General features: G+C 46.3%; 109 protein-coding genes, 2 tRNA genes, 5 pseudogenes and 1 riboswitch (1 of these 117 running past the window's edge). Of the genes and pseudogenes, 93 read left to right on the top strand and 23 right to left on the bottom strand.

Annotated elements, in window-relative coordinates; genetic code table 11:
• Positions 1-139: 139 nt before the first annotated feature.
• A pseudogene (locus Selli1_RS01965) lies at positions 140-1,126 on the top strand (MFS transporter); the annotation flags it as partial.
• Positions 1,060-1,341 (top strand): annotated as a pseudogene (locus Selli1_RS01970) (ATP-binding protein); the annotation flags it as partial. The pseudogenes Selli1_RS01965 and Selli1_RS01970, both read left to right, overlap by 67 nt.
• A 184-nt stretch (positions 1,342-1,525) precedes the next feature.
• Here Selli1_RS01970 and Selli1_RS01975 read toward each other — a convergent pair.
• The 6 genes from Selli1_RS01975 to Selli1_RS02000 form a co-directional block, all read right to left on the bottom strand.
• Positions 1,526-1,765: a helix-turn-helix domain-containing protein gene (locus tag Selli1_RS01975; RefSeq protein WP_005946862.1), complete on the bottom strand. Its 240-nt coding sequence runs from the start codon at positions 1,763-1,765 to the stop codon at positions 1,526-1,528.
• A 4-nt stretch (positions 1,766-1,769) separates the two neighbouring features.
• Positions 1,770-2,189: an RNA polymerase sigma factor gene (locus Selli1_RS01980; protein WP_174717635.1), complete on the bottom strand. Its 420-nt coding sequence runs from the start codon at positions 2,187-2,189 to the stop codon at positions 1,770-1,772.
• Positions 2,190-2,380: 191 nt separating this feature from the next.
• Complete coding sequence (locus Selli1_RS01985) at positions 2,381-3,766, bottom strand: MATE family efflux transporter (RefSeq protein ID WP_070421216.1); 1,386 nt, start codon at positions 3,764-3,766, stop codon at positions 2,381-2,383.
• Positions 3,767-3,841: 75 nt separating this feature from the next.
• Entirely contained in the window at positions 3,842-4,402 is a 561-nt protein-coding gene (locus Selli1_RS01990; protein WP_008728836.1) for a TetR/AcrR family transcriptional regulator, read from the bottom strand.
• A 23-nt stretch (positions 4,403-4,425) separates the two neighbouring features.
• A complete protein-coding gene (locus tag Selli1_RS01995; RefSeq protein WP_265325972.1) occupies positions 4,426-5,112 on the bottom strand; it encodes a class I SAM-dependent methyltransferase in 687 nt (228 codons plus the stop codon).
• A 275-nt stretch (positions 5,113-5,387) separates the two neighbouring features.
• Entirely contained in the window at positions 5,388-6,023 is a 636-nt protein-coding gene (locus Selli1_RS02000) for a type II toxin-antitoxin system RelB family anti-toxin (protein WP_070421218.1), read from the bottom strand.
• Between the two features lie 496 nt (positions 6,024-6,519).
• Between Selli1_RS02000 and Selli1_RS02005 the strand changes: the two genes are divergently transcribed.
• The 48 genes and pseudogenes from Selli1_RS02005 to Selli1_RS02235 all read left to right on the top strand — a co-directional run bounded on the left by Selli1_RS02005 (position 6,520) and on the right by Selli1_RS02235 (position 52,939).
• On the top strand, positions 6,520-7,581 hold the full coding sequence (locus Selli1_RS02005; protein ID WP_256756141.1) for a replication initiation factor domain-containing protein: 1,062 nt from the start codon (positions 6,520-6,522) through the stop codon (positions 7,579-7,581).
• Positions 7,581-7,784 carry an excisionase gene (locus Selli1_RS02010; RefSeq protein WP_002610247.1) on the top strand — a complete coding sequence of 68 codons (204 nt, stop codon included), beginning with the start codon at positions 7,581-7,583 and terminating at the stop codon, positions 7,782-7,784. Before Selli1_RS02005 ends, Selli1_RS02010 begins: the two co-directional genes overlap by 1 nt.
• 78 nt (positions 7,785-7,862) lie before the next feature.
• Positions 7,863-9,056 carry a site-specific integrase gene (locus tag Selli1_RS02015; RefSeq protein ID WP_070421219.1) on the top strand — a complete coding sequence of 398 codons (1,194 nt, stop codon included), beginning with the start codon at positions 7,863-7,865 and terminating at the stop codon, positions 9,054-9,056.
• A gap of 198 nt (positions 9,057-9,254) precedes the next feature.
• Complete coding sequence (locus tag Selli1_RS02020) at positions 9,255-9,494, top strand: helix-turn-helix transcriptional regulator (RefSeq protein ID WP_281872203.1); 240 nt, start codon at positions 9,255-9,257, stop codon at positions 9,492-9,494.
• A 309-nt stretch (positions 9,495-9,803) separates the two neighbouring features.
• A pseudogene (locus tag Selli1_RS18755) lies at positions 9,804-9,926 on the top strand (transposase); the annotation flags it as partial.
• On the top strand, positions 9,921-10,460 hold the full coding sequence (locus tag Selli1_RS02025; RefSeq protein WP_281872255.1) for a nitroreductase: 540 nt from the start codon (positions 9,921-9,923) through the stop codon (positions 10,458-10,460). The pseudogene Selli1_RS18755 and the gene Selli1_RS02025, both read left to right, overlap by 6 nt.
• Before the next feature lie 61 nt (positions 10,461-10,521).
• On the top strand, positions 10,522-10,860 hold the full coding sequence (locus tag Selli1_RS02030; protein ID WP_281846031.1) for an arginase family protein: 339 nt from the start codon (positions 10,522-10,524) through the stop codon (positions 10,858-10,860).
• 74 nt (positions 10,861-10,934) lie between these two features.
• Positions 10,935-12,068 carry a glycerate kinase family protein gene (locus Selli1_RS02035; protein WP_087255606.1) on the top strand — a complete coding sequence of 378 codons (1,134 nt, stop codon included), beginning with the start codon at positions 10,935-10,937 and terminating at the stop codon, positions 12,066-12,068.
• 108 nt (positions 12,069-12,176) lie between these two features.
• Entirely contained in the window at positions 12,177-12,515 is a 339-nt protein-coding gene (locus Selli1_RS18445; RefSeq protein ID WP_455567205.1) for a winged helix-turn-helix domain-containing protein, read from the top strand.
• 265 nt (positions 12,516-12,780) lie between these two features.
• Positions 12,781-12,945: a hypothetical protein gene (locus Selli1_RS02045; RefSeq protein ID WP_191433914.1), complete on the top strand. Its 165-nt coding sequence runs from the start codon at positions 12,781-12,783 to the stop codon at positions 12,943-12,945.
• A 245-nt stretch (positions 12,946-13,190) separates the two neighbouring features.
• Entirely contained in the window at positions 13,191-14,243 is a 1,053-nt protein-coding gene (locus Selli1_RS02050) for an inorganic phosphate transporter (protein ID WP_087169138.1), read from the top strand.
• A gap of 21 nt (positions 14,244-14,264) precedes the next feature.
• Positions 14,265-14,888, top strand: a complete 624-nt coding sequence (locus tag Selli1_RS02055) for a DUF47 domain-containing protein (RefSeq protein WP_087169139.1) — start codon at positions 14,265-14,267, stop codon at positions 14,886-14,888.
• A 73-nt stretch (positions 14,889-14,961) separates the two neighbouring features.
• Positions 14,962-15,033, top strand: a tRNA-Glu gene (locus Selli1_RS02060).
• A gap of 54 nt (positions 15,034-15,087) precedes the next feature.
• Positions 15,088-15,159, top strand: a tRNA-Cys gene (locus Selli1_RS02065).
• Positions 15,160-15,320: 161 nt separating this feature from the next.
• A complete protein-coding gene (locus Selli1_RS02070; RefSeq protein WP_140398867.1) occupies positions 15,321-15,497 on the top strand; it encodes a YfhO family protein in 177 nt (58 codons plus the stop codon).
• A gap of 134 nt (positions 15,498-15,631) precedes the next feature.
• Positions 15,632-16,066, top strand: coding sequence for a sensor histidine kinase (locus tag Selli1_RS02075; protein ID WP_281872205.1), 435 nt, complete (start codon positions 15,632-15,634; stop codon positions 16,064-16,066).
• Positions 16,059-16,694, top strand: coding sequence for a hypothetical protein (locus Selli1_RS02080; protein WP_242960238.1), 636 nt, complete (start codon positions 16,059-16,061; stop codon positions 16,692-16,694). The genes Selli1_RS02075 and Selli1_RS02080 overlap by 8 nt, the downstream gene beginning before the upstream one ends.
• A gap of 283 nt (positions 16,695-16,977) precedes the next feature.
• Entirely contained in the window at positions 16,978-19,275 is a 2,298-nt protein-coding gene (locus Selli1_RS02085; RefSeq protein WP_281872208.1) for a cation-translocating P-type ATPase, read from the top strand.
• A 28-nt stretch (positions 19,276-19,303) separates the two neighbouring features.
• Positions 19,304-19,920, top strand: a pseudogene (locus tag Selli1_RS02090) (winged helix-turn-helix domain-containing protein).
• Positions 19,921-19,941: 21 nt separating this feature from the next.
• On the top strand, positions 19,942-20,808 hold the full coding sequence (locus Selli1_RS02095; RefSeq protein ID WP_191433916.1) for an EamA family transporter: 867 nt from the start codon (positions 19,942-19,944) through the stop codon (positions 20,806-20,808).
• A 44-nt stretch (positions 20,809-20,852) separates the two neighbouring features.
• The gene (locus Selli1_RS02100; protein ID WP_087253110.1) at positions 20,853-21,686 is read left to right on the top strand and encodes an undecaprenyl-diphosphate phosphatase; all 834 of its coding nucleotides are present in this window, start codon (positions 20,853-20,855) and stop codon (positions 21,684-21,686) included.
• Positions 21,687-21,855: 169 nt separating this feature from the next.
• The gene (locus Selli1_RS02105) at positions 21,856-22,047 is read left to right on the top strand and encodes a hypothetical protein (protein ID WP_087253112.1); all 192 of its coding nucleotides are present in this window, start codon (positions 21,856-21,858) and stop codon (positions 22,045-22,047) included.
• Between the two features lie 518 nt (positions 22,048-22,565).
• A complete protein-coding gene (locus Selli1_RS02110) occupies positions 22,566-23,321 on the top strand; it encodes a PEP/pyruvate-binding domain-containing protein (RefSeq protein ID WP_281872211.1) in 756 nt (251 codons plus the stop codon).
• Positions 23,322-23,548: 227 nt separating this feature from the next.
• Positions 23,549-27,925 (top strand): acyl-CoA dehydratase activase, encoded by a 4,377-nt coding sequence (locus Selli1_RS02115; RefSeq protein WP_281872212.1) that lies wholly within the window; start codon positions 23,549-23,551, stop codon positions 27,923-27,925.
• Positions 27,926-28,062: 137 nt separating this feature from the next.
• Positions 28,063-28,743 carry a response regulator transcription factor gene (locus Selli1_RS02120; protein ID WP_330616794.1) on the top strand — a complete coding sequence of 227 codons (681 nt, stop codon included), beginning with the start codon at positions 28,063-28,065 and terminating at the stop codon, positions 28,741-28,743.
• Entirely contained in the window at positions 28,727-30,181 is a 1,455-nt protein-coding gene (locus Selli1_RS02125; protein ID WP_281872214.1) for a sensor histidine kinase, read from the top strand. Before Selli1_RS02120 ends, Selli1_RS02125 begins: the two co-directional genes overlap by 17 nt.
• A 120-nt stretch (positions 30,182-30,301) precedes the next feature.
• Positions 30,302-30,736: a prepilin peptidase gene (locus tag Selli1_RS02130; RefSeq protein WP_281872216.1), complete on the top strand. Its 435-nt coding sequence runs from the start codon at positions 30,302-30,304 to the stop codon at positions 30,734-30,736.
• A gap of 92 nt (positions 30,737-30,828) precedes the next feature.
• Positions 30,829-31,248 carry a riboflavin kinase gene (locus Selli1_RS02135; RefSeq protein ID WP_158099247.1) on the top strand — a complete coding sequence of 140 codons (420 nt, stop codon included), beginning with the start codon at positions 30,829-30,831 and terminating at the stop codon, positions 31,246-31,248.
• Entirely contained in the window at positions 31,220-32,332 is a 1,113-nt protein-coding gene (locus Selli1_RS02140; protein WP_281872217.1) for a DUF3810 domain-containing protein, read from the top strand. The genes Selli1_RS02135 and Selli1_RS02140 overlap by 29 nt, the downstream gene beginning before the upstream one ends.
• Positions 32,333-32,386: 54 nt before the next feature.
• Positions 32,387-32,749, top strand: coding sequence for a CidA/LrgA family protein (locus Selli1_RS02145; RefSeq protein ID WP_281872218.1), 363 nt, complete (start codon positions 32,387-32,389; stop codon positions 32,747-32,749).
• A 1-nt stretch (position 32,750) separates the two neighbouring features.
• Positions 32,751-33,443 (top strand): LrgB family protein, encoded by a 693-nt coding sequence (locus Selli1_RS02150; RefSeq protein WP_281872219.1) that lies wholly within the window; start codon positions 32,751-32,753, stop codon positions 33,441-33,443.
• A gap of 107 nt (positions 33,444-33,550) precedes the next feature.
• Entirely contained in the window at positions 33,551-34,576 is a 1,026-nt protein-coding gene (locus tag Selli1_RS02155; protein WP_087253126.1) for a threonine aldolase family protein, read from the top strand.
• An 88-nt stretch (positions 34,577-34,664) separates the two neighbouring features.
• Complete coding sequence (locus Selli1_RS02160) at positions 34,665-35,939, top strand: 2-hydroxyacyl-CoA dehydratase subunit D (protein ID WP_204864282.1); 1,275 nt, start codon at positions 34,665-34,667, stop codon at positions 35,937-35,939.
• Positions 35,933-37,591: an acyl-CoA dehydratase activase gene (locus Selli1_RS02165; protein WP_204864283.1), complete on the top strand. Its 1,659-nt coding sequence runs from the start codon at positions 35,933-35,935 to the stop codon at positions 37,589-37,591. Before Selli1_RS02160 ends, Selli1_RS02165 begins: the two co-directional genes overlap by 7 nt.
• Before the next feature lie 18 nt (positions 37,592-37,609).
• Positions 37,610-40,246, top strand: a complete 2,637-nt coding sequence (locus Selli1_RS02170) for an FtsX-like permease family protein (protein ID WP_281872221.1) — start codon at positions 37,610-37,612, stop codon at positions 40,244-40,246.
• Positions 40,247-40,435: 189 nt separating this feature from the next.
• Positions 40,436-41,137, top strand: coding sequence for a LytR/AlgR family response regulator transcription factor (locus Selli1_RS02175; protein ID WP_087169155.1), 702 nt, complete (start codon positions 40,436-40,438; stop codon positions 41,135-41,137).
• A 10-nt stretch (positions 41,138-41,147) separates the two neighbouring features.
• A complete protein-coding gene (locus Selli1_RS02180) occupies positions 41,148-42,470 on the top strand; it encodes a sensor histidine kinase (protein ID WP_191427276.1) in 1,323 nt (440 codons plus the stop codon).
• Positions 42,467-42,886, top strand: coding sequence for a DUF3887 domain-containing protein (locus tag Selli1_RS02185; protein ID WP_281872223.1), 420 nt, complete (start codon positions 42,467-42,469; stop codon positions 42,884-42,886). The genes Selli1_RS02180 and Selli1_RS02185 overlap by 4 nt, the downstream gene beginning before the upstream one ends.
• A 17-nt stretch (positions 42,887-42,903) precedes the next feature.
• Entirely contained in the window at positions 42,904-43,860 is a 957-nt protein-coding gene (locus Selli1_RS02190) for a PH domain-containing protein (protein WP_087253145.1), read from the top strand.
• Between the two features lie 525 nt (positions 43,861-44,385).
• Positions 44,386-45,735, top strand: coding sequence for a citrate transporter (locus Selli1_RS02195; RefSeq protein ID WP_191436253.1), 1,350 nt, complete (start codon positions 44,386-44,388; stop codon positions 45,733-45,735).
• Between the two features lie 25 nt (positions 45,736-45,760).
• A complete protein-coding gene (locus Selli1_RS02200) occupies positions 45,761-47,890 on the top strand; it encodes a hydantoinase/oxoprolinase family protein (RefSeq protein ID WP_087169161.1) in 2,130 nt (709 codons plus the stop codon).
• Between the two features lie 21 nt (positions 47,891-47,911).
• Positions 47,912-48,616, top strand: a complete 705-nt coding sequence (locus Selli1_RS02205) for a hypothetical protein (protein WP_281872224.1) — start codon at positions 47,912-47,914, stop codon at positions 48,614-48,616.
• Positions 48,585-49,046, top strand: a complete 462-nt coding sequence (locus Selli1_RS02210; RefSeq protein WP_087169163.1) for a NanQ anomerase/TabA/YiaL family protein — start codon at positions 48,585-48,587, stop codon at positions 49,044-49,046. The genes Selli1_RS02205 and Selli1_RS02210 overlap by 32 nt, the downstream gene beginning before the upstream one ends.
• A 78-nt stretch (positions 49,047-49,124) precedes the next feature.
• A complete protein-coding gene (locus Selli1_RS02215) occupies positions 49,125-50,114 on the top strand; it encodes a LacI family DNA-binding transcriptional regulator (RefSeq protein WP_087169164.1) in 990 nt (329 codons plus the stop codon).
• A gap of 20 nt (positions 50,115-50,134) precedes the next feature.
• On the top strand, positions 50,135-51,082 hold the full coding sequence (locus Selli1_RS02220) for a sugar kinase (protein ID WP_087169165.1): 948 nt from the start codon (positions 50,135-50,137) through the stop codon (positions 51,080-51,082).
• Between the two features lie 4 nt (positions 51,083-51,086).
• The gene (locus Selli1_RS02225) at positions 51,087-51,713 is read left to right on the top strand and encodes an orotidine 5'-phosphate decarboxylase / HUMPS family protein (RefSeq protein ID WP_162610201.1); all 627 of its coding nucleotides are present in this window, start codon (positions 51,087-51,089) and stop codon (positions 51,711-51,713) included.
• Between the two features lie 28 nt (positions 51,714-51,741).
• Positions 51,742-52,281, top strand: coding sequence for a 6-phospho-3-hexuloisomerase (gene hxlB, locus Selli1_RS02230; protein WP_087169167.1), 540 nt, complete (start codon positions 51,742-51,744; stop codon positions 52,279-52,281).
• A 31-nt stretch (positions 52,282-52,312) separates the two neighbouring features.
• Positions 52,313-52,939, top strand: a complete 627-nt coding sequence (locus Selli1_RS02235; RefSeq protein ID WP_118636968.1) for a bifunctional 4-hydroxy-2-oxoglutarate aldolase/2-dehydro-3-deoxy-phosphogluconate aldolase — start codon at positions 52,313-52,315, stop codon at positions 52,937-52,939.
• Positions 52,940-52,992: 53 nt separating this feature from the next.
• On the opposite strand, the gene Selli1_RS02240 is transcribed toward Selli1_RS02235, so the two are convergent.
• Positions 52,993-53,541: a Uma2 family endonuclease gene (locus Selli1_RS02240; RefSeq protein WP_281845095.1), complete on the bottom strand. Its 549-nt coding sequence runs from the start codon at positions 53,539-53,541 to the stop codon at positions 52,993-52,995.
• 105 nt (positions 53,542-53,646) lie between these two features.
• A complete protein-coding gene (locus Selli1_RS02245) occupies positions 53,647-54,516 on the bottom strand; it encodes a LysR family transcriptional regulator (RefSeq protein ID WP_087253150.1) in 870 nt (289 codons plus the stop codon).
• A gap of 213 nt (positions 54,517-54,729) precedes the next feature.
• Here Selli1_RS02245 and ilvD point away from each other — a divergent pair, with 213 nt between their 5' ends.
• The 3 genes from ilvD to Selli1_RS02260 are packed head-to-tail and all read left to right on the top strand — an operon-like array spanning position 54,730 to position 58,499.
• Positions 54,730-56,400 carry a dihydroxy-acid dehydratase gene (ilvD, locus tag Selli1_RS02250; protein ID WP_087169171.1) on the top strand — a complete coding sequence of 557 codons (1,671 nt, stop codon included), beginning with the start codon at positions 54,730-54,732 and terminating at the stop codon, positions 56,398-56,400.
• Between the two features lie 27 nt (positions 56,401-56,427).
• The gene (locus Selli1_RS02255; protein ID WP_087169172.1) at positions 56,428-57,414 is read left to right on the top strand and encodes an ornithine cyclodeaminase family protein; all 987 of its coding nucleotides are present in this window, start codon (positions 56,428-56,430) and stop codon (positions 57,412-57,414) included.
• 11 nt (positions 57,415-57,425) lie between these two features.
• On the top strand, positions 57,426-58,499 hold the full coding sequence (locus Selli1_RS02260; RefSeq protein ID WP_281872225.1) for a M24 family metallopeptidase: 1,074 nt from the start codon (positions 57,426-57,428) through the stop codon (positions 58,497-58,499).
• 25 nt (positions 58,500-58,524) lie between these two features.
• Here Selli1_RS02260 and Selli1_RS02265 read toward each other — a convergent pair whose 3' ends face one another.
• The gene (locus tag Selli1_RS02265) at positions 58,525-59,043 is read right to left on the bottom strand and encodes a flavodoxin family protein (protein WP_087169174.1); all 519 of its coding nucleotides are present in this window, start codon (positions 59,041-59,043) and stop codon (positions 58,525-58,527) included.
• An 18-nt stretch (positions 59,044-59,061) separates the two neighbouring features.
• Positions 59,062-59,460: a TFIIB-type zinc ribbon-containing protein gene (locus Selli1_RS02270; protein ID WP_087169175.1), complete on the bottom strand. Its 399-nt coding sequence runs from the start codon at positions 59,458-59,460 to the stop codon at positions 59,062-59,064.
• Positions 59,461-59,684: 224 nt separating this feature from the next.
• On the opposite strand from Selli1_RS02270, the gene Selli1_RS02275 reads away from it, so the two are divergent.
• The 23 genes and pseudogenes from Selli1_RS02275 to Selli1_RS02385 all read left to right on the top strand — a co-directional run bounded on the left by Selli1_RS02275 (position 59,685) and on the right by Selli1_RS02385 (position 81,129).
• Positions 59,685-60,095 carry a sugar transporter gene (locus Selli1_RS02275; RefSeq protein WP_087169176.1) on the top strand — a complete coding sequence of 137 codons (411 nt, stop codon included), beginning with the start codon at positions 59,685-59,687 and terminating at the stop codon, positions 60,093-60,095.
• Positions 60,096-60,249: 154 nt separating this feature from the next.
• Complete coding sequence (gene srtB, locus Selli1_RS02280) at positions 60,250-61,146, top strand: class B sortase (protein ID WP_281845093.1); 897 nt, start codon at positions 60,250-60,252, stop codon at positions 61,144-61,146.
• A 19-nt stretch (positions 61,147-61,165) separates the two neighbouring features.
• A complete protein-coding gene (locus tag Selli1_RS02285) occupies positions 61,166-61,357 on the top strand; it encodes a DUF951 domain-containing protein (protein WP_087169178.1) in 192 nt (63 codons plus the stop codon).
• A 105-nt stretch (positions 61,358-61,462) separates the two neighbouring features.
• A complete protein-coding gene (gene rpsF / locus Selli1_RS02290; protein ID WP_087169179.1) occupies positions 61,463-61,750 on the top strand; it encodes a 30S ribosomal protein S6 in 288 nt (95 codons plus the stop codon).
• Between the two features lie 19 nt (positions 61,751-61,769).
• Complete coding sequence (locus tag Selli1_RS02295; protein ID WP_087169180.1) at positions 61,770-62,225, top strand: single-stranded DNA-binding protein; 456 nt, start codon at positions 61,770-61,772, stop codon at positions 62,223-62,225.
• A gap of 17 nt (positions 62,226-62,242) precedes the next feature.
• Positions 62,243-62,506, top strand: a complete 264-nt coding sequence (rpsR, locus tag Selli1_RS02300; protein ID WP_048620576.1) for a 30S ribosomal protein S18 — start codon at positions 62,243-62,245, stop codon at positions 62,504-62,506.
• Positions 62,507-63,033: 527 nt separating this feature from the next.
• Positions 63,034-63,705, top strand: coding sequence for a cell wall hydrolase (locus tag Selli1_RS02305; RefSeq protein ID WP_281872226.1), 672 nt, complete (start codon positions 63,034-63,036; stop codon positions 63,703-63,705).
• Between the two features lie 284 nt (positions 63,706-63,989).
• On the top strand, positions 63,990-66,029 hold the full coding sequence (gene argF / locus Selli1_RS18450) for an ornithine carbamoyltransferase (RefSeq protein ID WP_281872227.1): 2,040 nt from the start codon (positions 63,990-63,992) through the stop codon (positions 66,027-66,029).
• A gap of 187 nt (positions 66,030-66,216) precedes the next feature.
• Entirely contained in the window at positions 66,217-67,011 is a 795-nt protein-coding gene (locus Selli1_RS02315; RefSeq protein ID WP_281872228.1) for a biotin--[acetyl-CoA-carboxylase] ligase, read from the top strand.
• 27 nt (positions 67,012-67,038) lie between these two features.
• Positions 67,039-67,407, top strand: coding sequence for a DUF6145 family protein (locus Selli1_RS02320; RefSeq protein ID WP_281872229.1), 369 nt, complete (start codon positions 67,039-67,041; stop codon positions 67,405-67,407).
• Positions 67,404-68,366: a tRNA dihydrouridine synthase DusB gene (gene dusB, locus Selli1_RS02325; protein ID WP_281872230.1), complete on the top strand. Its 963-nt coding sequence runs from the start codon at positions 67,404-67,406 to the stop codon at positions 68,364-68,366. Before Selli1_RS02320 ends, dusB begins: the two co-directional genes overlap by 4 nt.
• Before the next feature lie 172 nt (positions 68,367-68,538).
• Complete coding sequence (gene greA, locus Selli1_RS02330; RefSeq protein ID WP_087169185.1) at positions 68,539-69,021, top strand: transcription elongation factor GreA; 483 nt, start codon at positions 68,539-68,541, stop codon at positions 69,019-69,021.
• A gap of 52 nt (positions 69,022-69,073) precedes the next feature.
• Positions 69,074-71,047 (top strand): lysine--tRNA ligase, encoded by a 1,974-nt coding sequence (gene lysS / locus Selli1_RS02335; protein ID WP_281872231.1) that lies wholly within the window; start codon positions 69,074-69,076, stop codon positions 71,045-71,047.
• A 204-nt stretch (positions 71,048-71,251) separates the two neighbouring features.
• Positions 71,252-71,593 carry a nucleotidyltransferase domain-containing protein gene (locus Selli1_RS02340; protein ID WP_087169187.1) on the top strand — a complete coding sequence of 114 codons (342 nt, stop codon included), beginning with the start codon at positions 71,252-71,254 and terminating at the stop codon, positions 71,591-71,593.
• Positions 71,580-71,990: pseudogene (locus Selli1_RS02345) on the top strand (HEPN domain-containing protein). Before Selli1_RS02340 ends, Selli1_RS02345 begins: the two are co-directional and overlap by 14 nt.
• Positions 71,991-72,101: 111 nt before the next feature.
• Complete coding sequence (locus Selli1_RS02350; protein WP_138373716.1) at positions 72,102-72,884, top strand: hypothetical protein; 783 nt, start codon at positions 72,102-72,104, stop codon at positions 72,882-72,884.
• Between the two features lie 162 nt (positions 72,885-73,046).
• Positions 73,047-73,955, top strand: coding sequence for a trans-4-hydroxy-L-proline dehydratase activase (locus Selli1_RS02355; RefSeq protein WP_118636159.1), 909 nt, complete (start codon positions 73,047-73,049; stop codon positions 73,953-73,955).
• 4 nt (positions 73,956-73,959) lie between these two features.
• The gene (gene hypD, locus Selli1_RS02360) at positions 73,960-76,338 is read left to right on the top strand and encodes a trans-4-hydroxy-L-proline dehydratase (RefSeq protein ID WP_087166970.1); all 2,379 of its coding nucleotides are present in this window, start codon (positions 73,960-73,962) and stop codon (positions 76,336-76,338) included.
• Between the two features lie 153 nt (positions 76,339-76,491).
• The gene (locus tag Selli1_RS02365) at positions 76,492-78,150 is read left to right on the top strand and encodes a DUF885 family protein (RefSeq protein ID WP_281872232.1); all 1,659 of its coding nucleotides are present in this window, start codon (positions 76,492-76,494) and stop codon (positions 78,148-78,150) included.
• A 91-nt stretch (positions 78,151-78,241) separates the two neighbouring features.
• Positions 78,242-78,694 (top strand): PTS sugar transporter subunit IIA, encoded by a 453-nt coding sequence (locus tag Selli1_RS02370; protein ID WP_087253269.1) that lies wholly within the window; start codon positions 78,242-78,244, stop codon positions 78,692-78,694.
• Between the two features lie 173 nt (positions 78,695-78,867).
• Entirely contained in the window at positions 78,868-79,554 is a 687-nt protein-coding gene (locus Selli1_RS02375) for an L-ribulose-5-phosphate 4-epimerase (RefSeq protein WP_087253270.1), read from the top strand.
• A 35-nt stretch (positions 79,555-79,589) separates the two neighbouring features.
• Positions 79,590-80,309, top strand: a complete 720-nt coding sequence (locus Selli1_RS02380; protein ID WP_087166988.1) for an HAD family hydrolase — start codon at positions 79,590-79,592, stop codon at positions 80,307-80,309.
• A gap of 16 nt (positions 80,310-80,325) precedes the next feature.
• Positions 80,326-81,129, top strand: a complete 804-nt coding sequence (locus tag Selli1_RS02385) for a DUF3592 domain-containing protein (RefSeq protein ID WP_087166989.1) — start codon at positions 80,326-80,328, stop codon at positions 81,127-81,129.
• A 99-nt stretch (positions 81,130-81,228) separates the two neighbouring features.
• Here Selli1_RS02385 and Selli1_RS02390 read toward each other — a convergent pair whose 3' ends face one another.
• A complete protein-coding gene (locus Selli1_RS02390; RefSeq protein WP_087166991.1) occupies positions 81,229-81,513 on the bottom strand; it encodes a type II toxin-antitoxin system RelB family anti-toxin in 285 nt (94 codons plus the stop codon).
• A gap of 1,161 nt (positions 81,514-82,674) precedes the next feature.
• Here Selli1_RS02390 and Selli1_RS18265 point away from each other — a divergent pair.
• From Selli1_RS18265 to Selli1_RS02405, 3 genes are all read left to right on the top strand, one after another.
• Entirely contained in the window at positions 82,675-83,163 is a 489-nt protein-coding gene (locus tag Selli1_RS18265; RefSeq protein WP_330616853.1) for an MATE family efflux transporter, read from the top strand.
• Positions 83,164-83,165: 2 nt separating this feature from the next.
• Positions 83,166-83,771, top strand: coding sequence for a cytidylate kinase-like family protein (locus Selli1_RS02400; protein WP_087166992.1), 606 nt, complete (start codon positions 83,166-83,168; stop codon positions 83,769-83,771).
• Between the two features lie 165 nt (positions 83,772-83,936).
• On the top strand, positions 83,937-84,143 hold the full coding sequence (locus Selli1_RS02405) for a DUF6199 family natural product biosynthesis protein (RefSeq protein ID WP_281872233.1): 207 nt from the start codon (positions 83,937-83,939) through the stop codon (positions 84,141-84,143).
• A 123-nt stretch (positions 84,144-84,266) separates the two neighbouring features.
• On the opposite strand, the gene Selli1_RS02410 is transcribed toward Selli1_RS02405, so the two are convergent.
• Together Selli1_RS02410 and Selli1_RS02415 are read right to left on the bottom strand one after the other, a co-directional pair.
• Positions 84,267-85,088: a MerR family transcriptional regulator gene (locus Selli1_RS02410; RefSeq protein WP_162610121.1), complete on the bottom strand. Its 822-nt coding sequence runs from the start codon at positions 85,086-85,088 to the stop codon at positions 84,267-84,269.
• 216 nt (positions 85,089-85,304) lie between these two features.
• On the bottom strand, positions 85,305-85,766 hold the full coding sequence (locus Selli1_RS02415) for a DUF2798 domain-containing protein (protein ID WP_138373710.1): 462 nt from the start codon (positions 85,764-85,766) through the stop codon (positions 85,305-85,307).
• A gap of 214 nt (positions 85,767-85,980) precedes the next feature.
• On the opposite strand from Selli1_RS02415, the gene Selli1_RS02420 reads away from it, so the two are divergent.
• The 5 genes from Selli1_RS02420 to Selli1_RS02440 all read left to right on the top strand — a co-directional run bounded on the left by Selli1_RS02420 (position 85,981) and on the right by Selli1_RS02440 (position 91,107).
• Positions 85,981-86,781, top strand: a complete 801-nt coding sequence (locus tag Selli1_RS02420; protein WP_281845069.1) for a MerR family transcriptional regulator — start codon at positions 85,981-85,983, stop codon at positions 86,779-86,781.
• Positions 86,778-87,587, top strand: coding sequence for an ABC transporter ATP-binding protein (locus Selli1_RS02425; protein WP_281872234.1), 810 nt, complete (start codon positions 86,778-86,780; stop codon positions 87,585-87,587). Before Selli1_RS02420 ends, Selli1_RS02425 begins: the two co-directional genes overlap by 4 nt.
• A 3-nt stretch (positions 87,588-87,590) precedes the next feature.
• Entirely contained in the window at positions 87,591-88,304 is a 714-nt protein-coding gene (locus Selli1_RS02430) for an ABC transporter permease (RefSeq protein WP_281872235.1), read from the top strand.
• Between the two features lie 351 nt (positions 88,305-88,655).
• On the top strand, positions 88,656-89,849 hold the full coding sequence (locus Selli1_RS02435; protein WP_281845065.1) for a DUF6070 family protein: 1,194 nt from the start codon (positions 88,656-88,658) through the stop codon (positions 89,847-89,849).
• Between the two features lie 22 nt (positions 89,850-89,871).
• Positions 89,872-91,107, top strand: a complete 1,236-nt coding sequence (locus Selli1_RS02440; RefSeq protein WP_281872236.1) for a DUF6070 family protein — start codon at positions 89,872-89,874, stop codon at positions 91,105-91,107.
• 30 nt (positions 91,108-91,137) lie between these two features.
• On the opposite strand, the gene Selli1_RS02445 is transcribed toward Selli1_RS02440, so the two are convergent.
• From Selli1_RS02445 to Selli1_RS02455, 3 genes are all read right to left on the bottom strand, one after another.
• On the bottom strand, positions 91,138-92,940 hold the full coding sequence (locus tag Selli1_RS02445) for a BlaR1 family beta-lactam sensor/signal transducer (protein ID WP_281845063.1): 1,803 nt from the start codon (positions 92,938-92,940) through the stop codon (positions 91,138-91,140).
• 2 nt (positions 92,941-92,942) lie between these two features.
• On the bottom strand, positions 92,943-93,329 hold the full coding sequence (locus Selli1_RS02450) for a BlaI/MecI/CopY family transcriptional regulator (protein WP_087167002.1): 387 nt from the start codon (positions 93,327-93,329) through the stop codon (positions 92,943-92,945).
• Positions 93,330-93,426: 97 nt separating this feature from the next.
• Entirely contained in the window at positions 93,427-94,326 is a 900-nt protein-coding gene (locus tag Selli1_RS02455) for a LysR family transcriptional regulator (protein WP_087167003.1), read from the bottom strand.
• Positions 94,327-94,771: 445 nt separating this feature from the next.
• Here Selli1_RS02455 and Selli1_RS02460 point away from each other — a divergent pair, with 445 nt between their 5' ends.
• The 5 genes from Selli1_RS02460 to Selli1_RS02480 all read left to right on the top strand — a co-directional run bounded on the left by Selli1_RS02460 (position 94,772) and on the right by Selli1_RS02480 (position 103,665).
• Complete coding sequence (locus tag Selli1_RS02460) at positions 94,772-95,650, top strand: DUF3737 family protein (protein ID WP_087167004.1); 879 nt, start codon at positions 94,772-94,774, stop codon at positions 95,648-95,650.
• A gap of 26 nt (positions 95,651-95,676) precedes the next feature.
• Positions 95,677-96,843 (top strand): MalY/PatB family protein, encoded by a 1,167-nt coding sequence (locus Selli1_RS02465; RefSeq protein ID WP_281872238.1) that lies wholly within the window; start codon positions 95,677-95,679, stop codon positions 96,841-96,843.
• A 134-nt stretch (positions 96,844-96,977) separates the two neighbouring features.
• Positions 96,978-101,048, top strand: a complete 4,071-nt coding sequence (locus Selli1_RS02470; protein WP_281872239.1) for a glycoside hydrolase family 31 family protein — start codon at positions 96,978-96,980, stop codon at positions 101,046-101,048.
• 281 nt (positions 101,049-101,329) lie between these two features.
• Positions 101,330-102,280 (top strand): RpnC/YadD family protein, encoded by a 951-nt coding sequence (locus Selli1_RS02475; protein WP_138373412.1) that lies wholly within the window; start codon positions 101,330-101,332, stop codon positions 102,278-102,280.
• A 170-nt stretch (positions 102,281-102,450) separates the two neighbouring features.
• Positions 102,451-103,665, top strand: coding sequence for an IS256 family transposase (locus Selli1_RS02480; protein ID WP_087175595.1), 1,215 nt, complete (start codon positions 102,451-102,453; stop codon positions 103,663-103,665).
• Positions 103,666-103,987: 322 nt separating this feature from the next.
• Here the strand turns inward: Selli1_RS02480 and Selli1_RS02485 are convergent, their stop codons facing one another.
• Positions 103,988-105,061: a M24 family metallopeptidase gene (locus tag Selli1_RS02485; protein ID WP_087167010.1), complete on the bottom strand. Its 1,074-nt coding sequence runs from the start codon at positions 105,059-105,061 to the stop codon at positions 103,988-103,990.
• Positions 105,062-105,267: 206 nt separating this feature from the next.
• Between Selli1_RS02485 and Selli1_RS02490 the strand changes: the two genes are divergently transcribed.
• Positions 105,268-105,906 carry a hypothetical protein gene (locus Selli1_RS02490; RefSeq protein ID WP_087167011.1) on the top strand — a complete coding sequence of 213 codons (639 nt, stop codon included), beginning with the start codon at positions 105,268-105,270 and terminating at the stop codon, positions 105,904-105,906.
• Between the two features lie 125 nt (positions 105,907-106,031).
• Here the strand turns inward: Selli1_RS02490 and Selli1_RS02495 are convergent, their stop codons facing one another.
• Positions 106,032-107,096: a phosphoribosylaminoimidazolesuccinocarboxamide synthase gene (locus tag Selli1_RS02495; protein WP_405595533.1), complete on the bottom strand. Its 1,065-nt coding sequence runs from the start codon at positions 107,094-107,096 to the stop codon at positions 106,032-106,034.
• Between the two features lie 72 nt (positions 107,097-107,168).
• Between Selli1_RS02495 and Selli1_RS02500 the strand changes: the two genes are divergently transcribed.
• Both Selli1_RS02500 and Selli1_RS02505 read left to right on the top strand, forming a co-directional pair.
• Positions 107,169-107,543 (top strand): HIRAN domain-containing protein, encoded by a 375-nt coding sequence (locus Selli1_RS02500; RefSeq protein ID WP_281872240.1) that lies wholly within the window; start codon positions 107,169-107,171, stop codon positions 107,541-107,543.
• Positions 107,544-107,561: 18 nt separating this feature from the next.
• On the top strand, positions 107,562-108,554 hold the full coding sequence (locus Selli1_RS02505; RefSeq protein ID WP_281872241.1) for a helix-turn-helix transcriptional regulator: 993 nt from the start codon (positions 107,562-107,564) through the stop codon (positions 108,552-108,554).
• A 66-nt stretch (positions 108,555-108,620) separates the two neighbouring features.
• Here Selli1_RS02505 and Selli1_RS02510 read toward each other — a convergent pair whose 3' ends face one another.
• The 5 genes from Selli1_RS02510 to Selli1_RS02530 form a co-directional block, all read right to left on the bottom strand.
• Complete coding sequence (locus tag Selli1_RS02510; RefSeq protein WP_281845380.1) at positions 108,621-109,310, bottom strand: radical SAM protein; 690 nt, start codon at positions 109,308-109,310, stop codon at positions 108,621-108,623.
• A complete protein-coding gene (locus tag Selli1_RS02515; RefSeq protein WP_281845381.1) occupies positions 109,297-109,890 on the bottom strand; it encodes an ECF transporter S component in 594 nt (197 codons plus the stop codon). Before Selli1_RS02515 ends, Selli1_RS02510 begins: the two co-directional genes overlap by 14 nt.
• Complete coding sequence (locus Selli1_RS02520; RefSeq protein ID WP_281845382.1) at positions 109,887-110,897, bottom strand: nucleoside hydrolase; 1,011 nt, start codon at positions 110,895-110,897, stop codon at positions 109,887-109,889. Before Selli1_RS02520 ends, Selli1_RS02515 begins: the two co-directional genes overlap by 4 nt.
• Before the next feature lie 31 nt (positions 110,898-110,928).
• A riboswitch (PreQ1 riboswitch) is annotated at positions 110,929-110,973 on the bottom strand.
• 139 nt (positions 110,974-111,112) lie between these two features.
• Complete coding sequence (locus Selli1_RS02525) at positions 111,113-112,375, bottom strand: Glu/Leu/Phe/Val family dehydrogenase (protein ID WP_281872243.1); 1,263 nt, start codon at positions 112,373-112,375, stop codon at positions 111,113-111,115.
• A gap of 29 nt (positions 112,376-112,404) precedes the next feature.
• A complete protein-coding gene (locus Selli1_RS02530; RefSeq protein ID WP_281872244.1) occupies positions 112,405-113,697 on the bottom strand; it encodes an aspartate aminotransferase type Ic in 1,293 nt (430 codons plus the stop codon).
• 272 nt (positions 113,698-113,969) lie between these two features.
• Between Selli1_RS02530 and Selli1_RS02535 the strand changes: the two genes are divergently transcribed.
• Positions 113,970-115,343, top strand: the 5' portion of a protein-coding gene (locus Selli1_RS02535; protein ID WP_191427432.1) for a PEP/pyruvate-binding domain-containing protein. 387 nt of this gene lie beyond the right edge of the window; only the first 1,374 of its 1,761 coding nucleotides appear in the window; the start codon lies at positions 113,970-113,972; its stop codon lies beyond the right edge, outside the window.

A 115,343-nucleotide genomic window follows, 5' to 3' on the forward strand; every position in this document is an offset into this window, starting at 1 on the left:
AGCCAGCTATTGGTAAATTTATTTGCCAACCCCGCCGCCCGAATAGCCGTATAGATAAGGTTCGGCATATGTTCCACAAGTTAGCTTAACAGCTTGCAAAAGTCATATAAAATGAGATTTGAAAGGAGAATGTAACTTCATGTTTGCTAAAAATTCAAAGGCATATTCTGTCTACCTGCTGTTCCGATTTGTCTGTTCCCTGGCGGTTTCTATGTCCACAGTGCTTTCCATCGTGTACCACCTGGAGGTGGTGCAGCTGGATGCTTTCCAGCTTGTCCTGGTAGGGACGGTTCTGGAGACCTCCTGCTTTCTGTTCGAGATGCCCACCGGTGTGGTGGCGGATTTGTATAGCCGTCGGCGCTCGGTGCTGATTGGAATGTTCCTCTACGGCCTGGGCTTTCTGATGGAGGGTGCGCTACCGTGGTTCGCGCCGGTTCTGCTGGCCCAGGTTGTCTGGGGTTGCGGTGATACCTTCATCACCGGCGCTCTGGAGGCGTGGATTGCCTCGGAGGAAGAGGACAAACCCATAGACAAGGTGTTCCTGCGGGGCAGTCAAATGGGGCAAATCGGCGGCGTTCTGGGCGTGGTGCTGGGCACACTGCTGGGAAACATAAACCTGCAAATGCCTCTCATCTTGGGGGGCAGTTTGTGCTTGTTGTTGGGGCTGGTGATGGTTCGCATCATGCCAGAAACCAACTTCTCCCCTGCTATTGAGGAACGGCAGGGCTTGCTTAAAGACTTTGTCTGCCTGTTCAAGCTCAACCTGGGCTTTGTGAAAGGCGCACCTGTGTTGCTGGCGCTCTTAGCAATCACACTATGCGGGGGACTTGCCAGTGAAGGCTTTGACCGGCTCTCCACCGCTCATTTTCTGGATGACACGGTAATACCCGTTATCGGGCCGCTGAACAGCGTCACTTGGTTCGGTGTTATCAGTCTTATCGGCAACGGCTTAGGTATTCTGGCTTCTCAGTTGCTCATCGCCCGCATGGAGAAAAAAGGGACTGTCAGCCGAACCAGTGTGGTCATGTCCACCAGTGCCGGGTATATCCTGTGCCTGGTTATTCGTTCAGCGCTAGTGCGTTTATCAGAATTTATGAAGATAGAATTGAGCTTGTTTCTATTGGCGGACTGATGCCGGGAATTGAACTGGAAGATATAATGGAGGGAATTTCTGTTTGCAGAAACCAGGATCTTGCAAATGTATTTTATCGGCTTCATTTAATAGAGGCTTACGGTACAGGAATGGAAAAAATTATGAAAGCATATGAAGGCATGAAGGAAAAGCCTGAGATTCAAACTACGAAAAATACTTTTAAGATCATACTTCCAAATGTTAATATAAATTTTATATCTGATTTTTGATTATCCGCATAAACACTATACTTTCAAACATTTTGAAGTATAGAAAACTATTCATTTTACCACGAATTTACCACGATTGAATGAGCCTTGATATGACACAAAAACAACATGGGAGATAGCACAAATATCTGTGTATCTCCCGTTTTTCATTCATGTAGTATGATTATTTTACTCTGATTTCAAATTTCAAGATTGCTTTCATCATTTCTGTATGGATTTGACCTTTTAATTCTTCATCAACCTGCATAATGATTTTACCACTTTCAGAGTGGTAAAACGGACGCAAGCATAATTTACAGATATAAGCGTCATAAAACTTCAAAATCTCTCTTATGGCAGTTTCATTTCCAGCAGACGCTTGACATATTACTTTTAATGTAGGGTAGCCATATTCTTTTTTCATTGGTTCAATTCCTTTCTTTCAATACTGTTTTTAGTTTCTTCAATCCGTTACTTCTTCTGCGATAAATAGCAGAACGTGATACATGATATAATTCGGCTATTTCTTGGTCGCTCATACTTTGAAAATAGCGTAATAGAATTACATCACGCTCTTTATTCGATAACTTATATAAAGCAACAGCAAGTTTCTCATTTGATATTTGAATTGTAAAATTCAAGACTTCAAACGAAATGTAATCACAAGAATAGTTATCCTTAGTTACACATTCAACATTTTTCGTATCTGATAATTCACAGAATAAAACTTCACGCTTAGAACGTCTTGCAAACTGTCTGTTTCTGTTTTTTACTGTGCATTTAATAACAGTCATCATCAAAGCATTAAACTGTATTCTAACGATATGCTCGAAAGAAGTTGGGTTCATAATCTCACCTCCTTTCCGCATACGCTGAAATATATAAACGGAGATACCGTCTATATCTTTGGAAAATACAGAAAGAAGAACAAGAAAAAAGTCCGTACAAAATATACCGTCTGTACGAACTTTTAATATTGTAAAATATTTAGTTGTTGATAAAATGCTGTTAGGTAGTGCATAATCGTATAAGATTATTCCTAAAACTTTCCACAGCAGTTACTTTCAATGCTTTTATATCTTGCTTTTTTAGTCCTATCATAAAGTTTTCCATATAACCGCTTAATAATTTGATTACTTGTTAAAATAGTTATAATGCAGGCGACTATGTGACTGATTAAAATCGCTATCCAAACACCATTTAAATTTTCTGCCAGCCAAGATAATAGATAGGCAAAAGGAATACGAATAATAATATAGTAGAATATCATTAGTATCATACTTTTTGTTGGTTTTCCTATACCATTTAAAGTACCTAAGTAGCAACTAGTAATAGTGTAAAGAACATAACCGATACTAACAATTAAAAAATAATGGCTGACAACATTTGTTACAGTTACGTTGGAAACAAACAATTTTGCCAACTGTTTAGAGAAGAAAATAACAACTGCTGATAATACACTTGAAACAACAATACCATATTTTAACGCCAATTTCAGATAATTCTTTGCTCTGTCGATACGTTGTGCTCCAATACATTGCCCTACGATTGAAGTCAACACCATATTAAGAGCCATAGCAGGATAAAATAATATCATTTCTAATTTTCCAGCAACTCCGTAGCCAGCAATAGCAGAAATACTATAAGTACTAACAATAGCAGTTAAAAATGTTGTACTAATAGCAGGAATACTTTGTTGAATGACAGACGGCACAGCATTTTTTACAAACGGCATAATCTCTTTTGTATCAAAATCAGATAGTGAAAGGTTAAATAATTTTTTGCGATAAATATAAATGCACATAAACGCCAAACAAATAATCTGTGATATTAAGGTTGCGATTGCCGCTCCGTGAAATCCAATTATGTTAATGAAAATAGGATCTAAAATAGCATTCAATAAAGTAGACACAAGCATTGCAACTGCTTGAAACATAGTATTGCCAAAACTTCTTAAAATGGCTGTAAAGTATAAATACAAATAAACTGCTACATATCCCAAAGCATATATAGATAAGTAATTTTTTGCCATATCAAAAATTTCAGTCGGTGTATTTAAAACTATCAAAATAGGCTCTAAAAAAATCTCCAACACAATTGTCATAAACACTGAAAGAATTATAGATACAAAAAAAGAAGTAACTATAATATTCTTTTTCTTTTGCTCATTTTTCGCACCAATTACCTGTGACAATAGAATGGCTAACCCGTTTGTCGCTCCCATACCAATTGAAGTTAAGATTAAAATAATAGGTGTCGAGTTTGTTAACGCTGCGTATGCCTGCTCACCTAACAAATTTCCAATCCAAAGACTGTCTACGAGATTATATGCCATATTTAAAAACATAGCTATTATCATAGGAACAGTCATTTCAAGTAAACATTTTTTTGTGTTTCCGTTTACAAAATCAATATTTTTGTTCATTTTAATTCCTCCTATTGAATGAAAATTATTCATTTAATTTATTTAAATATTCCCTGCCTTTTGGCAGGGGAAGATTTAAAGCCTAAACAAGTCCCTAAAAAATGCCTTTATCCGTGAACTCTTTTCTTTAATTGATATATCGGTATTTAAAATAATTCCTAGTTGTCCATATATACAAAAACTGGCATACATTTCAACATCATTGACTTGTATTTCATTTGTGTAATTTGCTCTTTCAATAATTTCAGATACAATAGGAAAAAGTTTTTCACATACATTCAATGTTAATAAATTATGGAAATTTTTATTTTGGTTATTATGAAAAACTGGATAATATGTATCATCTTCTTGTTCTGCAAAAAGTATCATCTTCCGCAAAATATCTTTTAAACTATCCTTTTTTATATTTATATTTTTTGTCATATTGGCGACTAAAATATTTGAATATTCATTGATAGCAGACTGAAAAAGTACATCTTTTGATGGGAAATATCTATAACATAATCCTTGTGCTATTCCAATTTCTTTTGCTATGTCTGATATTGAAGTTTTTTCAAACCCATTTACACTAAATAATTTAATGGCTGTTTCTAAAATTTCTTGTTTACGTTCCTCTGGTTCTTTTGAAATACGCATTGTTTTCTTTCCTTTCTTGCGGTTTAATTATTGTATGCTATAATTAAACAAGATCTTGTGCCAAAAGATTTCCATTCAATTTCGTGGAAGTCTTTTGATAATAATAACAACATTTCCTTTTTTGAATAAATCTTTACATCTCCACTATTGCTGTGTTTCATATAGTAATTCATTATCTGTCTTGCTCCGATTGGTTGCCAACAATCACCGATAATGAATACTCCATTTTGCTTTAAACACCTAGACACTTCTTTCTCTACAATATCTGGTTGTGGATAATGATGAAATGAGTCATTACATACAATGGCGTCAAAAGAACTATCTTCAAAAGGTAATCTCTCAGAATCGCCTAAGATAAGTGTTGCATCATTTCCTAGTTTATTTTCTGCAATTTCAAGCATATTGGGAGATATATCTATTCCAAATAGTTGTTCTGCTATATTTAATTCTTTTATTTCTTTAAGTAACGCACCCGTTCCACAACCTAAATCTAATATAGAATGTATATTCTTATTTTTTAAATTTTCTATAATCGGCTTATAGAGTTTTCGAGCATGTTCTCCCTGAATATTTGTATCATAATCGGCAGCTTGCTTATCAAAAGTCTTTTGTGATTTTTGTTTCGTAATATTCATGTAATCAACTCCTTTCACTAAAATTATATCTCGTGAATGAACGATTGTCAATGAATAAAATTCATTGAATTTCATTCATTTCAAAGACGTGTATCTCTGATTTAAAATACACGCCTTTTTGATTACCCTACAATCTTCCAGTTACTATTCCTTATATAGCCCAAACTTGTACCGTGACAATTTCATTGATATTATCCGATTTACCACAAATCAAATTTTATCTTTTCTTCCTCTTGATTACCCTCCACAGAAAAGAAAAAGCCCTGTCAAGAGCCTTGCCACCATTGGTGGTGCTTTGCACTCTTTACTGGGCTTTTTGTTTGCTGTATCTTCTACAAAGAGGAAAAAAGTTATTCGTCCTCATCATCAAAATGGTTATTTTTCAATACTTCCCGTAATAATTCCATATCTTCTTTTGCATTTGGGTTTATCATTTTTACGACTTGATAAGGTGTCCTATATTTATGTCCCTCTATGCTTTCCCCGAACATATCCATGCTGTATAAATCATCATAGCGGTCTAACAGTTTTTGAAATTTCAAATGCTGGATAAATTCTTTGATTGGATAAAGGTCGGACGCTACAATACTTTTCCCGTTGATGTAGTCGGTAATATATTCCCGTAACTTTTCCAACTCATATTCCAGCCATTCTTCCTCGCTGTCAAAGAAGTTGTCATAATGTCCATGTTTTAGTTCTGCATTTAATCGTTCTTCAATTCTTAAAAACTGGCAGACTTCCTTTTCGGCTTGATTAACATACTTCCATTCTCCCGATAATAATTCATTGGGCGTTACTCCCAGCACGTCCATTATCTTCTCTAACGTATCAAAGGTAGGATAATTCACGCCACGTTCAATCTTGGAAAGGCTCTGCATATTGATACCGATTTTATCCGCAAGTTCTTGTTGTTTCATTCCTCTGTGTTTTCTTATGGTTTGTATGTTCTCTCCTAAGAAACTAACTTTCTTTTCATAATGCTCCATAACTTAGTATAACCGCTCCTTTCGTTGCTTTTCTTGGTATTTATAAGCATATCATACTTAATATATATCTAAAAGTCAACAAAAACTTCTTGACAAGTAATTCTAATGGCGTTATTATCATATCAGTTAGAGTGATTAAGCACACTAGGGTCAATCACACGCTTAAGTAAGCATAGAAAAGATATATTTTCACTTTGATAGCATGAATAAGCATGGACTATCAGACCGAAAATAAGGTTTCTGACTGGGGCTGTTCCGTTTAGCCACGAGCCTTACAAGGCTCGTGAGCGTTAAGAACGGATCAGACACAGGAAGAAAGGGAACGCCTTTAGGCGTTCGTAAAGGGCGTATATGTAACACCGCCCTGCGCATACATGTCATAGTACCTAGAAACTGTGATAAATAAAGGAAAAAACACGATTTTTACCCCGCAAAAAAACGGGAAGTACGAAAGGAGTAATGCACTATAACTACACACAAAAATTTATCCGTTAAGATTGATTACATCAGCATTGTATTTGAAACCGCAACCGCAGAAGATGTCATCATGCACATTTTAGGTTTACCGACTGACATTTTCAATGTCTATCCGGCAAGCGTTAAATTCAAGACTTATCAAGCACGCTGGCAGATTGGAGATATTTATGTATCAGGGGACGCAAGAAAGACAGAGGACAACCCACAAGGGCTAGGCTGTTATCTTGTTATGACTGGCAGAGGGTGTGATGATATTTTCCGTATTCTCGACAGTAGGAATTATACCTTTGGGGATATGTTCAAACATTGTGAGCGAAGATACGGACTGGATAATTTCCATTTCACAAGGCTTGATATTGCCATTGATGATAAGAACGAAAAGCCATTCTTTACCATAGAGCAGATAAAGAAGAAATGCGAAAAAGAGGAATTTATCTCGAATAGTGAGGGCTACCACTTTGATGAAAGCAAGTTTGATGATTTCGACACCGCAAAGACTGTTTATATCGGTGCTGGTAAATCGGGATTGTCTTACCGCTTTTATGACAAGGATAAGGAAGTATGTTCAAAACATAATAAGACACTTAATGAAGTCGGCAGTTGGAAACGGACAGAAATGCAACTGCGTGATGATAAGGCTCATGTCTTTGCCATGACATTCAAAGACAGACCGCTGGAACTTGGGAAACTGGCTTTCGGGTTATTGGCAAACAACCTACGCTTTGTTGTGCCAAACAGAAACGAAAGTAATAAAAGCAGATGGAAAACGTGTCGGTTTTGGGAACGCTTTTTAGGGGCTGTGGAAGTCTTGAAACTGCAAGTACCAAAACAGCAAAATTCCCTTGAGGAAACACAGCAATGGCTCACAGAGGGTGGCGTGATTTCTGCTGTCAAAAGTTTTTATTTCTTGGAAGAACATGACGCATTAGGTGGACTGGAACGGGTGGGAACTATGCTTGATAAGGCAAGATACAGCACTTCCCTTTCCAGTAAACTGACCGCCCATTTACAGAGGATAAACCGCACCGACCTTATCCCCTATATCCAGTATGACACGAAACATGGGAAAGGGGGTATCTGATGAATAACAACGATATTCCCGTATGGGAAAAATACACCCTTACCATTGAAGAAGCGTCAAAATATTTCCGTATCGGAGAAAACAAGCTAAGACGCTTGGCAGAGGAAAACAAGGACGCTGGCTGGCTCATTATGAATGGCAACCGCATACAGATTAAACGCCGACAGTTTGAAAAGGTCATTGATAAATTGGACGCAATCTAATGCAAATGAGCCTTGTATGTGTTATGATGAACACAAGTCATATCAAGGCTCTTTCCAACAAGGAAAGGAGCAGACACCATGAAAGAAAAAAGACGGGATAGCAAAGGACGTATCCTGCATACTGGAGAGAGCCAACGAACAGACGGGAAATACTTATATAAATATGTGGACGCATTTGGAAACACAAAATATGTGTATGCCTGGAGATTGACACCCACAGACCCGACACCAAAGGGAAAACGGGAAAAACCCTCACTTCGAGAACTGGAACAGCAGATAAGACGGGATATTGAGGACGGTATCGACAGCACAGGCAAGAAAATGACGCTTTGCCAACTTTACGCCAAACAGAACGCACAGAGGGCAAACGTGAAGAAAAGCACACAGAAACAACGGGAACAACTCATGCGGTTATTAAAAGAGGACAAGTTAGGTGCTAGGAGCATTGACACAATCAAGCTCTCTGACGCTAAGGAATGGGCGTTACGCATGAAAGACAAAGGCTTTTCCTACAATACCATTAACAATTATAAACGCTCATTAAAAGCGTCATTCTATATCGCTATACAAGACGATTGTGTAAGGAAAAATCCCTTTGATTTCAAGTTGAGTGAAGTCCTAGAAAATGATACCAAAGAGAAAGTCGCATTGACAGAAGAACAGGAACAAGTCCTACTGTCATTCATCAAGACGGACAATGTGTATCACAAGTATTATGATGATGTGCTGATACTGTTAAAGACTGGACTTCGTATCTCGGAACTGTGCGGACTGACAATCATGGACGTTGATTTTATCCATGAGGTTGTAGTTATCGACCACCAGTTACTAAAGAGCAAGGAACAAGGCTATTATATTGAAACGCCTAAGACAAAAAGCGGAACAAGGCAAGTGCCATTAAGCAAAGAAACGATACAAGCATTTCAACGAGTGATGAAGAAACGCCCAAAGGCAGAACCATTTGTGATAGACGGACGGGGCAACTTCCTATTTGTCAATCAGAAAGGCAAGCCGAAAGTTGCCATTGATTACAACGCCTTATTTGTCCGTATGGTAAAGAAATACAACAAGCACCATAAGGATAACCCCTTGCCACATATCACACCACATACGCTACGCCATACGTTCTGCACAAGACTGGCAAGCAAGAACATGAACCCGAAAGATTTACAGTATATCATGGGACATTCAAATATCAGTATCACAATGAACTGGTACGCTCATGCGTCCATAGATACCGCAAAATCAGAGGTTCAGCGTCTAATCGCATAAGAAGTATTTACCACGATTTTAACCACGTTTGATAGCGAAAATATAAGAAGATAGACCTAGATATGTGAGGTTTACCACAAAAGCAAAATGCCCGTAGAGCCTATAAAATAAGGCTTTGCGGACATTTAAGAAGATATAAAAAGATAGTCAAAAAGACATATATAATTTAATGCAAAATATATGTTAGAAAATTCTTCTGTGTGGACGACAAAAACAGATACAAATTCTATCATGGAGACAGAAGCCTCATTAAGTGAAGCAGAAGAAAAAATTTTGGAATATGTCCGGGAGCATGGCGTTATTACTAAAAATGATGTGATCAGTTTACTTGAGGTGAGTGCGTCGACAGCTTCCAGAACTCTCAGAAAAATGGTGAAAAATAATCTGCTAAAGCAGAATGGGAAAGCGAGAAGTACGAACTATACTATTATAAAATAAAGAGAGAGTGATACAATGTAACGGTTCTCCACCATACGCAACAGGATCATTCGAGGCGATAAAAAGCGGATACGTTTTCCGGTATGCGACCGCCTCGCGTGGTAGAGCATGCGGCTGTTAACCACAGTGTCGTTGGTTCAAGTCCAACAGGGGGAGCTCACAAAGGGGTTATCGGGAAATAGATAGTCCAAATCAGGGGCAGATGTGACTCATACGAGTCACATCTGCCCCTGAAATTTATCCTCTAAAAAGAGAAAAAGATGGCTAACGACAACCATCTTCCTCTCCGTTCCATGTTATAATGGAACTATGCTAAAACAAGATTATTATAACGATTTTTTTGAAATTGGGCAACAAAAAATTAACTTCAGTTTCTTCGAATTGAGTTTACCCGACGACGATCCAGTCTATACCCTAAAAAACGTGATGGAATTTATAGCAGACAATAAAGAATTACTAACTTTGATGGAAACACGTAGAAGTATCCGTAAATTTGGACCTGATATGGTTCCGAAAGATGTGATCGATCAGATTATTAAAGCAGGTACATATGCGGCTACAGGGATGAATAAACAGTCGCCGATCATTATTGCGGTAACGAATAAAGAGATGCGTGATAAACTTTCCCGGCTAAACGCAGAAATCATGGGAACAAAAAGCGATCCATTCTATGGGGCACCAGTCGTATTGATCGTTCTTGCAGATAAAAACTGGGTGAATCGTGTTTATGATGGAAGCCTTGTGATGGGAAATCTTATGCTTGCAGCGCATGCATTAGGGATAGGAAGCTGTTGGATCCACAGGGCAAAAGAGGAATTTGAACGTCCGGAAGGACTGGAGATTCTTAAATCTTTGGGAATTGAAGGCGAATATGAAGGTATCGGCCACTGCGTACTTGGATATGTAAAGGGTAATTACCCGAAAACACCGCCGAGAAAAGAAAACTGGGTGTATTATATAGATTAAATCATATCAAATATTTAGAGTAGATCATCAGCTTTATAGAAAAGTGTAAGAGGTGACAAATATGAGTGCAAGATCAGAAAAAACATCTACATTGAGAATGGTGATTCCCCAGCGGCAGGGAGGTGTAAATCCAGACTATGTATTCGGTTCGGAACTTTTGGAGCGTATAGCCCCTCCTGATCCGGAAGCTGAAACAGTCAGAATACATGTTGATACAGCTTTTGACAATGATCTGAACAAAGTGGATGGAATTGATGGCGGAGATATTCTGCGGCGCCAAATGAGAGAAACAAGAGATATTTTACAGGAAAAGGCACCTGACAAAGTGATTGTTTTTGGCGGTGACTGCTCAGTGACTGGATGGAAATTTGACCCGAAGAAGCCTTGTCTGGTAAGATAATACTATAAATGAAAAGAAGGAAGCATGGATCCTGAATGCCGGGGAAGCATGCTTTCTTTGGCAGGAGGAATGATATGAAAGTTGTAGCAGCGATTGATTCGATGAAAGGGAGCATTGGTTCCATAGAGGCGGGAACGGCGGCAAAGGCCGGAATCAGAAAGGTATGCCGGGCGGATGTTGTCATAAAACCTGTAGCGGACGGAGGAGAGGGAACAACGGAAAGCATGATCGAAGGACTGGGTGGAGAATACCGTGAAGTCCGTGTGACAGGGCCGGACGGGAAGCATGTAACAGCAAAATACGGGATACTGCCGGATGGAGAGACGATTGTGATGGAGATGGCGGAGGCGGCCGGAATCACGCTTATTCATCCGGACAGTCTGGATCCGTGGAATGCCACAAGTTTTGGCGTAGGAGAGATGATTCGGGATGCAGTGGAAAAAGGAGGAAGAAAATTCATTATCGGAATCGGGGGCAGTGCGACGACAGACGGGGGAGCAGGGATGCTTCAGGCGCTTGGGTACCGATTTCTGAATGCGGAAGGAAGACAGATCGCCGGAGGGATCGGTGAACTTGACCGGATCGTCAGAATTGACACAAGCCTGGCAATGCCGGAACTCAAGGAATGTTCCTTCCGGATTGCGTGTGATGTGAAAAATCCGCTTTGCGGTGAAAACGGTGCGGTATATGTATATGGCCCGCAGAAGGGAGTCAGGGCGGAAGAAAGAGCGGTTCTGGACGAGAAGATGAAGCATTATGCAGGGATGACAAAAATGTATCTGGGAAAAGACCATAGTGAGGAAGAAGGAGCAGGAGCCGCGGGAGGACTCGGATTTGCTTTTATCAGCTATATGCCGGATGCGGTCCTAAAACCGGGTATTGATATCATTATGGAAGCAGTCGGTCTGGAAGAAGAGATCCGCGACGCGGATCTTGTGATTACCGGCGAGGGAAGACTGGATTCGCAGACCGCGATGGGAAAGGTACCAGTGGGTGTGGCGAAACTTGCGAAAAAATACGGGAAAAAAGTCATTGCTTTTGCAGGAAGCGTGACAGACGATGCAGGGGCCTGCAATGAGGCGGGGATTGACGCATTTTTCCCGATTGTCAGAGGAATTACTACTCTGGAAGAAGCAATGGAGCCGGAGCGGGCCCGGAAAAATATGGAACTGGCTGTCGAACAGGTATTCCGGCTGATCTGCGGTTAGAAAATATCCGGAAAAGAGAATATTTTGCCGTATTGCTGGATCTGATGCTGCCGGGAAAAAAGCGGGTTTGATATCTGCAGAGCGATCAGGGCTCAATCCGATGTTCCGATTCTTCTTGTCACTGCAAAAAAAGAGGATATAGATAAAATCAAAGGGCTCGGGCTCGGGGCGGATGACTATATTGTAAAGCCGTTCAGCCCTGTAGAGCTGACGGCCCGGATAAAAGCGCATATGCAAATCAGGCTTCTTTTGTTTCTGGCCGGAAATCCGGATATCGTCTTTACAAGAGAGCGGATTTTTGACCATGTCTGGGGAACAGAAGCTGTAGGAGACATGTCGACAGTCACGGTACATATCAATAAATTGAGAGAGAAAATAGAAGATGACCCGTCCGACCCGCAGTATACACAGACTGTATGGGGAGTCGGGTATCGGTTTAAAAAGTAAATCCTATTGAACAGCCGGGGATGCCTTTTGGGTATTCCCGGCTATTTTATACAGGTATTGGACAGAGCCGGTGAGAGGCACTATACTTATTTGAGGATTCTTCGGTCTTTGACCGATATCGAATATAAGAAATGAGAGAGAGGCTTGGAGCAGAAACTATTATTTACAAATAAGCAGCTGAGAAATATGATACTGCCCCTCGTGATGGAGCAGTTTTTGCTGATGCTGGTGGGGGCTTTCGGATACGTTTATTGTCAGCCAGTGCATGGGTGCGGGCGATATCGAACAGGCAGAACAGTACTTTAAACGGTTGATGAAGAGCTCGCTGGTGATTGCGCTTGCCATGTGTATGGACTGGCTGAGCAGAGCAGTCGTGTTCCAGGTACGGTTCAGGAGAGGAAAGTGGAAAACATTTCACGTGATTTCATGACCCTGAAATGGGAAGTTTGTTTGAAACGGGACAGAAAATGTGTGTTAAGTCGAAAGTGATAAAAACTTTCGATTTAACGCATTTTTTTTGTAGATCTTACCATATGAAAAATTCTTGTAAGAGAACGGGCGCAATGTTATATTTGAGTTAAGACTGTGTAAAGAAAAAATCAAATAGAAAGCTCATAAAAAGTATACAGTCGAAATTTATTAAAAGAAGAAAAGGATGGGTAAAGGAAGAGACTTATGGATGTTTCATTTTTCAGCTTTTTTCAGCAGGTCACGTCAAATCCGGTACTTTTGATCACCGTGCTTCTTACAATGGGGGTCATTTTCGTAAACGGATGGACGGATGCACCGAACGCGATTGCCACCTGTATTGCCACAAGGTGTATGCGGGTGAGGCCTGCAATTATGATGAGCGCTGTCTTTAATTTCCTTGGAGTACTTGTGATGACCGGGATCAACAGCTCGGTTGCGTCCACAATCAGCAATATGGTGGACTTTGGAGGAGAGACAGACAAGGCGCTGGTAGCTCTTTGCGCGGCATTGTTTTCCATTGTTGTATACAGTGTTGCGGCTTCTGTTTTTGGAATTCCTACCAGCGAAAGCCACAGCCTTATTGCCGGACTTACCGGCGCGGCGATTGCGATTCAGAACGGATTGTCCGGTGTAAACGGCGCGGAATGGGTTAAGGTGCTTTACGGACTTGTACTGAGTCTGGCGCTCGGATTTTTTTCGGGCTGGATCATCTGCAAGGTGATTGCGGCTCTCTGCGCATCTATGGACCGGCGCAGGACATCGTCATTTTTTAAAGGCGCACAGATTTTCGGCGCGGCATTTATGAGCTTTATGCACGGAGCGCAGGATGGACAGAAATTTATCGGTGTGCTGTTTCTTGGAATCGCTTTCTGCAACGGACAGTCCAGTGTGGAAGGCATGGGGATTCCGATATGGCTGATGCTGCTTTGCAGTGCCGTTATGGGAATCGGGACAAGCGTAGGCGGTGAGAAGATTATAAAATCTGTCGGAATGGATATGGTCAAGCTTGAGAAGTTCCAGGGATTTTCAGCGGACCTTGCAGGCGCGTTCTGTCTGCTGCTTTCCAGTGTGTTTGGAATTCCGGTTTCCACAACACATACAAAGACCAGCGCAATTATGGGCGTCGGCGCGGTAAAAAGACTTTCCGCAATCAATTTCGGCGTAGTAAAGGACATGATGCTGACCTGGGTATTTACGTTCCCGGGATGCGGACTGATCAGTTTTGTCATAGCAAAGCTGTTCATGGCACTCTTTTAGAAGAAGTAGGAGGAAGTAAAAATGGCAAAGAATCGGGATTCATTTTATTTTGAAACATTTACAGCCTGTGCGGAAATTTCCTGTCAGGCGGGACATATGCTTGTAGGAATTCTCAGAGACTTCAGACCGGAAAAGCTGGAGGAGTATCTGGACGAGATGCACAAGATAGAAAACAGTGCGGACATGAAAAAGCACGATATGCTGGACAGACTTGCAAAAGAGTTTATCCCTCCGATTGAAAGAGAGGACATCATTGCTCTGAGCCAGCGGATTGACGATATCACAGACAAGATTGAGGATGTGCTCCTGAGAATCTATATGAATAATATCACTGAGATTGAAGATGATGCCCTTCAGATGCTGGATATTATTATCCGCTGCTGTGAAAAGGTGACAGAGCTTACAAAAGAGTTTGCAGATTTCCGGCATTCCAAAAAGCTGAAAGAAGTCATTATCCAGATTAATGACCTGGAAGAAGAGGCGGACCGCTGCTTTATGAAGAGCATGCGGAAGCTCCATGCCGAGTGCCAGAATCCGCTGCATATCATAGCATGGAGAGAGATCTACATCTATCTTGAGCGGTGCGCGGATACTTGTGAACATGCCGCAGATGTGGTAGAAAGTGTAGTTATGAAAAATTCTTAAAAAAAGGCTTGCTTTTTTTGAGAGGGTATGATAATATAATCCTCGGCACTGCGATAGCGGTGCCAAGAAATAAGGCTCCGTGGTCAAGCGGTTAAGACATCGCCCTTTCACGGCGGTAACACGGGTTCGATTCCCGTCGGAGTCATTTTTGAAAAAGGCTTGCATTTTTCAGAAAATATGATAATATAATATAGTGTACGGCGCAGTAGCCAAGTGGTAAGGCATAGGTCTGCAACACCTCGATTCACCGGTTCAAATCCGGTCTGCGCCTCTCTAAAGAGCCCGTATTTACGGGCTTTTTTCTATTTTCTGAGTATCATTTCTTAATATTTAAAAATTGTTTAAAAAATCCATATGAAGTTATTAGATCTATCCGTTAGACTACACATCAGAAACAAGTGAGAGAAAAACTCTTATTACGGAGGAATTACAGTGAAAGCCAGAGATTGCCGGATTAAAAGTGTAACGGATAACAGACAGAAGCAGATACACAGTCTGCTGGCCGCTTTTTTCTTTCCTGTTCTGACCTGTTGTATCGGATTTGCAGCAGTGGGCATATTTCCGTTTGGATCCAGATCGGCGCTGATCATAGATGGTGTACACCAGTAGCTGGGCTTTTATGAAGAATTTCTGCATCAGATCGGACAGGGAGTATGGTGGACATTTTCCGGCCATGCGATGGGATATAGTTTTTACAGTTTGTTTTCCTATTATCTCAGCAGTCCGTTCAACTTTTTGATCCTTTGTGGGACCGGAAAGATCTGGAGCTGGAAGTAGATGTGGAGGAACGCGTACTGGTACAGGCAGATCCGAGCCTGATGGAGCTCGTCTGGAACAACCTGATATCCAAAGCAATCAAATTTACAGAGCCGGGAGGAAGCGTGATGATCCGGCAGAAAACAAGGGACAAAGTGGTGGAAGTAGAAATCCGCGACGCCGGATGTGGCATGAGCCGGGAAAGTGTGCGCCACATTTTCGATAAATTTTATCAGGGAGACACATCCCATTCCAAAGAAGGAAACGGGCTGGGGCTTGCACTTGTAAAACGCGTCCTTGTACTCATGGACGGGGAAATCTCCGTCAAAAGCGAAGAAGGAAAAGGAAGCACATTTAAGGTGATTCTTCCAAAAGCAGAACAAACCAGAGAACAGGCGGAGGTGGAACGAAACAATGAATGAAAACAAAGAAAACAACCGGTTCATCGGATACGAATATAAACAAGTAGTAGCAGAGCCGGGGCAAATCTCATTTTTAATAGACGGATACATGAATTTCGGATGGGAAATCGATGAAAATGTACAGGATATCCGTATGGAATACTACGGATCACATACAAAATCCCATCATCACAGAAAAAGCATCATCCGGATGAAACGGGACCGGAAGATTATCAATAAGATGGAACTCACCAGACTACAAAGAAATTTCGAAGCCTATGTAGAAGAAATCCGGCATCTGGAAAAAGAAAAAACCTCACTTCCATCCATCGTTGCAATCACAACCGGAATCATAGGAACCGCATTTATGGCAGGATCAACATTCGCTGTCACAGCAAACCCGCCGCACATCGTACTGTGCATCCTTCTCGCCATTCCAGGATTCCTGGGCTGGATTCTGCCGTACTTCCTTTACAAAAAAGGAGTACGCAGACAAACAGAAAAAATCTCACCACTCATAGAAGAAAAATACGACGAGATTTACGAAATCTGCGAAAAAGGCAGCAAACTCATTTCATCGGGGACGTGTTCCGATGCACAGGTACACGACGTAAATGAGCAAAAAACGCTCAAAACCCGCATAAAATAAGGGGAAACACGAATTTTCAGATTTTTTTCATCGGGGACAGGTTCCGACGCGTCGGAACACGTCCCCGATAATTGTTGTATGTATGGTTTTTGGCTGATATAATGTGGTTGAAATTGCATTTTTGTATGATTTCTGTTATGATAGAATTCCGTGTGAGTGTGCTTCTGACGGGAGTGGAGAGGACACGGGAAGAGTTTAGAAATTGTTTAAGAATTCATAAAAATTTGTTTAGTCGAAGATGCTAGTCTTTGAGAGAGAAAAGTAGTGCAGGAGGCGTAGTGTGATGAGTGAGAATCTGTCTGGGCTGTCGGCCCGGGAAGTGGAGGAACGGAAGGCCTGTGGTGAGGGTGGTACCGGAGCCGCAAAGATTACGAAAACGAAGCCGCAGATTGTGCGGGAGAATCTTTGTACGTTGTTCAACTTTCTGAACTTTTTAATTGCGGTGCTACTGTTTTTGGTGGGGGCATATTCGAATATGCTGTTCATCGCGATTATTATTCTGAATATTGTGATTGGGATTGCGCAGGAGTTCAAGGCGAAGAAGCTTGTGGACGAGCTGTCGATTCTGAACCGTCCGACTGTGCGTGTGCGCAGGGATAACCGGGAAATGACCGTGGAGATGGAAGAGATCGTAAAGGATGATCTGATGGTGCTTGCCAGCGGTAATCAGATCTGTAATGATGCGGTCGTTGTGGATGGGATGCTTGAGGTCAATGAGTCTCTTCTGACCGGTGAGAGTGATGCTGTTGTCAAGGAACAGGGAGCGGAGCTTTTTTCGGGAAGTTCTGTTATTTCCGGTAAGGCATATGCGAGAGTAACCCATGTCGGGAATGAAAACTATGCGACGAAACTTGCAAATGAAGTAAAGCAGGAAAAGCAGATTCATTCGGAGCTTCTTGGTTCCATGCGTAAAGTGACGAAATTTACGAGTTTTCTGATTATCCCGCTTGGAATTATCCTGTTCCTGGAAGCGTATTTCCTTAGAAATACTCCGGTTGATGAGGCGGTGATTTCTTCTTCGGCGGCACTTCTTGGTATGCTTCCGAAGGGACTTGTTCTTCTGATATCTGTTTCTCTGGCAGCCGGTGTCATTCGGCTTGCGAGAATGAAAATTCTTGTGCAGAATATTTATTCACTGGAGACGCTTGCACATGTGGATACCATTTGTCTGGACAAGACAGGGACGATCACAGATGGAAAGCTGAGAGTCCATTCGGTGATTCCGCTGACGGATCTGCCGGGCGGCGAGATGGATGCGCTTGTGCAGTCTTATATGGCCGCCAGTGATGACAACAATGCGACGTTTCAGGCGCTGAAAGAAAAGTTTGAGCCGAAAGCGGCGTACCGTCCGGTTCACAAGATCGCGTTTTCTTCGAAGAGAAAATGGGGATGCATCAGTTTTGAAGGTGCGGGAAGTATTTTTGTGGGCGCGCCGGAGCGGTTGATGGGAAATCTTCCGGAGAATCTGGAGTGTGAGCTGGAAAAAGGACGAAGAGTGATTATTATCGGATATTCCGGACAGACGTGGGAGAATGATAATGAGCTGCCGGCGGGAATCCGTCCGGTTTACAGTGTGATTCTGGAAGATACGATCCGGAAGAATGCCGAGGAAACGCTTGCGTTCTTTAAGAGAGAGGGCGTGGATGTCAAAGTTATTTCCGGAGACCATGTAAAGACAGTATCGATGATTGCAAAACGTGCCGGACTGGAGAGATGGGAAGATGCCATCGATCTGTCCACGCTTGGCGAAGATCTGGATTATGATATGCTCTGCCGGAGATATGCTGTTTTTGCCAGAGTGACGCCGAAGCAGAAGCAGGAGCTTGTGCTGGCGCTGAAGCGTCAGGGCCATCAGGTGGCGATGACAGGCGACGGAGTCAATGACCTGCTGGCACTGCGTGAGGCGGACTGCTCGATTGCAGTTGCGGACGGAAGTGACGCAAGCCGCCAGATTGCGCAGATAGTGCTTCTGGATTCCGACTTTACGAACCTTCCACATGTTGTTATGGAAGGCCGGAAGGTCATCAACAACGTAACGAGAACAGCGCAGGTATTCTTTATCAAGACGATCTATTCTGTACTGGTATCGTTTTTCTGTCTGATTACGAATAAGGCGTTCCCGTTTATTCCGATTCAGATCACGCTGATCGATGCCTGCATCGAGGCATATCCGTCCTTCGTATCGATTGTGGAGTCGGATATAAGGAGAATCCGCGGGAAATTCCTCCCGACGGCACTTTCCCATGCCGCACCGTTTGGTATTACGGTTGCATGTATGATTGCGGTATTTACGCTGCTTGCGCCGTTTGGCACTGAGGAAAGACAGACGGTGATGTATCTTCTGCTGATTCTGATTTCCATGCTGGCAGTGATCAAGAGCTGTATCCCGCTTACTCCGCTCAGACTGTTTGTCTGCGTGACCATGGTCGGCGGTACGCTCCTGGCTCTTGCACTGTTCCCGTCTCTGCTTGAGATTGTCGCAGTTACCATGCCGATGGCGGTCACGGTTCTGATCGGCGCAGCTGTCTGCTTTGCGGTGATTCTGATTCTGGAGCAGCTGCGGAAGGCAAAAATGAAATAGAGATATGTTTCCCATAGGAGGAACTGATATGACGAAGATTCTGATTGTGGAGGATGATGAAAAAATTGCCTGGCTGGAAAAAGATTATCTGGAGAGCAATGGATATGAAACCGTGTTGTTAGATGACGGGAGATCCGGGATCAGATCGATATTCCGATCCTGATGGTGACAGCCCGCACCGAGGCCGTGGATGTGATCCGCGGCCTCGGACTGGGCGCTGATGACTATATTACAAAACCTTTTGATCCGTCTCAGCTGGTGGCGCGGGTACGCTCCCATCTGAAGCAGTACGAACGGCTGACATCCGGGTGCGGCAGGGAGGAGCGGAACAAGGGAGATAAGATCACGATCCAGTACGTGGTGATCGAGCCAAAGACCTGGAAAGTATGGAAACATGGTGTGGAACTGAAAATCCCGAACCGGGAGTTTGAGCTGCTTCGGTTCCTTGCAGAAAATCCAAATATCGTGTTTTCAAAAGAAGAACTTTTTGAAAAGATATGGGGATTTGAGTATGTATCCGATGCGGCGACGGTATCGGTTCATGTGAACCGTCTGAGAGAGAAAATTGAGGATGATGCCAGAAATCCGAAGATCATCGAGACGGTGTGGGGTGCTGGTTACCGGTTAAATGACCGGGAATCCTGATAGAGAAAGAAGGAATGTCTGATGTGGCTTTTGTATGCTGTGGGTTCTGCTTTTTTTGCGGGGGTCACGTCCATTCTGGCAAAATGCGGAATCAGGAAAACCGATTCTACTGTAGCCACAGCGGTACGGACGATCGTGATCCTGATTTTTTCGTGGGTGATTGTAGGAATTGTAGGATCGGCAGATGAGATTTCATTGATTGATGCGAGAACGCTTGTCTTTCTGATTCTGTCCGGCGCGGCCACGGGAGCATCGTGGCTCTGTTATTTTAAGGCGCTGCAGACAGGGGATATCAACAAGGTTGTTCCGATCGACAAGTCCAGTACAGTGCTGACAATCCTGCTTGCCCTGATCTTTCTGCAGGAAGGAATCTCAATTCCGAAAGCGGCAGCGGTAATTGTGATTGCGGCCGGAATTTTTCTGATGATCGAGAAAAAGGATGTGGAGATTAAAGATTCCAGGGGCGGTGCAGGCTGGATTCTCTATGCGGCAGGATCCGCAGTATTTGCAAGTCTTACGGCGATCCTCGGAAAGGTCGGGATCTCCGGCGTGGAATCCAATCTCGGCACAGCAATCCGTACCTGTGTGGTGCTTGTGATGGCCTGGCTTATGGTGGGAATCCGGAAAAAGCAGCAGGAAGTCCGGCAGATTCCGAAAATAGAGCTGATCTTTATCTGTTGCTCCGGGATCGCTACAGGAGCTTCATGGCTCTGCTATTACCGGGCTCTTCAGGAAGGCCCGGCCAGTATTGTGGCTCCTGTTGACAAGCTGAGCGTGCTTGTGACTGTTGTATTTTCCTACTTTGTATTTGGAGAAAAGCTCAGCAGGAAAGCGGCGGCAGGACTGGTTCTGCTGACTGCAGGCACGATTGCCATGGCAGCACTTTGATACCTGAAAAAGAATCAATCAAAAAAGAAACAAGGAGAAAATAAATGGAAATTATAAAAGCAGTTTTGTTTGGAATTGTGGAGGGAATCACGGAATGGCTTCCTGTCAGCAGTACAGGACACATGATCCTTCTGGACGAGTTTGTCAAGCTGAAAGGAAGCGCGGACTTTGTCAATGTCTTTCTTGTTGTGATTCAGCTTGGCGCGATTTTTGCGGTCGTACTGCAGTTCTGGAACCAGCTGTTCCCGTTTCAGTTTAAAGACAAAAACAGACCGGTAATCGAAATGGAGAAAATGATCCTCTGGGGAAAGATCCTTCTGGCCTGCATTCCGGCAGCTGTGATCGGGATTCTGTTTGATGATGTATTTGAAGCAATGTTCTATCATGCAGTTCCGGTTGCGATTGCCCTGATTGTCTTTGGTATTGCGTTCATCGTGATTGAACGCTGGAATAAAGGGAAAAGACCGCGGATGAAGACAGTGGAGGATCTGACAATTTCGGCTGTGCTGATCATCGGAGTCTTCCAGTTGATTGCGGCAATCTTTCCTGGAACCTCCCGGTCCGGTGCCACGATTGTCGGCGCCCTGCTTATCGGTGTATCAAGAAAAGCGGCATCCGAATTTACTTTCTTCCTTGCGGTTCCGGTTATGCTTGGCGCAAGCCTTTTAAAAGTTCTTCAGTATGGATTTGCCTTTAGCGGATCCGAACTGCTGGTGCTTGCGGTCGGTATGATTACCGCCTTTCTTGTGTCTATCGTAGTTATTCGTTTCCTGATGGACTACATCAAAAAGCATGACTTCCAGGCCTTCGGATGGTACCGGATTGTTCTTGGAATTATCGTCCTGCTCTGCAGCATGGCAGGAGTGATTCAGGTATAATAAAAAAACAGATTTTTTGTGTTGCCCGGTTTGTACCGGGCAATATTTTATTAAACAGGAAACTTTGTTCTGTAGTTAATAACCGTTTATGAAAAATGCAGTCATTTTGTTCAATTGATACAGGACAAAAAAGTAAGTTGCAATTGCAATAGAGCATGGAAGTGGTGGAATGAAAAATAAGATTGCAGGTGCTTTGTTTGGTATGGCATTGGGGGATGCCATGGGAATGCCGGATGCAACGGATATCGCGGCAGATCACATCAAGGAAAGTTATATTGAGATATTGAAAAAACAAAATGATGTAGATTTCGACCATTATATCGAAGTTCTGATGAAAGGACGGGAAACCTTGGCATGTTGAAAATCCGCCGAGGTCCGATGGCTTTTCAATAATCACCTTTTTGTGTAAAGTAAAAATATATAAGAGGGCAATAAAAATCCACTGTATCGATTTCGCATTCGTACAGTGGATTATTTACCTATTCCATCCATGGGTCTTTCCTCCTTGTTTAATTGATATCTATTTAAAACTATCCTTTCTGAATAGTGTTTTCAATAATATTTCGATTACTTTGCCATTGGACTATACCTCGTTTCTTTAAAATTTAAATGTTGAACTTATGTTTTTGGTGGTCCGTCCTCCTTTTCTTTTGATGTCTTAATAATAACTCATAAATCGGGACGTGTCAATATGAAGTCAGAAAAAAATCCATATAAAATAAAAAAACCAGAATAGACAGAAAATAATTATGATAAACAAAGAAAGAGGTTAACTTCGTATTGTCCTGAGGATCAGATTTCCTGTCAGGAAGGACAGCATATCATTTTCGCTGTTTTTAGTTATAGGGACTTCTTGAGAACAGGGAGTTTACCGGTCTTATGCAGAGCGTACTGAAAACACTAGGTCAGGTCTACGGCAATCCGGTGGATATTGAGTATACAGTCAATCTGAATGAAGAAGGCGAGTTCGTAGTCAACCTTCTCCAGTGCCGGCCGCTCTATACGGGGGAGAAGGGAAGCATTACCGGGATTCCAGGACTGCCGGAGAAGGACTGCTTTTTCCGTCTCAGAGATTCCGCCATGGGGACTTCGGAGAGGGAGAAGATCGATGTGGTCATACAGATCGATGCGAAAGCCTACTATGAATATCCTTATGCGCTCAAGTCTCAGGCGGCGGAGGCAGTGGGCGCGGTCAATGCATGGTACAGAGGGAAAGGAAAGAAGATCCTACTTATGACGCCGGGAAGGGTGGGAACTTCTTCACCGGAACTGGGAGTGCCGGTGAGCTTTGCACAGATTTCCGGATTCCGGGGAATCTGTGAAGTCTCGGACAGCCGTGCGGGATATATGCCGGAGCTGAGTTACGGAAGCAATATGTTCCAGGATATGGTTGAGACGGGGATATTCTACTGTGCGCTGTGGGGCGATGACAGAACGGAGTATTATAATGAAGAACTGTTTGCCGGGCTGGAGGATCTTTTCCCGAAGATCTGTCCGGACCGGAAGGTGCTTTCAGGTATGTTCCGGGTGACGGAGCCGGAAGATTTGTGGTACTGGAATAATGAACAGACCGGGGAAACTTTGTGCGGTCTGCTGCGCCCTGAGACCAGACGGACTTTTCCTGATCGTAAATGAAACAGACGGTACGGATATGAAAACCGTATGTCCGGTACTGTAAGAGGAGTTTATGCGGATTTTAAATCAATAAACAGAAAAATTGACATTTTCCTCACTTTGTGTTAATAATTCAATCATGACAAATTGAATGGGATTCCCCTGCCGACAGATGGTCCGTCAGGGGAATCCTGTTTCAAGGTAGATGAAAAAATTTAAGATACATTAAGAAAAGGCAGATGAAGTATATGATTAGCAGAAATTTGAGACTTTCATCTGATCAGGAATTACTGGTTGGAATTGACGTTGGATCCACCACGACAAAGATCGTTGCGGTGGACCCGGAACAAGGGACAATCCTGTATTCAAATTACAGACGGCACCATGCAAAGCAGTTAAAAAGTGTCGTCCGCGCGGTAGAGGAATTCGCGCGGGAATGCCCGGATGTGCCGGTGCGGATCGCGCTGACCGGTTCGGGAGCCAAACCCGTTGCAAAGAAAATGGATGTCCCTTTTGTACAGGAGGTGGCGGCAAATGCCATCGCGCTTCAGGACAAGTATGAGTCCGTAGGGAGCGCTATTGAGCTTGGAGGACAGGATGCAAAGATGATCTTCTTCCGCAGGGAAGAGGGGACGGGAGCACTTCAGGTCGCAGACATGCGGATGAATGGAAGCTGTGCCGGAGGGACCGGCGCATTTATCGATGAGATCGCGTCCGTTCTCAAAGTTTCCGTGGAGGATTTCAATGCGCTGGCTGAACAGGGAACCTGTGTCTATGATATTTCAGGACGGTGCGGCGTGTATGCGAAGACCGATATCCAGCCTCTTTTGAACCAGGGAGTGGCCAAGTCCGATCTGGCCCTTTCTGCATTTCATGCGATTGCCAAGCAGACCATCGGCGGACTCGCCCAGGGACTTGAGATCGAAAAGCCGGTAGCATTTGAGGGAGGACCGCTTACCTTTAATCCGGTTCTCGTCCGTGTCTTTGCCGAGCGTCTGGATCTTTCTCCGGAGGATATTTTAAGGCCGGAACACCCGGAACTGATGGTGGCCTACGGTGCAGCCATCTCACTGAAGACGATGTTTGAAACGAAAAGCCGTACCGCTTCCGAGTACGCACAGCTTCTTCAGAATGCAAAAGAAGAAAAGGATGCCGACTCGAAGGAAGCCCGGCCATTTTTTGCGTCTAAAGAAGAGGAAGAGATATTTCGCCGCAGACATGCGACAAAACCGGTGGAATGGAAACAGCCGGAACCGGGAGAGACGGTGAGAGCCTATCTGGGAATCGATTCGGGCAGTACGACGACAAAGTTTGTTCTGATCGGAGAAGATGAGGAAATTCTCGGCTCTTTCTATGCACCGAATGAAGGAGAACCGCTTATGGTGGCAAAGCGTGCCCTGATTGAGATGCGGGAGCGCTACAAAAAGGCGGGTGCCAGACTGGAAATCATTGCGGCAGGGACAACCGGATACGGTGAGCAGCTCTTTGCAAAGGCATTCCAGGCAGAGTACCATACCGTAGAGACGGTAGCACACGCAAGGGCGGTGCAGAAATATGTCAGTGATGCGACATTTATTCTAGATATCGGCGGACAGGACATGAAAGCGATCTGGATGGACAACGGTGTTATTACCAACATTCTTGTCAATGAGGCATGTTCATCAGGCTGCGGTTCCTTCCTGGAAAACTTCGCATCTACCTTGCAGATACCGTCAAAGCAGATCGCCGAGGTGGCATTTTCGTCCAGGCATCCGGCGGTGCTTGGAAGCCGGTGTACGGTCTTTATGAACAGCAGCATTATTACAGAGCAGAGAAACGGAAGACAGCCGGAGGATATCATGGCCGGTCTGTGCCGTTCCATTATAGAAAATGTCTTTACGAAAGTCGTCCGCATTTCCAACCGGGACTCTCTGGGAGACCGGATTGTCGTGCAGGGCGGCACGTTTGAAAATGATGCGGTAGTCCGGGCGATGGAAGAATACCTCGGGCGGGAAGTATTCCGGGCGCCGTATCCGGGCATCATGGGAGCCATCGGAATTGCGCTGATCGCAAAGGAACGCCACCAGAAAGAACCGGAGAAAAGGACGTTTATCGATCTGGACTCTCTGGATGATTTTTCCTATAAGCAGGAGTCCAATTCTCCGTGCCCGTTCTGCCAGAACCATTGTAAGAGGACGATCGTCACCTTCTCCAACGGCAATGCGTGGATCACGAACAACCGGTGTGAGAGGGGAACGGTGCTTGGCATGCCGGAGGATTCCAATGTTCGGCAGCAGTTAAAGGAAAAGACGCAGAAGGCAAATGCCGTGCCGAACCTGTTCCGGAAGCGGGAAAAGCTTCTGTTCCGGGAGTATCCGCATCCGGAGCTTGCACCGAAAAGGAACATTACCATCGGAATTCCGCGTGTCCTTTCCTTCTGGGAGACGATGCCGTTCTGGGTAACATTTTTTGAATCTCTGGGATTTGATGTAAAGATTTCGGATCCGAGTACAAGGAAGATTTATGAAAAAGGTCTTTCAGCGGTAACTTCAGATACAGTCTGCTTTCCGGCAAAGCTTGTCCACGGGCACCTGAGAAATCTGGCGTCCAAAAAGGTGGACCGGATTTTCATGCCATCGATCACGACGGTTCCGACCGAGAACACGGAAAAGACAAGTGAGTCCATGTGCGCGGTTGTAAAGGGATATCCGATTGTCGTGCGCAACTCGGACAATCCGGCGCAGATGTGGGGAATCCCGTATGACGCCCCGCTGTTCCACTGGTATACGAAGGAAGACCGGGACAGGCAGCTGACTCAGTATATGAAAGCGACCTTCCAGATCCCGGAAGAGATGACAAGACAGGCCATGGAAGCGGCAGACCGGGCGGAAGATACCTTCCACACCGAACTGAAAAAAGCGGGAAGCGCCATCCTTGAGGAAGTGACCCGTACCGGAAGATTCGCGGTGGTACTGGCGGCAAGGCCGTATCAGAATGATTCTCTGGTCAACCACGATCTGCCGGATATGTTTACGCGGATGGGAATCCCGGTGCTGACGGCGGACTCCCTGCCGGAGGCCAATGAGGTGGATTTAAGCAAAAGCCGGCTGGATATCGTAAACAACTACCATGCACGGATGATTTCTTCTGCAATCCTTGCGGCTGGCAACGAACATCTGGAATATGTGCAGATCGTAAGCTTTGGCTGCGGTCATGATGCATACCTTTCAGACGAAATCATCCGTCTCATGAAGGAGATTTCCGGTAAGACACCGCTTGTTTTGAAGCTGGATGAAAGTGATATTCAAGGACCGCTCCGAATCCGTGTCCGTTCCTTCCTGGAGACGGTAGCCATGGGAAGGGAGAAAAAACGGGGACTTGAACTTCATGAACTGAAAGATCCGTATCCGGTGAAATATACGAAAGAAAGCAGACAGGAAAAAGTTGTGTTGATCCCGAATACATCCCATGCCTTTTCCAGACTGATGGCAGCGGCCTATGCAGGGCAGGGAATCCGCACGGTTCCGCTGGAGATCGGTCGGGAGGAAGCGATCCGGCTCGGGAAGCAGTATGTGCACAATGATATCTGCTTCCCGGCACAGATTGTCATTGGCGAAGCTCTTGCGGCACTGAAAAGCGGAAAGTACGATACCGACCATGTGGCAATCGCAATGGGAAAATATATCGGAGACTGCCGTCTTACCCATTACGGTGCGCTGCTTCGCAAGGCTCTGGATGATGCGGGATACGAGAATGTTCCGATTCTGACCAATGACGATATGGATTATCACAACCTGCATCCGGGCTTTCAGATGAATCTGCTTTCCGCCATGCGGATTGCCTTCGGTCTTCCGATGATCGATGTGCTGGAGGAACTTCTTCGGAAGATCCGGCCGTATGAGACGGAAGAAGGAAGTGCGGACCGGGCATTTGAAAAAGCAATGGATCAGGTGATAGGAGGACTGGAACGCTCCGGCATTTCCGGAATGAAGAAAGGCTTTAAAAAGGCCATCGAAATCATGAAACAGGTTTCATATGACCGGACAACCCCGCGGCCGCGGGTACTGATTGTCGGAGAGTACCTTCTGAATTTCCATCCGGGTGCCAATCATGAGATTGAAAGATATCTGGAAAACAACGGGTTTGAGATTGTTGAAGCGCGGATGACGGATGTAATCCGTAAGACTTATTTTTATAAAGACAGCCAGAACAGGGAATATCATCTGAAGAAGCCGGTCAAGGATAAGGTGTGGTTCCACACAGCAAATCAGATCTTCAATCTGGCCCACAACGTGACGGATTCGATCGCAAAAATGCATCCGCTTTATCGCCCGGCATGCAGAATGCAGGATCTGGTCAAGGACAGCGATCCGATCATTCATCATACGTTTGACGCGGGAGAAGGGGTGCTGATTCCGGGAGAAATACTGCACCACGCAAAGAATGGCTGTAAGTTCTTCGTTATTTTACAGCCGTTTGGATGTCTACCGAACCATGTGGTCGGAAGAGGAATTTCCAAGAGGCTCAAAGAGCGGTATCCGGATATCCAGATCCTGACGCTGGATTATGATCCGGATGTCAGTTTTGCAAATATAGAAAACCGGCTCCAGATGCTTGTAATGAATGCGAAAACACGGAAAGAATAGCAGGAAAACCGCCTCATCCGTTTTCCCATGTTTTTTTAGAAAATGCACACAAAATTCTTACAATTACACTTTATAATAGAAAAAATGAACCCGAAAAGGGGTACTGTCCATGGGGCAGGATGGAAGGAGGGGTAAGGATGAGGCGGATGCTGAGAAGGATGCTGATCGCGGATGATGACATGCATCTGAGAAAACTGGTATCGACTTACGCAGAACTGGAGGGATTCCAGTGCCAGGAGGCGGAAAATGCGCAGGAAGCAATCGACCTGCTGGATAAGACGGATTTTGATATATTGATTCTGGATATTATGATGCCGGGAAAGGACGGTTTTGAGGCTCTTGCGGAGATCCGGGAGCACTCACAGATCCCGGTGATCATGCTGACTGCAAGGAGCGAGGAGTATGACAAGCTTCTTGGATTTAATCTGGGCGCGGACGATTATGTCTCCAAGCCGTTCAGTCCGAAAGAACTGATGGCAAGAGTGAATGCGGTACTCAAAAGGACCGGAAGCGCGCCGAATATGATTTTACAGTTTGGTGATCTGAGGATTCAGATCGATGCGAGGCTGGTGGAAATCGGGGAGAAGACGATCAATCTGCCGCCAAAGGAATTTGATTTGCTGGTTAAGCTGGCACAAAATGAACACATTGTCCTGACAAGGGAACAGCTTTTGGAGACAGTATGGGGATACGAGTACCATGGAGATACAAGGACCGTAGATTCCCATGTCAAATCTCTGAGAGAGCATCTGGGAGACCGCCGGAAGCTGATTCAGACTGTGTGGGGAGTCGGATATAAATTTGAGTACAGAGAATAAAAAAAAGCACTGCCTTTTTTCCAGCATGATGGCGCGTCTCTGGCTCATCATGATGGCTCTTGTCATCTTTACGATCGCCCTGATGTGGGTTATCCAGATCCTTGTCCTGGAGAGAAACTACACAAAGATGGCGATTGAAGGGATACAGGAACGGCTGGAACCGGTGGAGGAACAGCTCAACAGTGAAGATCTGGCAGACAATGATCAGCTGATTCCATATTTGAGCAAGACGATTAACGGCAAGCTGATGATTGTCGATTCCGAAGGCCGGCTGGAAGCCATTTACAGTTACGGACACCAGCTGGACATCGATGAAGATGAGAAAAATATCAAGCCCTGGCAGAATATCAGAGACAGCGAAGAATACCAATCCATTCTGGACGGGGAGTCTTTCAGCAGGGAAGTGAGGGAAAGATCACAGCTGATATCTTATGAAATCGGGATTCCGGTCCTCTATAACGGAGAAAAGGAATATATTATTCTGACACAGAATTTTACGGAACTGAATCAGGTACTGGATATGAACCGCAGACAGCTGATCTTTTTCAGCGTTCTTCTGATGATTGCTTCGGCAATTCTGGCGCATATCCTTTCCAGAAAGTTTACGAAACCGATCCATATTATCAAAGGTACCGTAGATGACCTGGCAAAAGGGGATCTGACAGCGGTACCGAACCTGAAGCTGAATGATGAAGTCGGACAGCTGGCGGACTCCGTGGAAGAGCTTTCACGGGCACTTCGGAGAGTGGACGATCTACGGAAAGAAGTCATTGCCAATGTCTCTCATGAACTCCGTTCTCCTCTGGCCCTGATCGGAGGGTATGCGGAAATGGTCCGCGACATCCACTGGAAGGATGAGGAAAAACGTACGGAAGATCTGAACCTGATTATCCGGGAATCAAAGCGTATGAGCGAGATGGTAAATGATATTCTGGACTATTCTCAGCTTCAGACTGGCTATCTTCAGTTGAAAAAAGAATGGTACAACCTGTATGAAATCGTAGAATCTGAAATCATGTTTTGCGAGCCGAGTGCCAGAGAGTACGGAATTCAGCTTCGGTTTGTTTCGGATGAAACGGAGATTCCGGTATATGTAGATGCGCTGAAAATGAGCCAGGTGATCCGAAACCTTCTATATAATGCTTTGAATCATACTGAAAATAAAAAGGAAATTATCGTATCCCTGAAGACGGGAGAAGATGGCTGTCTTGTAGAAGTGAAAAATCCGGGAAATCCGATTCCGGAGGAGGAGCGGGAACTGATCTGGGAGAGGTATCAGAGAAGCCAGCATCAGGCAGGACGCAGGGAGGGAACCGGGCTTGGGCTTTCCATTGTCAGCACGATCCTGAAAGCGCACGGCATGACCTATGGGGTGGATTATCAGGATCAGATGACGGTCTTCTGGTTCCGGACGTTAAAGGATGAGGAATCAAAATAGCAAAAAGATTATTCAAAGACCATTCAACAGGGGAAAGGGCGCATCCCTTTCTCCTTTTCTGAAAACAATTCTGTTTTATCAATTTGACCTATCATAAAATGATCACGAAAAGAGGATGTTATGAATATCGTATGTGAACTACTGTTTCTGACAGTACTTTTTGGCGCGGCAGTGTCGGACTGGAACGAAAGAAGGATTGCGGACCGTTATCCGGCACTTCTCCTGATTCCGGGGCTGCTTGCCGTTTTTACGGATACGTGGCAGCAGATGTCTCTTCTGCAGGCGGTGTCAGGGGCAGTGTCCAGTGCATTTCCGTTGTTTCTTTCCACCCTGCTTGTAAAGGGAGCATTTGGAGGCGGAGATATCAAACTGATGGCGGCAGCCGGCTTCTGCCTCGGAACAAGTCGGGGGATCCTTGGGCTGTTTCTGGGGCTTCTGGCGGGAGGAATCTATGGACTTGCCATGACAGCCGTCAAAAAGCGCAAAAAGAAAGAGACCATTCCCCTTGGCCCCTTTCTTGCCCTCGGTCTTGCGGCCGCAAGTATGCTTCCATAAATTTGTGAAAAAAAGAAGTGAGACTTGATTGCTTTGGAGAAAAATGTCATAATAAGCGTTATGAAGTAAAATGGACAGGCGGAGGAACACCATTGTATACATTAACAGGAATCATTATTCACGGAAAAGGAAATGGAAGAAAGGTCGGTATGCCGACGGCGAATCTACAGTATCAGGAAGAGGACAAACTTCCGGAGCACGGAGTCTACGGAGTTATGGCGTGGATTGACGGGAAGCGGTACGCAGGTGTCACCAATGTAGGGACAAGACCTTCGGTGGACAATGATCCGAAGACTACGGTGGAGACATATATACCGGGGCTTGACATGGACCTGTACGGGAAAAAAGTGATGATTGAGTTTTATCTTTTCCTGCGGGGGATTCAGAAGTTTGATTCCCTTGAGGAAGTCAAAAATCAGGTGGATCAGGATGTCCGCCGGACAAGAGACTATTTTCACAAGATGTTTCCGGGAGGTTTTGCAAATGAGGAAGAGACGAAAGAGACGAGTTAAAAAGCGGGTGCTGATTCCGTTGATTCTTCTTGCCGTCTCAGTGGCCCTGATGGCTGCGTCGGTGTATGTAGACGGATTTGCCGACTGGCATACAGAGCATATCTATCCGGCTCTGACGGGAAGTATCGGGCGGATTTTCGGGCTGGTTCCGACCTCCGTGGCGGAGATCGGCCTGTATCTTTTTGTGCTGACTCTCATTTTAGGTTTTCTGTACATTCTGCTTTCGATTATCCATAAAAACTGGAATTTTTACCGGACGAAGAAGACGGCGGTCGTACTGCTGTGGACCGTATCGGTTCTCGCATTTCTATATGTGATCAACTGCGGGATCAATTACCGGAGCACCTCGTTTGCAGAGCGGAGCGGAATTCTTCCGCGGGACTATACCGTGGATGAACTGCGGCGCGTCTGCCTGACGCTGACTCAGGCGGTGCAGGATACGGAGCCTTCTGTTACAAGGGACGATGACGGGGAGCTTCTCTTTACGACCGATGCCGGAAAGAATGCGGTCCGGGCCATGCAGACGCTGGGGGAAGACTACCGGGAACTGAAGGGTTATTATCCGGAGCCGAAAAAGCTGATTTTTTCGGAATTCCTTTCCATACAGTCACTGACGGGAATTTATTCCCCGTTTACGGTGGAAGCCAATTATAATGGGGACATGACTGCGTATAATATTCCGTTTACCATGTGCCACGAGCTCTCTCACCTGAAAGGATTCATGCAGGAGCAGGAGGCGAACTTCATCGCCTGGCTTGCGTGCGGCCGGTCGGATGTGGTGGAATTCCGGTACAGTGCGGCTTTATCCGGATGGCTGTATGCGACCAACCAGCTCTGGAATTATGATCAGGCATCCTACGAGGAACTTTACGGGATGCTTCCGGAAAACGCAAGGAAAGACCTTCAGAGAAATGATGCGTTCTGGGCAGAGCATGAAGGCAGGATTGCGGAGGTGTCCAATCAGATTAACGATGCCTATTTAAAGTCGAACGGGCAGGAAAACGGTGTGGAAAGCTATGACAAGATGGTGGATATGCTTGTTGTCTATCTGCTGGATCATGCGTCCGGGCAGGGCGCATCCTAAAACGGCTGCGCATATGCCTTTTACATAATGACAGAAAAGAAACAGGAGAAAAATATGAAAGTATTACGGCAATTTTTAATTATACTGATGATTTCACTTTTGGGGGAGATCCTTAACCGGCTTCTCCCGTTTCCGGTTCCGGCCAGTGTTTATGGACTGGTGCTGATGTTGACGGCATTGATGACCGGATTAATCCGTGTGCCTCAGGTCAAAGAGGCATCGGTGATTTTAATCGAACTGATGCCGGTGATGTTTATTCCGGCGGCGGTAGGACTGATGACAGCCTGGGATAAGCTGCGCCCGGTGGTAGTGCCGGTGATAGTGATCACCTTTGTGACGACGCTTTTCGTCATGGGAGTGACCGGCATTGTGACGGAAAAGGTCATCGAGAAAACGGAGAAAGGAGCAGAAGAATAAGATGCAGAGCTTTATTGAACATTCCCTCTTTTTTGGACCGGTGATCAGCCTGGTTGTCTACGAAGGGGGGCTTCTGCTGAAACGGAAGTACAAACTTGCGGTGCTGAACCCGCTTCTGATCACAGCGATTGTACTGATCGCCTTTCTGGCGCTCACCAACGTAGAGTACGAGTCCTATAATGCAAGCGCCAAATATATCAGTTATTTTCTGACTCCGGCGACGGTTGCCCTTGCGGTGCCGCTTTACGAACAGCTCAAGCTTCTGAAGGAAACTCTGGCGGCTGTTCTGTGCGGGCTCCTGGCGGGCGTACTGACAAGCCTTGTCAGCATTTTTCTGTTATCCAAACTGTTCGGTTTAAACCACGAGCAGTATGTAACCCTGCTCCCGAAGTCCATCACCACAGCTATCGGGATGGGAGTCTCAGAGGAAATGGGTGGTATAACCGCCATCACCGTGGCGGTCATCTGCGTGACCGGAATGATCGGAGATATCACGTCAGAATGGCTTTATAAGATCTTAAAGATCCGCCATCCGATCGCAAAAGGACTGGCCCTTGGGACCGCCTCCCATGCGATGGGAACCGCCAAGGCCATGGAGATGGGCGAAGTCGAGGGAGCCATGGGAAGCCTTGCGATCGTCACGGCAGGACTTTTGACGGTTGTGGGCGCATCCTTTTTCGCACAGCTTATGTAAATGTCCGGAAAATGTGATATACTGATAACGTTGGCATGAAATGCGGAGCAATCCGCAGCGTTATAGAGAGTTATAAGGATTAAAAGAACGGACAGGAGGGTAAGACTATGATTATGTTTCAGAATGATTATGTGGAAGGAGCGCATCCGGCCGTCCTTCAGAAACTGATAGATACGAATATGGAGCAGAGTGTCGGGTACGGGGAAGATCCGTACTGCGAAGAGGCAAGAGCCCGTATCAGAAAAGTAGTTGGCCGGGAGGACGTGGACATCCACTTTCTTGTGGGCGGCACTCAGACCAATCTGACCGTGATCGACGCGGCACTTCGCCCGTATCAGGGGGCGCTTTGCGCGCAGACCGGACATATCAATGTTCATGAAACCGGTGCTGTTGAGGCGTGCGGCCATAAAGTTCTTGCTCTGCCGGGCAAGGACGGAAAGATTACGGCGGCGCAGGTCAAAGAGGCCCATGACAGCCACTGGGCGGATGGAGCGCATGAACATATGGTACAGCCAAAGCTGGTATACATCTCACATCCGACAGAGCTTGGCACGCTGTATACAAAACAGGAACTGACAGATCTGAGAAAGGTCTGCGACGAGTGCGGACTGTATCTTTTCCTGGACGGTGCAAGGCTTGCCTATGGACTTGCAGCGGAAGGGACCGATGTGACGCTTTCTGACATTGCGGCACTGACAGATGCCTTTTATATTGGAGGCACCAAAGTGGGAGCGCTGTTCGGGGAGTGTGTCGTTATCAGCCATTCGGCGCTGAAGGAGGACTTCCGCTACCTGATCAAGCAGAAAGGCGGAATGCTCGCAAAGGGACGGCTCCTCGGCCTACAGTTCCTTGCCATGTTTGAGAATGACCTCTACATGGAGATGGGACGCCATGCGGACCGGCTTGCCATGAAGCTGAAAAAGGAGCTTCAGGAGAAAGGATACCGCTTCTATATGGACAGTATCACGAATCAGCAGTTCGTGATTGTGGAAGATACGAAATTACAGGAACTGGAAAAAGAATTCCTGTTTAACCATGAGACACGCTATGACGCGGACCATACGGTGATCCGGATCTGTACGTCATGGGCAACAAAAGAAGAACATATTGAAAAACTGCTTGCGGCATTTTAAGACGCCCGGCCCTGATGAAAAAACAGGAGAATCCTCTTTTCATCGGGGCTTTCGTACCGCTTACAAAGAAATAAGGAGGGATGACAGCATGTCAGTTGCAGACAAATATATTGACTTTGTAAGACAGGAAGCAATCGAGCATCCTGAGAAAAGCTGGAACAAAATGATTTTCGGGTTTCAGGCAAACAAATGGAGAACCAGACTTCTGCCAAAGAGCGGGCTTTCCAAAGGATATCAGAAGCTGGAATCGATGATGATGTCACTGGTGGCGGACGCTCTTGCCAGAGAGGACAGCTATGTGTGGAGCAATATTTTCGCGCCGTGCGAGATCATGCAGAGCATGGGAATCCGGACACTCTCCATCGAGTGTCTTTCGTGCTATTTAAGCGGATATCATCTGGAAGATCAGTTCATCGACTACGCACAGAATGCCGGAATTGCGCCGACACTCTGTTCCTATCATAAGACTTTTGTCGGAGGCGTGGACAGCGGCGTGGTGCGCCAGCCCCACTATGCGGTGACGACCTCTCTTTCCTGTGACGGAAACCTCAATACGTTCCGTTATCTGGAGAAGAAAAAGGGAGTACCGTTTACCTTTCTGGATGTCCCGTACCGGGATGATGAGGCGTCAGTCTCCTATCTGGCGGATCAGCTTCGGGAACTTGCAGAGAAGCTTTCCGAAACTTTTGGAGTACGTTTCAGCGAGGAAAAACTGCGGGAGACCATCCGGATCGAAAATGAGACGAGAAAAGAGCTGTTCCGGTTTTTTGAACTTCAGAATACCTATTATTATCCGGGAGAGATTATCAGCCAGTTGTATCTGATGATGGGAACCCATCTGCTTATCGGAACGCAGGAATTTCTTGACTTGATCCGTTTTATGGTCGAGGATATTCAGACATACCCGAAATTTGAAGGAAAGAGGATTCTCTGGATTCATCTTCTGCCGTTTTATCAGGAAACACTGAAGAAATATTTTAACGGAAGCAAAGAGTATCAGATCACGGCAGGGGATATTGTCATTGATTACATGGAGAAGATGGATCCGGAAAAACCGTTTGAGTCACTTGCCAAAAAGATCATCCGGAATCTGTACAATGGCTCTTATTCACGGAAGGCCGATATGGTCGGAGAGCTGGCGGACCGGCTGAAACCGGACGCGGTTATCCATTTCTGCCACTGGGGATGCAAGCAGGCATCCGGCGGAAGTCTGATCTTGAAAGACCGGATGAAAGAAAAAGGCATCCCGATGCTGATTCTGGACGGTGACGGGATTGACAAGAGAAACAGCCACGACGGACAGATCAAGACGCGTCTGGAGGCATTTTTAGAATTGTTGGAGACAGAGGAAAAGGAATGTTAGGATATATATGTAAATATGCACCTGTGGAAGTCTTCGCGGCCATGGGAGAAACGGTTCAGAGGATTGAGCCGCAGGTGACCAGTTTTAATCAGGCGGATATGAAGATGCATCCGAACATCTGCAGCTTTGCGAAGGGCGTGCTGGAGGAAGTGTCAAAAGGAGAGTATGACGGAATCATCTTGACGACGTGCTGCGACAGCATCCGCAGGCTCTATGACGTACTGACCGAGGAGATGCCGGATAAATTCATTTACATGCTGGATACGCCGCGGATCATCAAAGATGCGGGGATCACACTTTACGCACAGCGGATCCGTGACATGATCCATGCTTATGAAGTATATTCCGGTAAGAAGTTTGAGGAGGAAAAGCTGGAAGAAATTATCCGGGCCCATCAAAGGGAGGAAATGATTTCCCTGAAAAAGGGCGGGCCGAATATCGGAATCATCGGTGCAAGAGCCGACGAGACGATCAAACAGATCTTAAAGGACAAAGGGGCCAATGTGGCATTTGACCTGACCTGTACCGGTCTTGCGAGAAAGCTGCTCTACGATGCGGAAGATGTGTTTGGCGGATATGTAAGAGGGCTTTTAAGCCAGTTTCCGTGTATGCGGATGGAGGCTGCCGCCGGAAGAGACGATCTGATTCAGAAATATGCAGAAAGTGTGGACGGGGTACTTTACCATACCGTCCAATTCTGCGATAATTATTCGTATGAGTACGCATGGCTCAAAGGGATTTTAAAGAAGCCGATGCTGCTTCTGGAGACAGATTACACGAAGCAGAGTTACGGACAGGTGCTGACCAGGATGGAAGCATTTCTGGAATCACTGAAAGGCAGCAGGAAAGAGACATCACAAAGGAGAGGTGAGGAAAGCATGTATGTAATGGGGATTGACAGCGGATCGACGTCGACCAATGCCGTGATCATGGATCAGGACAGAAAAATCCGGGCATTTTCCGTGATCCGGACCGGAGCAAAGTCCGGCGAGAGTGCGGACCGGATTTTAAAAGAGGTGCTTGACCGGGCCGGACTGAAACGAGAAGACATCGCAAGAATTGTATCTACCGGATATGGAAGAGTCAGCATTCCGTTTGCAGATGAAAATGTTACCGAGATCAGCTGCCACGGCAAGGGCGCTCATTATTTCAATCCGAAGATCCGGACGATTCTCGACATCGGAGGACAGGACAGTAAGGGAATCCGGTTAAATGAAAACGGCGAAGTCGTGGACTTTGTCATGAATGACAAGTGCGCGGCAGGAACTGGACGTTTCCTTGAGATGATAGCAAGATCTCTGGAGATCGATATCGATGAACTGGGACCGATCGCCATGAAATCGACGGAGGATATTGAAATCACAAGCATGTGTTCCGTTTTTGCGGAGTCGGAGGTGATCTCTCTGATCGCCAATAACAAAGAAAAGGCGGATATCGCAAATGGAATCTGCAGGGCGATCGCGAATAAATCCTACTCACTTTTAAAGAGAGCAGGAATGGAGCCGGAATTTATGATGACCGGCGGTGTCGCGAAAAATCCGGGAGTTGTACGTGCGGTAGAAGAAAAAATCGGGGGAAAACTTTATATCTGTCCGGAACCGGAGATCGTAGGAGCAGCAGGAGCTGCACTTTATGCACTGGAACAGATATAGGTAGAAAGAGAGGAAGAGATGAAGAAAGCGGCGAAAATCTGGAGAATCGTTTTATCTCTGATTGTAGTGATTTTATATTCAGTTGTATGGCAGCTGCCGGTAGGAGGGGAAAACTACAATCTGATCAGCGCATGGATTCAGGCGCTTCAGGCCGGTGACTATATGCACTTCTGGCTTGGATCATCGGCAGGTCCGACGCTGGCGTTTTGCCATATTCTGGGAACCATTGCCGCACTGCTTTATGTGGTGCGTCTGATTCTGATGCTTTTGAAAAAAGAGGTTCATGCGCTGGACCTGGCATCACGGGCAATGGTATTTCTGTGCCTGATCGCCTGCATTCAGGCGGCAAACGCTTATGAAGGCGTACACGGAACAGAACTGAATAGCGAACAGGCTGAGCTGATGCCGTTGCTTTTTGTATCCATTGCCAGCCTGTTTGAATATGTAGGTTTCCGTTTCCTGGATGAATGGTATGAGCAGATGGCAGCTTACCGGGAGGTCAAACGTCAGGAGAGAGCGGCAAAGCTCCGTAGAAAGCAGGCACTTTATTTTCCTGGGCGGTATCCGAAAGAACTTGGAATCCTTATATGGGAAAACTTTCGTTCCAGCATGAAAGACGGTGTGCTTCTCATTCTGGGAGGGATCTTTACTGCGATCTTCCTTATTGTTGCCTTCGGAGTATTCCTTTCATCCGGAAATATTCCGCAGGTACCGGGAATTCCGGAGTGGATTTTGAAACTGCAGGGGATCTTTACAAGTTCTACAGTGATGATTATTTTCCTCTGCATCCTGCTGATGTACAACCTGATTTCCAATTATACAAAGGTGAGAAACCGGGAATACCGGACTTTCCTGATTCTCGGTATCCGTACCCGGACGATCTACCTTCTGTTTGCGGTAGAATTTGGCATCAGTATGGTATTATCCGCCATTCTCGGCATACTTGCCGGAGGGGGTCTCTACTCTGTACTCAGAGAAGCGCTTCAGGGAAGAATCGTGCTTCCATCGTTCTTTTCCTCCTATGTCATCGGCTGGGGCGGGATCGCGTTTCTCCTGACACTGATTTTTTCTACTATGCTGAATCAGGAAAATATCCTGCGGATGGGCAATTCCACTGTGCTCTACGAGGAGAAAGAGGCGGAGACCGTGCCGTCTGCCGTATGGAGAAGGGTGATTATGGGGCTGGTGCTGCTTGATGTGGCAGCGACATGGTATACATCGGAAGCCTGGAGCGAGAATAAGGGAAGCTATCTGTTTGTTGTCCTTGGCGTGTTCCTCATTCTGACCGGAGTGATGGTAAGAAGCGTCAAAAAAGCCCGGCTGAATCCGAAAAAATATATCAAGGATGTGCTTTGGAACAAGGAATGGAGATACCGGTTTAAAAAGAACCGGTGGAGTATTTACGTCATGACGGTTGTACATATCTGTGTCCTTTCCTTTGCCGGAATTCCGTTGATCAGTGGAATGATTACGCCATCGGCGGAGGCGCAGCTGCCATATGATATTGTCAGCATGGCCTATGATCAGGATATGGACCGGGTGGAAGCGGTCATGGAAGAGTATGACGTGAAAACGCAGATTTATCCGATGGTGCGGGTTAACTCGGTAAGAGGAAACAGCAGTCTGGAAGACGAGCGGATGGTAAGCATGGAGCAGGGACAGTATATCGGGATTTCCGAAGATACCTACCGGGCTTTGAAAGAGGCACTTGGAAAAACACCGGAGAATCTGGATTTAAAAGATGGAGAGATTCACACGGTTTACCAGCAGAATGTATCCATGCCGGCCAGAAATCTGGATTACAGCGGTTCCAGAACGGGAAATTATCTCCGGTTCGGACAGCCGCTTCTCTACTACAGCGTAGACCGCAGGCATGAGATTTATACCGGTCATGAGGAAGTCGGCAGAGAGCGGGACATTCTGACGGGAGTTCTGGGAGAAGGAGAACAGGAACATCTTGTTGTCTTTTCCGATGAAGAATTTGAGCGGGGATACGAATCCGTACGGAAGAAAAATGAAGAAAACATGCCGGTTCTTCTGGAGCAGGGAGAGGCAGCATGGGAAGAATACATGGTTCAGAATGAGGACAACCTGACGGACGGGCCGACCAATCTGATTCTGTGGGAAGTACCGAAGGGTCAGTACGAGGATGTGGTTTCGGCGCTTTCTTTCCTGGAGGAAGAGCATCCGATCGACCGGTTATTTGATGAGCGGGTCGGAAATCTTTATCCGAAGGATGAGATGATTGGAAAGGTGAAAGAGAGTAATGTCCGGGATCTGACGACACAGGCTGTGGCAGCGGCGCTTGTCTTTGTATTCGGACTTTTCCAGATTTATTCCAAGACGCAGAGCGAGGCGGGAACGATGCAGGAGCAGGATCTGTTCCTGATCCGGCTTGGAATGAAGGGAAAAGAGCGTCGGAAACTGATGCACCGTCAGATTCACCGGCCATTCTGGATTTCCGCGGCCGCCGGAATTCTGATCGAGACAGTATTTGCGCTGCTGACATTTGAAGTGCGGTCCTACCAGACAGAGGATATGCTGCGGTATACGGCGGCGGCAGCGGTCTTTACCATCCTCTACTACCTGATATGGGAGATCTGGCTGACCGTGATGGAACGGAAAATATGGAAAGAAGCCGGGAACGGGAAATAAAAGGGAATCCGCGGATTCCGGCTGAAATATGGGCACAGGCTCAGGGGGAATCCCGGGCCTGTGCCTTTTTTGTCTCAAAAATACCGGTTGCTGTCTTTTATGCCGGATTTTCTTTCTTTCGTGCTGTGGTACTTGAAGATAAAAATTCAGAGAATTATAATGAACGCACAAGGGGAAAAGGAGGGGCTTATGATTCGGATTGCAGTCTGTGACGATCAGGAAATTGTGTGTGAAAATGTCAGGAAAATGATCCTGCATGAAGAGGAGGACCGATACGAAGTAGATCTCTTTCGAAGCGGAAAGGAATTACTGGAGGCAGGCCGTAAATATGATATTCTGTTTCTGGATATTGATATGCCGGGGATGGACGGAATCATGACGGCGAAGGAGATCAGAAAGACAGATAAGCAGGTTGAAATTATTTATATTACCAATTATGGCGGATATGCAGGATATGCTTTCGGAGTTCATGCCTTCGGCTACCTGCTCAAACCGGTTAAAGAAAAGGAAATTAAACGGCAGCTTAAGGAAGCGCTGGAATACATGCAGAAGGAAAATCAGAAGCCGGTTGTGGATCTTCTGACGAAGGAGGGAAGAATCCGGATTCCGGCGGAGGAAATCTATTACTTTGAATATACATTCCGGATGCTTGAGGTGCATACAAAGGAAGGCGTCTATTACCAGCAGGCAAAGATCAGTGAATGCCTGGAAAAAATGCGGCCGTATGGCTTTGCAATGCCGCACAAAAGCTTTGTAGTCAATCTGGATCAGGTCAGGGGAATTAAAGGATACGAGATTACCATGATGGATGGAAGCGTTCTTCCGCTTTCGCAGAAAAAGGGAAAGGCATTCCGGGAGGAACTGAATCTGTTTCTGGCCGGACGGCTGTGAGGAAATGGTTATGAATACAGGATTTACAGAAACAGAAAGAATCATTATTGTGCTGGCAGAGCTTCTCTACTGCCTGGCATACACCTATGCGGCATGGTATTTCATGAAGCGGAACCACAGGGCGGAAGAGATCCCGCACATCATCCGTATTCCGACGGTTTTGATTTTATTCTTAAGTTCGGTTTTAACACTCAGGCAGGAAAACGCGCTGCTTTATGCGGGGTGCGGTATGCTGATTCTCTTCGTCCTGTCATCGCTGTTTTACCTTCGGACCAAGGCGGGAATTGTGGAGACCATCCTGTTTGCCATGGCGGTATTTGGAAGTTATCTGGTATTTACGATGCTGCTTGATTTTTTCGGATACGGATTCGGCTCATCCATGACGCGGATGGTCGGAAACTGGTATTTTCTGCTCCGGGCGGCGGTTTATCTGCTGCTGGCAGCTGAATACATTCTGGTCTCCCGGTATTTTGTCAAAGTGTTCCGTGAAAAGGATCAGGTGTTTCTTTCCAACGGGCAGACAGCAGTATTTCTGCTTCTTCCGTTCCTGCTGCTGGCTTTGATTTTTGCTTTGTATCTGAACGGTGAGACACTGCTGATGATCTACGGATACGGGAGCCTGGCAGTGGCGGTGCTCGGGATTGTACTGCTTCATCTTCTGGTTATTTATCTTTTCGGATATATGATCGGCCAGCAAAAGAAAAATTTACAGTATCAGCTCTACGAACAGCAAAAGGAGATGATGATGCATCAGTACCGGGAACTGGAAGAGAAGTATCAGGCATCCAGAAAGGTAATTCACGATGTGAAAAATCATATTCAGATGATCGGGGAACTGTATCACCTGGGTGATCTGGAGGCGGCGGACCGGTATTGCAGTGATATCGGAGGAATGTTAAGGAGTCTGGAACGGGTCACCTATACGGAACACCGGATGCTGAATCTGATCCTCAATGAAAAGCTGAATCTTCAGGAAATGAAAGGGGCAAGGCTTCGTATTGAGATCGGGCAGGCGGATCTTTCGTTCATGAAAGATATCGATGTAACGACGATTTTTTCCAATCTGCTGGACAATGCGAGGGAAGCAGTTGCCGAGTGCGGCGAAGAGCGTTATCTTTCGCTCAAGATGGATGAAGCAAAAGATTTTCTTGTGATCTGCCTTCGAAATTCCTGCCCGGCAAAGCGGAAAAAGAGAAAGGGACACGAAGGGCTCGGACTTGTCAATGTCCGGTATGTTGTGGAATCATATGGAGGAACGATGCAGGTTTCGAGACTGAAAGACGGATACCAGACGAGTATCACCATACCAATAGAAAGAAGGGAAGAAAAATGAAAAAGGGAAAAAGAATAATTTGTATTATGGTGGCGGCAATCATGTTGATGCTTCCTGCGGCCGGATGTGCATCGAGGCTTTCGTCAAACTTCGATGAAAGGGAGGTGCAGGAAAAAGCGGAAGAAATCGCAGAGCTTTCCTGTACGGGAAAGCTCTGCGAAGCTTACGGAATGCTCAGCGAGATGATGAAAGCACAGATTACGGAGGATCAGATCCGGGCCGGAATCGAGGGAACCATCGAACCGCTGGGGGATTTCGAAAAGATCAGCGGAACCAATATCAGCGGACAGAAGGACAAGGACACGGGAACAGAATACGCGCTGGCCATTGTAATGGCTCAGTTTTCAGACGGCAGGGCACAGTTTACCATTTCCTTTGATACGGAAATGAACTGTATTGGATTTTACATCAAATAAGACGGGAGGGACCAGGTATGAAGATGTTTGAACACTACAGAAAGACTGAGATTTTTTCTATGCTTCTGATGTGGATTGTTACGATCGGCGTGGGAATCTATATTGCAGTGATGTATCAGAAGATTCCGGATGTGATCCCGACGCATTTTGGACTATGGGGACAGCCGGACAGCTGGGGAAGCAAAACAAGCCTTCTCTTTCTCTACGGAGTGAGCGTGGTGATGGCCGTGATCGAACAGTGGGCTCTCCATGCGGCGGTGAAAAATTCCGTAAAGACCGGGGCCGGCAGTATGATGAACAGAGATACCCTCGCGGTGACCGGACCCTTTCTCGCATTGATCTTTGGATGGTGCAGCGTGGGGACGATCTGGCTTGGAAGACTCGGAAAATACTTTTTCTTTGTTGTCCTCGGATTTGTTGCAGCTTTGTTTGTTTTCATATTTATCAGACAGAGACAGGAGCAGAGACGGGCGCAGGAGAGCGGCAGGATCAGAGTACAGAGAGAAGAGGAAGTATACAGAACCGAAAAACGGGACGATACTCTTGGAATTCCGGATATGAAGTTTCAGGGAAAAGTGGATCTGTGGGCATGGGCGCTTCTGATTTTTGTCAATGTACTGGTTCTCTGGTCAGTCATTCCGGCTGCAGGAGGAGAAAAAGAGGAAATCGCATCTGTGATCACAGCCCTGATTGTACTCGTTCTGGTGGATCTTCTGATGGTACCGATATATTTCAGAAATTATATTTACCTTGGAGAGCAGGAACTGCTGATCGTATTCGGTTTCATAAAAAAACGTATTCGGTACAGAAACATTGAACTGCTTGAGGAGACACACAATCCGCTTTCATCACTTGCTATGTCGCTGGACCGGATTTATATTCATACAAATTCCGGGGATGATGTTCTTGTTGCTGTAAAGGAGAAGCAGGCATTTATCGAGGAAGTGTACCGAAGAGCAGGAATCTGGGAGTAAGGGCTGGATAAAAAGGAGATGCTAAAAATGGAGATGGTGAAAATGGAAGTCAGAGATAAAATCGTATCTGGAAGTGATTTCGTTGGTTAGAGAAAAGGAATTAGAAGCAGGAAATCAAAGGTATACGACCCGACAGGGAGATGATTTGGAATAACATAATATATTTAGAAAATCACGGGGACAGACGATCAGTTTCCGTGATTTTTATGTCATAGTATTGCATAGACCTCTTCGAATACGCACATTGTTTTCCAGGTGCGGCATATTGTATCTGTCATAAAGATAATATTTCCGGCATTTTGAACAATAAATATGAAAGCGCTTTCATAAAAACAAAAATTTAGAGGCGAAATACTTTACAAATTTTTAATAATTAAATTAGATAAAATGACAAAATGACGAAGAAATGGAGAAAAATGTTGACTTTATTTAGTCAAACGCTATAATCGGAAATATGAAAGCGCTTTTAGAAAAAGGGAACGGATTTATGAAACAAGAAAACGAAAGGGTGACAGGAGGTCTACTATGGAGTATTTAATTGGAATTTTGTTATTGATTTCCTTCTTTGGGCTGGTCGTGTACGCGGTACGCGGAGGAAATCTGATGCTTGGTATTTTCGTAATGGGAGTGATCTGGACAGTACTTCCGATGATCGGAAATACATTTGTAACCAACCCGGATTTTATCGCGGCAAATAAGGATGCCATCAGTATCAGCTGGATTGATGCTTTGACAAGCACCTTCCAGAGCGGCCCGGAAGGATGGGGCGCGACACTTGTTAACGTAATCTTTGGTGCATGGTTTGGACGTGTTCTGATGAACACCGGGATCGCATCCACTCTGATCCGTACAACGACGGAGCTCGGAGGAGACAAGCCGGCGCTGACCTGTATCTTACTTTGCGTTGTAACAACAGCATGTTTCTCATCCATCTTCGGTGCAGGTGCAGTCGTGGCGATCGGCGTCATCGTACTTCCGATCTTTATGTCTCTTGGAATTCCGAGGGTGCTTGCGACCTGTGCATTCATGATGAGCGTTGGAGCCGGAATGTTTGTCAATCCGGTACTGTACGGACAGTATTCCGCGTTTTTCCTTGATGAAAACGGAAAGACACTTTATCCGTATGACCAGCATACATCCTGGGGAATCTACGCACTTGTCATTCAGGTTGTGTTTATCATTATCATGGTTTTAGTACTTTCCAGACAGAAAAAGGTACATACATGGGCGGCAACAGTTCCGGCAAAGAAAAACAGAAGAGGCGACAATGCTCCGGGAATCTCTCTGATCTCCCCGATCATTCCGGTAGTACTGTTGATTGTATTTGATGTTCCGATTATTCTTGGATTTATTCTTGGAAGTCTGTATGCGCTGGTAACATGTAAGAAAATCAAGAGCTGGGGTCAGACCTGCCGGATGATCAACAAGGATTTCTTCGACGGCGTGGTAGATACAGCACCGCTGGTAGGATTTCTGCTTGTGCTTCCGATTTTCAACAAGGCTGCAGAACTTTGCGTGCCATATTTCAATGCACTGCTCGGAGGAGTAATTCCGAACAACACGCTGGTAATCAGTATTGCATTTGCGGTTCTTGCCCCGCTTGGAATGTTCCGTGGTCCGTTTACACTGTTCGGATGCGGTGCGGCGACACTTGGTATCCTCAAAGGAATCGGATTCTCCACAGCATACCTTGCACCGCTGATTATCATCCCGAGTACCGTCATGAACGTGTCCTGCTGTATTACACAGTCCTGGATTGTATGGGGTGTTAATTACACGAAGGTTTCAACGAAGGATTTCCTGAAGCTCAGTGCAGTATCCGGATGGATCATCTGTATCATTCTTCAGGCGATGGTTTACTTTATGTTCGGTTAGGATCATGGATGGAGGAATCAAAAGAATGGAAAGAAGAAAAGTCAGAATGGGAATCGACGTCGGCGGTACACATACAAAAGCAGTGGCCATCGACAATGCGACACAGGAAATCATCGGAAAGTCCTCTGTCAAGACGACACACGATGACGAGAAAGGTGTGGCAGCCGGAGTTGTTCAGGCGTTTGAAAACTGCCTGAAAGAAAATAATATTGATCCGAAAGATGTTGTGTTTGTCGCTCACAGTACGACACAGGCGACCAACGCACTCATCGAAGGAGACGTGGCGAAAGTCGGAATCGTTGCTTCCGCAAGAGGCGGGCTGGAGGGATTCCTGGCAAAAGCGCAGACAAAGCTGAAAGACATTGATCTTGGATCCGGCAGAAGGATCGAGATCACAAGCCGTTTCATTAAAGAGGGGGATCTGAATCACGATTCCATCAAAAGAGCGGCGGAAGAAATGAAAAAGGAAGGTGCGGAAGTTATCGTTGCTTCGGAAGCTTTCGGCGTAGATGATATGAGCAGCGAGCAGGCAATCTATGATGTGACGAAAAACGAGATGGGAATGGAGACCAGTATGGCGTCTGACATTACCAAGCTGTACGGCCTGACAAGAAGGACGAGGACGGCCGCAATCAATGCAAGTATCCTTCCGAAGATGCTGAACACGGCAAACTCTACAGAGGAAAGTGTCCGCGCGGCAGGCGTGGAAGTGCCTCTGATGATCATGAGAGGCGACGGCGGTGTCATGGAGATCAACGAGATGAAGAAGCGTCCGGTGCTGACGATGCTCTCCGGACCGGCGGCATCCGTTATGGGATCCCTGATGTACCTGCGCGCATCCAATGGTGTTTACTTTGAGGTCGGAGGTACAACGACCAATATCGGTGTCATCAAAGACGGACGTCCGGCGATCGACTATTCCATCGTCGGGGGACATAGAACCTACATCACATCCCTCGACGTACGGGTGCTTGGTGTGGCAGGAGGAAGTATGATCCGTCTGTCCAAGAGCGGAGTCACAGATGTAGGACCGCGCTCGGCCCATATCGCGGGACTGGACTATGCGGTATTTACACCGGAAGAAGAAATCGTAGACCCGCAGCTGGAGCTGTTCTCCCCGAAGAAGGGTGATCCGGCAGACTATGTGGCAATCAAATTAAAGAGCGGCAAGCGCATCACCATCACCAACTCCTGCGCGGCCAATGTCCTGGGACTGGTAAAACCGGAGCATTTCTCCTATGGAAATGCCAACGCGGCAAGAAAGGCGATGCAGCCGATCGCGGACTATCTGGGTGTGACAGTGGAGGATGTGGCAACACAGATCCTGACCCGTGCGTATGAAAAGATTTCGCCGGTTATTCTGGAACTTGCAGAAAAATATAAACTGGAAAAAGATCAGATTTCTCTTGTTGGAGTTGGTGGCGGAGCCACTTCTCTGATCGGCTTCTGCGCAGACAAAATGAAGATCAACTACAGCGTACCGGAAAACGCGGAAGTCATTTCTTCCATCGGTGTTGCACTTGCCATGGTGCGTGACGTGGTAGAACGTGTTGTTCCGAATCCGACAGCGGAAGATATCCGCAGCATCAAACAGGAAGCGGTGGACAAAGCGGTAGAAAGCGGTGCATCTCCGGATACAGTGGAAGTACATATCGAGATCGACCAGCAGACATCCAAGCTGACGGCGATTGCTCTTGGATCTACAGAAGTCAAGACGGCGGACCTGATGAAGGAATGTACCTACGAAGAGGCAAGACAGCTTGCGGCGGAAAACATGCGAAAGAAGGAAAACGAAATCGAACTTGTCTGCCAGATTCCAAATTTCTGGGTATTCCAGGCAGCAGAAAAAGACAAACGGCCAGTGCGTATTCTGGACAAGAAAGGATTTATCAAAGTACAGAGAACCGATGGTGTGGCTGTTCAGACTAAGGCCGCAAGCTACAGAAGCGCAGTATCGAAGATGTGGGAAGAACTGGCGGTTTACAAGGCAGACTCCATTCTCCGTCCGGACTACTATATCTGCGCAGGCGCAAGAGTCATGGACTTTGGAGGAAGTACCGAACTGGAACAAATCCTGATGCTGATCGATGTGGAAATGCAGGCACTGGATCCGAATATGGATATTATCGTTGTAGGAGCAAAGAGTTCGTTATAAGTATTCAGAAAGAAGGACAACATGCAGCAGACAATACGGGAAATGACAAAACATCTGATGGAGCTTGGAGACAAGGATTGGGGGCGCTATGCATTCCGGCATGAGCCCCTTGAAAGAAAACTTTCAGAAGCACAAAAGGAGACCTACACGCGCCTTGCGATGGAATGCGGACGAGAAGAGGCTGATCTTATAAAGACCGGGTTTCCGGAGTGTACGGTGGAAGAGGTTGTAAGGGCAAAAGGAATCCAGATAAAAACTCCGGATATTCCAAACGGCGGCGGGCATGTGATTTTCGCCCAGTACGAGGAGTCCGGCCGGATTACGATTTTCATGGACTGCATCAAAAAGGCTGAAGAACTTATTGCCGGAGAACAGATGGAAGACCTGTTCAAAGGAGCAGATCTTTTCTCTGTGCTGCTGGCTCACGAACTGTTCCATGCTGTGGAGCAGGAGAAACGGAAAACAATATTTACCCAGACAGAAAAGATTGAACTCTGGAAAAGACCGTTTTCCAACAAATCCAGGCTTATCGCTTTGAGTGAAATGGCAGCCATGGCCTTTGCGGGCAGAATGGAACGCCTCTCTTTTTCCCCGTATGTGCTGGATGTGGTTTTGATGTACTGTTACAACCAGGAAGCGGCACGGGCTCTCTATGAGGAGATCATGGAAGCCGTTTCGGGAGAGGAGGAAAACGATGCTGACAACAAGCGTGAAAATTGGAAATAAATACAATTATACAGAAGAAAAGATAGAACGGGCGCTGGACTTTCTGAGGACTACGGATTTTTCCGGCATGGAGCCGGGAAAGGTGGTTATCGACGGAGATAAAATCTTTGCCGAGATTCAGGAATATACGACAAAAGACCCGAAAGACTGCCGGTTTGAGACCCACCGGAAATATTATGATATCCAGTATGTGGCGGAAGGAGAAGAGTTTTTCGGTTATATCCCGCTTTCAGAGCTGGAAGAGGATACCGGATACGATCCGGAGCGGGATCTGGAGTTTTATAAAGAGCCGGAAAATCCGGGGTGGATTCACCTCAGAAAAGGTGATTTTGCCATTGTCTCTCCGGAGGACGGGCACAAGCCAAGATGCATTGGAGATGCCCCGTGCAAAGTGAAAAAGATTGTGGTAAAAGTGCTTGTAGAAGCTTAAAATCATTGCTGTCGATTGACAATGAAAGAGAAGAAAACGTATACTAAAACTTAGAAAAATGTCAGGAGATAGCACAACATGAATATATATGATATTGCAAAAGAAGCCGGTGTTTCCATCTCGACAGTATCCAGAGTTCTTAACGATAAAGGATATGTCAGTGAGAAGACAAAGGCCAGAATCCAGGAAGTGTTAAAGAAAAACAAATACCAGCCAAGTGCTATAGCAAGAGGGCTTGTCAGCGGGACGATGAAAAATGTGGCGATCGTGACAGTTGATGTCCGGCACCCGCATTATGCCATGACGACATTTATCATGGAGCAGAAGCTGACGGGGCTTGGCTACATGGTTCTGGTCTGCAATACCGGTTCCAGAAAAGAAGAATGTATGAAATATATCCGGATGCTTTCGAGAAATCAGGTTGAAGGCGTGATTTTGGTAGGTTCAGAGTTTAATGATCTCTGTGATCCGAAGGAATTGGGAGAGCTTCTTCCGGAGACACCGATTGTGATGGCAAACGGAGAACTGAAACTTCCGAATGTCCAGTCGGTTCTCGTGGATGAGGGATACGGCGTACAGCTGGCGGTCCAGCATCTTTATGACAAAGGGCATCGAAATATTGCATTTGTAATGGATGTCAAAAAGGATGCGGGGATAAGAAAGCGTGACGGATTTTTGAGAAAAATGAAACAGCTTGGGTACGATGATGCCGCAGAACGGATCCTGTATACAAAATACGGAGCCGGAGGCGGCGAGGAGGCGGCAAAGAAGATTGTGGGCGGCAGCAGAAGATTTGACGCGGTGATTTTTACCGAGGACCTGACTGCGGTATATGCCATGAATGCGCTCCAGAATATGGGGTACCGGATTCCGGAGGATGTAGCTGTGGTCGGATGCAACAATTCCGAATATTCCAGGATCAGCAATCCGCCCCTTACAACGATCAACAATAAAGGAGAACTTTTGAGCGAACTCTCCGTGCAGCTTCTGGAAAACCTGATGACAGGAAAGTCGGAGAAAGCGTCCCTGATCATCCGGCCGGAACTTGCGGTCCGTCAGACGACCTAGGCATAGAAAGGAAGATGTCAATGTCAGAAGTGATATTATTTGGAGAGCCGATGGCGATGTTTGTCGCGAAGACACCGGGAAGACTCCATGAAGTAGAAGAGTTTACAAGACTTCTTGCGGGAGCGGAAGTCAATGTGGCGATCGGTCTGAAAAGGCTCGGCCACAGTGTTTCCTATGTGACCAAGCTTGGAACGGATCCGTTTGGAACCTACATCGAGGAGAAACTGAAAAAAGAAGGGATTGATACCCAGATTACAAAGGATGACCAGCATTTTACCGGCTACCAGCTGAAGAATAAGGTGTTCGAAGGAGATCCGGAGGTCTTCTATTATAGAAAGAACAGCGCGGCTTCCTGCTTAAGTGAGGAGGACGTGGAAAAGGTGGATTTTGAAGGTGCCAGGGTACTGCATCTGACAGGAATTCCTCCTGCTCTTTCCCAGAGCTGCAGAAATGCGACTTACCGGATGATTGAGAGGGCAAGAGAAAACGGAATGCTTGTGACATTTGACCCTAACCTGCGGCCGACATTGTGGGAAAGCAAAAGTGTGATGATCCGCACGATCAACGATCTCGCTGCAAGAGCGGATATCGTTCTTCCTGGAACAGGAGAAGGGAAAATCCTTATGGGAAGTGAAGCGCCGGAAGAGATCGCCGCATATTACCGCGGACTTGGCGCAAAAGCGGTCGTCGTAAAGACCGGGGCCGACGGGGCATATGTGGATGCAGAGGGACAGAAAGAAACATTCTGCGGATTCAAAGTAGAGCAGGTTGTCGATACGGTAGGAGCCGGAGATGGATTTGCTGTCGGTATCATCAGCGGTTATCTGGAAGGGCTTTCCATTGAAAAGATGATCGAGCGGGCCAATGCCATCGGAGCCATTCAGGTATCGGTGGAGAGTGATAATGAAGGCCTGCCGACGCAGGAAGAACTGCAGGCATATATCGAAAAACATCAGAATCAGAGGTGAGAAGATGAAACTTCAGGTGGCAATTGACAGGACAGATCTTGAGACGGCAGAGGCTATGATAGAAGAGATTAAAGAGTCTGCCGATATTATTGAAATCGGAACATCCCTGATCAAAGACTACGGTCTGGACAGAAGCGTTGCGTATTTTCGGAAGCGGTTTCCGGAACAGTGTTTTCTGGCAGACATCAAGACCTGCGATGAGGGCGCTTACGAGTTCAGGAAAACATATGAGGCCGGAGGAGATATTCCGACAGTCATGGGATTTTCTTCCGTGACAACGATCCGGGCATGTGCCGATGTGGCCAGGGAGTTTGGAAAGGAATATATGATTGACCTGCTGGAAGTGCCGGCAGAACGGATCCGGGTACTTGGCGAAGCATTTCCGGAGGCTGTTTTCTGTATTCACCTTCCGTCCGACAGACAGGGGGAAGGGCTCGCGGAACTGGTCAGAAGCAGCGTCAGAGAGCTCTCTGGAGTCCGAAAGATAGCGGCAGCCGGAGGCGTAACACTTGATACGGTACCTTTGTTAAAAGAGTGCGGAATTGAAATCGGGATCGTGGGAAGCGCGATTACGAAATCAGGAAACAAACGAGAGACGGCTGCGCGGTTTGCCGGGGCCGTCCGGATGTAAGATATGGATAGAGAACGGAGGCAGGACAATGGATGTATTACGGACAATCATGGACGAGATTGAACATGTAGTCGCAAATGTAAAGAAAGACGAGATTGATCAGGTGATCGGTCTGATCCAGAAGGACCGGAGGATCTTCGTGGCGGGAGAAGGACGTTCCGGATTCAGCGCGAAAGGATTTGCGATGAGGCTGATGCATCTTGGATACACCGTATATGTGGTGGGAGAGACCATCACACCGGCCATAAAGGAGGGGGATATTCTGATAGGAGTATCCGGATCCGGAAAGAGCATCAGCGTTGTGGACGCTGCCAGAAAAGCGAAAGAGAAAAATGCATCGGTAATTGCTGTGACAAGCAAAAGAGAGTCGCCGCTTGCGGGATTTGCGGATCAGATCCTTGTGATTCCGGGGACCGTAAAAGGAGATACCGGGGAGAAGCGTGGTTCCATTCAGCTTTTGAGTTCCCTTTTTGACCAGAGCCTTCACATTGTTCTGGATGCGGTCTGCCTGCTCTTAAGTTACAGAGACAACACGGCAAACGAAAGTGCAACCGGGGCACACTGGTAGGCGGAGGAAGCGTAGAAGGAGGAAACACGAAATGAAAACAATAGATGAAAGGTTTGAAGAAATCCGGATTGTTCCTGTAGTCAAGCTTGAGAAAGCGGAGGATGCCAAAGATCTTGCCGGAGCTCTTGTAAGAGGCGGCATCCCGTGTGCGGAGGTGACCTTTCGGACAGATGCGGCCGCGGAAGCGATCCGCCGGATGAGCGAGTCATATCCGGACATGCTGGTAGGCGCAGGCACCGTCCTGAAGACAGAACAGGTGGATGCAGCCATCGAGGCCGGGGCAAAGTTTATCGTAAGTCCGGGGCTCAATCCCAAGATTGTACGCTACTGTCAGGAAAAAGGAATTCCGGTTTATCCGGGTGTGGCAACGGCAAGCGAGATTGAACAGGCGCTGGAGCTTGGTTTGTCTGTCGTAAAATTTTTCCCGGCAGAAGTAAACGGAGGCGTCAAAGCAATCAAAGCACTGTCGGCACCTTATTTCCAGCTCCGGTTTATGCCGACAGGCGGTATCAGCCAGGAGAATATTGGAAGCTATCTCTCCTGCCCGCAGGTCATTGCGTGCGGAGGCAGCTGGATGGTAAAAGAAAGTCTGATTGCAGAGAAAAAGTATGATGAAATTGAAGCACTCTGCAAAGAAGCGGTGGAGCAGATCAGATAAAAGAATATGAGACAAGAGGAAAGCGGATCCTATAGCGGGTCCGCTTTTTGCTGCTATAAAAGATTTAATGAACTGAAATCAATCTGAAGATCACCGTAGATTCCTGCTTTTACAGAATCGGCGAAAGTGAATTCCGCGGTATCTTCGGATTGGAAATTATAAACGGTAACTCTGTTTTTATCAGGATCGACAATCCAGTATTCAAGAACTCCAGCTGTTCGATACTTGAAGAGTTTAGTGAAATAGTCTGTCCGTCTGCTTCCGGGAGAGACAATTTCAATGATCCAGTCCGGAGCGCCGGTACATCCTTTATCATTCAGCTTTTTGGAGTCGCATATTACACTGATATCCGGTTCGACGTAGTTTTTATCATCTGCGTTTAAAAATACGGCAAATGGAGCAATATCGACTTCGCAGGATCCGCCTTTCTGTTCGATATAATCAGCAATTTTGCGGTAAAGGAAACCAAGTATTAACTGGTGTCTCCTGCCCGGCGGTGCTATCATGTACATCTGACCGTCGATCAGTTCTGCACGCTGGCCGTCAGGCAGAGCGTAGATATCATCGATCGTGTATTCGTTATTCTTCGGTGTTAATGCCATGGTAACACATCCTTTCTTCTCCTATGAATTTAGTATACCATAAAATTAAGAGCAGGTATACAAAACAAAAGGCAGGATAACGCGGGGAAATCATTTCCGTTTTATCTACAGATTCTCCCTGCACCAGTGTTCTGCGAATGCCCGGAACTGTAAAACTGCTTTGGACGGCGTAATGCCGGACGGAAGAGCGATCCCGAGGGTACGGGTGTAGTGCTCGGTAAACGGGCGGATGCAGACTTCAAACGGGGCGTTGTGGAGAAGCAGTTTTGGCAGAATGGTAATGCCAAAGCCCTGTTCTACCATTTTCAATGTTGTAAAATCTTCATTCAGCTGATAGCGGATGTTTGGAGAAATCTGGTTCAGCTCGAAGATTTTGCCGGTTTCGTAGTCCAGACCGTCTGCGGACAGAATGAAGTCCTGGTTGTTGACGTCTGCCAGGGAGACGGACAGGTGACTTGCAAGAGGATGCGAAAGGGGTGTGACGAGCATCAGTTCATCACTTCCAAGTGGTACAAACGGCAGTCCCGGAACGGAGAATTCGGACACGAAAATGCAGTCCAGCTCATTGCCCATCAGTTTTTCCTTCAGTTCGCCAAATCCTCCGATGGTAAGCTGGAAAAGAATGTTCGGATATTCTTCAGAAAAATCTTTGATAATGCCCGGAAGCCAGTGATAGGAAATGCTCTGGATCGTGCCGATGCGGATCAGGCCGCTGTCCAGAGTGGAAAGAGAAGCGGCGGTCCGTGCAATCTGGTTTTCGGCCTCGCAAATGGTCCGAAGAGACTCTTTGATCCAGGCCATGTCGGATTTCAGTTCCATACCGTTTTTGGAACGGATGAAAAGTTCAAGCCCCAGCTCTTTTTCAAAATTTTTGATCGTCTGGCTGACCGCCGACTGGGTATAGTTCAGCAAAGCGGCGGTTTTGGAGATGCTGCGTGTTTCGCAGACGCTTAAAATGGTCTGATACTTGTTCATGATTCACCTTCCATTCGATTTCTTAATGGTTCATATTAGAAAAAATGAATTAAAATGATTTTCTATAATGCAAATGCAGATATAAGCAAAACCGAATAGTATATTTAAAAAATATTAATTCAGAAATTGCAGTTTCTATTTTATTATTATCATTAAAGGCAATTTATTTGTCAAGAGATTGAAGAGAAAGCAAAGCGCAGACAGGAGGAAATTATGGGAACAGAATACTGGAATGGCGCCGAGGCGGCGCACAGAAGAGTTATGATGAAAGCGGCAGGGTATTCCGACGAGGACATCCGTAAGAAACCGCATATCGGAGTTCCGAATTCATATATGTCAGGATCTCCGGGATCTGCCCACTTAAGACAGATCGCTGAAGCGGTAAAAGAAGGAATCTGGGCAGCAGGAGGAGTGCCGGTGGAATTCGGAATTCCGGCAACCTGCGGAAACATCGCAAACGGAGCAGAAGAACTGAAATACGAACAGGTTGGACGGGACATCGTGGCAATGTCCGTGGAATTTGTTACACGCGTACACAATTTCGATGGTCTTGTTATGGTCGCATCCTGTGATAATATCATTGCCGGATGTTACCTTGCGGCAATGCGTCTGGACATTCCGTCCATGATCGTGACGGGCGGTTCCATGCAGCCGGGACAGTACTGCGGGAAAACCGTGGTGGAAGCGGATCTGGATTCCGCAAGATTTTCAGGCGCTACAGAAGAAGAGCTGATGGACATGGAAGACAATGTCTGTCCGTCCTTTGGTGCATGTCCGTCCATGGGAACAGCAAATACCATGCAGATGCTTGGAGAGGTGCTGAATCTGGTGCTTCCGGGTACGTCTACGATCCCTGCATCCGACAACGCAAAGCTCCGCAGAGCAAGAGAAGCCGGAAAATACGCGGTAAAGATGGCAAAAGAAGGCAGAAAACCTTCAGATCTGATCACGAAAGAAGTGCTTCTCAATGCGATTATGTTTGATATGGCCGTGGCTGGATCCACCAATGCGGTTCTTCACATTCTTTCCTACGCATATGAACTGGGAATCAAACTGACTCTGGAAGATTTTGAAAAATACGCAGATGAAATTTACTGCATCAATGCAGTAGTACCGAGCGGCCCGTATACTGTTGTGGATTTCCACTACGCAGGCGGTGTTATGAATGTGATGAAGATGCTGGAGAGCAAATTGTTTACCGATGCTCCGAGTATGTACGGCTGCACATGGAAAGAGCTCCTTTCCAAGGTAACGCCAAAAGAAAATGAAGTTATTCATTCTCTGGAACGTCCGTTATTCCATGAGCCGGGACTGAAGATCTTAAGAGGAAACCTTTCACCGAACGGTGCGATTGTCCGTCCGACAGCCGTATACGAAGAAGTGAAATATCTGAAAGGGAAAGCAAAAGTATTCGAAGGCGACCGTCCGGCGTTTGAGGCAATCCAGGCAGGAGAAATCGTACCGGGTGACATCATTGTCATTCGTTATGAAGGATGTAAAGGGGCTCCTGGCATGAAGGAACTGATGCTGAGCATCGATGCCCTGATCGGACTGGGACTGCACAAGAGCGTGGGGCTGATCACGGACGCCAGATTCTCAGGATTTAACTATGGTGCAATTATCGGGCATGTATCACCGGAAGCATACGATGGAGGAACGATCGCACTTGTGGAAAATGGGGATGAAATCGTGATCGATATTCCAAATGGAGAGGTCAATCTGCTTGTTTCCGATGAAGAACTGGAAAGAAGAAAGGCAAACTGGGTATGTCCGCCGTTGAAAGAGGAAAAAGGATGTCTGAATATTTACGCAAAAATGTGCAGACCGGCAGAAGAGGGAGGCGCTATGCAGCCGTGGGGACTGGATGCGCGCTTTAAACGATAGGATACAAGGAGAACAGGAGGTTCAGAAATGTTATTATTATCAAGAGAAGATATCAAAAAAGTATTTACCATGAAAGACGCCGTGGAAGCGGACAAAAAAGCGTTTCAGCTTGTAGTGGAGGGAAAATGTGACTCTCCTATCAGGACAAACATTCAGGCGCCGAAATATGACGGAAGCTTCCTTTTTATGCCTGCTTATGTGGAAGAGATGGATACAGCTTCCTTAAAAGTAGTGAATATTTTCCCGCACAATATTGACCGTGGGCTTCCGTCATCACCGGCACAGGTCTTTCTGATCGATGGAACAACTGGAATTGTGGAGGCCGTGCTGGACGGAACTTATGTGACACAGCTTCGTACAGGAGCAGCTACAGGAGCCGCATTTGATCTTCTTGCAAAGAAAGACTGCCGTGTCGGCGCGCTGATCGGAACAGGCGGACAGGCAGCGACTCAGCTGGAGGCAATGGTGACAGTAAGAGATCTGGAAGAGGTCCGTGTGTATGACATGAATCCGGAACGGACAAAAGCCTTCGCGGAGCAAATGAATGAAGAATTAAAATCATATGGTGCCAGGATCGTTGCGGCAGCATCTTCTGATGAAGCGGTAGAAGGTGCAGATCTTCTTGTGACGGTAACTCCGTCCTCCAGACCGGTGTTTGATGCTTCCAAAGTAAAGGCGGGAGCAACGATCAGCTGCGTAGGAGCTTATCAACCGCATATGCAGGAGATGGATCCGGCCATTCTTCCGAGAGCGTCCAAAATCTATTTTGATTCTGAGGAAGCGGTACTTTCCGAATCCGGAGACATTCTGATTCCGCTGGATGAAGGAATCATCACAAAAGAGGATTTTACAGGCGATCTGGGACAGCTGATTAAAGGAGAAATTCCGGGACGTGAAAACGATGAAGAAATTATTGTGTTTGAGACAGTCGGTGTGGCAACACAGGACCTGATTGCGGCAAAAGCAATCTATGACAAAGCAAAAGAAGCAGGAATCGGAATGATCTGGGGATAAGGAGCTTCGTGATGGAGAAAATAGAAAAAGTACTTGAGATTTTAAAAGAACAGGGTCTGGACGGTATTTATATCACAAAAGAGGCCAATGTCAAATACATTAGTGGATATCCGGATGAGCTGGCATATGCACTGATCTGCCCGCAGGGGAATTATCTCATTACGGACAGCCGCTTTACAGAGCTGGCAGAGCAGTCCTGCCCGGACTTTGAGGTTGTCAACTGGCATAACTGTGGCAGGAGTATCCCAAAGGCCGTGGAAAGCATCTGCGTCAAGTCGGGAATCCGGAAACTGGGATTTGAGGAATGCTTTACAACCTATGATAAATATGAAGAAATCCACAGACTTCTTTCAGAGCATCGGATTGAACTGACCGGAACGAGAAACATTGTGGAAGAGCTGCGGTATGTAAAGAGCGAAGAAGAAGTGGCCAATACAAGAATTGCCTGCGAGATTGCGGATAAAGCTCTGGAAGAGCTGGTTCCGTATATCAAACCGGGCGTTACGGAAAGAGAGCTGTGCGCGCGTCTGGAATTCAGTATGAAGATGCACGGGGCACAGGATATTGGATTTGAGACGATTCTGATTTCCGGGGCCAAGACATCCCTGCTCCACGGAAAGCCGGGAGACAGGAAGGTCGAAGAAGGTGATTTTGTTCTTGTGGACTATGGTGCGAAATACAACGGATATATTTCCGATACGACCCGTACGTTTGCGGTAGGACATGTATCTGAACAGCAAAAAGAAATTTACGAACTGGTACGCGAAGCGCAGGAAACAGGAGTACGGAACATGGGACCGGGAATTGTTGCTTCCAAACCGGACACGGAGATTCGGAAAGTGGTGAAAAAGTATGAAGAGTATTATTATTCCGGAATGGGACATGGCGTAGGGCTGGACCTTCATGAAGAGCCGTTCCTTGGAATGTATGGTACGAAAATAATGCAGCCTGGCTGCGTGATTACCATGGAACCGGGAATCTATATTCCGGGATGGGGAGGTGTCCGTATCGAGGATACGGTACTGATTACGGAAAACGGTGCAGAGACACTGACGCACTTCCCGAAAGATCTGATGATTCTATAAATAAAAAAGAAAGCCTCGGCCATCTTTAAAGACGGCTGAGGCAGTTTTTTGCAAAATCCGCGGCGCGTGTAAGATCATCTTTTGTCGGATGAATCATCGCTTCATCAAAATTTGACAGCTGAAGCTTCAGATGGTGATCGTGAGCCTGATCTCCATTTAACATGGACTCGTATTTCTGGCGAATCTGCACAGGCATCTTGCCCTGACAGAAGAATCCGCCCAGATAGAGATTGTCATCTTCGAGCCAGATCCGGGCACTGTTTTCGATGTTTTTATAGTAGTTATCCACATTACCGGCCCCGCATGTGCCGAATAAAGCGACATTCTTTCCGGAGATGGAAGAAAGCAGATTTCCAACCTCAAGGCTGCAGGTGCCACGGTGGACACAAAAACCGACAAAATAAGTGGCTGCATCCGGCAGACCGTTCAGTTCATCGATACTTCTGAGATCTTTTGCCATTCCAGGAAGGGCGGCAAAAATGGATGTGGCAAGTTTTTTTGTGTTGCCGGTTTCACTTTGATACAGAACCATATAATCAAGCATGATAATGGCCCTCCTTTCTCAGCTTTTCTTAATAAAATGGGCATTACATTTCGGACACCGGATTTCGATCCTGCCTTTTCCGCGGGGAATCCGGATTTTCTGTCCGCAGGAAGGACACTTATATATGTGATAGTGTTTTCTCTGACTGAGACCGTAACGGATGGCGGAAAACTTTTTCCGGATCCCGGCCGTGTATTTCAGATAGAGCTGATTTTCAGCGTAACGTTTGGAATGGTTTCGTGAAAACATTCGAAAATAGGAATAAATTAAAACGGCAAGCGAAAACAGATATAGAATTCCGCCGTATCGGGTAAATCCGGATAACAGTAAAAAAATGATCCCTGTTATCACCAGGAATTTTGAAAACTGGTCAACGCCGTAGCGGCCGTACATAAAGCGTAAAAACTTATCTTTCATTTTTCTACACAACCTGTCTTAATGTTTTTATGAATTCTATTTTACCGCATTTTTCTCAGGAATCAATAAACTGTATATAAAAATTATATTAAATTCGTAAATGGAGAGGGGCGGGGGTATCGACATTTTTGATAAAATGATCTAAAATATAGAAAGAATGTATTGGAAAACAGTGATAAACAGGACTAAGATGAAAGAAACAGAATTATGAAGGAGGAATAGATATGTCTATCACAGCAGAAACAGCAAAACAGCATGCTCATGATCCTGCAGTACTTTGCTGCAGGGCAGAGGAAGGCATTACAATAGGACCGGAAAATCTGGAAGATCCGGCTATTTTTGATGAGCTGGTTGAAAGCGGCCTTCTGAATCTGGACGGATGCCTTCAGATTCATCAGATCCTTGGCGCAAAACTGATCAAGACATGTGATTCATTGACACCGGTGACAGCAGATGTGATCGATGCCGTTGTCGAGGGCGCGGATGAAGGAGAGGAGCCGGAAAAAGAGGAAGAAGAGCAGGCAGCTCCGGCACCGGAGGTTTCTGTAGAGGGAGCCAGGGTGACTGCAGGAGCAGGCAAGCTTGTGATTTCGATCAAAGAAGGAAAGGATATTTATCTGGAAATTCCATTCTAAGACAGGAAAACAGAACGGGCCGGGAGGATGTGCGGAAAAGGAGAGTCCATTTTCTGCAACATCCTCTTTTTCTATTGCGAAAAATACGTTATACTAGAAACTGTACGATATAGAAACCCTGATGATAAAATAAAACAGACAGAGGTAAGGTTACATGGACGAATACCGCATTAAAGATAGAAAAAAACGGCTTGAGGAAGAAAAAGCCCGGAAAAGGGCATCATCCGGGGCAGGGGAAGCCGGAACAAAAGAAAAGAGAGAAGAAAGACCTGCTATTAATCAGAAGACAGGCGGAAGAAAAAAGAAGAAAAAGGGAGGAATCTTTTCCACAATTATACTCGTTGCCGCAATTATCGTGTTCTGCTTTTCGGGATTCCAGCTGTTCCGGATTTTTTACGGATATCACAAAGGAGATCAGGAGTACGATAACCTGAAGGAGATCGGAATTTCCGCCGATGCGGGAACGGGAGAAGAGAGCACAAGATACACGGTGGATTTCGAGGAGCTCTGGAAAGTCAACGAGGACATCATTGCGTGGATCCGGTTTGATGAGCCGTCCATCATCAGCTATCCGGTTGTTCAGGGAAAAGATAATCAGGAATATCTGGATAAGACCATATCAGGCTATCCGAACACCTATGGCGCGATTTTCCTGAACGTTTCCAATAATAAGGATATGACGGACAAAAACAGTGTCATATACGGGCACAGAATGAACAGTAAATCCATGTTTGGAAAACTGGAGGAATATCAGGATGAGGAATTCTATAGATCCTATCCGTATTTTTACATTTATACACCGGATGGAAAAGAACTGAAATATCAGATCTTTGCAGTAGGAGAGGTTAATGATACATCAGACGCGTATCAGACAGTCTTTGAAAATGACGAGGCATTCCAGTCGTTTCTGGCATTTTCAAAGGAACATTCCTTTTATGATGCAGGGGTGGAAGTTCCGTCCGATGCAAAAGTAGTGACACTGTCGACATGTACAAAAGCAAATAATGAAGAACGTCTGATTGTACAGGGATACCAGGTGGAAGTAAACTGACCGGAAAAGAGGGAAGAATATGTCAGAGATCAAGTATGAGGTGGGCGATAAGATCCGGATGAAAAAGAAACATCCGTGTGGCAGTTTTGAGTGGGAGATTCTGCGGGTGGGTGCGGATTTCAGGCTGAAATGCTGCGGCTGCGGACATCAGATCATGATTTCCAGGAAAATCGTGGAAAAAAATACGAAAGAAATTCAAAAAAAGGCTTGAAACTTACGCGGGATAATGTTAAAATAATACACCGTGATATATTATTTATCCTTGTCCCCGGCCGGGGAGCCGGGAGCCAAAAGACCATAAGGAGGTGCAAGTGACATGAACAAATATGAATTAGCTGTTGTTGTCAATGCAAAAATCGAAGACGATGCCAGAACAGATGTAATCGAAAGAGTGAAAGCGTTAATCACACGTTTCGGTGGCAATGTTACTGACGTTGATGAATGGGGTAAGAAAAAACTTGCTTACGAAATTCAGAAGATGAAAGAAGGATATTATTATTTCATCCACTTCGAATCTGATGCAACGACTCCGGGCGAGATCGAACAGAGAATCCGTATTATGGACAACGTGCTCAGATATTTATGCGTGAAACAGGAAGCATAAAGAAGAAAAGAGGAAATATATGAATAAAGTAATTTTAATGGGACGCCTGACAAGAGATCCTGAGGTCCGCTATTCTCAGGGCGGGGAAAACCCGCTGGCCATTGCCCGTTATACACTGGCCGTCGACAGACGGTTCCGGCGCGATGGAGAGCAGACGGCAGACTTTATCAGCTGTGTATCATTCGGAAGAACAGCTGAGTTCGCGGAGAAGTATTTTCGCCAGGGAATGCGTATCACGATCTGTGGACGCATCCAGACAGGAAGCTATACGAACAGAGATGGCGTAAAGGTCTATACGACAGAAGTTGTCGTAGAAGAGCAGGAATTTGCAGAAAGCAAGAGCGCGAGTGAAGCAAATCAGAGCCGTTATCAGGCAAGCCCGGTTCCTCCGGCACCGCAGGCACCAAGTGTGGATGCGGGTGATGGATTTATGAACATCCCGGATGGAATTGATGAGGAATTACCATTTAATTAGTATTGGAGGTAAGAACAATGGCTTACGATAAAACAAGCAAACCGGATTCTCAGATGAGAAGAAGACCAGGCCGCAGAAGAAAAAAAGTTTGCGTATTCTGTGGAAAAGAAAACAATGAGATCGATTACAAAGATGTAGCAAAATTAAGAAAATACGTTTCCGAAAGAGGAAAGATTCTTCCGAGAAGAATCACAGGAAACTGCGCAAAGCATCAGAGAGCCCTGACAGTTGCAATCAAGAGAGCAAGACACATCGCTCTTATGCCATACGTTCAGGAATAAGTAGAGATAAGGAAAGATCCCGAAAGCGAAAGCTTTCGGGATTTTTTTTGTTTACCAGGAAACTTCGTTCCCTGGTAAACAAAAACGCTCCGCGGGATGCGCACTCGGGCAAAGCTGTTTTCGAAATTATTAAGAAACAAATGTAAAAAATACGACAGAAAAAAGAAATATATATTACGTTATTGTGACAAAGTGAAGTTGGTATTATTTGCAGAAATTGTCGAAAAGTGGAAAATAGTATAGGAATCCTCGAAATTGTCGGACAATTAAAAATATACAAAATACATAAAAAGCGATTGGGAAAATCGTTAAAATACTTCAAAAATGTACTAAAATAGGTGCAAAGGTTGACAGAAAAAGAAAACTCTGCTATTATTAACACCGTCGCAAGAAGATGTAACAAATTCGTAATATTTGTAATAAATAAAAGCGGCAGAACGTAATATATATTATGTTCGATTGATACAGGGACTGAGAATCGAGGAAGACGCAGAAGGAAGTCTGCGGATAATTAAAGGAGGACAAAAATGAAAACATGGAACAGTCATAGAAGACGTCTGGAGAAAGGTGCGGTCGCAGGAGTTCTTTCGGCGGTGATCCTTACAGCGAGCATGAGTGTTCAGGTATTTGCAGCTGATGGAAATTCCGTATTTGCTCCGGAGGAGCCGCAGGGCGCAAAGCTTGTTGTGACAGCGGATACCGAAACTGCACAGAATGTTTCACAGAGTTTTCTTACTTATACAGAAACCGCAAAACAGCAGAAAGCAGAAGCAGAAAAACAGGCTGAGGAAGCGAGAAAAGCTGAGGAGGCCAGAAAAGCAGAAGAAGCAAGAAAGGCTGAAGAAGAACGTCAGAAAAAGCTGGCTCAGGAGGCGGACACGACACTTCTGGCTGCGCTGATCTACTGCGAAGCGGGTAACCAGCCGTATGACGGACAGGTAGCAGTAGGAGCTGTTGTAATGAACCGTCTGAAAGCAGGATATGCAAGCACACTGAGAGGAGTTATTTACCAGAGCGGACAGTTCGGACCGGCGATGACAGGAAAGCTTGACCGGGTACTGGCATCCGGAAATATTCCATCATCCTGCCGCCAGGCAGCGGTAGACGCACTTTCAGGCGTCAGCCCGGTAGGAAACGCGCTGCATTTCGGGGACGGAGTAAATGCAGGAATCAAGATTGGAGCACATTGGTTCCACTAGGGGTTAGAAAGAAAAGATAGATTTCAAAAAAGAGTTTCTGATTAGGAAGAAACTCTTTTTTTGCTTTACGGGGAATTGGAAACGGCTTATAATTGTATACAAGCAGCATGGATTTATAAAAATACATGAAATCATGCCGCGGAAAACCTGGTGGGAAAATCGGTGAAAAGCTGATAGATCCATGTTTTACACAAGAAAGAAATGAAAAAAAGCGAAAGATTGTTGAAAATATAGATTGTAATTTTATGCAAAAAAGAGTATTATAATGCATAAGGAGTGAAAGAATGAAACCTGTGATCGATTTATCAAAAGAATACGGGCTTGTGCTGGACGGCGGAGGAGCAAGAGGCGCGTACCAGATTGGGGCGTGGAAAGCACTTCGCGAGGCGGGAGTCCGGATCAGAGGGGTAGCAGGAACTTCCGTAGGCGCACTGAATGGAGCGCTGATCTGTATGGGAGATGTAGGAGAAGCAGAACGTGTCTGGGAAGAAATGACATTTTCAAAAGTCATGGACGTGGATGATAACTGGATGGAGCGTTTCTTTCAGAAAGAAGTCACAGTACGGGAACTCATAAAAGAGCTGATGAGCTGTCTGAAAGACGGCGGAGTTGATGTGACGCCTCTGAAAGAGCTGATTCATCAGGTGCTGGATGAAGAAAAAATCCGGAATGCAGGGATTGATTTTTCCCTTCTCACATTTTCCGTATCAGATATGAAAGAACTAGATCTTACACTGGATCAGATTCCGGAAGGGCTACTTGCAGATTTTCTTCTGGCAAGCGCCTATCTGCTCGGTTTTAAAAACGAACCGCTTCATGGGAAAACGTATCTGGACGGAGGGGTAATCAATAATGTACCGCTGAATTCGCTTGTGAAACGCGGCTATAAGAACATTATTACCGTGCGAATTTACGGACCGGGGCGGGAGCCTCGGGTACATCTGGATGAGGATACAAAAGTGTACGAAATCGCACCGAGAGTCAGTCTGGGAAGCATTCTGGAATTTCACGGGAAACGCAGCAGACAGAATCTGAAAATCGGATACTACGATGCGAAACGGATGATTTACGGGCTGAAAGGTCTGATTTACTACATTGACACAGACAGGACAGAAGAGGACTATCAGCAGATGCTCGCCGGTCTCAGGGAAAAAGAAAAACGGGAAATCAAATTTGTGCTCAAAGTTCCGCTGGGAGCGACAGATGAGACCTTGTATCTGTCCATGCTGGAAGCAAGCGCAAAATATTTCCGGATCCCCAAATATCAGATTTATACAGAAGATGAACTCGCGGCACTTGTGCATATGAAATATGAGAAGATGAAAGGAGAACCCGGATTACCGGGATTTATCCATATATTGGCAGGAATCAGGGAGGAGAAGAACATGAATTTAAAAGGAAGAAGCTTTTTAACATTGAAAGATTTCACGCCGGATGAGATCCGTTATCTCGTAAACCTGGCGGCAGAACTGAAGGAAAAAAAGAAAAAAGGAATCCGGGGCCATGCGCTGGAAGGAAAGAATATTGCACTGATTTTCGAAAAACCGTCCACCAGAACAAGATGCGCCTTTACGGTAGCTGCAAATGACGAAGGAGGATTTCCTACCTATTTAAGCGGCAATGAAATTCAGCTCGGACATAAAGAAAGCGTGGAGGATACAGCACGGGTACTCGGAAGAATGTTTGACGGAATCGAATTCCGGGGCTTCCGGCACTCCCACGTAGAACTGCTGGCAAAATACAGCGGAGTCCCGGTATGGAACGGGCTGACCGATGATTACCATCCGACCCAGGTACTCGCCGATCTTCTCACCATCCAGGAACATTTCCAGTACTTTGAAGGCCTGAAATTCGTTTATATCGGCGATGGAAGAAACAATATGGCAAACAGCCTCATGATCGGCTGCGCCAAAGTCGGAATCGACTTCGTGCTGATCGCACCGTCCGAACTGTGGCCGATGCGCTCCCTCGTCCGCACATGCCAGGAATATGCCGACGCCTCCGGATCCACCATCACCATCTCCGATAACACAAACGACGTCGAAGGCGCTGACATCATTTACACGGACGTATGGATCTCCATGGGCGAAGAAGAAAAAACAGACGAAAGAAAAGCACTCCTCCACAAGTACCAGGTTAACAGAAAACTGATGGAAAAGACACAAAAAGACACAACTATATTTATGCACTGTCTGCCAGCGGTCAAAGGATACGAAGTCACAGAAGACGTATTCGAAAGCCCGGCATCCGTCGTATTCGACGAAGCAGAAAACAGACTCCACACCATCAAAGCCGTGATGGTAGCAACACTCGGAGAAGAATAAATATTGAATACGGTGTATATTTTTATCATTGGGGACGGGTTCCGATGCATCGGAACCCGTCCCCAATGAAAATTTTCAGAATCGTTTATGGATTTGCGTTTTGTGAAAGGTGTGTTATAATTCATCAGGAAAGTATCAGATTCAGAGCGGAAAAAAGAATAGTTCTGAGTGAAGGAGTGGCTTGGTTATGCGCGGACAGGAGATTATATCCCGGCTTCGGACGGGATGGATGGGCCGGGAGATCCGGGTTTTGGACGAAGCGGATTCGACGAATCTGAGAGTGAAGACGGCAGCCGGTGAGGGCGCGAGTGCGGGTCTGGTAATTCTGGCGGAGCAGCAGACGGACGGCCGCGGCCGGAGAGGGCGGGCCTGGCAGTCGCCTGCGGGTGAGAATATTTATATGACGGTGCTTCTGCGCCCGGATTTTGAGCCGGATAAGGCGCCGATGCTGACGCTTCTTGCGGCCTGTGCGGCGGCGAGAGCGGTGTATCAGCCAGGTGAGAAGTGTCCCCAGATCAAGTGGCCGAATGACCTGGTTATGGACGGGAAGAAGATCTGCGGGATTCTAACCGAGATGGGGATGAAAGGCGGAAGCACGGAATATGTGATCGTCGGGATCGGAATCAACTGTAATCAGACGGAGTTCCCGGAGGAGATCCGGCAGAAAGCGACTTCGTTGAAATGTGAGTACGGCCATGAGGTCTGCCGGGAAGAGATCGTTGCACGTTTTTTGCAGGAGTTTGAGAGCCTGTACGAAGAGTTCGCAAGAAGAAAGTCGCTGGAGTTTATCCAGGATGAGTATGAGACCCTTCTTGTCAATGAAGGAAAGCGTGTCTGCGTGCTGGAGCCGGGAAAGGAATGGACCGGAGTGGCTGCGGGGATCACGGAGACGGGTGAGCTGATCGTGAAAAAGGACAGTGGGGAGATCTGTGAGATTTCATCCGGGGAAGTGTCTGTCCGCGGCGTGTACGGCTATGTATAGAAAATAAAATGTCAGGAGAAAAGCAGGATGTACGAAGAAAAAGTAGTATTGTGCGGTGCAAATTCATATGAAGAAAAATATTATCTGAATCCGGATTTTGATAATCTTCCGGATCATATCAAGGACGAACTGAAGATTATGTGTGTTCTCTATGTCCATGATGTCGGCGGAATTCTTACGCTTGTATACGAAGAGGATGGTTCCCTTTGCTTTGAAGTTACGTCAGAAGAGGGCGATCCGATGTTTGACGATATCGGAAGCGCTCTGAAAATCAAGGAACTTCAGAGAACAAAGGAGGAGCTGCTTCAGTCACTTCAGCTCTATTACAGAGTCTTCTTCATGGGAGAAGATCTGGAAGAGCAGGAGGATCAGGAGGATCAGGAAGAAAACGTATGAAAACATTAACCATTGGAAACGTAGAACTGGCAAACCGCTACATTCTGGCGCCGATGGCGGGGGTGACGGATCTTCCCTTCCGCCTTCTGTGCAGGGAAATGGGAGCGGGCCTTCTCTGTATGGAGATGGTCAGCGCGAAAGCTATTTTATATGGAAATAAAAATACGAAAAGCCTTCTGGAAATTCATCCGGAAGAGCCGCCGGTATCGCTGCAGCTTTTTGGATCGGATCCGGATATCATGAGTGAAATCGCAAAGAGGATCGAGGAGCTTCCGTTTGCGTTTCTGGATATCAATATGGGATGTCCGGTGCCGAAAATTGTGAAGAACGGTGAAGGCTCCGCTTTGATGCAGAACCCGAAACTGGTGCATGAGATTGTATCGAAAGTTTCCCGGGCAATTAAAAAACCGCTGACGGTGAAAATCCGGAAGGGCTTTGATGATGACCATGTCAACGCAGTAGAAATCGCGAAAATCATCGAAGATGCCGGTGGCGCCGCAGTGGCTGTGCACGGACGGACGAGGGAACAGTATTATTCCGGACATGCGGACTGGGAGATTATCCGCAAAGTGAAAGAGGCGGTATCCATTCCGGTAATTGGAAACGGCGACGTGGCTTCCGGGAAAGATGCCGAGAGGATGTTTCAGGAGACCGGCTGCGACGGCATCATGATCGGCCGTGCCGCCCAGGGAAATCCGTGGATCTTCCGCGATCTGATTACTTACGAGGAGACGGGAGAAGAGCCGGCAAAGCGGACGGCAGATGAGGTGCGGGAGATGATGCTGCGCCATGCGAAGCTTCAGATCCTGTACAAAGGAGACTACACGGCAATCCGGGAAATGCGGAAGCATGTGGCGTGGTATACATCCGGATTTCCGAATTCCGCAAAACTGCGGGATGAGATCAATCATGCCGAAAGTTATGAGGAACTGGAAGCACTTTTAAATGACCGTCTGTAGGGCCTGGAAACGCCTGGGAAATAGTGAGGAAAGTGCAAGGAATCCCGCAGAAATCTTGACATGCTGGGATGCGTTATGTATAATATTGAAATTACGGAAGTAGAATATTCCATACCATTTTGCAGCAGATCCGGCTGCGTACTAGTTCATTTATGTAAGGAAGGTAAACAAGATGGAAGAAAAGAAAACAATATTGACTTATGCGGGCTTGAAAGCTTTGGAAGATGAACTTGAAAATTTAAGGGTCGTAAAGCGGAAAGAAGTTGCCGAGAAGATCAAAGAGGCAAGAGAGCAGGGCGACTTGTCAGAGAACGCAGAATACGATGCAGCAAAAGATGAACAAAGAGATATTGAAGCCCGGATCGATGAACTCGAAAAAATCCTCAAAAATGTTGAGGTTGTTGTAGAAGAAGAAGTAGATCTGGAAAAGATTAACGTTGGATGTACAGTTCTGGTACATGACGACGAATATGATGAAGAGATTGAATTCAAAATCGTAGGTTCCACAGAGGCAAACAGCCTTCAGGGCAAAATTTCCAACGAGTCTCCGGTAGGCCAGGCTCTGATGGGAAAGAAGGTCGGAGATGTTGTAGATGTTGAGACACCGGCCGGAAATATCAGATATACAGTATTAAAGATTGAGCGTTCTATCTAACCGTACGGTACGGGAGAACATATCTGTCTGACAGAAAAAAGGAGTGAAAAAAGTGGCAGGACAGCAGAAGAATGCGCAGGATCAGGATCTGAATCAGCTTAGAAAGGTGCGCCGTGAGAAACTGGCGGAGCTTCAGGAAAGAGGAGAGGACCCGTTTCTGATTACAAAATATGATGTGACACATCACAGCCAGGAAATCAAGGATCATTTTGAGGAACTGGAAAATAAAGAAGTTTCCGTAGCGGGACGTATCATGCAGAAACGTGTGATGGGAAAAGCGTCCTTCTGCAACATTCAGGATCTGGAAGGAAACATCCAGTCTTACGTTGCGAGAGACAATATCGGTGAAGACCACTATAAAGATTTTAAGAAGTTTGATATCGGTGATATCGTAGGAATCAGAGGAACTGTTTTCAAGACAAAGACAGGAGAGATCTCGATTCATGCAGAAAGCGTACAGCTGCTTTCCAAGAGTCTGCAGGTGCTTCCGGAGAAATTCCACGGACTGACAGATACAGATACAAGATACAGACAGAGATATGTGGATCTGATCATGAACCGCGAGGTAAAAGATACATTTATCAAACGTTCTAAAATTTTGAGCAGCATCCGGAAATACCTGGATTCTCAGGGATTCCTGGAAGTTGAGACTCCGATGCTTGTGGCAAACGCAGGCGGAGCGGCGGCAAGACCGTTTGAGACACATTTCAACGCACTGGACGAAGACTTCAAGCTTCGTATTTCTCTGGAGCTTTATCTGAAACGTCTGATCGTCGGCGGAATGGAACGTGTTTATGAGATCGGACGAGTATTCCGGAACGAGGGTCTGGACACCCGCCACAATCCGGAGTTCACTCTGATGGAGCTCTATCAGGCATATACCGATTATAACGGTATGATGGATCTGACAGAGAACCTGTACCGCCATGTGGCGCAGGATGTACTTGGAACAACAAAGATCGTTTACAACGGAGTTGAGATGGATCTCGGCAAGCCGTTTGAGCGTATCACCATGATAGACGCCGTTAAGAAATACGCAGGCGTAGACTGGAATGAAGTAAAGACATTAAAGCAGGCAAGAGAGCTTGCAAAAGAACACCATGTAGAATATGAGGAGCGCCATAAGAAAGGTGACATCCTCTCCCTCTTCTTTGAAGAATTCGCAGAAGAGCACCTGATCCAGCCGACTTTTGTCATGGATCACCCGATTGAGATTTCTCCGCTCACAAAGAAGAAACCGGGAAATCCGGACTATGTAGAGCGTTTTGAGTTCTTTATGAACGGCTGGGAGATGGCAAATGCCTACTCCGAGCTGAATGACCCGATCGATCAGAGAGAGCGGTTCAAAGCGCAGGAAGAGCTTCTGGCACAGGGAGATGAAGAGGCCAACACAACAGACGAAGATTTCCTCAACGCACTGGAAATCGGTATGCCTCCGACAGGTGGTATCGGATTTGGAATCGACAGAATGTGTATGCTTCTCACCAATTCCGCAGCCATCCGTGATGTATTGCTCTTCCCGACAATGAAAGCACAGGGCGCAGCAAAGAATGAGGCGCACAATGCAGCTCAGACAGCAGGAAAAGCGGCAGAGTCAGCAGCAGAAGCAGCACCGGCAGCGGCAGAGACTGCACCGGTGAAAGTTGATATCGATTTCTCCAACGTGGAAGTAGAGCCGTTATTTGAAGATATGGTTGATTTTGAAACATTCAGCAAATCCGACTTCCGTGCAGTAAAAGTCAAAGAGTGTGAAGCAGTGCCGAAGAGCAAGAAGCTTCTGAAGTTCGTTCTCGATGACGGCAGCGGGGAAGACCGCGTGATCTTAAGCGGTATCCATGATTACTATGAGCCGGAAGAGCTGGTAGGAAAGACACTGATTGCGATTGTCAACCTGCCTCCGAGAAAGATGATGGGAATTGATTCCTGCGGTATGATCATTTCAGCAACTCACCTTGTAGAGGGAAGAGAAGGACTGAATGTACTGATCGTAGACGATAAGATTCCGGCAGGAGCAAAGCTTTACTAAGAGCGAATAGAATAAAAGATAAAACACAGCCATGATGGTACTGACAGAGAACCGTCATGGCTGTTTGTGTTATCTGTGTCACGGGATTTTGAACCAACTAAGCAAAAAAGCCTGTCGAAACAGAACAAAACCAAGTATAATATAAGTAGTTGTTAGAGAAGGTTTGTCAGAGCCTATGAGAATTTAAGGAGAGAAGGTGTTGATATGCCGACAGTAACAAGTGATTTGGTAAAGCAGTATGTGGAACTGCTCAGTAAAATATATGGAGAGCATTTAAAAACGGTTATTTTATATGGTTCTTATGCGAGAGGAGATTATACGGAAAATTCGGATATTGATATTATGGTGCTTTTGGATTTGAGCGATATGGACATAAAAAAATACCGCCATGAATTGTCGGGCATGACCTATGATTTTAACATGGATTATGATCTGGATATCAAGCCGATAGTCAAGAATAAGGAGCATTTTAATAAGTGGGTGGACGTATATCCGTTTTACACAAATATAGAAAGGGAGGGGGTAAAACTGTTTGATGCAGCATAACGAAAAGGGATCGCAACGGGATCTGGTTCTGTATCGCATTGAAACTGCAAAGAGTGATGTAAAATCGGCCAAAATACTTCTGGAAGCGGGAGAATACCGAGGAGCGAACAACAGGGCCTACTACGGAATTTATCATACTATCTCAGCAATACATGCACTTGATGGCAATGCTTACAAGAGACATAAGGACGCTCTTGCAAATTTTAATAAGAATTATATAAAGACAGAAATCTTTCCAAGAACTTTAGGAAGAAGAATTGCTTAGGCGGAGGAAATCCGACATGCGAGCGATTATGATGATTTCTATCTTGCAACGAGAGAAGAGGCAGAAGAGCAGATTGCCACAGCGATAGAGTTAATTGAGAAAGTAGAGGAATATGTGGGAAGCAAAATCTAAGAATAGTTTTGCGCTGATTCTGTCTAAGAGATAAAAAAGTAGCCATGATGGTACTGCCAGAGAACCGTCATGGCTGTTTGTGTATAAGGATGAGAGAAGAGGGGAGTACAAATGAGAAAAATACGAAGGCTGTTGTTTGGTGAAGCTGTTTTTACAGAAGAATATGCTTCATACCTGACTTTGCTTACACAGGTCGTAATCCGGAAATACCACGGCAGGAAAATAGGCCACCTGTGGACAAAGATCATCTACAAAAGCTTTTCCGTCCTGATAGCCTTGTCCTTTCTGGGAACTCTAGGATACGGTATGAGCAGGGCAACGCCTGCAGAAACGAAAGTCCAGGAAGTGTCAACAGAAATTTATGGTGACAGAGGATGGGATGAGAACCGACGTATGCTGAGCATGTGGCAGGGGGATGTCTATATTACCCTGGATAATCAGGAGAAAAAGGAACTGTGGCAGGATCTTGTTGATCTGGAAAGCCGGTACTGGGGAATTGAGCCGCCAACGGTGGAGGTGGAGCAGTATGAAGCGGAAAGCGAGAGAGATGGATACTACTCCAAAGCAGACCAGATGATCAGCGTTACGAGCAAGGCATGGTACTATTCCAGAGAGAGAATGATTGAGATTCTGCTGCATGAGGTCAATCATGCATACACACAGGCGGTAGCGGACAGTGTGAACTGGGAAGACCAGTATGAGGACGATCATACGCTTCGGATGTACGCCGATGCCTATATTTTCAAAAACGCGTCGGAACATTATACTGCGCCGGAGGAAGATAAAGAGGAGTATTACAATAATGCCCTGGAAGTTGCTGCCCGGGAGTATACGGAGGAGTGGGTCTGGAAATATCTTGAATATATTGACGAGATTCCACGTTCCACGGAGTAAGTCACGGGATAATTTGCGCATCTGGATGTAAAAGATGTTATTTTTTTATCAATTCTTTTCATTCTCTATTGACAAAATTATAACATTGTTGTACATTTAATTTAACGATTAGACTAAAGTTCAAACTGAGGTTCAAAGAGGGAGAACTGACAGGAGAGAATCATGAAAAATATCACAAATATACAGAAATTTTCGATTCATGATGGGGACGGGATTCGTACAACTGTATTTTTCAAAGGATGTCCTTTGAAGTGTGTATGGTGCCATAACCCGGAGACCCAGAGGTTTGAAAGAGAGATGGAGCTGGACAGGGAAAAATGCACAGGATGCGGAGCCTGCGCGGCGGCCTGCCCGAATGGTGCGATCCATATGGAGGATCACAAGCCGGTATGGAATTCACTGTCCTGTACATTTTGCGGAAAATGCGCAGATGTTTGTCCGGCGTCCGCAAGAGAAATCGTCGGATATGAGTATACAGTCAAAGAACTGGTTAAAGAACTCATGAAGGATCAGATGTTTTACGAACAGTCCGGCGGAGGAGTTACTTTCTCGGGCGGTGAAGTGATGTCAGTGGACATGGATTTTGTCCTCGCGGCAGCCAAAGAGCTGGACCGTCAGGGAATATCGCTTACCATCGACACATGCGGATATGCTCCTTATGAAAGATTTCAGAAGATTCTTCCTTATGTAGATACATTCCTTTATGATGTGAAGATTATGGATCCGGAGCTTCATAAGAAGTACATCGGAGTTGACAATAAACTGATACTTGAAAATCTGGTCCGCCTTTCTCAGGACGGCGCCAGAATCTATATCCGGATTCCTACCATCAAAGAGGTAAACGGAAACGAACAGAACATGAAAGAAACCATCGCGTTTCTTCAGGAACATGATATCCATCCGGCTCAGATCAATCTGCTGCCTTACCACGATACCGGAAGCGGAAAATACAGAAAGCTGGATATGGAATATAAAGGCACTGACCTGCATGCACCAGACAAAGAAGAGATGGAAGCACTGGCGGCTATATTTATCAATGCAGGATATACGAACACCAAAATAGGAGGTTAGAAAAATGGCAAAACTTCGCGGTATGAATGAAAGAATTCAGAAACTCAGACAGATCAGTGTAACTACTCCGGTTCATATTGACCTGGAAAGAGCAAAAATCGAGACAGACTTTTACAGAGAAAACGATGGAAAATATTCAATTCCGGTTATGAGAGCGATGACTCTGAAAGAATATTTTTCCAAGAAGACATTATATCTTGGAGACGGCGAACTGATCGTTGGTGAAAAAGGAAAAGATCCTCAGGCATCTCCGACATTCCCGGAACTTTGCTGCCACAGCGAAGAGGATATGATCGTCATGAGCGAAAGAGATCTGGTATCCTTCAAGACAACAGAAGAAGACCGGAAGCTTCAGAGAGAAGAGATTATCCCGTACTGGACAGGAAGAAGCATGAGAGAAAAGCTTCTTTCCAAGATGACACCGGAATGGCATGACTGCTATGAAGCAGGTATGTTCACAGAGTTCATGGAGCAGAGAGGACCTGGACATACATGCGGAGGCGAGCAGGTATTCACAACCGGATACATGGATTATAAAGAGAAAATCAAAAAGACAATGGATGCTCTGGATTACATCAATGATCCGGAAGCTCTGGATAAAGCAGAAGAGCTGAAAGCGATGGACATCGCGTGCGATGCTGTCATTATTCTTGGAGAGCGTTATCACAAACTTGCTCTTGAAATGGCAGAAAAAGAAGAAAACGAGACAAGAAAGGCAGAGCTGCTTCAGATTGCTGCAAACCTGGAAGTTGTACCGGCACACAAGCCGCAGACATACTGGCAGGCAATCCAGCTGTACTGGTTTACACACCTTGCAGTTACGACAGAACTGAATCCTTGGGATGCTTTCAGCCCGGGAAGACTGGATCAGCATCTGTATCCATATTATCAGAAAGATGTTGCCGACGGTATTCTGGATGATGAGAAAGCAAAAGAGCTTCTGGAATGTCTGTGGGTAAAATTCTACAATCAGCCGGCTCCTGTAAAAGTTGGTATCACACTGAAAGAAAGTGCAACATACACCGATTTCGCAAATATCAACACAGGCGGGGTAACACCGGATGGACGTAACGGTGTCAATGAAGTAAGTTATCTGATCCTTGACTGCATGGATGAGATGAGACTGGTTCAGCCGAACTCCAACGTAACTATCAGCAAGAAGACACCGGCAAAATTCTTAAAGAGAGCATGTGAAATCTCCAGAGAAGGATGGGGACAGCCGGCATTCTATAACACAGAGGCTCAGATTGCAGAGCTCCTTAATGCAGGAAAGAGTCTGCCGGATGCAAGACGCGGTGGATCCTCAGGATGTGTAGAGACCGGAGCATGGGGAAGCGAAGCTTATATCCTGACAGGTTACCTGAACATTCCGAAGATCTTCCAGCTGACGCTGTTCAACGGATACGATGAGTACAGCAAAAAGCAGCTTGGTCTTCAGCTTGGATACGCAAAAGACTTCAAGACATTTGACGAATTATGGGCTGCATTTAAGAAACAGCTTGAGTACTTCGTAGATGTTAAGATCCGTGGAAACAATGTTATTGAAAAATTATATGCTGAAAACATGCCGGCACCATGTCTGTCTGTTGTAACAAACGACTGTATCTCCAAGGCAAAAGACTACAATGCAGGTGGAGCAAGATACAACACAAGCTACATTCAGGGTGTAGGTATCGGAACGGTTACTGACTGTGTTGCTGCAATCAAATACAATGTTTACGACAAGAAGAACTTCACCATGGAAGAGCTGATCGAAGCAATGGAACATGACTTCGAAGGATATGATTCCATCTACAAGATGGTTCATGACAACAGCCCGAAATATGGTAATGATGATGATTACGCAGATGATATCATGCAGGATATTTTCGAGCTTTACAGAAGCACCATCACAGGACGTCCGAATATCAGAGGCGGAGAATACCGCATCGATATGCTGCCGACAACCTGTCATGTATACTTCGGAGATGTCATCCTTGCAACTCCGAACGGAAGAAAAGCTCACAAACCGGTATCCGAAGGTATCTCTCCGGAAAAATCCGCAGATACAAACGGACCGACAGCAGTTATTAAATCCTGCTCCAAGATGGATCATCTTGCAACAGGCGGAACACTTCTGAATCAGAAGTTTACACCGGACGTTGTAGCAGGCGAAGAAGGCCTCAATCATATGGCAGACCTGATCCGTTCTTACTTCGCGATGGATGGTCACCATATCCAGTTCAACGTAGTGGATCGCCAGACTCTGATCAATGCACAGAAACATCCGGAGGATTATAAAGATCTGATTGTTCGTGTTGCAGGATACAGTGATTTCTTCCGCAACCTGGATAAACCGCTTCAGGATGAGATCATTAACCGTACAGAGCAGTCTTTCAGCTAAGAGACAGAAGATAAAGTAATCAGGGACACTCTTTGAAAGTGCAGACTTTCAGAGAGTGTCCCTTTTTGTGTTGTATTGAAGAACCGTAAATGCTGTGCTAAGATGGAGAAAAGATCATAAAACCGATCAATCAGGCGGAAAGGAGTGACTGGAATGGCAAAAGGACAGGAGGAACTGCTTCGGCAGTACCGGGAGCTGGACAGGGACTGCGCACTGTTATCCAGATTTCAGCTGGATGAGAGACAGGCGGGAGGCAGACTGTTCCTCCCGACAGAAGAGCATATGAAACAGGCATGGAGCAGGTGGGCGGAGTTGAGAGACAGGGCGGATGCTCTGGAGGAGCCGGACAGAGTTTTCTCCATGGTAAAACATCATTTTCAGGATTTTCTGGATTCCCTGGAATATACACTGCGTGATAAGGAAGAGCATCCGGAGGCGGATCACCTGGGTGTGCACTGGGAAATCGAGAATACTTCCCGGCTGAACCGGCATCCGGACGAGGAACGGTGTCAGGGGCTGACGGACTATCTTCGTGAGATCTGTGAGGCAAAGGATAGCGTGCTGGAACTGATTCAGGCAAGGGCAGAAGGAAGCACGGGAGATCTTTCGGAAGAATTCCGGAAAGAGAGCAGAATGGTAGAGATGTACCGGACGGACCTGAAGCGGTTTTTTCCTTCCTTCCAGGACGGACAGATGGAAAGGCTGGAGAAGGCGCTGATGAAGACGGAGACCGTTCTGAAAGAAATGGCGGCTGTCCTTCGGGATGAAGAAGCGCCGGCGTCGGAGACAGTGGAAGAAGACCTGAAGCAGACGATAAAGATGGATGCGGACGCCTACCGGACCATTCTGCAAAAACAGATGGGAGTGTCTTTGGATGAGCTCCTGTCCTGGTATCGGGAAGAGATCGAGAAGACCAGAGCGGAAGTTTTCGAAATTGCCGGGAAATTAGATATTCCGGAACCGGTGCCGGATACAATGGAAGAGGTCAATGATATTTTGTTCAAATACGAAGGCCCTTGCGATACTCCGGAGGAGATGCTGGACCGCGCAAACGAGTATCTGAAACGAACCAGAGCGCTGGCCCATGAGTATGTCCGGCTTCCGGAGGATGAAACGTGTATCTGTTTACCAGTGCCGGAGTGCTGCAAAGATTCCTACCCGTGGGGCGGATATGAAGGCGGAGATTTCAGTATCCGGCCGCTTGTGGGACAGATGTTTCTGAATGTTTACAACTACAAGAATGTAACGGACGGATGGATCCGGATGAATACTCTCCATGAAGCCTATCCGGGGCACCATGTACAGTATGTGAGGGCCGTGGTTGACGAGACGCCGGAGACGGTCAAAATCGGAGCCAAGCTGGTGCCGCTTCTGGAAGGGACCTGCCTTCGGACCGAGCGCGCATTCCAGGATATCTTCTCGGAAGATCCGTTCTTCCCGCTCTTTGTCGCATACCGGCGGCATCATGCTTCCGTGCGGATCTGTGCCGATCTAATGCTTTTTTACTATGGTGCATCGTTGGAAGAAGTAATTGAGCTTTATGAAAAGGAACTTGGATTTGACTGGGTGACAGCAAGAGGTCAGGTGAGGGCACATCAGAACTCCCCGGGATACTTTACCTGTTACTACTATGGTATGAAAAAAATCTGTGAATGGGAGAAAGTATATGGTTTCTCCAAAAAAGAGTATACTGAGCTGTTATTTTCGGCAGGATATATCAGCATGGATCGCTTTGAGGAACTGGTGAAGATGACAACCGAAGAACGGGAACGATATTTCCATGATTTTTCCAGTCTTCTGCAGGAAAATTAAAGGGAGACAGGACTTATGAGCTCGCGCCTACATAGGGACGCAGAAGATAGAGCTGGTTGTAAATCAAAGTATTATTCTAGGAGTCAGAGAGATGTTAAAAGAATTTGTGGAAAAGAAACATTATAAATTTGCAAAGAGTGCAAAAGATTGGAAAGATGCAATCCGAATGAGCTGTGAAGTTCTGGAAGCGGACGGAACAGTGGAGGAAAATTATAAAGAAGACCTTATCAAATGTGTCGAAAAATATGGTCCCTACATTGTAATCATGCCAGGGCTTGCGATGCCACATTCGCAGGAATTTGCAGAAGGCGTACATAAGACAGAGATTGCCTTTATGAAGCTGGATCAGCCGGTAAGTTTTGATCCGACTGACCATGATAAGGATGCCATTCTGTTTTTCACACTTGCTTCCTGCAATACGGATCAGCATCTGGACAATATGTCAAGACTTGCCGAGATGCTTTCAAATGAAGAACTTGTGGAGGAACTGAAAGAAGCAAAAGGTCCGGAAGATCTTCTGGCACTTGAGGAAAAATACTTTTAAAGGAAGATTCCTGCTCATTTTAAGATCATTCATCCCCAAAATAATGACAAAAAATTATATACAATGGTATAATTGAAAGTAAGCGGAATCGATATTATAAAAAAGGGATGATTGTATCGACAAACCGCGAGATTAACAAAGTAGTATTATATACGATTACGGAGGAATAAAAAATGCTGGAAGAATTAAAACAGATTGTTTACGAGGCAAATATGGATCTCCCGAAATATGGATTGGTTACATTCACATGGGGGAATGTAAGTGCGATTGACCGGGAAAAAGGGTATTTTGTAATCAAGCCAAGTGGCGTGGATTATGACAAACTGAAACCGGAAGATATGGTTGTAATGGATCTGGAAGGAAACAAAGTTGAAGGAAAATACAACCCTTCTTCCGATACAGCGACACATCTGGAGCTTTATAAAGCATTCCCGAACATCGGAGGCGTAGTTCATACCCATTCTCCGTGGGCAACAAGCTGGGCACAGGCGGGAAGAGGAATTCCGTGCTATGGAACGACACATGCAGACTACATGTATGGTGAAATTCCATGTGCGCGCTGTCTGGAAGGAAAAGAATTTGATGAGTACGAGAAAAATACAGGCCTTTTAATTGTAGAAACATTCAAGGAGAAAGATTACGAGGCTGTTCCGGCGGTACTCTGCAAGAACCATGGGCCATTTACATGGGGCAAAAATGCCCATGAGGCTGTACACAATGCCGTTGTCCTGGAAGAAGTGGCGAAGATGGCAGCCCGCTGTGAGATGATTAATCCGGAAGTAAAACCGGCACCGCAGGATCTTCAGGATAAACACTACTACAGAAAACACGGAGCAAACGCATATTACGGACAGAACTAAAAGGAAAAAATGAAAAGGAAACGAGGCGAGGCAGGATGATCCGGGCAGTGATCTTTGATATCGATAATACCATGTATAATTTTGACCGCGCGCATGCAGCAGCAATGGAGGCGCTTTTCCGGTATGGGAATCAAGCACTCTCTCTCGAACCGGGTTCCATGAAGGAAGGGCTTTCTGCAGCACAGAAGCTCATCCTGGACCGCCTTGGAACGAATTCCTCAGCGATACACAACCGGCTGATCCGGTTCCAGACCTTTCTGGAATCCATGAAAAACGTAGATCTGACCAAAGCGCTGGAGATGTATCATACATACTGGGATACACTTCTGGCTGTGATGGAGCCGGAACCGGGGCTTAAGGATCTTATTCTTGATCTTGGCAGCAGGGGAATCCGGATCGGGATCGGCTCGGATATGACAGCATACATCCAGTTCAAAAAGCTGGAGAAGCTGGGCGTGCTGGATCAGCTCTCCTTTATCGTTACAAGCGAAGAGGCAGGAGCGGAAAAGCCGTCGCCGGAGTTTTTCCGGCTCTGTGTGGAGAAGGCCGGATGTAAGGCAGAGGAATGTGTTTTTATCGGAGATAGCCTGAAAAAGGATGTGGAAGGCGCAGAAAAAAGCGGACTTTACGGGATCTGGTATCATCCGGCGCCGGAAAACCGGAAACATGATATGCAGGAAACCGGAAGCGGATATCCTGTGATTACGTCCTATGAGACATGCCTGAAAGACGGCGGATTCTTTTCGGAAATATAACAAAGGAGAAAAGGCTATGGGATCTTTTACTTACCAGACAATCGTGCTTGTACTGATCGGTGCAGCGGTATTTGTTCTTGGCACGACCAACATAAGGGGACATTTCAGAATGAAAAGACCTGGTATGGTTTTCAAAGGAAAAGTTCTGAATGCAAAGCTGGTGGAACGAAGAGATAAAGAGGACCGGCTGATCCAGCATTATTATGAACTTCAGGTGCAGTGCAGAACACAGAATAAGACATTTAACCACAAGATAAAAAGTACAACAGAGTACGAAAAGGGAGAAGAAATCCAGCTGATGCAAAATGGCGGACAGATCACGATGGTCAGTAATAAATCCATCTCGCTTGGCATTGCCATATTGATAGCTTTCGCCGGGATGGCACTTGCTGTATTTCCGGTAGTTTACCAGAATGCGGGAAAGAAAGAAGGATCTCTTGTACTGACTGTACTTCTTATACTTGCCGGATGCATTACCTTTTTCTCTTATATGAAAGAAAGGGGAAGAAACCTGACAGAAATTCAGGGAGAAATTGTGGATGTTCTCTATTACCGGACCGGGGACAATAAAAGGTTTTCCAAGCCGGTAGAGTCTTATTATCCGCTGATCCGGTGCACACTGGACGGAAAAGAAAAGATTTTCCTCAGCAGCTACAATTCCAGCCGTCCGAATGTCTACAAAGTCGGAAGGGAAATGAAACTTTTCTATGACAAAGAGACAAGAAGCATCGTTGAAAAACGGACAAGCCCGGCACTTCTTGTGGCAGCCGCAGTTCTCTGGTGCCTCGCCCTGATTGGACTGATCAGCAGTTTTATGTAAGAATAGAAAAATGAAGATCCCGGGTTCGCCGTAATGGTTATGGCGGATCCGGGATCGTTTTTGTATCAGGATGGATTTCGGAGATAAATGGAAAGACGCTCAATCTTTGGCATATGCCACCTCCTCTATAGAGAGAAAAGGAACTTCCTCAAACAGGTCTTCCAGCTCTCCTTCGATTTCCAGTGCGATTGCAATTTTGGTGAGGGAAATCAGCGAGATCTCACCGTTTTGCTCAAACCGCTTCACAGACCCCAGGCTTACTCCTGATTTTTCGCTCAGTCTTTTCTGTGAAATTTTGCGTCTTTTACGGATGCTGCGGATGCGCGACGCAATGAGCTGATCGATTTCCCGTGGTGTTTTGGTTAAAAAATTGTAATTAATCATAGCTAATATATTAGCTTAAAATGGGAAAAAAAGCAAGGGATGGCTAATATTTTAGCTTGATTTTCATAAGTACACAGGAAGCTCCATATTTGACAATTCCTCCACGCCCATGTTAAACTACTTACAGTTTCTCGGAGGGCTGGTACAGCGCTGACTGTGTCCGGCCGGATAAGGGGCGGTCTGAAATGTCCGTCTACGGAGGGGAAATCATTCAGAGGAAATGATGAGCCGGATAAGAGATGAGTTAAGATACTTGTTTCTTATCCGGCTTTTTTCATGAGAATACAATTCAGAACAGGGGGATGAGAGGATGGATTTTCTGAACGGGAAAATCAAAACGATTTATTTTAAGTATCTGGCAGCGGCATTTGGAAGTGCCCTCATCACATCGATCTATTCGATTGTTGACATGGCGATGGTGGGGCAGTACCATGGGCCGGAAGGATCGGCTGCCCTTGCGGTGGTGGCGCCGGTCTGGAATATTATTTACAGTCTGGGACTTCTGATGGGAATCGGCGGATCGGTTCTTTTCAGTATGATCCGGGGAAAAAGCGGGGGTGAGGAAGAACTACGAAGATCCAACGAGTATTTCACGGCATCGGTGATCGGCTCGGTGATCCTTGCGGTAATTGTCTGGATGGGAATTATCTTTTTTGACAGACAGCTTTTAGTTGCATTCGGAGCGCAGGATAATACGCTGACACTTGCAAGAGAATATGTGCGCCCGATTAAAACGGCTATTCCATGTTTTCTGTTTAACCAGATGCTGGCGGCCTATCTGCGGAATGACAAGAATCCGGCCCTTGCTACCGGAGCCGTGCTTGCCGGCGGAATTTTCAATATTTTCGGGGACTATTTCTTCGTGTTTGCGTGTGATATGGGTGCGTTCGGTGCCGGACTTGCGACAGCGATCGGCTCTGCCATCAGCTTTCTTGTCATGCTGACCCATTTCCTGACGAAGAAGAATACACTCCGCCTTGTGAAGCCGACGCGGCTTCTGTGGAAATTAAAGGAGATTACGGTAACGGGATTTTCCACCTTTTTCATCGATGTGGCGATGGGAATTCTGACGATCCTGTTCAACCGTCAGATTGTGATTTACCTCGGAACAAACGCGCTTGCGGTCTACGGGGTGATGGTCAATATCAGTACCTTCGCGCAGTGTTGTGCCTACAGTGTGGGACAGGCCTCGCAGCGATCATTTCCACGAATTTTGGAGCAGGAAAGGGCGGACGGATCCGCCAGACGCTCAAGTACGCGCTTGGAACGGCGGCCTTTTTTGGAATCTTGTGGACGGGGCTCTGCATCTTTTTCCCGGAACAGTTTATCCGTTTCTTCATGAGCCCGACGAAAGAAGTTCTTGCGATTGCGCCGACGATTTTCCGTTGCTATGGAATTTCCTTCCTGCTGCTGCCGCTGAATATCTTTTCCACCTATTATTTCCAGGCTCTGATGCAGCCAAGGACAGCGTTTATCGTTTCGGTGGCAAGAGGGCTTGTCATCAGCGGAATTCTGATCTATGTGCTTCCGGCCGCAGCGGGCGGAAATGCCGTCTGGTTTGCGATGCCGGTTACGGAGTTGGTAGTTGCGGTTTATGTCATCTGTGAGATGATCAAATATACAAAGAAATTAAGCGTGAAGGAGGAATGAGTATGAAGCGGATCATTACGATTGGACGTGAATTTGGAAGCGGCGGGCGCGAACTTGGCCGGAGGCTCTCCGAGGAGATGGGGATTGCCTACTACGATCAGGAGATTATTACCGAGATTGCGAACCGCACCAGCCTGTCGGAACAGTACGTTCAGGCGGTGATAGAACACCGGCCGTCCTTTTCTTTCCCGATTCATATCGGAAGGAGCTTTTATCCGGCGGTCAGCCCGGTGTTTGAGCAGAGCATGGCTGTCTTTCAGGAACAGTTTCGGATTATCAAAGAGATGGCGTTGAAATCGGACTGCGTGATTGTCGGGCGGTGTGCGGATTATATCCTGAAAGAATACCGGCCGATGCGGATCTTTGTCTATGCGGATATGGAAAGCAGGATGGCAAGGTGCCGTGCGAAGGCTCCGGAAGAGGAAGAGATGACAGACAAGGAATTAAAGCAGCACATCCTCGGTATTGATAAAAAGCGTGCAAAATATTATGAATTCTATACCGGACACAAATGTGGAGACAAGCTGAATTTCGATCTGTGCGTCAATACATCCGGAATTGTGATCAAAGAGATCGTGCCGGGCATGGCGGCCATGCTGAAACGATAGTCGGACAAAAAGATAGGTAATCAGATAGAATTTCCGCCTGTTGACGCAGTATGATGAAATCCATTATAATTTTCTTATATAAACCTTTGTATAGGAGAAAGGCTTTCAAATGTGGAGTAGGCGCTGTTTCTGTGAGAAATACAATCATTTGCGGGAGAGTGGGAAATGAAGGATACCAATTTTATCTGGCCGGTCATTTTATTCCTTTTAGGCTTGCTTATGTTAATCAATCCGAAGCTGCTTTGGAAAATAGAAAATTGTTTTACTGTGAAAGATGGAGAACCAACGGATTTATATATTGCATTTATGCGAATAGGCGGACTCTTATTTATGTTTGCATCAATCATTTTTTCAGTAGTATGCTTTGCATAAATCATGATGTTTAAAGAGATGGGACGATTCCAGGAAGGATTGAGACTCTGAAAAGACTCAAATTTCAAGGGATCGTCCATTTATTGTGGAAAGAGCCGGAAAATGGAATCCCGAAGTTTCTAATCATTTGAAACAACGGACTGGAATTCGAACTCTCGTAATCTGTCCTTTTTTTTCGGAGCTTCCGACTTCGTCAATGAGACGTTCCTCGCAGGCATCTCCGATGATTTCCAGCCGATTTTCACGAATGAAAGAAAAGAGCCGCTCGTAAATGGAATCCGTATCCTCCAGAGAACCCGGACCGCAGGCGGCCGCAAATAATCCGGCAGGGATGCTGGCGTTTGCAAGGGAAGCATCCTTTACAAAGGCGACAATTCGGGAGACAGTTTTTGTCTCTTGTTTTTTGAGCTGTTCTCTGGCAGTCAGATAACCTTCGGGATAACCGAAGGTGACGTGGTTCTGCTTGCAGTGCAGATAGAAATCAAGCCAGATTTCATCCGGAATGGCCTGCCGGTCCGCTTCGAAGGGTGTGCTCTGAAAAATCAGTGTTTCCTCAAAAGAAAGGAGCTGTACGTTACGGGTATCCATGGATGTTCCCTCCTCCAGCCGGACGAGCCGTTCCTCCAGCATACCTTGTACAGACTGGAGGCTTCGGATTTTTTCAGTCAGGTTTTGCTGCTGTTCTTTCAGAAAGGACAGGGCATGTCCGGGTGTGATATCAGCTGTATAGTCTTTGATTTTCGAGAGAGGAATCCCCAGTTCTTTTAAAATCTGAATCATTGAGATCACATAAATCTGTTCATGGGCATAGTAGCGGTAACCGTTTGGGGCAGTGTATTTGGGGCAGAAGACGCCGATCGTATCGTAAAAGATCAGTGTTTTCCGTTTCACTTCCGAAATACGGGAAAATTCGCTGATTGTCAGAAGATGCTGATTCTGTTTCAATGCTGATTTCCTCCATGATCTGGTATTTATAAGAGACTATACGGCGGCAGGGCGGGAATGTCAAGAAGGGGAATGGGAGCTGATTATAGATCATTATTGCAAGCCCAAATGTGAATTCTTAAATTACTGTCCGGAGAAAAAGTCCTGTGGGCGGTTTCCGGTAAAATAGCAAAAAAGGTACTGGGTTTTCTTTTGAACTCAGTACCTTTTTCTGTTTTATGACTGTCTCATGATCTTTCTGAACAGGAATCTTACCAGTGGTCCGGCATAGCACATCTGCCAGAAGAATGCCATCGGGAAATTCATCGCGATGGTCTGGATCCAGACCGGAATCACGTTGATTCCTGCATCTTTGAACAGCAGTGTAGCCGCAAGACTCATCAGCGGACACATCCACATCACAGTAATAGCGGAGATCGCCAGCACCAGATGAAATGGATTTTCTTTTTCCGGGTCTACGATTTTAAAAGCGGTTCTTTTTACGATGTGGCTCACAAAGAAAAAGTCCAGAAGAAAAGCGATCGGGTACATGATGATCAGTTCATGAAATGCTGCTCCGAATACGGCATAATTCATTCCGCCCATGTTCAGTGCAATATTGTAGCAGACCATGGCATAAACCATGAAAAATACCATCAGAAGTGAAAAAATGAGTTCCTGTTTTTTGGTTCTTGGCATAAAAAAATCCTCCTTATGAATGAATAATAAATCAGCAGAAAAATCGTGTTGTTCGTTATTCATTCGGGAGAATGTACGTTTCCAATAAAGACCTGAATTTTCCGAGTCACCAGTCTATCATAAGACGGGATCTGCGGTCAAGAAAAAATTTTTAAAGGGGCTTGCTTGTGACGTTACGTCATGAAGTATACTAGGAGCAGGAGGTGACACGGACATGGAAAAACAAAGAGCAGTACCGAAGGGATTTATGACCATCGGGGAAGTGGCAAAGAAGATGAATGTCACAGTCCGGACATTACAGCACTATGACAGAGAAGGACTGCTTTCGCCTTCTTCCATCAGTGAAGGCGGGCGGAGGCTTTATACAGATAAAGATGTAATCCGTCTGCACCAGATTTTATCTTTGAAACAGCTCGGATTCTCCCTGCAGGATATCAAAAACCGCCTGATTCCGCTGGATACGCCGGATGAGGTGGCGGATGTTCTGGCACAGCAGGCAGATGAAGTGAGACGGAAAATCGAAATTCTGTCCGAATCATTAAGGGAGCTTGAACTTCTGCGGGAAGAAGTGCTTCAGATGCAGGAGGTGGATTTCAAAAAGTATGCGGATATTATCGTAAACCTACAGATGGATAACGAATATTACTGGCTGATCAAGCATTTTGATGATCAGACACTGGAGCACATCCGAAGCCGCTTTGACCGGGAAAGCGGAACGGATTTTATGAACCGGTTTCAAAAGCTGCAGGAAGAAGCGATACGGCTTTACATAGCGAAAGTTCCGGCCGACAGCGAGCAGGGACAGCACTTTGCCGAGATTTACTGGAAGATGATCACGGAATTTACCGGAGGGGATTTGAGTATGCTCTCCAAATTGGTGGAAATTGGGAAATTTGAAGGAACAGATCCGAAATGGCAGGAAAAACAGGCCATGGCCAATGAGTATGTCGGACAGGTGCTGGATGTGTATTTTTCCCGTCTGGGGGTGAATCCGTTTCAGGAGGGAGACGCATGACAGAAGCAGTACGGGTTTGTGGATTAAAGAAAAGTTACGGAACACATGCGGTGTTGAAGGGTCTGAATTTTGGTGTGAATCAGGGGGAAATTTTTGGAATTCTGGGGATAAATGGTGCGGGTAAAACGACGGCCATGGAATGCATCGAGGGGCTGAGAACATATGACGAAGGACAGATCAATGTCCGGGGGAAAACCGGAATTCAGCTGCAGTCGGCATCATTGCCGGAGCATATCCGGGCGATGGAGGCGGTCCGGCTGTTTGCAAAGTGGAATCACTGTGTGCCGGATGAAGGAATGCTGAAGGAACTTGGCATTCCGGAATTTGCAAAGAAGCAGTATTATCAGTTATCAACGGGACAGAAGAGGCGGCTCCACCTGGCACTTGCCCTGATACGGGATCCGGATCTCCTGTTTTTGGATGAACCGACAGCAGGACTTGATGTGGAAGGGCGTTTGTCACTTCATAGTTTGATCCGAAAGCTGAGGGAAAATGGAAAGACCATTGTAATGACAAGCCATGATATGGCAGAAGTGGAAAGCCTCTGTGACCGGATTGGGATTTTAAATGGGGGCAGCCTTGTATTTCTCGGAACGGTAGAGGAACTTGGTGAAAAGGTTGGAAAGCAGTACCGGATTTCGATTCGGACAGAACATGGCACGGAAGAGTTCGAATCAGAAGACATTGGAACAGATCTGATGAAACTGTTGGAACAGTACCGGAAGATGGGGACGGCGATTCTGGATCTTCATGTGGACCGTGGATCGCTGGAACAACACTTTATGAAAATCACAAAGGGGGAATGATAGATGAATGCATTCTTTTACGGAGTTTCGCTCCAGTGGAAAATGGATATCCGGAGCCGGACGCTTCTGCTTACCTGCTATCTGGTACCGCTTCTGTTTTTTGCGGTGATGGGAGGCATTTTTACTTCTGTCATGCCGGAAGCCAAGGAGACACTGATCCAGTCCATGACCGTGTTTGGCGTTTCCATGGGTGCGCTCATCGGTGTTCCACCTTCTCTTGTGGAAATCTACGGAAGCAAGATCCGGCAGGTTTACAAATCCAACGGGGTTCCGGAGTGGCTTGGATTCTTTACGACAGGTCTTTCTGCGTTTGTACATTTGTTTTGCATGAGTATGATTCTCTTTTTTTCTGCGCCACTGTTTTTTGACGCGGAATTTCCGGAACATCCGGCGGCATATGTGGTTTCACTGGTACTGTTTCTGGTTGTTACGATCAACGTGGCAGGCGTGATCGGTTTGATGGTGAAAGATCAGAGTAAGACCTCCATGTGGTCGATGCTTGTCTTTCTGCCGTCAATCCTTCTGTCAGGCATTTTGTTCCCGAAAGAATTGCTCCCGAACGTGCTGCAGGTCATCGGAAATGCGTTTCCGGCTGCATGGGGATATTACCTGATGACAGAAGCGGGAGGATGGATGGAGAACGTCATTCCACTTGCGGTGATTCTGGTTCTTGCACTGCTGTTGTGTAGCATTGGCATTCGCTGGAACAAAGAATAAAAATGGAACTGCACATATCCGGTCAAGAAAAAAGGAGTCCCATCGTGTAAACTAATGCTTAGCAAGACCGGACCGGGCAGTGTTTGGAGAAAAGAGGATCTCCGCGGATAGAATCCGGGAATGGGTGCGGAAGCAGACCGGAGAGAGGAACACGCCTGTAATCCAAATAAGGGAAGAGGACTAAAAGAGGTATGGGCTGCTACGAAATATTCGTAGTCAGCCCGTTGAAATCTTCTTGACTTTAAAATCTTACAAGTGTAATATTAAGACACAAGGAAGAAAAGCAGATAGATTCTTGCATTTCCGGGAAGATATTTTACAGTGGTAACAGATGGAAAAGGAGAGAAGTTCTTGAGCTGGAAGAAGTGGATGATTGCAGGATGGATTCTTCTGTTTGCCGGGGCGGGGTGCAGTATTGCCGTGGAAAGAGAGGACGGATACAGGCAGGAAAATCAGCAAAAAACAGAAAGACAGAAAAAAGAAGAGAGGATTTCCAGGGAGTCCGAACAGCTTGCGGAGGGATTCCGGGAGATTTACGAAGAGGAGAGAGGCAGAGGGGAAAAAGATACGCTGGCATTTCAGCAACAGATCATACAGGCCATCGGGGAGCAGGGATATGCGGCGGTTGACACGGACAATCAGATTAACATGGTACATCCCGGGCAGGTGCAGGACTTCTGCGAAAGCGCAGAACAAGGAGAAGAAGACTCAGTGGTGTTTTTCTGTGTAACGGACGAAGGCGGCTGGATCCGCTATGATCTGGAGACCCAGGATGGCAACATAGATGTGACGGAATCTTCCCTGCGGTGGGAGAACGACAACCCGGAGGTCTATTATTATCATGAATTTGAAGCGGCCTCATGGGATTATACGGACAAGGGATATCTGTTTTTTGAAGAATCCCGTCCGGCAGGATACGACGGCGCTCCGGGGCAAAAAGCCTTCCGGGTCAAGCCGTTGGATCAGACATGCAGGGAGGCTTACCAGACCTATCTCGCATCTGTCGGATATGAGCGGAATAATCTGCTGATTACCGACTGGACGGAGCAGGACAGCAAAGAACTGGATTTTTATGACCTGTATGAGCGGCTTTACCGCGCAAAATATGGGGAAATTGTTCCATATGAAGCAAAGGAAGGGGCAGAATATCATGTGCCGGAAGAAGAAATTGAGGAGGTCCTGCAAAGTTATTTTTCTTTTGGCAGGCAGACGATCCGGGACCATATGAAGTATCAATCGGAGAGCGGCACCTTTCTTTACCGCCCGCGGGGACGTTATGATGGAGGCTCGCCATACGGGCCGTATCCGGAAGTGACAGGATATAAAGAACTGGAGGATGGAACGGTTCAGCTTACCGTGGAAGCGGTATGGAAGATGGAAATGCTGGACTGTGCCATGAAGAGTGAACTGGTGGTGCGCCCGATGGAAGACGGGAACTTTCAATATGTATCCAACCGCGTGATTTCCAGGGAGGAAGGGATGACCAGTTTCTGGTATAAGCCAAGGCTCACAGAGGAGGAGTGGAAACATTACTATGGGGAGTAAAAAAATTTACAGGAAATATGCTATGCTTATAGTTCTCCTGATTCTGCTGATTGGTCTGAGCAGCATCATGCTGAGCAGAGACAGAAAAGAAAACAGCCAGAGCAAAGGGGAAGAAGCTGAGGCAACAGAGCAGACAGAACAGTGGGAAAAGGGATATAATTTGCCGTTGGATACCCAAAAGAAGAAAGATGCAGAAGAAGAGTGCAGTGCGGCAATGGAGCTGATTTCCAGTCAGTATCAGAACATGGATAAAGGGAATACATCCGATGGAGTATTATCCGATGAGGAGATTGTCGCCCTGAAGGAGGTGCTGAAGGAAGACGGATTGACGGTAACCGGCGCGGATGCCTATTCGACAATGGAGAACTATGAAACGATGGAAGACTTTCTGGCAGATTGTCAGGATGGAAAAGAGGGAACGATGGTTCTTTATAAGGTGAAGTCCAGCGGCGGGTTGAACCGGACGGAGTTTGAGTATGACGGGGAAGACCTGTATGTGGTGGATACCATTTCCGAGTGGAGCGGTGACGGGGAACCTGTCATTTCTTCCACTTCCTATACAAGGGTGAAATGGTGGAACTACACGGAAAAAGGATGGCTTTCCTACGAGTTGTGTGCGCCGCAGCCGCCGGAAGTTACGGAAGTCGTGGACGCATCCACCATGATACGGATCCGGCCCATGGAAGAAACGTACCGAGAACTTTCCAGGAAGTGTGTTCTGGCACTTGGATATCAGGGAAATAATCTACTTTGTTCAAACTGGAATACGTCCGATCTTTCCAGACTGGATTACAATGGAGTATTTGAATCATTCTATGAAATGAAATATGGAACGATCATAGATTATGACCGGTATGCGGACGGGATCGAGGCGGAAGAATTTGAAAGTCTGATCATGGAATATCTTCCGGTGACGAAAGATGAACTCAGGGCCTGTGCAGAATACGATGCAGAGACAGGAACCTATTTGTGGGTACGGCTTGGAACCGGAAATTATTCCCCTACTACGTTCGGAACTTCCATTCCGGAAGTTGTAAAGGCAGAAGAAAAGGGGGACGGCATAGTGGAACTGACGGTGCAGGCGGTGTGCATGGCAGCGTGCAATGACAATGCAATGACCCATAAACTCACCGTGCAGTTTTCGGATGACGGGACATTCCAATATCTGGGAAATGAGATTCCCGAGGAGGAACTGGCTAAAGTACCGGAATATCAGTACCGGCTTGGAAAACAGTGGGAAGAAGCGGACAGGGAGTAAAAAATCCTGTCCGCTTCATTTTGCGTGAATTTAAAGGGATTCATCAGAATAAATCCCCAGATCCGATAAGATGGAAAGGGTGATGGATGCTGCTGCGCTTCCGGCTGCATCTTTGCCCCGAAGGTTTGATGCAAAGAAGACCGGGTGCCCGGAAGACTCTACAAAACCGACAAACCAACCGTTGATATTCTGCCCATTTATCTGTCCGGTTCCCGTCTTTCCATAAAGGGCAGTTCCCGAAGATGAGGAAAGGCAGATAGCATCTTTGACCGTTTCAATATGTGACGGATCGAAATTCCAGTCGTTGTAATAAAATGAAGCAAGAAGCTGCACCTGCTCCACCGGAGAAATTTTCAGAGAAGATTCCATCCAGTAAGAAGAAAGATCTCCCTGAAGGGATTCATTTCCATAGCCGATCTGATGCAGGTAGGAACGCAGGACGGATGCGCCCATCTGATGATCCAGATTCTGAAAATACCAGTTGACGGAGGAGGTCATTGCACTTTGCAGTGTCTGATCCTGATTCCACTCTTCAAATGGATACGATTCATCCGGCTGTGGAAGAAAGTTGTGTTCCGGAGTAATCACTCCTTCTTCCAGAGCAAACAGGGCATCAAAAATCTTATAGGTCGAATCCGGTGAAACCCGGCTGCGGGCAAGGGATTCGTTGTAGATGGTCCAGTCGTCCGCTTCCATATCGTACAGGACAAAACATCCCTCATAGCCCTGGAAATAGGTGGAAAGGGAAGATGAAGTACCGGAAGCTCCATTTTCGGGAAGCGCCGCATTTTCTGCCGCTGCATCGGAGGAAAGAAAGGGAACCGATGCGGACAAAAGGAGACAGATCAGGAAAAAGGCGCACCCGCTTTTGAATCGCCTAAAGGGTGTAGGCTTCTGGTAGGAAGCAATGCAAAGAATCCGTTTTCGGATCTGTTTTTTATTTTCTCCAAGTCCGGCTGTAAAAGGAAACGGATGAAGCGATGTTTTCCGGGCAAATCGGATGAGGGTCTGCCCATAGTCGGTATAGGAAGCTTCATCAAGCAGGGACAGCACAGAAGCATCGCAGGCAATTTCCCGGTCTTCCCGCATGGTGTGAAGAGAAAGGCGCATCAGCGGATGAAACCAGTAGACCATACCCGCAAGATTCATCAGATGTCCGATGAGTGAATCCCGGTGGCGGTAATGAAACAGTTCGTGAAGCAGAATATACCGGAGATCCTTTTCCTGATAATCAGAGATCAGGTGAATCGGAAGGTAAATGCCGGGACGAATGACCCCGGCCATAACCGGAGACTTTAAAAAGGCATTGCTGTACACAGGAATCTTCCGCCGGATGTGCAGTTCCTCCAGACACGACTGATACAGCGCTTTTGCTTTTTCATGCTGCAAAGGAAGGGAAGCGTTTTTCAGTGCATGGAGACGAAGTGCAGAACGGATCAGAAAGATTCCCATAAAAAGGACGCCGGCAATCCAGACGGCAAAAAGAAAACCCCAAAGAGAAGACGGCGTTCTCTGTGTAACAGATTCCGTGAAATCATTCATCCATCCGGCGGCAGCAACGTAAGGCTGCATATTCTGGCCTGTTCCGGATACAGCATGAAATGAAAAAGAATGGTTTGACGGCAGGAAAGACCATAAAATATTTCCGGAAAATTTAAAAGGGAGACCCGGAAGAAACGGAATGGCAGACAGTATAAGCAGCACAAGCCAGAGATGGTACCGCATCCGTCCGACAAGCAGTGTTTTGAATACTGTCCGGAGAAAGAAAAAGATACCGATGATTCCACAAAGAAGAAGGCTGCAGAACAGAAAATGTATCATAAAACGTTCCATGATCAGCGGCCTCCTTTTTTTGATGTTCCGGACAAAAGCGCACGCAGTTCATCGAGGTCTTCTTCCGAAAGGCGGTCCTCCTCCAGGAAAGAGGAAACCATTTCGGTGAGATCCCCATGGTAAAAACGCTTCAGAAAAGAAGAACTCTCCTGTCCGATATATTCTTTTTCTCCGACCAGAGGAGTGTAGACAAAGATACGTCCCTGCTTTTCGTAGGTCAGAGCACCTTTGTTGACCAGCCGCTTGATCAGCGTCTGAATCGTTTTCGGACTCCAGGATGTCGTTTTCTCCAGACATTCCGTGATTTCATTTGTGTTGACCGGGGCACGCTGCCACACGATTTTCATGACTTCAAATTCCGCCTCGGAGATTTGCGGCAAACGGGTCATAACAGATTCCTCCCTTCAATCTTACAAATGTAATAGTTATATTATAAAAGAGAATACATCCAATTGTCAAATAAAGCGGGGAAAATGGAGAAGAAACCTATGCTTCATCCAGAGAAAGAGATTCCCGCAGGACAGAAATAAATTTTTCCACCGGTTTGGAAAACACCTGATACTTTTTCCAGATAATTGACATCTCTATCTCCAGTGCCGGATCAAGCGGACGAAAGCAAAGAGTACTGTCTCCGGTCGTATTGATCAGATGGTCAAAACTAAACGCATAGCCCAGCCCTTCATCGACCAACCGGGAAGCATTGTAAATCAGATTGTAGGTGGCTACAATACGAAGATCAGCCGGATCCCGCTTCAACCACTGCAGCACCTGGCCGCCGTTGGACTCCTGCTGGGAGACGATCAACGGCTGATCCCAGAGATCTTCTCTCCGGATTGATTCCTTCTCGGCAAGAGGCGAATCCTTACGCATCAGCACACCCCAGATATCCCGTACCGGAACTTTCAAAGCATGATATTTCGTCAGATCTACAGGACCAAAAACAATTCCAAAATCAATCAGTCCCCTGTCAAGAGACTCTCTCACAAACACAGCATTTCCACTTGAAATATGAAACTGGATGCCGGGATAACGCGACTGCATCTGCTTTGCCGCCCGCGCAATCAGCCGGATCCCGTCAGTCTCACCGGCACCAATATAAATATCACCGATCAGAACATCATCAGAAGCAGAGATCTCAGACTCCGTCTTTCGGACAAGCTCGAGAATCTCCTCAGCCCGCTTACGCAGAATCATCCCCTCTTCTGTAAGCGTAATCCGCCGGGAACCCTTACCACCCCGGATAAAAAGTTTCTTACCAAGCTCATCCTCCAGGTTTTTAATCTGCGTAGAAAGCGTCGGCTGTGAAAGATGCAACGACTCGGCAGCATGAACAATACTCTGTTCCCTTGCAATCGCAAGAAAATATTGAAGAACACGAAGCTCCATAAACACATTCCTCCATCAGACTTATCACACAAAATATAAACTATACAAAATTTAAAACATACTATAAAACACTACAAATACTATACCCCGAAGCAGAATAGGTTTCAACTATAAATCCTTATAAACTATAAATAATTACTATCTTATACGCTTTATCGGGGACGTGTTCCGGTGCACAGGTACACGACGTAAATGGACAAAAAAGTCTCAAAACCCGCATAAAATAAGGCCAAAACCGAATTGTCAGATTTTTTCCATCGGGGACAGGTTCCGAAACGCCGGAACACGTCCCCCGAAAAATATCCATAACTTTCAGCTATGAAAAGGCATAGTACATAAGTATTTGCTATTTTGTTTTGGCCGTTCTATAGTTAGTTTAGTAAGGAGACTGGGTATTATCCAGGAGCAGGTATTTATAAAGAAGATCGTGAGGAGGTTTTGGAACATGGCAGAAAGAGAATTAGTAAAGCAGGCGTATCTGACAGGGGAAAGGCCGTTGTTTCATGCGGAGCATACGGATGTTTATGATACAATTTTTACAGATGGGGAGTCGCCGTTAAAGGAGAGTGGTGATATCAGGCTTTATGGCAGCATGTTTAAATGGAAGTATCCGCTTTGGTACTGTAATCATATCTATGCGGAGGACTGTACATGGTTTGAGATGGCGAGAGCGGGTGTATGGTATACAAATGATATCACGGTGAAAAATGCGGTCATTGAGGCGCCGAAGAATTTCCGGCGCTGTCAGGGGGTGCATCTGGAATATGTGACATTCCCGAATGCGGCTGAGACTTTCTGGAACTGCAGTGATGTGACAATGGAACATGTTACGGCAAAGGGTGATTATTTTGCCATGAACAGTGAAAATATGAAGCTGTCCGATTTCCAGCTGATAGGGAATTATTCTTTTGACGGTGTGAAAAACATGGAAATCCGAAATGCCAAGATGCTTTCGAAAGATGCGTTCTGGAACAGTGAGAATGTGACAGTTTATGATTCTTTTATTTCAGGAGAGTATCTGGGATGGAATGCGAAAAATCTGACATTGATTAACTGTACAATCGAGAGTCTTCAGGGGATGTGTTACATCGACAATCTTGTAATGAAGAACTGTCGTCTGCTGAATACGACGCTGGCCTTTGAGTATTCGACTGTGGATGCTGAAATTCATGGAAAGGTGGACAGTATCCTGAATCCGTCCGGCGGTACGATCTGCGCGGATGAGATCGGAGAACTGATTATTGAAAAAGACAGGATTGACCCGGAGAAGACCAGGATCTGCTGCAAGTCGGTTGAAGAAAAGCTGGATCGATTTTGTGCATAATCGGGCAGGACAGGAGGAAACAGGGTATGAATTATGATTTTGATAAGCCGGTTAACCGGCGTGGAACTCTGTCTGTAAAATGGGACGTTGCCGGGAATGAGCTTCCGATGTGGGTGGCGGATATGGATTTTGAAACGGCGCCGGAGATCCGGGATGCAATTCAGAAAAGAGCAGGCCATGGTGCTTTTGGATACACTTTGATCCCGGATGAGTGGTATGAGTCAATTCAGAACTGGTGGGAGACGCGCCATCAGTTCCGGATAGAAAAAGACTGGCTGATTTTCTGTACCGGCGTGGTGCCGGCCATTTCCAGTGCGGTTCGGAAACTTACGACTCCGGCGGAGAAAGTCGTGCTTCTGACACCGGTTTACAACATTTTTTTCAATTCGGTTGTAAATAATGGAAGATATGTTGTAGAGTGTCCGCTTTCCTATGATGGAGAATGTTACGATGTGGATTTCGAAGCGTTGGAAGAAGTGCTTTCTGATCCCCAGACGACTATGTTGATTTTCTGTAATCCGCACAATCCGGTTGGGAAAATCTGGACGAAAGAGACGATGGAGCGGATTGGAGAGCTGTGCTGGAAATACCATGTGGTGGTCATTTCGGATGAAATTCATTGTGAACTGACGGATCCTGGAAAATCCTATATCCCGTTTGCATCGGTTTCGGAAAAGTGCAGGAATAACAGTATTACCTGTATTGCGCCTACCAAGACATTTAATCTGGCGGGGCTACAGACAGCGGCTGTGATGGTGCCGGATGAAACTTTGCGTCATAAGATCTGGCGGGCCTTGAATACGGATGAAGCGGCGGAGCCGAATGTCTTTGCCATGACGGGGGCAGTCGCGGCTTACCAGAAAGGTGGCCCGTGGCTGGATGCACTGAGAGACTATCTATATGAAAATAAACAGGCTGCGGTGGAATTTATCAAAAAAGAGATCCCGAAGATTCATCTGGTTCCTTCCGAAGCTACGTATCTTCTCTGGATTGACTGCCGGAAAATTACAGAGGATTCGGAAAAACTGGCTGCGTTTCTGAGGAAAGAGACCGGGCTGTATTTGTCGTCCGGAATCCAGTACGGCAAAACAGGAGAGGGATTTCTTCGAATGAATATTGCATGCCCGAGGGCGGTTCTAAAAGACGGACTTCAGAGATTGAAGGATGGAATCACTTTATATATTTATACATAAGTACAATCTTTTTGTAATATTGGACAGAAAAAGCGCTCAGTGATAGCGCTTTTTTGTCTGTTCTGGTAGAATGAATTTACAAAATTTTAAGGCATCATGCATAACCATTCTGGTTGTGTCAAAGGAGGATTGTAATGAGTGAGGAAAAGAACGCATTTTGCGGGACATTAAGTGAGGCATCCGTCATTCAGAAGGATGCGGACAGAAGCAATATCGTATATCTGTCATTTCAGGAAGGAATCAAGGGGAAGATTACATTTCTGGAAGAATCGATTTTCCGCTACGATGTAAGTACAGATGGAGCATTTCCGGAATATGCCGCTCCAAGAGATGAGGCTCATACGGCAAAGATCCAGCAGTACCCGGATGAGGCGGACGCCTACACAAAGCCGGAGGCAGAGATTCTGGAAGACACGTCATCTGTCACAGTACAGTGCGGCAGAACAAGGATTATGTTCGATAAAGAGAAAGCGCTGATGACGGTCTATGCAGGAGAGCGAAAGGTAATGGAGGAGGCAAAGCCTCTGGAATTTACTTCAGAAGAAACGGTTCAGACACTTCTGCGCGGGGAAAATGAGCATTTCTACGGCGGCGGAACACAGAACGGCCGGTTTGTGCATACAGGCCGGAAGATTCAGATTGTCAATGAAAGTGCATGGATGGACGGAGGTGTGGCATCTCCGAATCCATTTTATTATACGACAGGCGGATATGGTGTGCTGAGAAATACGTTCTCAGACGGACTCTATGATTTCGGTGAGTCAGATGCGGATGTGGTTACGGCTGCCCACAAAGAGCACCATTTCAGTGCGTATTATTTTGTGACTGAAAGAGATGGAGGCCGTCAGATCGTCATGGATCTGCTTCGGGCTTACTACCATGTAACCGGAAATCCGCTGCTGCTTCCGGAGTATGGATTCTATGAAGGCCACCTGAACTGCTACAACAGGGATGCCTGGTCAGAGGAAGCGGGAGATAAGGCATGGAATGTCAAGGGAACCGAGTCTCACCTTAACGAAGGAACCACCCATTATGAAAGTGGAATGGCAACCGGCTACCGGCTTTCCGAGGGACAGCATTCCGAGTCGTTAAACGGAGAAATGCCGACAGTGGCTGTGGAGAACTACCCGGAAAATGTCGATACTCCGTATGAATATTCTGCAAGGGCTGTACTGGACAAATATCTTCAGTATGACATGCCGCTTGGATATTTCCTGCCAAACGACGGATACGGCGGAGGATACGGTCAGAATGGCTACTATGTACAGGGAGGCGTTCTGGAAGATGGAAGCAGTTCCGAAGAGCGTATCGCTGCAGTGGACGCCAATGTAGAAAATCTGGCACGCTTTACAGAGTACGCCAACAAAAGAGGTGTGGCGTCCGGACTGTGGACAGAGAGCAACTTAAGCCCGGATTCAGACGAGAAGACCTACTGGCATCTGCTCCGTGATTTCCGTAAGGAAGTAACCAGGGGCGGCGCTACTACGCTGAAAACGGACGTGGCATGGGTCGGACCGGGATATTCCTTCCAGTTAAATGGAGTCAAGACAGCGTACGACATTGTCACAACATCAGAGAACTTCCGCCCGAACATCATTTCTCTGGACGGCTGGGCAGGCTCTCAGAGATTTAACAGTGTATGGAGTGGTGACCAGACCGGAGGAAACTGGGAATATATCCGTTTCCACATCCCGACCTACATTGGAAGTTCCTTAAGCGGAAACCCGAATATCGGAAGTGATATGGACGGAATTTTCGGCGGGAAACCGCTGATTGCGGCAAGAGATTACCAGTGGAAATCCTTTACACCGCAGATGCTCAACATGGACGGATGGGGAAGCTATATGAAAGCACCGTTTACTTTCGGTGATCCGTATACCGGAATCAACCGGATGTATATGAAGATGAAATCCATGTTGATGCCGTATATTTATACCTGCGCGGTGTCCGCATCCAATCTGGAAACCGGAAATGAGGATACAGGCCTTCCGATGGTGAGAGCGATGTTCCTGGAATATCCGGATGATGAGTATGCATACAGCCGTTCCATGCAGTATCAGTTTATGCTCGGCTCCAGTATTCTGGTGGCGCCGGTTTACCAGAACGTGGCAGGAGACGAGATGGGAAATGATGTAAGAAATCATATTTATCTGCCGGATCCGGAGCAGATCTGGGTAGATTATCTGACCGGAGAACTGTATCAGGGCGGGCAGGTTTTAAATAACTTTGATGTTCCGCTCTGGAAGCTGCCTGTCTTTGTAAAACAGGGAGCGATTCTGCCGATGTACGAAGCAAACAATACGCCGGATGCAGTGAAAAAGGAACATAGAATCGTTGAAGTATGGCCGGCAGGTGAAACGACATATACCGTATACGAGGATGACGGAAAATATATTTCCAATGAGACAGAAGAAGACGAAGCATACGGAACGATCGACCATGTTTCCTACGGGGATCATGTTTCTACCCGGTACACATCTAAAGTAGAGGGAGACAAGGCAGTTCTGACGGCAGAACGGTCCGAAGGAACTTATGAAGGATATGAACCAAACCGTAGTACAACATGGATTGTCCATCTGACACAAAAACCGGATGCGGTGCTTGTAAAGAACGGAGCAGAGACTCTGAAAGCAAGAGAAGCCAGAGATTTACAGACACTGGAAAACCAGATGCCGGATGCGGGCGAGGCACTTTATTACTATGAAGAAGCTCCAAAACTTCGTACTTTTGCATCCGCAGATGAGAAAGAGCTTGCAAAGATGACAGATGAAGTTCGGACGGCACCGAAGCTTTACATCCGGCTTCCTAAAGTGGATGTGACAGCAGTAGAACAGTCCGTGGAAATCCAGGGATTTGTCTGTGAGATGGAAGTAGGAAAAGAGCAGGAAAATCCAGCGCTTTCCGTACCGGAGCTTACGATTGCAGAAGAGGAGAAAACAGCCTCCTCCATGTGGCTCCGCTGGACAAAGACAGATGGTGCTTCCAGTTACGAAATGCTGGTAGACGGACAGCTTTATACGATGGGAGACGCAGATTCTTATCTGCACGATGATCTGGATTATCATTCCGAACACAGTTACCAGATTCGTTCCAGAAATGCAGAGGGCTATTCTGCATGGAGCGGCGAGGTTCGGACAATGACGCTGTCTGATCCGTGGAGAAATGAAATCGGAGCAGCAGGTAAAGTAACGTTTGACGGAAGCGATGAAGCCGGTCCGCTGAAATATGCTACAGATCACAGTTTCCGTGGTCTCTTCTTCTCGGCAGACGATGTGGCAGGACAGAAGATCCCGTTCATCTACGATTTTGGTGCGGCATACGAGCTGGACAAATTTGAATACTATCCGCGTGACAGCTATGGAAGCGGTACGGTACAGCGGATGAACGTCTACTCCAGTATGGATGGAGTCCACTGGAAACTGGAGTGGAACGGAGACGAACATGATGCATGGACGTACAATACGGATCTGGATGTAGAGGAAAATGTACAGACCGTACCGCTTGCCGGTGTCCTTGCACGTTTCCTGAAACTGGAAGTGACAGAGTCTTTAAGAAATTACTTTGCGGCGCACGAACTTCCTGTTTATAGAAAAGACGGCACGAAACCATTTGCTGTGGGAAGTACAAACAAGAATGAAGAAGTCTCCGAAGGAGATTACACAAACATGAAGAACTATCTCGGTACCTCAATCAAGGACGGCTCCAACTTCGTGGATCAGATTCAGAAGAGAGGCGGAGATATCAACATGAACGGTGTTTATGATGTATACGATTATGCATACACCATGTTCCAGCTGGACGGAGGCACCAGACAGACCGGAACTGCATCCGGAAAGATTCTCCTTGTACCGGAAAAAGAAACGGTTAAAGCAGGAGAAACCTTTACAATCACCGTAATGGCAGAAGAGGCGGAAAACATCAATGCCTTCGGAAAGGTGCTTGACTATGACCCGGCAAAACTGGAATTTGTATCTGTCAGCCGGGAAGACGCAGTTGCTTCGATGGAAGATCTGACAGTCAATAAAGTTTACGGTGATGGAACCGCTTATGTAAACCTCGCATTTGCAAACCGGGGTGACAAACCGCTTTATAACGGAAGCGGCCGGCTTTCAGTCATCACCATGAAAGCACTGGCTGATGTACAGCCGAAGACCGATCTGAATCTGGATGACGTCCTTGCCATCGGACCGGATTTGATCAAATAAAAAGTAAGAAAATTTAATTTGGGACACAGGGAGCACCAGACTGCCGCCGGAAACGGCAAAAGGTGCTCCCTTTTCTGCAATTAAGGACGTATCGGAAGAGGACTTGCATCTTTAGTGTTTCTGTGGTATGTTAATGATTACCATTTACCTGGTCTGAAAAGTGTCGGTAACGGATTTCATTTCGGGAAAGCAAATCAAACATGTTCATCCACATCTAATGGGAAGAACGTCATCAACACTACACATCAATTCGCAATTCTACATTCAGGAGGAAACAGCCTATGAGTCAACAAGAAAATCAAAATAAGCCGGTAAATAAAAAATATAAAGATACATTGTTTCGGATGATTTTTCGGGAAAAAGAAAATCTTCTCGAACTGTACAATGCTTTGAATCACACAGACTACACGGATCCGGAAAAAATTGAAATCACAACACTGGAAGACGTAATCTATGTAGGGATGAAAAATGACGTTTCTTTTCTTCTATTCTGTACCATGAATCTGTATGAGCATCAAAGTACACCCAACCCCAATATGCCGCTTCGGGGATTTATCTACCTGGCAAGAATTTATCAGAACTATATCAAACAGACAGACGCGAACATTTATGGGAAAACCCTGATTCCTTTACCGGTTCCGAAATATGTGGTATTCTATAATGGAAATCAGGCGGAAGCAGATTACCAGGAATTATGTCTTTCAGATGCATTTCTTCCAACGGAATCTTCAGAAGAAAAACCCGCGGTTGAATGCAGGGCAGTGATGCTGAATATCAATCTCGGGCATAACAAGGAACTGATGGAAAAATGTCGTGCATTATGGGAGTATGCTTACTTTGTCAATGAAGTAAAGGAAAATCTGAAAAACGGGGCGCCTATTGAAAGTGCAGTGGCAGAAGCGAGAAAAGCATGCATTGACAAAGATATTTTGAAAGAATTCCTGGAAAAGAACAGTTCGGAGGTGGAGGACGTGATCTTAGAGGAATTCGACCGTGAATGGTATGAGAAAAAAGTCCGGGAAGAAAGCCAGAGAATAGGGCTGGAGGAAGGAAGAAAACAAGGATTAAAAGAGGGAAGAAAAGAAGGGATCCAAGAAGGGATAAAAGAAGGCGAACAGAGAGTTCTGCAGCTTTGTCAGAAACTTCTGGAAGATGGAAGAGATGAGGAGCTGAGCCGGATTGCCGAGGATGAGAAGCTGCGGGAAGAGCTGTATCGGGAATATGGATTATAATAGTGCAAAAAGAAAGCCGCTGCCTTTTCAGGAACATGTCCTGCAAGGCAGCGGCATTTGTATCAAAAGACTAGCCGGTAGTGTAAAAAACTTTGTGGCTTTGGTAAAAAATGGCTCCTTTTTGGTAAGAATTACAGATATGACAATTCTTATCGAAAAGGAGTTTATTTATGGCAGTAGCAAAAGACCAAATCCGACAGATTATTACAGAAAACAACATTACCAGTGTGGCTGATGTTTACTCCCTTCTCAAAGACAGCTTCAAAGATATATTGCAGGAGCTTCTGGAAGCCGAGATGGATGCAACTCTGGGCTATGAAAAAAATTGTAAAGGTGATCTTAAGAGCGATAATAAGAGGAATGGCCACTCTCCCAAAACACTCAAAAGCCAGTACGGGGAATTCCAGATCGATGTTCCCCGTGACCGCAATGGTGAGTTTGAACCAAAGCTGATCCCTAAATATCAGCGGGATATTTCCGGGATTGAGGAGAAAGTAATCTCTCTCTATGCCCGCGGAATGAGTACAAGGGATATTCATGACCAGCTCCAGGAACTTTATGGGATTGAACTTTCCGCCGAAATGGTCAGCAAAATCACGGACAAAATCCTTCCGGAAGTGAAAGAGTGGCAGTCTCGTCCACTGAACCCTGTATATCCTTTTGTTTTTATGGACTGTATCCATTACAAAGTCCGGGAAGACGGCAGGATCCTCAGCCGCGCTGCTTATATTGTACTGGGAGTTACCGTGGAAGGATACAAGGATATTCTCAGTATTACCGTAGGAGCGAATGAGACCAGTAAATTCTGGCTCGGAATGCTCAACGACCTGAAAAACCGTGGCGTGCAGGATGTCCTGTTCTTCTGCGTAGACGGTCTCCCCGGATTTAAAGACGCAATTCAGGCCGTTTTCCCACAGGCACAGATCCAGCGCTGTGTGATCCATATGCTGCGCAATTCTTTTAAATATGTGAATTATAACGATCTGAAGAAGTTTTCCGCAGACTTCAAGGCTGTCTATAACGCGCCCAATGAATCCGCAGCTCTTTCGGAATTGGAAACGATCAAGGAGAAATGGGGAAAGAAATATCCCTATGCGATCAGTAACTGGGAAAACAACTGGGAAGATGTGAGTTCTTTCTTCCAGTTTTCCGGAGATATCCGCAGAATTATGTATACCACAAACATCATAGAAGGGCTGAACCGTCAATACAGGAAAGTCACAAAGACAAAGAGTGTGTTCCCAAGCGATACCGCTCTTGAAAAGATGCTGTTTCTTGCGAGCAGAAATGTAACAAAGAAGTGGACGCAGCGTTATCGGAACTGGGATCAAGTGTTGAACCAACTGATTCTTTTATACGATGAGAGACTGACAGCATACCTGTAAAAGGAAAACAGGAGTGGATGAAAAACTATTCCGCTCCTGTCTTCCCCTTATTCCTTCGGCATTTATAGTATTCCCAGAAAATCCCAGCTTATTCCTGAGGCCGGGTGTGGGCAGAGCCCACGAAAAAGGGATTACAGATGCCGTTATTTGTGCTGCAAAAAATCTTAAAATTCATGTATAACATGAGTCAAATGGGTAATACTATAAACAGATAAGTAATTCGACAGCCAAAAAGCAGAAGTTCCGACAAGACAATTATACATATCTGTTTCTTATCAAAGAAGAATTTTTCCCATAGACACAGAAAATTTTACGCCCTCGACTAGCCTACGATACGATATTTCTTTTCTACAGAGTTGAGAAGTTCATGTCCATCTTCTGTTACAAGAACAAGGTCTTCGATACGAACTCCGTATTTTCCTTCGATGTAGATACCCGGCTCGATGGAGAAGATCATGCCTGGTTCAGCAACGTTTTTGTTGATCGGGCTGACATCACCATATTCGTGGTCTTCCTGTCCGATGAAGTGTCCAAGACGGATCTTCCAGTATTCGCTGTATCCTTTTTCATCGATGTAATCTCTTGCCTGAGCGTCGATATCGCAGAAACGAACGCCTGGTTTGATTACAGATTCTGCTCTTAAAACAGCTTCACGTACGATGTCGTGGATTTCTGTCTGTTCCGGATCAGCGGATTTGCAGTAGAATGTTCTTGTCATATCAGAGCAGTATCCCTGCCATACACATCCCATGTCGATCAGGACACATTCGCCTGCTTTCAGAGTACGTGTATCGCTTGGCTCATGATGCTGGTCAGCAGCATTTGGTCCAAAGCATACGATTGTATCAAAGCTGTTTCCGCTTGCTCCTGCTTTGAGGTATTCTGCATCGATGAAGTCAGCGATCTGTTTCTCTGTCATGCCTTCTTTGATGTAATCAGCAACCTTTTCCATAACAGCATCGTTGATTTCGGATGCTTTCTTCATGATTGCGATTTCTTCTTCATTCTTTACTGCGCGGACGCCGTCTACACAGTCAGATCCCCATACTGTTTTCAGCTGAGGCAGTTTTTCCTGCAGCGGGATGAGGAAACGTGCCGGCCATGTTTTGTCAATGCCGAGCGGTTTTTCCGGATCAATATTTTCTGCAATAATGGAGATCTGGTCTTCCATATCTGAGAACCAGACTTCTTCAAATCCTGTATCCTTTACGAAGTAAAGGTAGTTCAGAAGCATGGTGTGCTTTCCGCTTGTTCTGAGAATCAGAGCATATAATCTTTCGCCCGGATTAACCATGATTCCTGTCAGGAAACGGATGCTCAGCGGATCGGATACGATCAGCTGTGTCAGGCCTTTTTCTTCCATTTTGCTTAATACTCTTGAAATTCTGTCATTCATTGGTAATATGCTCCTTTCGTATTGCTAACATACTCTGGGAATATTATAGCACAGATAGGGAAGAACTCAACTGTTTTTTGTGCATATTGTTTATACTGTAGTATGAAAAATTATGATGGTAAAAATTAAAAAATCTTAAGGAAAGCTTCCTTGTTTCTCCGGAGCGGTTTCGATATACTGACACCACAAACGGAAGGAGGGATTCAATGAAAAAGAAAAAGCTGGAGCTGCCCGTTCTTTGGATGGAACAGACGGAGGGAACGGACGAATGGTATGTAGGAATGCATTATGGAGGCGGTCCTTATGAGATCTATGAGGCAGAAGATATGATCAGTATGGGCCTTGGTTTTTCCGGAAATCAGATTTATTTCATTCACTATCCGGATGGAGAAGTTTATGCCCCTTTGAAAAAGAAAGAAAATGTCTATTATGAAAGGCCGGTATGGGATGAAGACAGGTTTGGAATTGCGGCAGTAGATTTTGGAAAAAGAGAAGTGATCATTTACTCCTTTATGCCTGGAAAAGAAGTACAAATCCTTCATAAGATTCCGCTTACAGATATCCATGACTGTTATAATCTTAGAATAGAAGCCTCCCCGTTGACACTTAGCCGACAGAAAGATCAGGTCTATGAGATTCTTTGGCCGGAGAAAAAAAGATTTGCAGTTAAAGAAAACGACAGTATGATTTATCGGGACGGAAATACGCTGTATTTTTCCAGGTGGGCGGAGACACCGGAATATCTGGAGTATGTTGTAGCTGTAAATGTTGAAACGGGAGAAGAAATCAGCGTGGAGAAAGGAAATTTATACCGGATGCCGGATGGAAGTTTCTGGCTTGTTTAAAAGTGCGCTTTCAGAAAATGATATAACAGACAATGCCTCCACCCCGGATGGAACTGTGGGTCCATGACCCGGCAGCGCCGAACGGGTGGAGGCATTTTATCAGTTTATAAAGAAGTTTGAAAAGATTACAGTGTCTTTCCTGTCAGCATTTCATATCCCTGCAGATAGATGTCGATGGTTTTCTGTACGACATCTTCCGGCAGTGTCCAGTTATTGTCCGGATTTGCTTTCAGCCAGTCGCGTGCGAACTGCTTGTCAAAGGACGGCTGTCCATGTCCCGGCTCATAACCGTCAGCAGGCCAGAAACGGGAGCTGTCTGGTGTGAGCATCTCATCACCGATCACAATGTTTCCGTCTTCATCCAGACCAAATTCAAATTTGGTGTCTGCAATAATGATGCCGCGGGTCAAAGCGTAATCTGCGCACTTTTTATAAAGAGCGATGGTATAGTCACGAAGTTTTGCAGCGTACTCTTCACCTTTGCCAGGGAAATATTTTTCCAGGTGGGCAATGCTCTGCTCATAGGAAATATTTTCGTCGTGTTCACCGATCTCTGCTTTTGTGGATGGTGTGTAGATTGGCTCCGGCAGTTTGTCAGATTCTACCAGCCCTTCAGGAAGTTTGATGCCGCATACTGTGCCGTCCTTCTGATAGCTTGCCCAGCCGCTTCCTGTAATATAACCACGGACGATACACTCGATCGGGAGCATGTTCAGTTTCTTGCACATCATGCTGTTGCCGTCAAACTGCGGCTGCTGGAAAAATTCCGGCATATCTTTTACATCTGTGGAAATCATGTGGTTTGGAAGGATATCTTTTGTCATATCAAACCAGAATTTGGACATCTGAGTCAGTACAGTGCCCTTCTTTGTGATCGTATTGTTCAGGATCACATCAAAGCAGCTGATACGGTCAGTAGCGACCATGATCAGGCTGTCACCATTATCATAGATTTCACGTACTTTTCCTTCTTTAATCGGTTTCATTTTACATACCTCGCTTCTTAAGATCTCATTATGTTTACTTCCATATAATAGGATAAGCAGAAACGCGGCAAATTGCAATCTTTTTCTGATTCTTTTTATACAGTCGTTTTTATTGGACACCATGAGGGCTAAGATAAAATCAGAAAAAGAAAAGGCGAAGGGAGTGAAACATATGAAAGGATATGTTACGGACAAAGGGTATATGGGACTGGTCGAAGGGCGCTACATTCTCTTCGCCAGCGAAAGAGAGTACTACGATTATATGGAGGACTAAAGATGGGAAAAGTCTATATTACAATTACGGGGATGAAACACTATTTTGGACAGGATTTCCTGAAACCGGGAATGAAAATCGAACTTATCAAAGAACCGGACAATGAATATGATAAAGAAGCAATCCGGGCAGAGATTAAGGGGATTGGCAAGATCGGTTATGTGGCGAACAGCCCGTACACGGTTTTTGGAGAAAGTATGAGTGCGGGAAGAATTTATGACAAGATCGGAGAAACAGCATCTGCCAAGGTGGTATACGTGCTCCATAACGGAGTCATCTGCAAAATCCGAAAAAAGGATCTGAATGACAGAAAGAAAAAGAAAGAAGAACCGGGCGGAGCAGAGGACGGTTGTGATATACTGGTACATATACCATAAGGCCGGAGGAAAATGAGGATGCCAAGAGGAATGAACCAGAAGTTTAAGTTATATTATCTCGCGAAAATCATGCTGGAAAAAACCGATGAGGAACATTATATTACAATGCCGGAGATCCTGAGGGAGCTGGAACGGTATGAAGTGACGGCGGAACGGAAGAGTATCTATACAGATCTGAAAGATCTGGAGAAGCTTGGGATCGAAGTGGAAGGGGAACCGGTCGGCAAGTCCTACCACTATCACGTGGTGGACCGGCAGTTTGAACTTCCGGAGATGAAACTTCTCGTAGACGCGATCCAGTCCTCGAAATTTATTACAGCACGGAAATCACGGGAACTGATCAAAAAGCTGGAAAGTTTTGTGAGCGAATATGACGCAAGAAAGCTTCAGCGTCAGGTCCACGTATCCGGGCGGATCAAGGCGATGAATGAAAGTATCTATTATAATGTGGATGAGATTCATCATGCGATTGCTGAGAACCGGAAGATCCGTTTTCACTATTACCAATGGAATACAAAAAAGGAAATGGAGCTGCGCCGGGGCGGAGAATACTATTGTGTCAGTCCGTGGGGATTGTCCTGGGATGCGGAGAACTATTATCTGATCGGCTATGATTCGGACGCAGGGAAGATCAAGCACTACCGTGTGGATAAGATGCTCCATATTCAGATGACAGAGGAACAAAGAGAAGGAGGGGAGATCTACCGGAAGCTGGATCTTGCATCCTACTCAAGAAAAAGCTTTGGAATGTTTGGCGGAAAAGAGGAGAAAGTAAGACTTCGGGTCAGAAATGATCTTGCGGGAGTCATTATTGACCGGTTTGGAAAAGAGGTCATGATGGTACCGGGACAGGAAGGATACTTTACGGTTTCCGTAGATGTCAATGTCAGCAGCCAGTTTTTCGGATGGATTTTTGCACTCGGCGAGGGGGTGGAAATTCTGGGGCCGGAGTGGGTCAAAGAAGAGATGAAGCGGGAGATCGGGAAAGTGATGGAAATGTATGCAAAGTAGATCGGGAAAATGATATCCGTACCATCCAGCCATAAAAGAAGGCTGCGCACGCCGCGCAGCCTTTTATCAGTCTCCGACACCAAAGTCGGTATTTTCATACAGCACTTCTATGGAAGGGTCTTCTTCCAGATACTGGAATTCTTCCAGAAACCATTTAACCAGGTCCTCATCCCGTTTGACATCCGTCGTATTGTTGGTGAAGACGTTGATGGTACCGAGTTTGAAGTAACGCTTTAAAAGCGCAATATCGTTTCGGATCATCTCTTTTGTCTGGCCTTTGATTCCTACCATCAGGCACGGGGAGTCAAAGTAGCGGCTCAGCTCTTCGGCATCCTGAAAGTCCGCATGTTTATTCAGGTAATGTTCTCTGAAGTCGTAATCAAAGGTTTCGGCACCGGTTTTGTAGACGATCTGGATTCCAAAGAATTCCCGCATTTCATCCAGACGCTTCCGGTAGATCCAGTGGGCCTCAAAAAAGAGCTTTTGGATGTTCTTTTCCCGGACGATGTTTCGGATATCCTCCAGTGTTTCTTCTGGAAGTTCAAAGCAGCTTCCGGAATTGATGACTTCCAGAACACCGAATTCTCCGGTGACGTGGGAAAGCACTTCACGGTTCAGTGCGAGCATGCCTTCTTTGTCTCTGGAATTGTCATCGATGTAATCGCAGAACCGGCATTTGCCCCAGACGCATGGATAGGCTTTCAGAAGGACGATTTCCCGCTGGTTTTTATTGGTAATTTTACTATAACGATCCATAATTTCTTTGTCCTTTCTTTAGTACTGCCAGCATGGAAGTTGGCAGCACTCCAAGTACCAGTACAGACAGGCACAGCATAACAGTCCGGTCCAGATAATCCGTCAGAAGCTGTACACAGAACACGCTTGCCGTCAGATTCAGCCCTGTATGGTGCAAAAGCTGTACGAGGATAGAAGAACCGGAGGAAGTAATTCCGCCGAACAGAAATGCGGTGATGGAAGCGGAAACAATCGTTCCAGGAACCGTTACTGCCACAGCGTACAGTAGAATCAGGTATTTTCCCGTTTTGAAAGATTTCTCGTAAAAGAGGAATCCGGCCGCAAGAGCGGTGACCAGCTGAACCGGGAGATAAAACAGGGAATAGATATCTGTGGTGAATCCGGTCAGAAGCCCGCTTAACAGTCCCGGGATCATTCCGTAAAACGGGCCGAACAACATAGCCGACAAAAAGGTGCCGAGGGTATCCAGGTACAGAGGGATTCTAAGCAGAAGCGCGATATTTGCCCCGGCAATGTTTAATACGGCAGCCAGAGCAAGGAAGCACATCTGTAGTACAGTCAGTTTTTTGGGAAATTTCATGCCGTCACCTCCTCTGTCAGAATCTGGGAAAGCATGTGACGGACAGCCGTTTCGTCTGCGCCAAGCACCCGGCAGCAGAACAAAAGCCAGAAACGGTACGGATCCGTTTCGGTCAGGATGTGGCTGTTGTGCGGCTTTTTCCAGAATTCGCAGGCATCCACCAGAGTCTGTCCGTAGCTGATTCCTCCGGTTTCCACTGCTGTATAGGCGTCAAAGCCGCTGCAGATGGAATGATCGGCAAAATAGGCGACAGCAAGCGGGTCGTTGATGACGCATCCGATGATGCCTTCCTGCTCCCAGTGGAAGTCCAGATAAAACCGGGTGATCGCTTCGATTTTTCCGCCAAGGAACGGATGAAGCCGTTTCATGTACTCGATCAGGTTTGGAGTCAGGACGATCTTCCGGGTGACGTCGAGTCCGATCATATGAATGTTCTTCCCGGACAGTTCCGGCAAGGAAGCATATGCTTCAAAGACCTTTGCGGCGGCATCCGGATCACACCAGTAGTTGTACTCCGCCACAGGAGAACAGTTCCCGTGTGATTTGTAAGTGCCTCCCATGGAGACAAGCTCCTGTATCCGGGCAAATGCTTCCGGAGACCGTTCCAGAAGCCGGGCCAGATTTGTCAGCGGGCCAAGCGCAATGACAGAAACCTGTTCCTCTGATAAAAGCACATCAGAAAGATAAGAAACTGCGTCGGCTTCGGCCGGGGAACCTGCCGGATCCGGAAAAGCGGATTCTCCGAGACCGTCCCCGCCGTGGGTATCCATCGCGTCTACGTATGGCCTTACAAGAGGCTTTGCCTCACCTGCATAGACAGGGATCTCTGTTCTGTTCATCAGTTCAAGGATTTTCAGTGCGTTTTTCACGCCTTTTTCGACGGGAACATTCCCGCAGACAACTGTGATCCCGATGACGTCAAGTCCCGGAAGGGAAAGAGCCAGCATGAGCGCCAGTGCGTCATCGATTCCTGGATCGCAGTCCATAATTACTTTTCTTGCATTCATTCTCCAATCTCCTTTGTTTTTTTGAATTTTGAGATACTTGGTTTTTTATACTGGGAAGTTCACGAACCAGTCCGGGCAAATAGCACGATTGTATAAATGCAGAATAAGTATAGCAGAAGAAAGCGGGAAATGGAAGAAAAAACAGGCGCAGTTATATATGCGCCTGTTTATGTAAAAAGTTATATGTTCCACTTTTCTGGAGGATTTTGCTTTTTTTACGGCCAGATTGCTCTTGCGGATTTCGCATCCACAACACGTTTCAATGCGATCAGATAAGCGCCCATACGGAGTGTGGTATGCTTTTCCTGTGTCAGATCCCATACGGATTCAAAGGCCGCGTCCATGATATCTTTGAGTTTCTTGTTGACTTCGTCCTCGGTCCAGCTGACGGACTGAATGTTCTGCACCCACTCGAAGTAGGAGACAACAACACCGCCTGCGTTGGCAAGGATGTCCGGAACCACTTCAATTCCCCGTTTTGCAAGGATTTCATCCGCCTCAGAGGTGGTTGGCCCGTTGGCAGCCTCCACAATAAGCTTTGCCTGTATTTTTTCGGCGTTTCCTGCATTGATCTGGTTTTCCAGAGCGGCCGGTACCAGGACGGTGACCGGGAGCTCCAGAAGCTCCTCGTTGGAGATGTGGGTGGTACCATCCTCATTGAAATCTTTTAAGAGATTTCTGCGGTCTGCGGCCAGGTAGGATAAAATGGCCGGAATGTCCAGACCGTCCGGATTGTAGATGCCGCCGGAAACGTCGCTGATGGCTACGACCTTTAATCCTGCTTCATGAAGCAGTTTGGCAGAAACACTTCCCACATTTCCGGCACCCTGTACAGCAACCGTTGTACCTTCAGAAGGGATGCCAAGTTTTTTCAGGATATTTAAGGTTGTAAACATAACGCCGCGTCCGGTAGCTTCGTTTCGTCCAAGAGCTCCGCCAAGTTCCAGCGGTTTTCCGGTGACAACACCATGAATACAGTGGCCTTTGAGCATGCTGTAAGTATCCATGATCCATCCCATGACAGCGGCATTTGTTCCTACATCCGGTGCCGGAATATCCTGTTCCGGTCCGATCAGCGGAGCGATTGCTGCGGTATAACGTCTTGTGATAGCCCGGATTTCGTTCTCGGAAAGTTTGGATGGATCACAGACAACGCCGCCTTTGCCGCCGCCGTACGGGATGTTGACAACAGCGCATTTAAAAGTCATCCATGCAGCGAGCGCGCGTACTTCGTCTGCATTAACGTCCGGATGGAAACGAATGCCTCCTTTTGCAGGACCTCTGGAAGTGGAGTGTTGGATCCTGTACCCCTGGAATACATGTGTCGTCCCGTCATCCATCCGGACCGGAATGGAAACCTTCAGTTCCCGCTCCGGATATTTGATTGCTTCAATGTCGCTGTCACTGTATCCAAGAATGGCAGCTGCGTCCTGTACTACCTTCAGTACATTGTCATACGGATTGTAGCTCTGTTTCATGATTACATTTCTCCTTTTTGATGACCTTTCTATTTTGGCTGGTTCCCCAGCAGTTTTTCAAGATATGCGATTTTTATACATAGAATCAAGATGTCCATGGCCTGTGCCAGTTCTTCTTCGGAAGGGTAAGACGGGGCAATACGGATATTGCTGTCATCAGGATCCTTTCCGTACGGATAAGAGGCGCCGGCTGCTGTCAACGTGACTCCGGCCTGCCCGGCAAGCTCGACCGTCCGTTTTGCGCATCCGTCGGAGACATTCAGGGAGATGAAGTAGCCTCCTTTCGGACGGCTCCAGGATGCAATGGAAGAATCCTGACCGATACCTTCCTCCAGTTTCTGAAGGACGATATCAAATTTAGGGCGCAGAAGATCAGCAAGTTTCTGCATATGAATCAGAATCTTTTCCGGCGTACCGAAAAACTGTACATGCCGGAGCTGATTCAGCTTGTCGTGGCTGATTGTCTGGGCGGACATATGGCCCAGAAGCTCTTTTATATTGTCCGGACTTGCGGCGATCAGAGAAACACCGGCTCCCGGAAAGGTAATTTTTGAGGTAGAGAAAAAATAGTAGCACCGGTTTGGATGGCCGGCCTTTTCACAGGCTGTAAGGATATCTTTCAGCGGTACCTCTTCATATATATGGTGGATTCCGTACGCGTTGTCCCAGAAAATCCGGAAATCATCCGCGGCTGTTTCCATGGAAGCAAGTTCCTCTACCACAGCATCGCTGTAGCAGACACCCTGCGGGTTGGAGTGCAGCGGGACACACCAGATGCCCTTGATCTGCTCGTCGTTTTTGACCAGTTCTTTCACCTGGTTCATATCCGGGCCGTCTTCCAGAAGACGGACAGGGATCATTTCGATGCCGAGTTTTTCGCAGATCCGGAAGTGGCGGTCGTAGCCTGGAACCGGGCATAAAAATCTGACGGTACGTCCCACGGTCCGATAATCGGCCCACGGCCTGTTTCCGCCTGTGCCGAACAAAAACAGGAAAGCCATTGTATCAAACATGAGATTTAAGCTGGCATTTCCTCCCATAATAATCTGATCTGCCGGTATACCGAGCAGATTCCCGAACAGCTTCCGGCATTCGGGGATACCCTGTAGGATCCCATAGTTTCTGGCATCGGTGCCGTCTTCCAATATACAGGAATCAGGGAGACGGAGAAGATCCATGGAAAGATCCAGCTGATCCGGGGCCGGCTTTCCGCGGGACATATTTAAATGAAGTCCCTTCGCCTGTTCCTGTCTGTATTCATTCCAAAGTGCAGACTGAAGATCTGTCAGTTTTTCTTTGGAGAGTGCTCTGAGAGATGTCATGATCGTTTTCCTCCTTGCTCTGCCCTCATTATAGAAACGGCCGGGAGAAAAAACAAATATTTATATTTGTATAAATTTTATAAAAGAAAATCTATAGCAGCCCATAGAATAATCGAAAAAATAGACAAAAAAATCAAAAATATTTTGAAATAATTAGACAAAACAGCTATGATATAAATAAACAGTTATAGAGACTATAGACGAGCTGTATTTGAAATCGGAGATGTCAGGGGATAAACTTTTAAGTAGAAGAGCAGAGAGGATGAGGAATTATGGAAGAGGAAAAAAAGAGGGAGCTTTGCCGCGAAATGATGACGCAGGATCCGAGACTTGCGAGAACAATCCTCACATATTTTGAAGAGGAAGATTTTCAGAGGATTTCTGATCATAAGACAGGAGGCGGAGTGATCGGCGGGAAGGCATGCGGATTTGTCCTGGTGGAGAAGATGATGGAGACACTTCTTGGCGAGTATGCAGACCGGTGGGAGCGCTGTCCCTCCTGGTTTGTGGGAACGGAGATTTTCTGCCAGGTACGGGACGGAAAAACGGTCGAAACGTTCCGGGGAGAGTTTGAGAGGATCCTGAATTATTTTAACGGAGCACCGTATATCGTCCGTTCCAGCAGCCTGATGGAAGACGGGTATGACAATGCTTTTTTTGGAAAGTATGAGTCCGTTTTCTGCTCGAATCAGGGGACAGAAGAAGAGCGGATCCGGGAAATGCTGAACGCGGTTTCAAGAGTCTACGACAGTGTGAAGAATCAGGAAGCGGTGGAATACCGGAAGAAATGGCATCGGAAAGATCAGGAAGAGCAGATGGGGCTTCTGATTCAAAAGGCAGCGGGGACACAGATCGGAAGTCTGTATTTTCCGGCTGCTGCGGGGATGGGATGCTCCTACAATCCATACAAATGGATGGAACACATCAATCCGGAAGCAGGGATGCTCCGGCTGGTGGCAGGGCTTGGAACGAGAGCCGTAACCCGGACACCGGGGGATTATCCGCGGCTGGTAGGCCTGGACTGCGCGCAGGGGAATCTCTGGGGAACGACAGGGGAGAAGCACAAGTACTCTCAGCGTCAGGTGGATGTGATCGATCTGGATGCCCGTAAGATCTGTACGAAAAATCTGTCGGAGCTTCTGGATATCTTCCCGAAATCTTATCGTCGGCTGCTTCTGGACCGGGATACGGATGCGGAAGAACTGCTTGCAAGACGGGGAGACTACAGGAAGATCTATTTTGCGGACTGTCAGGGACTGGTGGAAGACCGTACGTTTATCCGGATGATGAAAACGCTTCTGAAAAAACTGGAGGAGAATTACCGGCAGCCGGTGGATATCGAGTTTGCCGTGAATGCATCGGAAGATGGATGGAAAGTAACCCTTGTACAGTGCAGGCCGCTGCGTTCGGGAATTTCGGATCAGGTCAAGATCCCGAAAGATAAAGATGGAGAATTCCTGTTTGATGTGCGGCGGACTTCCATGCGGCGTTCCAAAGAGCAGAAGCTTGATTATATTGTCTGGGTGGATCCGCAGGCGTACTATGACTATCCATATAAGAAGAAACCGGATGTTGGGCATGTGATCGGAAAGATTAATCATTATCTGGAGGAGACGGAGGAGAAAGCACTCCTTCTGGCTCCCGGC

Source organism: Sellimonas catena, assembly GCF_027924685.1.
GTDB lineage: Bacteria > Bacillota > Clostridia > Lachnospirales > Lachnospiraceae > Sellimonas > Sellimonas catena.

Coding starts and splice junctions, on each gene's coding strand:
- Selli1_RS02365 (WP_281872232.1), top strand. CDS start 76,492: ATGGCAAAAGGACAGGAGGAACTGCTTCGGCAGTACCGGGAGCTGGAC.
- Selli1_RS02425 (WP_281872234.1), top strand. CDS start 86,778: ATGACAGAAGCAGTACGGGTTTGTGGATTAAAGAAAAGTTACGGAACA.
- Selli1_RS02150 (WP_281872219.1), top strand. CDS start 32,751: ATGCAGAGCTTTATTGAACATTCCCTCTTTTTTGGACCGGTGATCAGC.
- Selli1_RS02130 (WP_281872216.1), top strand. CDS start 30,302: ATGAATATCGTATGTGAACTACTGTTTCTGACAGTACTTTTTGGCGCG.
- Selli1_RS01975 (WP_005946862.1), bottom strand. CDS start 1,765: ATGAAAAAAGAATATGGCTACCCTACATTAAAAGTAATATGTCAAGCG.
- Selli1_RS02205 (WP_281872224.1), top strand. CDS start 47,912: ATGCAGCAGACAATACGGGAAATGACAAAACATCTGATGGAGCTTGGA.
- Selli1_RS02430 (WP_281872235.1), top strand. CDS start 87,591: ATGAATGCATTCTTTTACGGAGTTTCGCTCCAGTGGAAAATGGATATC.
- hypD (WP_087166970.1), top strand. CDS start 73,960: ATGGCAAAACTTCGCGGTATGAATGAAAGAATTCAGAAACTCAGACAG.
- Selli1_RS02500 (WP_281872240.1), top strand. CDS start 107,169: ATGGGAAAAGTCTATATTACAATTACGGGGATGAAACACTATTTTGGA.
- Selli1_RS02450 (WP_087167002.1), bottom strand. CDS start 93,329: ATGACCCGTTTGCCGCAAATCTCCGAGGCGGAATTTGAAGTCATGAAA.
- Selli1_RS02445 (WP_281845063.1), bottom strand. CDS start 92,940: ATGGAACGTTTTATGATACATTTTCTGTTCTGCAGCCTTCTTCTTTGT.
- Selli1_RS02200 (WP_087169161.1), top strand. CDS start 45,761: ATGGAAAGAAGAAAAGTCAGAATGGGAATCGACGTCGGCGGTACACAT.
- Selli1_RS02115 (WP_281872212.1), top strand. CDS start 23,549: ATGATTAGCAGAAATTTGAGACTTTCATCTGATCAGGAATTACTGGTT.
- hxlB (WP_087169167.1), top strand. CDS start 51,742: ATGGATGTATTACGGACAATCATGGACGAGATTGAACATGTAGTCGCA.
- Selli1_RS02415 (WP_138373710.1), bottom strand. CDS start 85,766: ATGCCAAGAACCAAAAAACAGGAACTCATTTTTTCACTTCTGATGGTA.
- Selli1_RS02370 (WP_087253269.1), top strand. CDS start 78,242: ATGTTAAAAGAATTTGTGGAAAAGAAACATTATAAATTTGCAAAGAGT.
- Selli1_RS02160 (WP_204864282.1), top strand. CDS start 34,665: ATGTCAGTTGCAGACAAATATATTGACTTTGTAAGACAGGAAGCAATC.
- Selli1_RS02025 (WP_281872255.1), top strand. CDS start 9,921: ATGGAATTTATAGCAGACAATAAAGAATTACTAACTTTGATGGAAACA.
- Selli1_RS02295 (WP_087169180.1), top strand. CDS start 61,770: ATGAATAAAGTAATTTTAATGGGACGCCTGACAAGAGATCCTGAGGTC.
- Selli1_RS02350 (WP_138373716.1), top strand. CDS start 72,102: ATGAGAAAAATACGAAGGCTGTTGTTTGGTGAAGCTGTTTTTACAGAA.
- Selli1_RS02195 (WP_191436253.1), top strand. CDS start 44,386: ATGGAGTATTTAATTGGAATTTTGTTATTGATTTCCTTCTTTGGGCTG.
- Selli1_RS01980 (WP_174717635.1), bottom strand. CDS start 2,189: ATGAACCCAACTTCTTTCGAGCATATCGTTAGAATACAGTTTAATGCT.
- Selli1_RS02220 (WP_087169165.1), top strand. CDS start 50,135: ATGTCAGAAGTGATATTATTTGGAGAGCCGATGGCGATGTTTGTCGCG.
- greA (WP_087169185.1), top strand. CDS start 68,539: ATGGAAGAAAAGAAAACAATATTGACTTATGCGGGCTTGAAAGCTTTG.
- Selli1_RS02175 (WP_087169155.1), top strand. CDS start 40,436: ATGATTCGGATTGCAGTCTGTGACGATCAGGAAATTGTGTGTGAAAAT.
- srtB (WP_281845093.1), top strand. CDS start 60,250: ATGGACGAATACCGCATTAAAGATAGAAAAAAACGGCTTGAGGAAGAA.
- Selli1_RS02390 (WP_087166991.1), bottom strand. CDS start 81,513: ATGATTAATTACAATTTTTTAACCAAAACACCACGGGAAATCGATCAG.
- Selli1_RS02015 (WP_070421219.1), top strand. CDS start 7,863: ATGAAAGAAAAAAGACGGGATAGCAAAGGACGTATCCTGCATACTGGA.
- Selli1_RS02215 (WP_087169164.1), top strand. CDS start 49,125: ATGAATATATATGATATTGCAAAAGAAGCCGGTGTTTCCATCTCGACA.
- Selli1_RS02035 (WP_087255606.1), top strand. CDS start 10,935: ATGAAAGTTGTAGCAGCGATTGATTCGATGAAAGGGAGCATTGGTTCC.
- Selli1_RS01990 (WP_008728836.1), bottom strand. CDS start 4,402: ATGCGTATTTCAAAAGAACCAGAGGAACGTAAACAAGAAATTTTAGAA.
- Selli1_RS02095 (WP_191433916.1), top strand. CDS start 19,942: ATGTGGCTTTTGTATGCTGTGGGTTCTGCTTTTTTTGCGGGGGTCACG.
- Selli1_RS02225 (WP_162610201.1), top strand. CDS start 51,087: ATGAAACTTCAGGTGGCAATTGACAGGACAGATCTTGAGACGGCAGAG.
- Selli1_RS02385 (WP_087166989.1), top strand. CDS start 80,326: ATGGGATCTTTTACTTACCAGACAATCGTGCTTGTACTGATCGGTGCA.
- Selli1_RS02085 (WP_281872208.1), top strand. CDS start 16,978: ATGAGTGAGAATCTGTCTGGGCTGTCGGCCCGGGAAGTGGAGGAACGG.
- rpsR (WP_048620576.1), top strand. CDS start 62,243: ATGGCTTACGATAAAACAAGCAAACCGGATTCTCAGATGAGAAGAAGA.
- Selli1_RS02185 (WP_281872223.1), top strand. CDS start 42,467: ATGAAAAAGGGAAAAAGAATAATTTGTATTATGGTGGCGGCAATCATG.
- Selli1_RS02375 (WP_087253270.1), top strand. CDS start 78,868: ATGCTGGAAGAATTAAAACAGATTGTTTACGAGGCAAATATGGATCTC.
- Selli1_RS02055 (WP_087169139.1), top strand. CDS start 14,265: ATGGCAAAGAATCGGGATTCATTTTATTTTGAAACATTTACAGCCTGT.
- Selli1_RS02440 (WP_281872236.1), top strand. CDS start 89,872: ATGCTTATAGTTCTCCTGATTCTGCTGATTGGTCTGAGCAGCATCATG.
- Selli1_RS02400 (WP_087166992.1), top strand. CDS start 83,166: ATGAAGCGGATCATTACGATTGGACGTGAATTTGGAAGCGGCGGGCGC.
- Selli1_RS02110 (WP_281872211.1), top strand. CDS start 22,566: ATGCAGAGCGTACTGAAAACACTAGGTCAGGTCTACGGCAATCCGGTG.
- Selli1_RS02485 (WP_087167010.1), bottom strand. CDS start 105,061: ATGAATGACAGAATTTCAAGAGTATTAAGCAAAATGGAAGAAAAAGGC.
- Selli1_RS02480 (WP_087175595.1), top strand. CDS start 102,451: ATGGCAGTAGCAAAAGACCAAATCCGACAGATTATTACAGAAAACAAC.
- Selli1_RS02510 (WP_281845380.1), bottom strand. CDS start 109,310: ATGGATCGTTATAGTAAAATTACCAATAAAAACCAGCGGGAAATCGTC.
- Selli1_RS02255 (WP_087169172.1), top strand. CDS start 56,428: ATGTTATTATTATCAAGAGAAGATATCAAAAAAGTATTTACCATGAAA.
- Selli1_RS02235 (WP_118636968.1), top strand. CDS start 52,313: ATGAAAACAATAGATGAAAGGTTTGAAGAAATCCGGATTGTTCCTGTA.
- Selli1_RS02470 (WP_281872239.1), top strand. CDS start 96,978: ATGAGTGAGGAAAAGAACGCATTTTGCGGGACATTAAGTGAGGCATCC.
- Selli1_RS02305 (WP_281872226.1), top strand. CDS start 63,034: ATGAAAACATGGAACAGTCATAGAAGACGTCTGGAGAAAGGTGCGGTC.
- Selli1_RS02155 (WP_087253126.1), top strand. CDS start 33,551: ATGATTATGTTTCAGAATGATTATGTGGAAGGAGCGCATCCGGCCGTC.
- Selli1_RS02050 (WP_087169138.1), top strand. CDS start 13,191: ATGGATGTTTCATTTTTCAGCTTTTTTCAGCAGGTCACGTCAAATCCG.
- Selli1_RS02080 (WP_242960238.1), top strand. CDS start 16,059: ATGAATGAAAACAAAGAAAACAACCGGTTCATCGGATACGAATATAAA.
- Selli1_RS02120 (WP_330616794.1), top strand. CDS start 28,063: ATGAGGCGGATGCTGAGAAGGATGCTGATCGCGGATGATGACATGCAT.
- Selli1_RS02490 (WP_087167011.1), top strand. CDS start 105,268: ATGAAAAAGAAAAAGCTGGAGCTGCCCGTTCTTTGGATGGAACAGACG.
- Selli1_RS02505 (WP_281872241.1), top strand. CDS start 107,562: ATGCCAAGAGGAATGAACCAGAAGTTTAAGTTATATTATCTCGCGAAA.
- Selli1_RS02315 (WP_281872228.1), top strand. CDS start 66,217: ATGCGCGGACAGGAGATTATATCCCGGCTTCGGACGGGATGGATGGGC.
- ilvD (WP_087169171.1), top strand. CDS start 54,730: ATGGGAACAGAATACTGGAATGGCGCCGAGGCGGCGCACAGAAGAGTT.
- dusB (WP_281872230.1), top strand. CDS start 67,404: ATGAAAACATTAACCATTGGAAACGTAGAACTGGCAAACCGCTACATT.
- Selli1_RS02145 (WP_281872218.1), top strand. CDS start 32,387: ATGAAAGTATTACGGCAATTTTTAATTATACTGATGATTTCACTTTTG.
- Selli1_RS02465 (WP_281872238.1), top strand. CDS start 95,677: ATGAATTATGATTTTGATAAGCCGGTTAACCGGCGTGGAACTCTGTCT.
- Selli1_RS02180 (WP_191427276.1), top strand. CDS start 41,148: ATGAATACAGGATTTACAGAAACAGAAAGAATCATTATTGTGCTGGCA.
- Selli1_RS02275 (WP_087169176.1), top strand. CDS start 59,685: ATGTCTATCACAGCAGAAACAGCAAAACAGCATGCTCATGATCCTGCA.
- Selli1_RS02340 (WP_087169187.1), top strand. CDS start 71,252: ATGCCGACAGTAACAAGTGATTTGGTAAAGCAGTATGTGGAACTGCTC.
- rpsF (WP_087169179.1), top strand. CDS start 61,463: ATGAACAAATATGAATTAGCTGTTGTTGTCAATGCAAAAATCGAAGAC.
- Selli1_RS02245 (WP_087253150.1), bottom strand. CDS start 54,516: ATGAACAAGTATCAGACCATTTTAAGCGTCTGCGAAACACGCAGCATC.
- Selli1_RS02000 (WP_070421218.1), bottom strand. CDS start 6,023: ATGGAGCATTATGAAAAGAAAGTTAGTTTCTTAGGAGAGAACATACAA.
- Selli1_RS02100 (WP_087253110.1), top strand. CDS start 20,853: ATGGAAATTATAAAAGCAGTTTTGTTTGGAATTGTGGAGGGAATCACG.
- Selli1_RS02475 (WP_138373412.1), top strand. CDS start 101,330: ATGAGTCAACAAGAAAATCAAAATAAGCCGGTAAATAAAAAATATAAA.
- Selli1_RS02265 (WP_087169174.1), bottom strand. CDS start 59,043: ATGCTTGATTATATGGTTCTGTATCAAAGTGAAACCGGCAACACAAAA.
- Selli1_RS02460 (WP_087167004.1), top strand. CDS start 94,772: ATGGCAGAAAGAGAATTAGTAAAGCAGGCGTATCTGACAGGGGAAAGG.
- Selli1_RS02320 (WP_281872229.1), top strand. CDS start 67,039: ATGTACGAAGAAAAAGTAGTATTGTGCGGTGCAAATTCATATGAAGAA.
- Selli1_RS02420 (WP_281845069.1), top strand. CDS start 85,981: ATGGAAAAACAAAGAGCAGTACCGAAGGGATTTATGACCATCGGGGAA.
- Selli1_RS02260 (WP_281872225.1), top strand. CDS start 57,426: ATGGAGAAAATAGAAAAAGTACTTGAGATTTTAAAAGAACAGGGTCTG.
- Selli1_RS02520 (WP_281845382.1), bottom strand. CDS start 110,897: ATGAATGCAAGAAAAGTAATTATGGACTGCGATCCAGGAATCGATGAC.
- Selli1_RS02270 (WP_087169175.1), bottom strand. CDS start 59,460: ATGAAAGATAAGTTTTTACGCTTTATGTACGGCCGCTACGGCGTTGAC.
- Selli1_RS02530 (WP_281872244.1), bottom strand. CDS start 113,697: ATGACATCTCTCAGAGCACTCTCCAAAGAAAAACTGACAGATCTTCAG.
- Selli1_RS02455 (WP_087167003.1), bottom strand. CDS start 94,326: ATGGAGCTTCGTGTTCTTCAATATTTTCTTGCGATTGCAAGGGAACAG.
- Selli1_RS02165 (WP_204864283.1), top strand. CDS start 35,933: ATGTTAGGATATATATGTAAATATGCACCTGTGGAAGTCTTCGCGGCC.
- Selli1_RS02380 (WP_087166988.1), top strand. CDS start 79,590: ATGATCCGGGCAGTGATCTTTGATATCGATAATACCATGTATAATTTT.
- Selli1_RS02045 (WP_191433914.1), top strand. CDS start 12,781: ATGGGTGCGGGCGATATCGAACAGGCAGAACAGTACTTTAAACGGTTG.
- Selli1_RS02515 (WP_281845381.1), bottom strand. CDS start 109,890: ATGAAATTTCCCAAAAAACTGACTGTACTACAGATGTGCTTCCTTGCT.
- Selli1_RS02285 (WP_087169178.1), top strand. CDS start 61,166: ATGTCAGAGATCAAGTATGAGGTGGGCGATAAGATCCGGATGAAAAAG.
- Selli1_RS02170 (WP_281872221.1), top strand. CDS start 37,610: ATGAAGAAAGCGGCGAAAATCTGGAGAATCGTTTTATCTCTGATTGTA.
- Selli1_RS02405 (WP_281872233.1), top strand. CDS start 83,937: ATGAAGGATACCAATTTTATCTGGCCGGTCATTTTATTCCTTTTAGGC.
- Selli1_RS02210 (WP_087169163.1), top strand. CDS start 48,585: ATGCTGACAACAAGCGTGAAAATTGGAAATAAATACAATTATACAGAA.
- Selli1_RS02010 (WP_002610247.1), top strand. CDS start 7,581: ATGAATAACAACGATATTCCCGTATGGGAAAAATACACCCTTACCATT.
- argF (WP_281872227.1), top strand. CDS start 63,990: ATGAAACCTGTGATCGATTTATCAAAAGAATACGGGCTTGTGCTGGAC.
- Selli1_RS02105 (WP_087253112.1), top strand. CDS start 21,856: ATGAAAAATAAGATTGCAGGTGCTTTGTTTGGTATGGCATTGGGGGAT.
- Selli1_RS02240 (WP_281845095.1), bottom strand. CDS start 53,541: ATGGCATTAACACCGAAGAATAACGAATACACGATCGATGATATCTAC.
- Selli1_RS02525 (WP_281872243.1), bottom strand. CDS start 112,375: ATGAAACAGAGCTACAATCCGTATGACAATGTACTGAAGGTAGTACAG.
- Selli1_RS02355 (WP_118636159.1), top strand. CDS start 73,047: ATGAAAAATATCACAAATATACAGAAATTTTCGATTCATGATGGGGAC.
- Selli1_RS01995 (WP_265325972.1), bottom strand. CDS start 5,112: ATGAAATTCAATGAATTTTATTCATTGACAATCGTTCATTCACGAGAT.
- Selli1_RS02190 (WP_087253145.1), top strand. CDS start 42,904: ATGAAGATGTTTGAACACTACAGAAAGACTGAGATTTTTTCTATGCTT.
- Selli1_RS02140 (WP_281872217.1), top strand. CDS start 31,220: ATGAGGAAGAGACGAAAGAGACGAGTTAAAAAGCGGGTGCTGATTCCG.
- Selli1_RS02030 (WP_281846031.1), top strand. CDS start 10,522: ATGAGTGCAAGATCAGAAAAAACATCTACATTGAGAATGGTGATTCCC.
- Selli1_RS01985 (WP_070421216.1), bottom strand. CDS start 3,766: ATGAACAAAAATATTGATTTTGTAAACGGAAACACAAAAAAATGTTTA.